Annotated in this window: 109 protein-coding genes, 3 tRNA genes and 1 other RNA gene (2 of these 113 cut by a window edge); 63 read left to right on the top strand and 50 right to left on the bottom strand. The window is 69.8% G+C overall.

All coding sequences use genetic code 11. The annotated features are described in order from the left end of the window. Window positions 1-1,480, top strand: partial view of a translational GTPase TypA gene (typA, locus tag HDC37_RS10730; RefSeq protein WP_179560378.1) — the 3' portion only. Its footprint begins 434 nt before the window's first position; 1,480 of the gene's 1,914 nt are visible here — the last part of the coding sequence; the start codon falls outside the window, past its left edge; it ends in the stop codon at window positions 1,478-1,480. 26 nt (window positions 1,481-1,506) lie between these two features. On the opposite strand, the gene HDC37_RS10725 is transcribed toward typA, so the two are convergent. Further along, complete coding sequence (locus tag HDC37_RS10725; protein ID WP_179560377.1) at window positions 1,507-2,055, bottom strand: helix-turn-helix domain-containing protein; 549 nt, start codon at window positions 2,053-2,055, stop codon at window positions 1,507-1,509. A gap of 113 nt (window positions 2,056-2,168) precedes the next feature. Between HDC37_RS10725 and HDC37_RS10720 the strand changes: the two genes are divergently transcribed. The 6 genes from HDC37_RS10720 to HDC37_RS10695 all read left to right on the top strand — a co-directional run bounded on the left by HDC37_RS10720 (window position 2,169) and on the right by HDC37_RS10695 (window position 6,539). Further along, window positions 2,169-2,885, top strand: coding sequence for an AzlC family ABC transporter permease (locus HDC37_RS10720; RefSeq protein WP_179560376.1), 717 nt, complete (start codon window positions 2,169-2,171; stop codon window positions 2,883-2,885). After that, window positions 2,882-3,196 (top strand): AzlD domain-containing protein, encoded by a 315-nt coding sequence (locus HDC37_RS10715; protein WP_179560375.1) that lies wholly within the window; start codon window positions 2,882-2,884, stop codon window positions 3,194-3,196. The genes HDC37_RS10720 and HDC37_RS10715 overlap by 4 nt, the downstream gene beginning before the upstream one ends. Window positions 3,197-3,234: 38 nt before the next feature. Then, complete coding sequence (locus HDC37_RS10710) at window positions 3,235-3,627, top strand: histidinol dehydrogenase (RefSeq protein ID WP_179560374.1); 393 nt, start codon at window positions 3,235-3,237, stop codon at window positions 3,625-3,627. A 4-nt stretch (window positions 3,628-3,631) separates the two neighbouring features. Further along, complete coding sequence (gene fdxA, locus HDC37_RS10705) at window positions 3,632-3,952, top strand: ferredoxin (protein WP_179560373.1); 321 nt, start codon at window positions 3,632-3,634, stop codon at window positions 3,950-3,952. Between the two features lie 2 nt (window positions 3,953-3,954). Next, window positions 3,955-5,061 carry a succinyldiaminopimelate transaminase gene (gene dapC / locus HDC37_RS10700; RefSeq protein WP_179560372.1) on the top strand — a complete coding sequence of 369 codons (1,107 nt, stop codon included), beginning with the start codon at window positions 3,955-3,957 and terminating at the stop codon, window positions 5,059-5,061. A 182-nt stretch (window positions 5,062-5,243) separates the two neighbouring features. After that, the gene (locus HDC37_RS10695) at window positions 5,244-6,539 is read left to right on the top strand and encodes a citrate synthase (protein ID WP_179560371.1); all 1,296 of its coding nucleotides are present in this window, start codon (window positions 5,244-5,246) and stop codon (window positions 6,537-6,539) included. A 10-nt stretch (window positions 6,540-6,549) separates the two neighbouring features. Here HDC37_RS10695 and ppk2 read toward each other — a convergent pair whose 3' ends face one another. Both ppk2 and dapD read right to left on the bottom strand, forming a co-directional pair. Continuing rightward, window positions 6,550-7,392, bottom strand: a complete 843-nt coding sequence (ppk2, locus tag HDC37_RS10690; RefSeq protein WP_179560370.1) for a polyphosphate kinase 2 — start codon at window positions 7,390-7,392, stop codon at window positions 6,550-6,552. Window positions 7,393-7,401: 9 nt separating this feature from the next. Next, on the bottom strand, window positions 7,402-8,358 hold the full coding sequence (dapD, locus tag HDC37_RS10685) for a 2,3,4,5-tetrahydropyridine-2,6-dicarboxylate N-succinyltransferase (protein WP_179560369.1): 957 nt from the start codon (window positions 8,356-8,358) through the stop codon (window positions 7,402-7,404). A 71-nt stretch (window positions 8,359-8,429) separates the two neighbouring features. Between dapD and dapE the strand changes: the two genes are divergently transcribed. From dapE to HDC37_RS10670, 3 genes are all read left to right on the top strand, one after another. Next, the gene (gene dapE, locus HDC37_RS10680) at window positions 8,430-9,503 is read left to right on the top strand and encodes a succinyl-diaminopimelate desuccinylase (protein ID WP_179560368.1); all 1,074 of its coding nucleotides are present in this window, start codon (window positions 8,430-8,432) and stop codon (window positions 9,501-9,503) included. Beyond that, window positions 9,488-10,717: a hypothetical protein gene (locus tag HDC37_RS10675; protein ID WP_308472178.1), complete on the top strand. Its 1,230-nt coding sequence runs from the start codon at window positions 9,488-9,490 to the stop codon at window positions 10,715-10,717. The genes dapE and HDC37_RS10675 overlap by 16 nt, the downstream gene beginning before the upstream one ends. Before the next feature lie 90 nt (window positions 10,718-10,807). After that, a complete protein-coding gene (locus HDC37_RS10670; RefSeq protein WP_124293549.1) occupies window positions 10,808-10,978 on the top strand; it encodes a DUF3117 domain-containing protein in 171 nt (56 codons plus the stop codon). Between the two features lie 58 nt (window positions 10,979-11,036). On the opposite strand, the gene HDC37_RS10665 is transcribed toward HDC37_RS10670, so the two are convergent. Beyond that, entirely contained in the window at window positions 11,037-11,675 is a 639-nt protein-coding gene (locus tag HDC37_RS10665) for an O-methyltransferase (RefSeq protein ID WP_179560367.1), read from the bottom strand. 85 nt (window positions 11,676-11,760) lie between these two features. Between HDC37_RS10665 and HDC37_RS10660 the strand changes: the two genes are divergently transcribed. Next, complete coding sequence (locus HDC37_RS10660; RefSeq protein ID WP_179560366.1) at window positions 11,761-12,141, top strand: Sec-independent protein translocase TatB; 381 nt, start codon at window positions 11,761-11,763, stop codon at window positions 12,139-12,141. Between the two features lie 22 nt (window positions 12,142-12,163). On the opposite strand, the gene HDC37_RS10655 is transcribed toward HDC37_RS10660, so the two are convergent. Genes HDC37_RS10655 through HDC37_RS10645 form a run of 3 tightly spaced genes read right to left on the bottom strand, consistent with a single transcriptional unit; the run spans window position 12,164 to window position 15,110 of the window. After that, window positions 12,164-13,321: a P-loop NTPase gene (locus HDC37_RS10655; RefSeq protein WP_308472177.1), complete on the bottom strand. Its 1,158-nt coding sequence runs from the start codon at window positions 13,319-13,321 to the stop codon at window positions 12,164-12,166. Beyond that, window positions 13,318-13,845: a DUF1003 domain-containing protein gene (locus HDC37_RS10650; protein ID WP_179560365.1), complete on the bottom strand. Its 528-nt coding sequence runs from the start codon at window positions 13,843-13,845 to the stop codon at window positions 13,318-13,320. Before HDC37_RS10650 ends, HDC37_RS10655 begins: the two co-directional genes overlap by 4 nt. Then, window positions 13,845-15,110 carry a magnesium transporter MgtE N-terminal domain-containing protein gene (locus tag HDC37_RS10645; RefSeq protein ID WP_179560364.1) on the bottom strand — a complete coding sequence of 422 codons (1,266 nt, stop codon included), beginning with the start codon at window positions 15,108-15,110 and terminating at the stop codon, window positions 13,845-13,847. The genes HDC37_RS10650 and HDC37_RS10645 overlap by 1 nt, the downstream gene beginning before the upstream one ends. A 35-nt stretch (window positions 15,111-15,145) precedes the next feature. Between HDC37_RS10645 and HDC37_RS10640 the strand changes: the two genes are divergently transcribed. Further along, window positions 15,146-15,784, top strand: coding sequence for a general stress protein (locus HDC37_RS10640; RefSeq protein ID WP_257021432.1), 639 nt, complete (start codon window positions 15,146-15,148; stop codon window positions 15,782-15,784). Beyond that, on the top strand, window positions 15,781-16,476 hold the full coding sequence (locus HDC37_RS10635) for an alpha/beta family hydrolase (protein ID WP_179560363.1): 696 nt from the start codon (window positions 15,781-15,783) through the stop codon (window positions 16,474-16,476). Before HDC37_RS10640 ends, HDC37_RS10635 begins: the two co-directional genes overlap by 4 nt. Here the strand turns inward: HDC37_RS10635 and HDC37_RS10630 are convergent. From HDC37_RS10630 to HDC37_RS10620, 3 genes are read right to left on the bottom strand one after another with little or no spacing between them, the layout of a single operon-like run. After that, a complete protein-coding gene (locus tag HDC37_RS10630; RefSeq protein ID WP_257021431.1) occupies window positions 16,458-18,320 on the bottom strand; it encodes a gamma-glutamyltransferase family protein in 1,863 nt (620 codons plus the stop codon). The genes HDC37_RS10635 and HDC37_RS10630 overlap by 19 nt on opposite strands. Continuing rightward, a complete protein-coding gene (locus tag HDC37_RS10625; RefSeq protein WP_179560362.1) occupies window positions 18,278-19,690 on the bottom strand; it encodes an aminopeptidase P family protein in 1,413 nt (470 codons plus the stop codon). The genes HDC37_RS10630 and HDC37_RS10625 overlap by 43 nt, the downstream gene beginning before the upstream one ends. A 40-nt stretch (window positions 19,691-19,730) precedes the next feature. Further along, window positions 19,731-20,753 carry an endonuclease/exonuclease/phosphatase family protein gene (locus HDC37_RS10620; protein WP_179560361.1) on the bottom strand — a complete coding sequence of 341 codons (1,023 nt, stop codon included), beginning with the start codon at window positions 20,751-20,753 and terminating at the stop codon, window positions 19,731-19,733. 96 nt (window positions 20,754-20,849) lie between these two features. Here HDC37_RS10620 and HDC37_RS10615 point away from each other — a divergent pair, with 96 nt between their 5' ends. After that, window positions 20,850-21,710 carry a PHP domain-containing protein gene (locus HDC37_RS10615; RefSeq protein WP_179560360.1) on the top strand — a complete coding sequence of 287 codons (861 nt, stop codon included), beginning with the start codon at window positions 20,850-20,852 and terminating at the stop codon, window positions 21,708-21,710. A 29-nt stretch (window positions 21,711-21,739) separates the two neighbouring features. On the opposite strand, the gene HDC37_RS10610 is transcribed toward HDC37_RS10615, so the two are convergent. Beyond that, window positions 21,740-22,147, bottom strand: coding sequence for an SHOCT domain-containing protein (locus tag HDC37_RS10610; RefSeq protein ID WP_308472187.1), 408 nt, complete (start codon window positions 22,145-22,147; stop codon window positions 21,740-21,742). A gap of 107 nt (window positions 22,148-22,254) precedes the next feature. After that, window positions 22,255-23,718 carry a DEAD/DEAH box helicase gene (locus HDC37_RS10605; protein WP_179560358.1) on the bottom strand — a complete coding sequence of 488 codons (1,464 nt, stop codon included), beginning with the start codon at window positions 23,716-23,718 and terminating at the stop codon, window positions 22,255-22,257. Window positions 23,719-23,906: 188 nt separating this feature from the next. On the opposite strand from HDC37_RS10605, the gene HDC37_RS10600 reads away from it, so the two are divergent. Beyond that, window positions 23,907-24,623: a ferritin-like fold-containing protein gene (locus tag HDC37_RS10600; protein WP_179560357.1), complete on the top strand. Its 717-nt coding sequence runs from the start codon at window positions 23,907-23,909 to the stop codon at window positions 24,621-24,623. Window positions 24,624-24,653: 30 nt separating this feature from the next. Here the strand turns inward: HDC37_RS10600 and HDC37_RS10595 are convergent, their stop codons facing one another. Further along, the gene (locus tag HDC37_RS10595; protein WP_179560356.1) at window positions 24,654-24,944 is read right to left on the bottom strand and encodes a hypothetical protein; all 291 of its coding nucleotides are present in this window, start codon (window positions 24,942-24,944) and stop codon (window positions 24,654-24,656) included. Between the two features lie 10 nt (window positions 24,945-24,954). Further along, a complete protein-coding gene (locus HDC37_RS10590) occupies window positions 24,955-25,179 on the bottom strand; it encodes a DUF3107 domain-containing protein (protein ID WP_179560355.1) in 225 nt (74 codons plus the stop codon). Between the two features lie 149 nt (window positions 25,180-25,328). Between HDC37_RS10590 and HDC37_RS10585 the strand changes: the two genes are divergently transcribed. Together HDC37_RS10585 and HDC37_RS10580 are read left to right on the top strand one after the other, a co-directional pair. Next, the gene (locus HDC37_RS10585) at window positions 25,329-28,565 is read left to right on the top strand and encodes a PD-(D/E)XK nuclease family protein (RefSeq protein ID WP_308472176.1); all 3,237 of its coding nucleotides are present in this window, start codon (window positions 25,329-25,331) and stop codon (window positions 28,563-28,565) included. Continuing rightward, on the top strand, window positions 28,562-31,843 hold the full coding sequence (locus HDC37_RS10580; RefSeq protein ID WP_308472175.1) for an ATP-dependent DNA helicase: 3,282 nt from the start codon (window positions 28,562-28,564) through the stop codon (window positions 31,841-31,843). Before HDC37_RS10585 ends, HDC37_RS10580 begins: the two co-directional genes overlap by 4 nt. A 5-nt stretch (window positions 31,844-31,848) precedes the next feature. Here the strand turns inward: HDC37_RS10580 and HDC37_RS10575 are convergent, their stop codons facing one another. Continuing rightward, a complete protein-coding gene (locus HDC37_RS10575) occupies window positions 31,849-33,081 on the bottom strand; it encodes a phosphotransferase (protein ID WP_179560354.1) in 1,233 nt (410 codons plus the stop codon). A gap of 131 nt (window positions 33,082-33,212) precedes the next feature. On the opposite strand from HDC37_RS10575, the gene nudC reads away from it, so the two are divergent. Together nudC and HDC37_RS10565 are read left to right on the top strand one after the other, a co-directional pair. Beyond that, window positions 33,213-34,112 (top strand): NAD(+) diphosphatase, encoded by a 900-nt coding sequence (gene nudC / locus HDC37_RS10570; protein ID WP_308472174.1) that lies wholly within the window; start codon window positions 33,213-33,215, stop codon window positions 34,110-34,112. Continuing rightward, entirely contained in the window at window positions 34,109-35,896 is a 1,788-nt protein-coding gene (locus tag HDC37_RS10565; RefSeq protein ID WP_179560352.1) for an ATP-dependent helicase, read from the top strand. The genes nudC and HDC37_RS10565 overlap by 4 nt, the downstream gene beginning before the upstream one ends. 766 nt (window positions 35,897-36,662) lie before the next feature. Here the strand turns inward: HDC37_RS10565 and HDC37_RS10560 are convergent. Continuing rightward, on the bottom strand, window positions 36,663-37,976 hold the full coding sequence (locus HDC37_RS10560; RefSeq protein WP_179560528.1) for a zinc-dependent metalloprotease: 1,314 nt from the start codon (window positions 37,974-37,976) through the stop codon (window positions 36,663-36,665). A 194-nt stretch (window positions 37,977-38,170) separates the two neighbouring features. Here HDC37_RS10560 and HDC37_RS10555 point away from each other — a divergent pair, with 194 nt between their 5' ends. Together HDC37_RS10555 and HDC37_RS10550 are read left to right on the top strand one after the other, a co-directional pair. Continuing rightward, complete coding sequence (locus HDC37_RS10555) at window positions 38,171-39,313, top strand: S16 family serine protease (RefSeq protein ID WP_179560351.1); 1,143 nt, start codon at window positions 38,171-38,173, stop codon at window positions 39,311-39,313. Window positions 39,314-39,392: 79 nt separating this feature from the next. Further along, window positions 39,393-42,323, top strand: a complete 2,931-nt coding sequence (locus HDC37_RS10550) for a UPF0182 family protein (protein ID WP_179560350.1) — start codon at window positions 39,393-39,395, stop codon at window positions 42,321-42,323. 113 nt (window positions 42,324-42,436) lie between these two features. Here HDC37_RS10550 and HDC37_RS10545 read toward each other — a convergent pair whose 3' ends face one another. The 8 genes from HDC37_RS10545 to HDC37_RS10510 form a co-directional block, all read right to left on the bottom strand. Next, window positions 42,437-43,333 (bottom strand): prenyltransferase, encoded by an 897-nt coding sequence (locus tag HDC37_RS10545; RefSeq protein WP_179560349.1) that lies wholly within the window; start codon window positions 43,331-43,333, stop codon window positions 42,437-42,439. Beyond that, window positions 43,330-43,650 (bottom strand): lycopene cyclase domain-containing protein, encoded by a 321-nt coding sequence (locus HDC37_RS10540; RefSeq protein ID WP_179560348.1) that lies wholly within the window; start codon window positions 43,648-43,650, stop codon window positions 43,330-43,332. Before HDC37_RS10540 ends, HDC37_RS10545 begins: the two co-directional genes overlap by 4 nt. After that, the gene (locus HDC37_RS10535; protein ID WP_179560347.1) at window positions 43,647-44,000 is read right to left on the bottom strand and encodes a lycopene cyclase domain-containing protein; all 354 of its coding nucleotides are present in this window, start codon (window positions 43,998-44,000) and stop codon (window positions 43,647-43,649) included. The genes HDC37_RS10540 and HDC37_RS10535 overlap by 4 nt, the downstream gene beginning before the upstream one ends. A gap of 1 nt (window position 44,001) precedes the next feature. Beyond that, a complete protein-coding gene (crtI, locus tag HDC37_RS10530; protein WP_179560346.1) occupies window positions 44,002-45,576 on the bottom strand; it encodes a phytoene desaturase family protein in 1,575 nt (524 codons plus the stop codon). After that, window positions 45,573-46,454: a squalene/phytoene synthase family protein gene (locus HDC37_RS10525; RefSeq protein ID WP_179560345.1), complete on the bottom strand. Its 882-nt coding sequence runs from the start codon at window positions 46,452-46,454 to the stop codon at window positions 45,573-45,575. Before HDC37_RS10525 ends, crtI begins: the two co-directional genes overlap by 4 nt. After that, window positions 46,451-47,506, bottom strand: coding sequence for a polyprenyl synthetase family protein (locus HDC37_RS10520; RefSeq protein ID WP_179560344.1), 1,056 nt, complete (start codon window positions 47,504-47,506; stop codon window positions 46,451-46,453). Before HDC37_RS10520 ends, HDC37_RS10525 begins: the two co-directional genes overlap by 4 nt. Continuing rightward, window positions 47,503-48,054: an isopentenyl-diphosphate Delta-isomerase gene (gene idi, locus HDC37_RS10515; protein ID WP_179560343.1), complete on the bottom strand. Its 552-nt coding sequence runs from the start codon at window positions 48,052-48,054 to the stop codon at window positions 47,503-47,505. Before idi ends, HDC37_RS10520 begins: the two co-directional genes overlap by 4 nt. 155 nt (window positions 48,055-48,209) lie before the next feature. Further along, window positions 48,210-48,283 (bottom strand) — tRNA-Met (locus HDC37_RS10510). Window positions 48,284-48,377: 94 nt separating this feature from the next. On the opposite strand from HDC37_RS10510, the gene HDC37_RS10505 reads away from it, so the two are divergent. Further along, on the top strand, window positions 48,378-48,908 hold the full coding sequence (locus HDC37_RS10505) for a DUF6328 family protein (RefSeq protein ID WP_179560342.1): 531 nt from the start codon (window positions 48,378-48,380) through the stop codon (window positions 48,906-48,908). Next, window positions 48,905-49,714, top strand: coding sequence for a carbon-nitrogen hydrolase family protein (locus tag HDC37_RS10500; protein WP_179560341.1), 810 nt, complete (start codon window positions 48,905-48,907; stop codon window positions 49,712-49,714). Before HDC37_RS10505 ends, HDC37_RS10500 begins: the two co-directional genes overlap by 4 nt. On the opposite strand, the gene HDC37_RS10495 is transcribed toward HDC37_RS10500, so the two are convergent. Then, on the bottom strand, window positions 49,711-50,943 hold the full coding sequence (locus HDC37_RS10495) for an aminotransferase class I/II-fold pyridoxal phosphate-dependent enzyme (RefSeq protein ID WP_179560340.1): 1,233 nt from the start codon (window positions 50,941-50,943) through the stop codon (window positions 49,711-49,713). The genes HDC37_RS10500 and HDC37_RS10495 overlap by 4 nt on opposite strands. 157 nt (window positions 50,944-51,100) lie before the next feature. Here HDC37_RS10495 and HDC37_RS10490 point away from each other — a divergent pair, with 157 nt between their 5' ends. From HDC37_RS10490 to HDC37_RS10480, 3 genes are read left to right on the top strand one after another with little or no spacing between them, the layout of a single operon-like run. Further along, window positions 51,101-52,576: a S1C family serine protease gene (locus tag HDC37_RS10490; RefSeq protein WP_179560339.1), complete on the top strand. Its 1,476-nt coding sequence runs from the start codon at window positions 51,101-51,103 to the stop codon at window positions 52,574-52,576. 42 nt (window positions 52,577-52,618) lie between these two features. Further along, window positions 52,619-53,890 (top strand): CDP-glycerol glycerophosphotransferase family protein, encoded by a 1,272-nt coding sequence (locus tag HDC37_RS10485; RefSeq protein ID WP_179560338.1) that lies wholly within the window; start codon window positions 52,619-52,621, stop codon window positions 53,888-53,890. Then, entirely contained in the window at window positions 53,887-55,335 is a 1,449-nt protein-coding gene (locus HDC37_RS10480) for a CDP-glycerol glycerophosphotransferase family protein (protein WP_179560337.1), read from the top strand. The genes HDC37_RS10485 and HDC37_RS10480 overlap by 4 nt, the downstream gene beginning before the upstream one ends. Before the next feature lie 21 nt (window positions 55,336-55,356). Here the strand turns inward: HDC37_RS10480 and HDC37_RS10475 are convergent, their stop codons facing one another. Beyond that, window positions 55,357-56,382: a glycosyltransferase gene (locus HDC37_RS10475; protein ID WP_179560527.1), complete on the bottom strand. Its 1,026-nt coding sequence runs from the start codon at window positions 56,380-56,382 to the stop codon at window positions 55,357-55,359. A 109-nt stretch (window positions 56,383-56,491) separates the two neighbouring features. On the opposite strand from HDC37_RS10475, the gene HDC37_RS10470 reads away from it, so the two are divergent. Then, window positions 56,492-57,784, top strand: coding sequence for a hypothetical protein (locus HDC37_RS10470; RefSeq protein ID WP_179560336.1), 1,293 nt, complete (start codon window positions 56,492-56,494; stop codon window positions 57,782-57,784). Between the two features lie 27 nt (window positions 57,785-57,811). Here HDC37_RS10470 and HDC37_RS17215 read toward each other — a convergent pair whose 3' ends face one another. From HDC37_RS17215 to HDC37_RS10455, 4 genes are all read right to left on the bottom strand, one after another. Further along, window positions 57,812-58,039 carry a hypothetical protein gene (locus tag HDC37_RS17215; RefSeq protein WP_257021430.1) on the bottom strand — a complete coding sequence of 76 codons (228 nt, stop codon included), beginning with the start codon at window positions 58,037-58,039 and terminating at the stop codon, window positions 57,812-57,814. 64 nt (window positions 58,040-58,103) lie between these two features. Next, window positions 58,104-59,204, bottom strand: a complete 1,101-nt coding sequence (locus tag HDC37_RS10465) for a 13E12 repeat family protein (RefSeq protein WP_257021429.1) — start codon at window positions 59,202-59,204, stop codon at window positions 58,104-58,106. Between the two features lie 78 nt (window positions 59,205-59,282). Next, window positions 59,283-60,227 carry a hypothetical protein gene (locus tag HDC37_RS10460; protein ID WP_257021428.1) on the bottom strand — a complete coding sequence of 315 codons (945 nt, stop codon included), beginning with the start codon at window positions 60,225-60,227 and terminating at the stop codon, window positions 59,283-59,285. A gap of 37 nt (window positions 60,228-60,264) precedes the next feature. Further along, complete coding sequence (locus tag HDC37_RS10455) at window positions 60,265-60,957, bottom strand: NTP transferase domain-containing protein (protein ID WP_179560526.1); 693 nt, start codon at window positions 60,955-60,957, stop codon at window positions 60,265-60,267. Window positions 60,958-61,150: 193 nt separating this feature from the next. Between HDC37_RS10455 and HDC37_RS17410 the strand changes: the two genes are divergently transcribed. Genes HDC37_RS17410 through HDC37_RS10440 form a run of 3 tightly spaced genes read left to right on the top strand, consistent with a single transcriptional unit; the run spans window position 61,151 to window position 64,530 of the window. After that, window positions 61,151-62,674, top strand: a complete 1,524-nt coding sequence (locus tag HDC37_RS17410; protein ID WP_308472173.1) for an ATP-binding cassette domain-containing protein — start codon at window positions 61,151-61,153, stop codon at window positions 62,672-62,674. Continuing rightward, window positions 62,650-64,218, top strand: a complete 1,569-nt coding sequence (locus HDC37_RS10445; RefSeq protein WP_179560335.1) for a hypothetical protein — start codon at window positions 62,650-62,652, stop codon at window positions 64,216-64,218. Before HDC37_RS17410 ends, HDC37_RS10445 begins: the two co-directional genes overlap by 25 nt. 48 nt (window positions 64,219-64,266) lie before the next feature. After that, a complete protein-coding gene (locus HDC37_RS10440; protein WP_179560334.1) occupies window positions 64,267-64,530 on the top strand; it encodes a DUF3039 domain-containing protein in 264 nt (87 codons plus the stop codon). 4 nt (window positions 64,531-64,534) lie between these two features. Here the strand turns inward: HDC37_RS10440 and HDC37_RS10435 are convergent, their stop codons facing one another. Further along, window positions 64,535-65,872, bottom strand: a complete 1,338-nt coding sequence (locus HDC37_RS10435; RefSeq protein WP_179560333.1) for a nicotinate phosphoribosyltransferase — start codon at window positions 65,870-65,872, stop codon at window positions 64,535-64,537. Window positions 65,873-65,930: 58 nt separating this feature from the next. Between HDC37_RS10435 and murI the strand changes: the two genes are divergently transcribed. From murI to HDC37_RS10415, 4 genes are all read left to right on the top strand, one after another. Further along, window positions 65,931-66,758, top strand: coding sequence for a glutamate racemase (murI, locus tag HDC37_RS10430; RefSeq protein WP_179560332.1), 828 nt, complete (start codon window positions 65,931-65,933; stop codon window positions 66,756-66,758). Window positions 66,759-66,767: 9 nt separating this feature from the next. Further along, the gene (gene rph, locus HDC37_RS10425; protein ID WP_179560331.1) at window positions 66,768-67,511 is read left to right on the top strand and encodes a ribonuclease PH; all 744 of its coding nucleotides are present in this window, start codon (window positions 66,768-66,770) and stop codon (window positions 67,509-67,511) included. Between the two features lie 2 nt (window positions 67,512-67,513). Beyond that, window positions 67,514-68,113: an RdgB/HAM1 family non-canonical purine NTP pyrophosphatase gene (gene rdgB / locus HDC37_RS10420; protein WP_179560330.1), complete on the top strand. Its 600-nt coding sequence runs from the start codon at window positions 67,514-67,516 to the stop codon at window positions 68,111-68,113. A 97-nt stretch (window positions 68,114-68,210) separates the two neighbouring features. Further along, the gene (locus HDC37_RS10415) at window positions 68,211-69,128 is read left to right on the top strand and encodes a cation diffusion facilitator family transporter (protein WP_179560329.1); all 918 of its coding nucleotides are present in this window, start codon (window positions 68,211-68,213) and stop codon (window positions 69,126-69,128) included. On the opposite strand, the gene HDC37_RS10410 is transcribed toward HDC37_RS10415, so the two are convergent. Then, window positions 69,129-71,657, bottom strand: coding sequence for an ATP-dependent DNA ligase (locus tag HDC37_RS10410; protein ID WP_179560328.1), 2,529 nt, complete (start codon window positions 71,655-71,657; stop codon window positions 69,129-69,131). Between the two features lie 46 nt (window positions 71,658-71,703). Between HDC37_RS10410 and HDC37_RS10405 the strand changes: the two genes are divergently transcribed. Next, window positions 71,704-72,603 (top strand): Ku protein, encoded by a 900-nt coding sequence (locus tag HDC37_RS10405; RefSeq protein ID WP_179560327.1) that lies wholly within the window; start codon window positions 71,704-71,706, stop codon window positions 72,601-72,603. A 71-nt stretch (window positions 72,604-72,674) separates the two neighbouring features. On the opposite strand, the gene HDC37_RS10400 is transcribed toward HDC37_RS10405, so the two are convergent. The 4 genes from HDC37_RS10400 to HDC37_RS10385 all read right to left on the bottom strand — a co-directional run bounded on the left by HDC37_RS10400 (window position 72,675) and on the right by HDC37_RS10385 (window position 74,528). Next, window positions 72,675-73,499 (bottom strand): VTT domain-containing protein, encoded by an 825-nt coding sequence (locus HDC37_RS10400; protein ID WP_179560524.1) that lies wholly within the window; start codon window positions 73,497-73,499, stop codon window positions 72,675-72,677. Between the two features lie 30 nt (window positions 73,500-73,529). Then, window positions 73,530-73,611: transfer RNA gene (locus tag HDC37_RS10395), tRNA-Leu, on the bottom strand. A gap of 70 nt (window positions 73,612-73,681) precedes the next feature. After that, window positions 73,682-73,951 (bottom strand): PLDc N-terminal domain-containing protein, encoded by a 270-nt coding sequence (locus HDC37_RS10390; RefSeq protein ID WP_308472171.1) that lies wholly within the window; start codon window positions 73,949-73,951, stop codon window positions 73,682-73,684. Between the two features lie 94 nt (window positions 73,952-74,045). Then, entirely contained in the window at window positions 74,046-74,528 is a 483-nt protein-coding gene (locus tag HDC37_RS10385) for a universal stress protein (RefSeq protein WP_179560326.1), read from the bottom strand. A 115-nt stretch (window positions 74,529-74,643) separates the two neighbouring features. Here HDC37_RS10385 and HDC37_RS10380 point away from each other — a divergent pair, with 115 nt between their 5' ends. From HDC37_RS10380 to HDC37_RS10350, 7 genes are all read left to right on the top strand, one after another. Next, window positions 74,644-75,801, top strand: a complete 1,158-nt coding sequence (locus HDC37_RS10380; RefSeq protein ID WP_179560325.1) for a CpaF family protein — start codon at window positions 74,644-74,646, stop codon at window positions 75,799-75,801. Further along, window positions 75,798-76,661: a type II secretion system F family protein gene (locus HDC37_RS10375; protein ID WP_179560324.1), complete on the top strand. Its 864-nt coding sequence runs from the start codon at window positions 75,798-75,800 to the stop codon at window positions 76,659-76,661. The genes HDC37_RS10380 and HDC37_RS10375 overlap by 4 nt, the downstream gene beginning before the upstream one ends. Then, window positions 76,658-77,590, top strand: coding sequence for a type II secretion system F family protein (locus tag HDC37_RS10370; RefSeq protein WP_179560323.1), 933 nt, complete (start codon window positions 76,658-76,660; stop codon window positions 77,588-77,590). Before HDC37_RS10375 ends, HDC37_RS10370 begins: the two co-directional genes overlap by 4 nt. A 62-nt stretch (window positions 77,591-77,652) precedes the next feature. After that, complete coding sequence (locus HDC37_RS10365) at window positions 77,653-77,853, top strand: hypothetical protein (protein ID WP_179560322.1); 201 nt, start codon at window positions 77,653-77,655, stop codon at window positions 77,851-77,853. Window positions 77,854-77,956: 103 nt separating this feature from the next. Further along, complete coding sequence (locus HDC37_RS10360) at window positions 77,957-78,283, top strand: hypothetical protein (protein WP_179560522.1); 327 nt, start codon at window positions 77,957-77,959, stop codon at window positions 78,281-78,283. Further along, window positions 78,258-78,737 (top strand): TadE family protein, encoded by a 480-nt coding sequence (locus HDC37_RS10355; RefSeq protein WP_179560321.1) that lies wholly within the window; start codon window positions 78,258-78,260, stop codon window positions 78,735-78,737. The genes HDC37_RS10360 and HDC37_RS10355 overlap by 26 nt, the downstream gene beginning before the upstream one ends. Beyond that, window positions 78,734-79,222, top strand: coding sequence for a pilus assembly protein TadG-related protein (locus tag HDC37_RS10350; RefSeq protein ID WP_179560320.1), 489 nt, complete (start codon window positions 78,734-78,736; stop codon window positions 79,220-79,222). The genes HDC37_RS10355 and HDC37_RS10350 overlap by 4 nt, the downstream gene beginning before the upstream one ends. A gap of 17 nt (window positions 79,223-79,239) precedes the next feature. Here the strand turns inward: HDC37_RS10350 and HDC37_RS10345 are convergent, their stop codons facing one another. Beyond that, window positions 79,240-79,629, bottom strand: a complete 390-nt coding sequence (locus HDC37_RS10345; protein WP_179560319.1) for a DUF1304 domain-containing protein — start codon at window positions 79,627-79,629, stop codon at window positions 79,240-79,242. A gap of 30 nt (window positions 79,630-79,659) precedes the next feature. Then, complete coding sequence (locus HDC37_RS10340) at window positions 79,660-80,991, bottom strand: MFS transporter (protein WP_179560318.1); 1,332 nt, start codon at window positions 80,989-80,991, stop codon at window positions 79,660-79,662. 20 nt (window positions 80,992-81,011) lie between these two features. On the opposite strand from HDC37_RS10340, the gene prfB reads away from it, so the two are divergent. The 4 genes from prfB (at window position 81,012) to smpB (ending at window position 84,731) form a co-directional block, all read left to right on the top strand. Then, on the top strand, window positions 81,012-82,124 hold the full coding sequence (gene prfB / locus HDC37_RS10335; RefSeq protein WP_179560317.1) for a peptide chain release factor 2: 1,113 nt from the start codon (window positions 81,012-81,014) through the stop codon (window positions 82,122-82,124). 65 nt (window positions 82,125-82,189) lie between these two features. Further along, on the top strand, window positions 82,190-83,263 hold the full coding sequence (ftsE, locus tag HDC37_RS10330) for a cell division ATP-binding protein FtsE (protein WP_179560316.1): 1,074 nt from the start codon (window positions 82,190-82,192) through the stop codon (window positions 83,261-83,263). Next, window positions 83,260-84,174, top strand: coding sequence for a permease-like cell division protein FtsX (gene ftsX / locus HDC37_RS10325; RefSeq protein ID WP_179560315.1), 915 nt, complete (start codon window positions 83,260-83,262; stop codon window positions 84,172-84,174). Before ftsE ends, ftsX begins: the two co-directional genes overlap by 4 nt. A gap of 80 nt (window positions 84,175-84,254) precedes the next feature. Next, window positions 84,255-84,731, top strand: coding sequence for an SsrA-binding protein SmpB (smpB, locus tag HDC37_RS10320; protein WP_179560314.1), 477 nt, complete (start codon window positions 84,255-84,257; stop codon window positions 84,729-84,731). Window positions 84,732-84,734: 3 nt separating this feature from the next. Here smpB and HDC37_RS10315 read toward each other — a convergent pair whose 3' ends face one another. Beyond that, complete coding sequence (locus HDC37_RS10315; protein ID WP_179560313.1) at window positions 84,735-85,403, bottom strand: SIMPL domain-containing protein; 669 nt, start codon at window positions 85,401-85,403, stop codon at window positions 84,735-84,737. A gap of 124 nt (window positions 85,404-85,527) precedes the next feature. On the opposite strand from HDC37_RS10315, the gene HDC37_RS10310 reads away from it, so the two are divergent. The 5 genes from HDC37_RS10310 (at window position 85,528) to ssrA (ending at window position 88,918) form a co-directional block, all read left to right on the top strand. Beyond that, a complete protein-coding gene (locus HDC37_RS10310; RefSeq protein WP_179560312.1) occupies window positions 85,528-86,352 on the top strand; it encodes a DUF4397 domain-containing protein in 825 nt (274 codons plus the stop codon). Between the two features lie 20 nt (window positions 86,353-86,372). Next, window positions 86,373-87,011 (top strand): class F sortase, encoded by a 639-nt coding sequence (locus HDC37_RS10305; protein ID WP_179560311.1) that lies wholly within the window; start codon window positions 86,373-86,375, stop codon window positions 87,009-87,011. An 8-nt stretch (window positions 87,012-87,019) separates the two neighbouring features. Further along, entirely contained in the window at window positions 87,020-87,598 is a 579-nt protein-coding gene (locus HDC37_RS10300; protein ID WP_179560310.1) for an RNA polymerase sigma factor, read from the top strand. Continuing rightward, window positions 87,585-88,391: an anti-sigma factor gene (locus tag HDC37_RS10295; RefSeq protein ID WP_179560309.1), complete on the top strand. Its 807-nt coding sequence runs from the start codon at window positions 87,585-87,587 to the stop codon at window positions 88,389-88,391. The genes HDC37_RS10300 and HDC37_RS10295 overlap by 14 nt, the downstream gene beginning before the upstream one ends. Before the next feature lie 158 nt (window positions 88,392-88,549). Beyond that, window positions 88,550-88,918: a transfer-messenger RNA gene (gene ssrA / locus HDC37_RS10290) on the top strand. Between the two features lie 279 nt (window positions 88,919-89,197). Here ssrA and HDC37_RS10285 read toward each other — a convergent pair. From HDC37_RS10285 to HDC37_RS10270, 4 genes are read right to left on the bottom strand one after another with little or no spacing between them, the layout of a single operon-like run. Further along, entirely contained in the window at window positions 89,198-90,892 is a 1,695-nt protein-coding gene (locus tag HDC37_RS10285; RefSeq protein ID WP_179560308.1) for a glycoside hydrolase family 13 protein, read from the bottom strand. A gap of 44 nt (window positions 90,893-90,936) precedes the next feature. Next, on the bottom strand, window positions 90,937-91,881 hold the full coding sequence (locus HDC37_RS10280; protein WP_179560307.1) for a carbohydrate ABC transporter permease: 945 nt from the start codon (window positions 91,879-91,881) through the stop codon (window positions 90,937-90,939). Next, a complete protein-coding gene (locus tag HDC37_RS10275; protein ID WP_179560306.1) occupies window positions 91,878-92,789 on the bottom strand; it encodes a carbohydrate ABC transporter permease in 912 nt (303 codons plus the stop codon). The genes HDC37_RS10280 and HDC37_RS10275 overlap by 4 nt, the downstream gene beginning before the upstream one ends. Then, window positions 92,786-94,096, bottom strand: a complete 1,311-nt coding sequence (locus tag HDC37_RS10270; protein ID WP_179560305.1) for an extracellular solute-binding protein — start codon at window positions 94,094-94,096, stop codon at window positions 92,786-92,788. Before HDC37_RS10270 ends, HDC37_RS10275 begins: the two co-directional genes overlap by 4 nt. Window positions 94,097-94,207: 111 nt before the next feature. On the opposite strand from HDC37_RS10270, the gene HDC37_RS10265 reads away from it, so the two are divergent. Beyond that, entirely contained in the window at window positions 94,208-95,422 is a 1,215-nt protein-coding gene (locus HDC37_RS10265; protein ID WP_257021427.1) for an ROK family protein, read from the top strand. 20 nt (window positions 95,423-95,442) lie between these two features. On the opposite strand, the gene HDC37_RS10260 is transcribed toward HDC37_RS10265, so the two are convergent. Both HDC37_RS10260 and HDC37_RS10255 read right to left on the bottom strand, forming a co-directional pair. Then, window positions 95,443-96,771 carry an NAD(P)/FAD-dependent oxidoreductase gene (locus HDC37_RS10260; protein ID WP_179560521.1) on the bottom strand — a complete coding sequence of 443 codons (1,329 nt, stop codon included), beginning with the start codon at window positions 96,769-96,771 and terminating at the stop codon, window positions 95,443-95,445. A gap of 40 nt (window positions 96,772-96,811) precedes the next feature. Then, entirely contained in the window at window positions 96,812-98,182 is a 1,371-nt protein-coding gene (locus tag HDC37_RS10255; RefSeq protein WP_179560303.1) for an NAD(P)/FAD-dependent oxidoreductase, read from the bottom strand. Window positions 98,183-98,288: 106 nt separating this feature from the next. On the opposite strand from HDC37_RS10255, the gene HDC37_RS10250 reads away from it, so the two are divergent. Next, complete coding sequence (locus HDC37_RS10250; protein WP_179560302.1) at window positions 98,289-99,380, top strand: DUF429 domain-containing protein; 1,092 nt, start codon at window positions 98,289-98,291, stop codon at window positions 99,378-99,380. On the opposite strand, the gene HDC37_RS10245 is transcribed toward HDC37_RS10250, so the two are convergent. The 3 genes from HDC37_RS10245 to HDC37_RS10235 are packed head-to-tail and all read right to left on the bottom strand — an operon-like array spanning window position 99,371 to window position 101,534. Continuing rightward, window positions 99,371-100,123 (bottom strand): acetolactate decarboxylase, encoded by a 753-nt coding sequence (locus HDC37_RS10245; RefSeq protein WP_179560301.1) that lies wholly within the window; start codon window positions 100,121-100,123, stop codon window positions 99,371-99,373. The genes HDC37_RS10250 and HDC37_RS10245 overlap by 10 nt on opposite strands. Beyond that, window positions 100,120-100,692 (bottom strand): hypothetical protein, encoded by a 573-nt coding sequence (locus tag HDC37_RS10240; protein WP_179560300.1) that lies wholly within the window; start codon window positions 100,690-100,692, stop codon window positions 100,120-100,122. The genes HDC37_RS10245 and HDC37_RS10240 overlap by 4 nt, the downstream gene beginning before the upstream one ends. Then, window positions 100,689-101,534: an inositol monophosphatase family protein gene (locus HDC37_RS10235; RefSeq protein WP_179560299.1), complete on the bottom strand. Its 846-nt coding sequence runs from the start codon at window positions 101,532-101,534 to the stop codon at window positions 100,689-100,691. Before HDC37_RS10235 ends, HDC37_RS10240 begins: the two co-directional genes overlap by 4 nt. A gap of 104 nt (window positions 101,535-101,638) precedes the next feature. Here HDC37_RS10235 and HDC37_RS10230 point away from each other — a divergent pair. The 3 genes from HDC37_RS10230 to HDC37_RS10220 all read left to right on the top strand — a co-directional run bounded on the left by HDC37_RS10230 (window position 101,639) and on the right by HDC37_RS10220 (window position 103,469). Further along, window positions 101,639-101,714: transfer RNA gene (locus HDC37_RS10230), tRNA-Lys, on the top strand. Between the two features lie 112 nt (window positions 101,715-101,826). After that, window positions 101,827-102,579 carry a 3-hydroxybutyrate dehydrogenase gene (locus tag HDC37_RS10225; RefSeq protein ID WP_179560298.1) on the top strand — a complete coding sequence of 251 codons (753 nt, stop codon included), beginning with the start codon at window positions 101,827-101,829 and terminating at the stop codon, window positions 102,577-102,579. After that, complete coding sequence (locus HDC37_RS10220) at window positions 102,576-103,469, top strand: alpha/beta hydrolase (protein ID WP_257021426.1); 894 nt, start codon at window positions 102,576-102,578, stop codon at window positions 103,467-103,469. The genes HDC37_RS10225 and HDC37_RS10220 overlap by 4 nt, the downstream gene beginning before the upstream one ends. A gap of 140 nt (window positions 103,470-103,609) precedes the next feature. Here the strand turns inward: HDC37_RS10220 and HDC37_RS10215 are convergent, their stop codons facing one another. Beyond that, window positions 103,610-104,401 carry an IclR family transcriptional regulator gene (locus HDC37_RS10215; RefSeq protein WP_179560297.1) on the bottom strand — a complete coding sequence of 264 codons (792 nt, stop codon included), beginning with the start codon at window positions 104,399-104,401 and terminating at the stop codon, window positions 103,610-103,612. Between the two features lie 165 nt (window positions 104,402-104,566). On the opposite strand from HDC37_RS10215, the gene HDC37_RS10210 reads away from it, so the two are divergent. Genes HDC37_RS10210 through HDC37_RS10200 form a run of 3 tightly spaced genes read left to right on the top strand, consistent with a single transcriptional unit; the run spans window position 104,567 to window position 107,188 of the window. After that, complete coding sequence (locus tag HDC37_RS10210; protein ID WP_179560296.1) at window positions 104,567-105,352, top strand: CoA transferase subunit A; 786 nt, start codon at window positions 104,567-104,569, stop codon at window positions 105,350-105,352. A gap of 1 nt (window position 105,353) precedes the next feature. Next, the gene (locus HDC37_RS10205) at window positions 105,354-106,007 is read left to right on the top strand and encodes a CoA transferase subunit B (RefSeq protein ID WP_179560295.1); all 654 of its coding nucleotides are present in this window, start codon (window positions 105,354-105,356) and stop codon (window positions 106,005-106,007) included. Continuing rightward, entirely contained in the window at window positions 106,004-107,188 is a 1,185-nt protein-coding gene (locus HDC37_RS10200; RefSeq protein ID WP_179560294.1) for an acetyl-CoA C-acetyltransferase, read from the top strand. The genes HDC37_RS10205 and HDC37_RS10200 overlap by 4 nt, the downstream gene beginning before the upstream one ends. A 15-nt stretch (window positions 107,189-107,203) precedes the next feature. Here the strand turns inward: HDC37_RS10200 and HDC37_RS10195 are convergent, their stop codons facing one another. Further along, window positions 107,204-107,464 carry a hypothetical protein gene (locus HDC37_RS10195; protein ID WP_179560293.1) on the bottom strand — a complete coding sequence of 87 codons (261 nt, stop codon included), beginning with the start codon at window positions 107,462-107,464 and terminating at the stop codon, window positions 107,204-107,206. 124 nt (window positions 107,465-107,588) lie between these two features. Between HDC37_RS10195 and HDC37_RS10190 the strand changes: the two genes are divergently transcribed. The 4 genes in view from HDC37_RS10190 to HDC37_RS10175 are tightly spaced (at most 46 nt apart) and all read left to right on the top strand, a layout consistent with a single transcriptional unit that may run on beyond the window. Beyond that, entirely contained in the window at window positions 107,589-108,998 is a 1,410-nt protein-coding gene (locus HDC37_RS10190) for a trehalose-6-phosphate synthase (protein WP_179560292.1), read from the top strand. Next, a complete protein-coding gene (gene otsB, locus HDC37_RS10185) occupies window positions 108,995-109,795 on the top strand; it encodes a trehalose-phosphatase (RefSeq protein WP_179560291.1) in 801 nt (266 codons plus the stop codon). The genes HDC37_RS10190 and otsB overlap by 4 nt, the downstream gene beginning before the upstream one ends. Window positions 109,796-109,804: 9 nt before the next feature. Further along, the gene (ilvD, locus tag HDC37_RS10180; RefSeq protein WP_179560290.1) at window positions 109,805-111,523 is read left to right on the top strand and encodes a dihydroxy-acid dehydratase; all 1,719 of its coding nucleotides are present in this window, start codon (window positions 109,805-109,807) and stop codon (window positions 111,521-111,523) included. A 46-nt stretch (window positions 111,524-111,569) separates the two neighbouring features. Next, window positions 111,570-112,256, top strand: the start of a protein-coding gene (locus HDC37_RS10175; protein ID WP_179560289.1) for an acetolactate synthase large subunit. Its footprint extends 1,122 nt past the window's final position; the window shows 687 of its 1,809 coding nt (coding positions 1-687); its start codon is at window positions 111,570-111,572; its stop codon lies beyond the right edge, outside the window.

Below are 112,256 nucleotides of genomic sequence, written 5' to 3'. Positions count from 1 at the left end.
GCGCATCGCCGAGGTCGAGGAGGAGGCGCACGACCTGCTGCTGGGGCTCGCCTCCGACCTGCAGGACGACGTGCCCGACCTCGACGTCGACGCGCTCCTGGATGTGCCGGTCGTCTACGCCTCCGGCCGCGCCGGAGCGGCGTCCCGCACCCGGCCCGCCAACGGCGACCTCCCCGACAACGACGACCTCGAGCCGCTGTTCGAAGCGATCCTCGAGCACGTGCCCGCACCCTCCTACGACGACGAGGCGCCGCTGCAGGCGTGGGTGACGAACCTCGACTCCAGCCCCTTCCTCGGCCGCCTCGCACTGCTGCGCGTGTTCAACGGCACGCTGAAGAAGGGTCAGACCGTGGCGTGGGTGCGCCACGACGGCTCGCACTCCACGGCGAGGATCACCGAGCTGCTGAAGACCCGTGCGCTGGAGCGCTACCCCGCCGAGGAGGCGGGCCCAGGCGACATCGTCGCCATCGCCGGCTTCGAGGACATCACGATCGGCGAGACCATCGCCGACCCCGAGGACGTCCGGCCGCTGCCGGCCATCACCGTGGACGACCCGGCGATCTCGATGACCATCGGCACCAACACCTCCCCGTTGGTGGGCAAGGTCAAGGGTCACAAGGTGACCGCGCGGATGGTGAAGGACCGCCTGGACCGTGAGCTCATCGGAAACGTGTCGCTGAAGGTCGTCGACATCGGCCGTCCCGACGCGTGGGAGGTGCAGGGCCGCGGCGAGCTGGCCCTGGCGATCCTGGTGGAGAACATGCGGCGCGAGGGCTTCGAGCTCACCGTCGGGAAGCCCCAGGTCGTCACCCGCAAGGGCGAGGACGGCAAGGTCAAGGAGCCGTTCGAGCACCTCACGATCGACGCTCCCGAGGAATACCTCGGCGCCATCACCCAGCTCCTCGCGGCACGCAAGGGCCGCATGGAGACGATGGTCAACCACGGCACCGGCTGGGTGCGCATGGAGTTCGTCGTGCCCTCGCGCGGGCTCATCGGCTTCCGCACCGAGTTCCTCTCGGTCACCCGGGGCACGGGCATCGCCAACGCGATCTCGCACGGCTACGACGACTGGGCAGGGCACATCCAGTCGCGTCAGAACGGCTCGATCGTCGCCGACCGCGCGGGCGTCGTGACCCCCTTCGCGATGATGGCGCTGCAGGAGCGCATGAGCTTCTTCGTCCAGCCCACCGAAGAGGTGTACGAGGGCATGGTCGTCGGTGAGAACACGCGCGCCGACGACATGGACGTCAACATCACCAAGGAGAAGAAGCTCACCAACATGCGGTCCTCGACCGCCGATGAGCTCGAGCGTCTGACGCCGCCCCGACAGCTCTCGCTCGAGGAGAGCCTGGAGTTCGCCCGCGAGGACGAGTGCGTCGAGGTGACGCCCGAGAAGGTGCGCATCCGCAAGGTGATCCTCGATGCGACCGAGCGCGGCCGTGCCGCCTCGCGTCTGAAGCGCCAGGACGCCAACGTCTGACCTCGACTCCGCCGGCGCGAGCCCGCTCAGCGCGCTTCCGAGAGAAGGACGGCGGATGTCGCGGGCTCCAGTGCCTCGAACACGTGCGGCGCGTCGCCGGCATAGGTGAGGAAGTCCCCGGGTTCGAGAGTCGCGGGGTCTGACTCGGGTCCGACCAGCGCCCGCCCCGAGATGAGGACGACGTACTCGATCGTGCCCCGGGGGTGGGGCGCCGACCGACGCGTGCCGCCGGGATCGGCCCGGATCACGTAGAGGTCGCGTCGGGCGCCGGGTGGACACGCGGAGAGCAGCGCGGCCGCGTACGGGGCCACTCCGGACGGCACGGCGGGCATGTCGCGGCCACGGACCAGGCGGGTGATGGGGACCGGGTCGTCGACGAAGACCGAGAAGGGGATACCGAGCGCCGTCGCGATCGCCCACAGCGTCTCCACGTTGGGATTTCCCGCTCCGCCCTCCAACTGCGAGATCGTCGCCTTGGACACCTCCGCCCTCCGCGCCAGCTCCGAGACCGACAGTCCCGCTGCTTCGCGCTCGCGGCGAAGGGCGACGGCGATGCGGGTTCCGAGCGACTCCATCCGTTCAGTATGTCAAACATTCGTTCACTTGACTGGACTGTCGGCGTCATTCAGGATGAACCAGGACTTCCGCTCCGGGCGACGTCCGCGACCGACACCTGAGAGGCAGCGCGATGACCGATCATGCCGACGCGCGCGAGGCGTGGCGGGACGCCGTCGGCGTCGCGCTGGCCACCAGTGCCTACGGGGTGTCGTTCGGCGCGTTGGCGGTCGCCGCCGGACTCGATGTGTGGCAGACCTGCGCGCTCAGCCTCCTGATGTTCACCGGCGGCTCCCAGTTCGCTTTCGTGGGCATCATCGGAGCTGGGGGAGTGGCTGCCGCCCCGGCTGCCATCGCCTCTGCCGCGCTCCTCGGGGTCCGCAACATCGCCTACGGGATGCGGATGTCGGCGATCATCGGTCCCGGTCCGCTCAAGCGGCTGGCCGCAGCGCACGTCACGATCGAGGAGTCCACGGCGGTTTCGCTCGCGCGTGTCACGGCCCGGGGAAGGGCGATCGGGTTCTGGGCGACCGGCATCGGCATCTACCTCGGCTGGAATCTCTCCACCTTGGCCGGGGCGCTCCTCGGGGACGTCCTGGGGGATCCTCGCGCGTGGGGGCTCGATGCCGCGGCCGCCGCCGCGTTCCTCGCCCTGCTGTGGCCACGCCTGCGCGAACGGCAGGCCATCGCGACCGGGATCGCCGCCGCCGTCGTCGCGACTGTGCTGACCCCGATGCTGATGCCGGGGCTCCCCGTCCTCGTTGCGGCGTTCGTCGCTGTCATCATCGGGTGGGGAAACCTCCTCGGCGGGACCACGGCCGCTGCGTCAACGGAACGGAGCGCGCCGTGACGCTGTGGACCGCGGTGCTGGTCGCCTCGATCATCTGCGTGGCTCTCAAGGCGGTCGGCTACCTCATCCCGCCGAAGGTTCTGGAGGCACCCCGCCCGGCTCGGATCGCCGATCTGCTGACCGTCGCGCTCCTCGCCGCGCTCGTTGCCGTGCAGACCCTCGGTGCCGGCCAGGCGATCGTCGTCGACGCGCGCGTGCCCGCCGTGCTGGTGGCGGCGGGCCTGCTCCTTCTGCGCGCACCGTTCCTCGTGGTGGTGGCCGCCGCCGCCCTCACAGCCGCCCTCCTGCGCTGGCTCGGCTGGGCGACCTGATCGGCACCGGGGCGTCGCGCAGCGCCTACGCTGGTCTGATGCGCACGTCCACCCTCGCCCGCATCCTCACCTGGATCGTGGCGGTCGTGATCGGCGGGGCGTACGGACTGGCGGGGACCATCGCCCACCCGTTCACCCTCTGGGTCCTGCCCGTCGGCCTGGCGCTGGCGATCATCGGGTCGACGGCGCTCCTGATCGCCATCCGGCTCCTCACCGCAGATCGGTGGGCGACGCTGGCGGCCGGCCTCGGAATGCTCGCCGCCACGCTGGTCTTCTCCGGGGAAGGCCCCGGCGGGAGCGTGATCGTCCCGCAGACGGGTCTCGGGATCATTTGGACGTTCTCCGTCCCCCTCGTGGTCGCCTTCGTCGTCGCCTGGCCCGAGCGGATGTCCGTCGCGGCGAGGCCTGGCCGGTCGGAGCCCATAGACTGATGAGGTGACGTATGTGATCGCCCTCCCGTGCGTCGATGTCAAGGATCGAGCCTGCATCGACGAGTGCCCGGTCGACTGCATCTACGAGGGCGAACGCTCGTTGTACATCCATCCCGACGAGTGCGTGGACTGCGGTGCGTGCGAGCCGGTCTGCCCCGTCGAGGCGATCTACTACGAGGACGACCTGCCCGAGGAATGGCAGGACTACTACACGGCGAACGTCGAGTTCTTCACCGACGTGGGATCCCCCGGTGGCGCGGCGAAGATCGGCGTCATCGCGAAGGACCACCCGATCATCGCCGCCCTTCCTCCCCAGGAACACTGACCGTGGGGGTCGCCGACCTCGCCGACTATCCCTGGGACGCCGTCCGACCCTTCGCGGTCCGCGCGCAGCAGCATCCCGACGGCATCGTCGATCTGTCGGTCGGCTCGCCCGTGGACCCCACCCCCGACGTCGTCGCCGCGGCACTGCGTGACGCGACGGACGCGCACGCCTATCCGCAGACCGCGGGTACCCCGGCGCTGCGCGAGGCGATCGCCCATTGGTATGCCCGGCGACGCGGAGTCGCGGGGCTCGGTTCCGACGAGGTGCTGCCGACGGTCGGGTCGAAGGAGTTCGTCGCTCTGCTGCCGCTCCTGCTGGGGGTCGGGCCGGGCGACGTCGTCGTCCATCCGCGCGCGGCGTATCCGACGTACGAGGTGGGCGCCAGACTCGTGGGCGCCACGCCCGTCGCCTCCGATGACCCGTCCGAATGGCCCGATGCGACCCGGCTGATCTGGCTGAACTCGCCGGGGAATCCCGATGGGGCGGTGTGGGATGTCGCGGCGCTGCGAAGGGCCCGAGAACGCGCGCGCGAGCTCGGGGCGATCCTCGCCTCGGACGAGTGCTACGCCGAACTCGGCTGGGACGCCCCCTGGGATGCGGAGCCGGTGCCCTCGGCGCTGGACCCGCGCGTCACCGACGGTGACCGAGTCGGCGTGCTGTCGGTCTACTCGCTGAGCAAGCAGTCCAACCTCGCCGGCTATCGCGCCGCCTTCGTCGCCGGGGACGCCGCCCTTCTCGCCGGGATCCACACCGCCCGCAAGCACCTGGGTCTCATCCCCCCGGCGCCCGTGCAGGCGGCGATGGTCGCCGCGCTGGGCGACGATCAGCACGTGGATCGGCAGCGGGAGCGCTATCGCCGTCGCCGCGACATCCTCCGACCCGCCCTGATCGACGCCGGGTTCCGCATCGACCGCAGCGAGGCCGGCCTGTACCTGTGGGCGACGGAGGGGCGCGAGGCATGGGAGAGCCTGTCCGACCTCGCCGATCTGGGCATCCTCGTCGGTCCCGGAACGTTCTACGGAGCCCATCATCCGCAGCACGTTCGGCTGTCGCTCACCGCGTCGGATGAGCGGATCGAGTCCGCGGCGGCGCGGTTGCGGGCACGGTGACTCGTCTGGTTCCTCCAGCCGATCCTGTCGGGCTTTGGCGATGACAACAGTAGGCGCCGTGGCCCGATAGGCTGTAGAGCGGCGTCGCGACACGCGTCGTGGGCCGCATCGCTCGGGTAGACAATCGTGACGCTCGGGCTGGACGACACCCCCGGCACGACCAGGAATCGCGAGGAGGCGCCGTGAGCGACGGAACCCAGCAGGAGAAGGCAACCTTCACGATCGGGGAACGCACCGCCGAATTCCCGGTGCTGGCCGGGACGGACGGCATCCCGAGCGTGGACATCTCCACCTTCATGCGTCAGACGGGGCACACCACCCTCGACTACGGTTTCGTGAACACGTCGGCGACGAAGTCGGCCATCACCTTCATCGACGGTGACAAGGGGATCCTGCGGTATCGCGGCTACCCCATCGAGCAGCTGGCGAAGAACAGCACCTACCTCGAGGTCGCGTGGCTGCTCATCTACGGTGAGCTCCCCACCGCCGATCAGCTCGCGGAGTTCGACAACCGCATCCGTCGGCACACCCTCCTGCACGAGGACCTCAAGCGGTTCTTCTCCGCCCTTCCCCACACGGCCCATCCGATGTCGGTGCTCTCCGCGGCGACGGCGGCGCTGTCGACCTACTACGAACGCGAGTCCGATCCGAACAATCCCGAGCACGTCGAGCTGAACACCATCCGAATGCTCGCGAAGCTGCCCGTGATCGCCGCATACGCGCACAAGAAGAGCGTCGGGCAGGCCTTCCTGTACCCCGACAACTCGCTGAGCTTCGTCGACAACTTCCTGAAGCTCAACTTCGGCGTCCTTTCGGAGATCTACGACGTCAACCCTGTGATGACGCGAGCCTTGGAGCGTCTGCTGATCCTCCACGAGGACCACGAGCAGAACGCCTCCACCTCGACGGTGCGGCTCGTCGGCTCGACCGGCGCGAACCAGTTCTCGTCGATCTCGGCGGGCATCAACGCGCTGTACGGACCGCTCCACGGCGGCGCCAACGAGGCGGTGCTGGAGATGCTCGGGCGCATCCGCGAATCGGGCGAGGGCGTTCGTCGCTTCGTCGAGCGCGTGAAGAACAAGGAAGACGGTGTGAAGCTCATGGGCTTCGGGCACCGGGTCTACAAGAACTACGACCCGCGGGCCAAGCTCGTGAAGGAGTCGGCCGACGAGGTCCTCGAGGCGCTCGGCGTCAGCGATCCGCTGCTGGACCTGGCCAAGGAGCTCGAGACGATCGCGCTCGAGGACGACTACTTCAAGGAGCGTCGCCTGTACCCGAACGTGGACTTCTACACCGGTGTCATCTACAAGGCGATGGGCTTTCCCACGCGCATGTTCACCGTGCTCTTCGCCATCGGCCGCCTTCCCGGCTGGCTTGCGCACTGGCGCGAGATGCAGCAGGACCCGCAGACCAAGATCGGTCGTCCGCAGCAGCTGTACGTCGGTGCCGAGGCCCGGGATTACCCCGGCGTCGGCTGACCCGGGCGGATCAGTCCACGAGCGGCAGCGGCGGGCGCTTCTCCCCTGCGCGGCTGCGCCGCACCACCTCTCCTGCGAAGTCGGGCACGTGATTCTCGACGTTGCGCGGTGAGCGCTCGTAGCCGCCGGAGGCGGGGCGCTCGGGGATCTCGATGACGGGACGCTCGATCTGGTGGTACGGCACCTGCGACAGCAGGTGGGCGATCATGTTGAGCCGGCCGCGGCGCTTGTCCTCGTTGTCCACCTCGAACCAGGGCGCCTCGGGGATGTCGGTGTGGACGAACATCGTGTCTTTGGCGCGGGAGTAGTCCTCCCACTTGGTGATCGACAGCACATCGTTGGGGCTGAGTTTCCAGCGCCGCATCGGGTCCTTCGCGCGCGAGCGGAAGCGGCGCTCCTGCTCCACGTCCGAGACGCTGAACCAGTACTTCAGCAGCAGGACGCCGTCTTCCACCAGCATCCGCTCGAAGATGGGTGCCTGGTGCAGGAACCGGTGATACTCCGCGTTGGTGCAATAGCCCATCACGTGCTCCACACCGGCCCGGTTGTACCAGGAGCGGTCCATCAGCACGATCTCGCCGGCGGCGGGCAGGTGGGAGATGTAGCGCTGGAAGTACCACTGCGTCTTCTCACGCTCAGTGGGCGCGGGCAGGGCGACGATCCGCGTGACGCGGGGGTTGAGGTACTCCGACACGCGTTTGATCGTGGAGCCTTTGCCTGCGGCATCCCGGCCCTCGAAGATGACCACGATGCGGGCGCCGGTGGCCTGCACCCACGCCTGCATCTCGACCAGCTGCGCCTGCAGACGTGCGAGCTCGTTCTCGTACAGCTCCCGCGGGATCCTGCGCGTCATGTCATCTCCTTACACGTGCAGCGACTCGTTGAGCGTGACGCCCACGCCGGGCCGGCGCACCGCCTCGACGGCGCCGGTGAGCGAGTTGCGACGGAACAGCAGACCGTCGCGCCCCGACAGCTCAGCGCCCTTCACGAGGGGTCGTGTTCCGTCGGCGCGCGCAGACTCGTCAGCGAGCGCGACCTTGGTGCCCGCGGTGACGTAGAGGCCCGCTTCGACGACGCAGTCGTCGCCGAGTGAGATGCCGATGCCGGCGTTGGCCCCCAGGAGCGTGCGTCGGCCGATGGAGATGCGGTGCGAACCGCCGCCCGACAGGGTACCCATGATCGAGGCGCCCCCTCCGATGTCGCTGCCGTCGCCGACGATCACGCCCTGGGAGATCCGGCCCTCGACCATCGATGCGCCGAGGGTTCCGGCGTTGAAGTTGACGAAGCCCTCGTGCATGACCGTGGTGCCGGGTGAGAGGTGCGCCCCCAGACGCACTCTCGACGCGTCGGCGATGCGGACCCCGGACGGTGTGACGTAGTCGAGCAGACGCGGGAACTTGTCCAGACCCTGGACCTGGATCCCCTCGCGGGTCAGGAACGGTCGAAGCCGTGTCAGGTCGTCGGGATGCATGGGTCCGGCGGTCGTCCAGGCGACATTCGGAAGCCGGCCGAAGATGCCGTCGAGGTTCAGCTCATTGGGCGCGACGAGGCGGTGCGACAGCGCGTGCAGGCGGAGGTACGCGTCGGCGGTGGAGGTGGGAGGGTGGTCGAAATCGATCTCGATGGCGACGACCTCGATGTCGACGGCGCGACGGGGGTCGGGAACGGCGTGACGCTCGATGTCCGACGGGGGCAGCGCCGGATCGAAGCCGGTCGGAAGGCGGCCGATCCGCGGTTCGGGGAACCAGGCATCCAGAGCCGTGCCGTTCTCGGCGATCGTCGAGAGCCCTACGCCCCACACCCAGCGGTCTTCACTCATACCCCCACGGTAGCGAACCGCAGCCGCCGCCCAGACGATCGGCAGCGCGCGTGCTGGGTAGACTCCAGGGCGTGCCCGCGATAGATCTGTCCGCGTCATCCGTGGACCTCACCCGGACCATCTGCGACATCCCCAGCGTCTCCGGTGAGGAGACACCGCTGGCCGACGCGATCTTCGCGGCGATCACAGAGCTCCCTCACCTGGAGATCTATCGTGACGGCGACACCATCGTGGCCCGGACGGATCTCGGGCGCGCCCAGCGGGTCGTGATCGCCGGGCACATCGACACGGTGCCGATCAATGCCAATCTCCCCACGCGCGACGTCGACATCGACGGCGAGGCGTACCTCTGGGGCCGGGGGACGGTCGACATGAAGGCGGGCGTCGCGGTGCAGCTCAAACTCGCCGCCGAGTTGACCGCGCCCCGCGTCGACCTGACGTGGATGTGGTACGACCACGAGGAGGTCGACGCCGACCTCAACGGACTGACCCGCCTCGCCCGGACGCGTCCCGATCTCTTCGCCGGCGACTTCGCGATCCTCGGTGAACCCTCCAACGGAACCGTCGAAGGCGGCTGCAACGGCAATCTCCGCGCCATCGTGCGCACCTCGGGCGTGCGTGCCCACAGCGCGCGTGCCTGGGTGGGGGTCAACGCCATCCACGCCGCTGCGCCGGCGCTGATCCGGCTCGCCGAATACCGTCCGCATGATGTCAGCGTCGACGGTCTGGTCTACCGCGAAGGATTGAACGCCGTTCGAATCCACGGCGGCATCGCCGGCAACGTCATCCCCGACGCCTGCGAGATCGAAGTGAACTACCGCTTCGCCCCGAGCCGCAGCGGCGAAGAGGCCGAGCGACACGTCCGCGACGTCTTCGCGGGCTTCGAGGTCGAGGTCGTCGATCTCGCCGAGGGCGCCCGGCCGGGGCTCGATGCGCCGCTCGCGCAGGAGTTCGTCGACGCCGTCGGCGGAGAACCCCGCCCCAAGTACGGCTGGACCGACGTCGCGCGCTTCTCGGCGCTCGGGGTGCCCGCGGTGAACTACGGTCCCGGTGATCCGCACCTGGCCCACCATGACGAGGAGCGGGTCGCGCTCGCGCAGATCGAGGACGTCGAGCGCGGGCTCCGGGCGTGGCTGGCGGACTGACCGCCTCGCTCACCGCAGGGCGCGCCGGCGCGGTGCTGTTCCGCCATCCCGCGCTGCTCATCCTCGTCCTCTACATCGCTGCGCGTGGGGTGACCACGGGGCTTTTCCTCCACACCTCGGCGTGGGCGCCGGCGGGGAGCCGCTTCGGCCCCGGCGCCAGCCTCGCCGACTACATCGTCGGCTGGGACGCGCAGTGGTACTGGCTGATCGCCGTCGAGGGGTACCCCGCCGACCTGCCCCGTGACGCCCAGGGCACCGTGGGAGAGAACGCCTGGGCGTTCATGCCCGTCTTCCCGCTGCTGGCGCGGGCGGTGGGGGTGCCCCTGGGGGCGTGGGGGGCCGGCGGGGTCCTCGTCGCCCTCGCCGCCGGCTACGGCTGCTGCGTCCTGCTCTGGATGCTCCTGCGCGAGCGCATCGGGCGGATCGCGGCCATGTGGGCCGTAGCCTTCTTCGCGTCCGCTCCTCTTGCGGCGATGTTCCAGGTCGCCTATGCCGAGACGCTGTTCCTCCTTCTTCTGCTGTGGATCCTGCGGTGTCTGCAGACGCGTCGGTACGGCTGGCTCTATCCGGCCGTGGTGCTGATGGCGTACACCCGCCCTGGCGTGCTGGCGGTGGCGTTGCTGTTCGGGCTGTGGGGGATCTGGCGGTTCACCCAGCGGCGGAGGGAGCAGCTGCGCGGGCGGGAGGTCGTGCACATTCTCGCGCTCGGGGCGCTGGCGACGATCACCGGGTTCTCGTGGACGTTCATCGCCGGCCTCGTCACCGCCGATTCCACCGCATACCTGGACACCGAACTGGCCTGGCGGCGGGTGTGGGTGGGCGACACCGGCGGTTTCGTCCCGTTCGAAGGATGGGTGCAGGCTGCGCAGTTCTGGTTCGAGGTGTGGGGACTGCCCGCGTGGCTCGGGTTCGTCGCCCTGGGGCTCGGAATCGTCGTGGTCGGCGGCCTGGTGCTGTTCGAGCCCCACGTCGCGCGCCTGGGGATCGAGGTGCGGCTCTGGACGCTGAGCTACCTGGTGTACCTCCTGGCGGTCTTCTTCCCGCAGTCGAGCGTCTTCCGGTTGCTCTTCCCCCTCTCGCCCCTCTGGGGGGCGTTCGCCGCACCCCGGGATCCGATCTGGCGGGGATCGGTCCTGGTGCTGTGCGTCCTCGGTCAGTGGTGGTGGATCTGGAACATGTACGGGCTCGGGACCTCGTTCTGGCAGATCCCCTGAACAATCCCCGGCCCGGCCTCGGGGTGATGCCGCGGCACGTGGTGCACCCGATAAACTTGACCGATATACCGACGACGAAAGGGAGCCGCGATGGCAGCCATGAAGCCGCGAACCGGGGATGGGCCGATGGAGGCCGTGAAGGAAGGACGCCTCATCATCGTGCGCGTTCCGCTCGAAGGCGGTGGCCGTCTGGTGGTCTCCGTCAATGACGCGGAAGCGAAAGAGCTCTACGACGTCCTCGGCGAGGTCGTCGGCGCCTGAGCCCGCACCACAGACTCTTCACACAGAACGACCGGTCTTCGGACCGGTCGTTTCTGCGTCAGGCCTCCGCGCCGACGGTGGTGAGCTGCAGGAGGCTCTCGCCGACGATGGAGAGCGCACCGATCACGGCCGATGAGGCGAGGGTCTCCTGGATGAGCGACCGGTAGGCGGTGGTCACGGCGTCGCGGCGCACAGGATCGGCGACCGCCCCGCCGCGAAGGACCCGGGGCACGAGCACGGTGCCCCCGATGCGAGCCAGGCGCAGTCCGTGCTCGACGTACTCCAGGACGCCGTCGGGATCGGCGTCGATGAGGACGATGTCGTAGGAGGCCTCGTTCATGCGGGGGAGCACCTCGGAGGCGCGACCGGTGATGAAGCGTGCGCGGGCGGCAGGGATCCGCGCGTCGGCGAAGGCCTGACGGGCCGCCCCCAGGTGCTCGGGTTCGTTGTCGATCGTCGTGAGGGTCGCGCGCGGTGACCCGTGGAGGAGCCACAGGCCGGAGACGCCACCGCCGGTGCCGATCTCGACGATGTTCAGGGCGCGGGAGGACGCGGCGATGAGCGCGCACTGAGCGCCGACGGCGGCGCTGATCGGTGCGGCGCCGAGCTCGAGCGCGTGCGCCCTCGCACGGGCGATGTGGTCGGGTTCGGGAGTCGCTTCGTCGGCGAAACGGTGGTTCGCGTCGTGCTCGCCCATGCGCTCGTCCTTCCTGCCGGCCTGCTGCCTCAGCCTACGGTGATCCTCGGGGCTGACTCTCCAGGCGCGGCGGTAATCTGGACGCATGTTCTTCGGCATCACGATCGAGAAGCTGCTGCTGATCGGTGTGATCGCCGCCCTGCTCATCGGGCCCGAACGACTGCCGCGCTACGCCGAGTCGCTGGCCCGGTTCACCCGGCGCACCCGCGACTTCCTCCAGGGGGCCAAGACGCGCGTGCGGGACGAGATGGGCTCGGATTTCGACGACGTCGACTGGCGTTCGCTGGATCCCCGCCAATACGATCCGCGGCGCATCATCCGGGAGGCGCTCCTCGATGACGCACCCGTGGCCACCGTCCGAGCCGCGCAGGCCGCCTCGGTGGTGACGGCGATGGAAGCCGCGCCCGTGCGCAAGACCTCCCTCACCGCGGGTGAGCAGCCGCCCTTCGACAGCGAGGCCACCTGACGCTGCCGTCGGGGCGGCGGTCTCAACGGGGGCGGAGGGGGAGCGTGCGGCCCGACAAGCCCCGCGGGGAGCGCGCGAGACGCGCGGCGAGGTCGCGGACCGCCCGCGCTGCCGGGTCGTCGGGGTGCGAGAGGACGACCGGTGTCCCCGCGTCGCCGTCTGCGCGCAGAGTGGGACTCAACGGGATCGAGGCGAGGAGGTCGACCGCCTCGTCGGGTGTCGACAGCGCCCGCGCGACGGCCGCTCCGCCTCCGGTGCCGAAGAGGTCGAGCGTGGTTCCGTCGGGGAGCGCCATCGGCGCCATGGTCTCGACCACGCCCACGACCCGCTGACCGGTCTGCCGGGCGACCAGTCCGCTGCGGATGGCGACATCGGCGGCCGCCGACTGCGGCGTGGTGGTCACCAGCACTTCGGCGTCGGGAAGGAGCTGACCCACCGAGATGGCGATGTCGCCGGTGCCCGGCGGCATGTCCAGCAGCAGGATGTCGAGGTCGCCGAACCACACGTCGGTGAGGAACTGCTGAACCGTGCGGTGCAGCATCGGTCCACGCCACGCGACCGCGCCGAGCGGAGCGTCATCCGAGCCGCGGCGCAGGAACATCCCGATCGAGACGACCTTCACACCGTGCGCGATCGGCGGGATCATGAGGTCGTCGATCCGGGTGGGCTGCGGGACGGATCCGTCGCCCGCGACCAGACCCAGCAGCCCGGGGATCGAGAAGCCGTGCACGTCGGCGTCGACGAGGCCCACAGACAGGCCGGATGCCGCGAGGGCGACGGCGAGATTCGCGGTGAGCGTCGACTTGCCCACGCCGCCTTTCCCGCTGGTGACGGCGATCACGCGGGTCAGGGATCCGGGTCCGAAGGGCATCTCGCGACGCGCGCGCCCTCCGCGAAGGCGCTCGGTGAGCGCGGCGCGCTCCTCGGGGGTCATGACGCCGAGGGTGACGTCGACGTCGCGGATGCCGGGGACGGATGCCGCGGCGCGGCGGACGTCGGCTTCGATGCGGTCCGACGCGGGGCAGCCGACGATCGTCAGCGCGATGTCGACGTGGGCGACGCCGCGATGGGTGCGGACGCCTGTGACCATCTGCAGTTCGGAGAGTGGGCGTCGGAGTTCGGGGTCGGTCACCGCGCCGACGGCGGCGGCGACGGCCGAGGTCAGCGCGGCGTCGGTCACGGCCGCTCGCCGATGGTGTCTCGTCGCCGGTCCAGGTCCTCCAGCAGCGTCCGCAGCTCACTGCGGAGACTGTCCTTCGTGACCACCTCGTCGGAGAAGTCGCGCAGCGCCATCCGCAGCGCGACGATCTCGCGCGCGAGGTACTCGGTGTCGGCGAGGTTGCGCTCGGCGCGCTGACGGTCCTGCTCGATCTGCACGCGATCGCGGTCGTCCTGCCGGTTCTGCGCGAGCAGGATGAGGGGCGCGGCGTAGGAGGCCTGGAGCGAGAGGACGAGGGTCAACGCGGTGAACCCGAATTCGGCCGAGTCGAAACGCAGCCAGATGGGCATGAGGGTGTTCCAGGCGATCCAGCTCACGCAGAACAGCGTGAGTCCGAGCAGGAACACCGGCGTTCCCATGTTGCGGGCGATCCACTCGGTGAAGCGCCCGAACCGGTCACGAGAGGGTTGCGGGGTACGACTGAGCACCCCGGACCGTCCGCGAGGAGCATCCAACGACACCGCGCTGCGGCTGACGCGCGCCATCAGCGCCTCCCCGGTGCGTGGGAGAGGTCGTCGCCGTCGTGCGATCGCCAGTCCTCGGGAAGGAGGTAGTCCAGGACGTCATCGACGCTCACCGCTCCCACGAGCCGGTGGGCCCGATCGACCACCGGCAGCGAGACGAGGTCGTAGCTGGCGAGCATGCGGGCGACCTCGGCCGCGGAGGCGGTCACCGGGACGGGGTCGAGGGTGTCGTCGATGATCGTGCCGAGCCTCTCGTGCGGCGGATAGCGCAGCATCCTCTGGAAATGCACCGTTCCCAGCAGCCTTCCCGTCGGTGTCTCATAGGGCGGCAGGGTGACGAAGACCGCGGCGGCGAGGGCCGGATGCAGCTCATGGCGGCGGATGAGGGCGAGGGCTTCGGCGACGGTCGCGTCGGCGGACAGCACGATCGGCTCACTGGTCATCAGACCTCCCGCGGAATCGGGGAGGTACTTCAGCAGCTCTCGGACGTCTTCGGCCTCCTCCGGCTCCATCAGTTCGAGCAGCTCCTCCGAACGCTCCTCGGGCAGCTGCCCGAGGAGGTCGGCAGCGTCGTCGGGCTCCATCGCGTCGAGGATGTGGGCGGCGCGCTCATCGCCCAGCTGCTCGAGGATGTGGACCTGCTCGTCCTCGGGCATCTCCTCCAGTGCGTCGGCCAGACGCTCGTCGGAGAGCTCCTCGGCGACCTCGAGGAGGCGGTCGTCGGGGAGGTCGAGGAGCGTGTTGGCGAGATCGGCGGGCCGCAGCTCCGAGTAGGTCGCCACCAGCTGCTCGGCGGACTGCGCCTCGCCGGGGGTGTGACCCTCGTGGACGTCGGCCCACGAGGCGAACGTGGTCGGTCCCTTCGCGAACGGCGAGGCGCTCGTCTTGGGCTTGCGAAGGAACAGCTGGCCGACGTCCCACTCGCCCAGGCGATCACGTTCGATCGCGACATCCTCGATCACTGCGTGACCCGATCCGTCGCGGAAGTGCACTTTCCGGCCCAGCATCTCAGACATGACCCGCACCTCCCCGCCGCGCTGCTGGAACTTGCGCACGTTCATCAGTCCGGTCGTGATCACCTGCCCGGTGGCGATGGAGGTGACCCGATTGATGGAGAGGAAGACGTTGCGCCGCCCCGGGATCTCCACGACGAGTCCGATGACGCGGGGCGGGTCGTCCTTGCGGTAGATCACCACGACATCGCGCACCTTGCCGAGGCGATCGCCTGTGGGGTCGAAGACGGAGCACCCCGCCAGCCGCGCGACGAAAACCCTCTGCGTGCTCACGGGTCAAGCGTAGTCGCGCGTGGGAGGATGATGAGATGAGCATGATGGGTGGGGGGCGTCTGCCGCAGGGCGTGGGGGAGCCGGGCCAGGCGATCGCGAGCTTCCCGACGTACGAAGCAGCGCAGAAGGCCGTGTCCACCCTGATTGCGGCGGAGATCCCCGCCCGTGACATCGCGATCGTCGGTCACGACCTCCGCTCGGTCGAACGGGTCACCGGGAGGCTGGGATACGCCGAGGCGGCACGATCGGGCGCCATCAACGGTCTGCTCCTGGGCATGCTGTTCTCCGCGATCCTCGTCCTCGGGTCGCCGTCGGTCCCGATCCAGGCGTTCGTGGGCGTGCTGTTCGTCGGCATCGCGATCGGCATGCTGCTGAGTCTCATCACCTATTCGCTGGTTCGCCGCCGTCGTGATTTCGCTTCGGTCATGCAGGTGGTCGCCGAGCGCTACGACGTCACCGTCAGTGCTTCCGACGCCGCGAAGGCGCGCGGTGTCCTGGGTCACCGTGCCAGCGCGCCCGCCGAGCCGGAGGTCCCGGCCGATGCCGTCCCGGTCCCCCCCGCGGCTCCGACTCCGGCGGGAAGCGCCGAGCCCCCGCGGTACGGCGAACGCGTGACGCCTCCCGCGTCGTCCGGACAGGACGATGACAAGGGCTCCGCGTCCGAGCCGAGATGACGCTCACGCGCGACGAACGCATCGACGTCGACCTTCCCGGCGGCATCGCGGGGGTGTCGGCCTTCGTGTCGCTTCCCGACGCCCCCTGGGGCGGGGTGGCGCTGGCTCACGGGGCGGGGGCGGGGCCCGAGCATCCCTTCCTCAACGGCGTCGCGGAGGTTCTGGCGCGTCACGGTCTCGGCGTCCTGCGCTTCGCCTTCCCCTACCGCGAGGCCGGCCGTCGTCTGCCGGGTCCGGTCGCGCACGCGACGACGACCTGGGCTGCGGCGATGGCGGCGCTCAGGGGGTGGTGCCCGGGAGTGCCGGTCTTCGCCGCGGGGAAGTCCTACGGCGGACGGATGGCGTCCCTGGCTGCCGCGACGAAAGTGATCGAACCCGCCGCGCTGGTCTACCTCGGCTACCCCCTCCATCCGCCCGGTGAACCCGAGAAGGAGCGCGCCGACCACCTTCCCGCCATCTCACAGCCTCAGCTCTTCCTGTCGGGCACGCGCGACCCCTTCGTGCAGCCCGCCGATGCCCTGGAACGCGTCGTCGCCGGATGCCGCGACGCGACCCTCACCTGGGTTCCCGGGGGCGATCACTCCTTCGAGATCGCTGGGCGGCGACGCCCTTCGCAGGCGATCGGCGGCGAGCTCGGCGACACGATCGCAGGGTGGTTGCGACAGCGCTTCCCTCAGCGCCCGGCGGCGTAACCCTGCATCCCCCGGGGGTTGGCCGCGGCCCACAGCAGAGCCGCGCCGGAGCCGTCCGGCTCCTCGCGGCCCACGGCCGAGACACGTCCGAGCGACCAGTCCCCGGCGCGGGTGACGACGTGACCGCGTCGCTCGAGACCGCCGATCACGACCTCGCCGAGCCGATCCTCGACCACGGCCCCGGCGGGCGTCCAGGTGCGCGGCCAGAACGACTCGGGCAGGGCGGTGGAATGCAGCGCAGGGGCGTCGATGGCCTCTTGCGCGCCGTAGCCGCCGACGATCATGCGCAGAAGGGCGAGCAGCTGCCACTGGTCCTGCTGGTCGCCGCCGGGTGAGCCCATGGCGAACCAGGGCCGTCCGTCGCGGAGCGTCAGGGTGGGGGTCAGGGTGGTCCGTGGGCGTCGACCGGGCTCGAGGGAGGAGGGGCGGCCGGGCTCGAGCCAGGTCATCTGGAGCCGCGTGCCCAGGCAGAATCCCAGGGCGGGAATCGTGGGGGAGGACTGCAGCCACCCACCGGAGGGCGTCACTGAGATGATGTTGCCCCAGCGGTCGGCGACGTCGATGTGACAGGTGTCGCCCCGGGTCTGACCCCGGCGGTCGACGGTGGGCTCACCGGTCCCTGCGCCTCCCGCGTGACCGTAGGTGGTCCGCAGGGGCGGCGTCCAGGGCTGCTCGGCGCCGCTGGGCCGCCCGGGGCGGAACGTCGTGGCCGCCTCCTCGCCGATGAGGTCCCGGCGCGCGGCGAGGTAGTCCTGGTCGAACAGGGCGGTGATCGCTTCGGCGTCGGAGGCGTCGCCGAACCAGGCTTCGCGGTCGGCGTAGGCGAGCTTCTGGGCTTCCAGGATCGTGTGCGCACCGCTTTCGACGGACGGATCGAGTTGATCGTCGGCGAGGGGTTCGAGGAGGGCCAGAGTCTGAAGCAGTGCCGGACCCTGCGTCCACGCGCCCGCTTTGGCGACGGTCACGCCGCGGAACTCGCGCGTGAGGGCCGGTTCGTACCCGGCGTCGAAGGTCGCGAAATCGGATGCCTCGATGACGGCGGCGTGCATGCCTCCGCCGGAGTGCCGGTGGGGTGCCCGCAGGAATGCCGTGGCCTCGGCGGCGACGAAGCCCTCCCGCCATTCGCGACGCGCGGCGTCGATACGCGCCGCGCGACCGCCTGGGCCCTCCTCTCGCACGCTCCCCGCGGCGCGCACCAGCCCCTCGAGCACCGACGCGTAGGCGGGATTGCGCACCACCTCTCCCGCGCGCGGAGGCACGCCTGCCGGCATCCACAGGTCGGCCGAGCTCTTCCAATCGTCGCGGAAGAGCTCGGCGACCCGTGCGATCGTGGCGGCGGCCTGTGCGACCAGCGGATGACCGTCGCGGGCGTAACCGATCGCATACGCGAGCACCTCGGACAGCTCCCATGTGCCGTGGTCGCGCAGCAGGACGAACCAGGCGTCGACGGCTCCGGGGACCGCGGCGGCCAAGCCGCCCGCCCCGGGCACGAGATCGAGTCCCTCGGCGGTGTAGTGGGCGATGTCGGCGCGTGCCGGTGCCGGGCCTTGGCCCATCAGCACGACGGGGGTCGGGTCGTCAGTGGTGGCGAAGACCCCGACCAGATCGCCGCCAGGCCCGTTCAGGTGCGGTTCGACCACGTGCAGCACGAACGCGCCGGCCGCCGCCGCGTCGAAGGCGTTGCCGCCGCGCTCGAGCACGGACTGCGCTGAGGCGGTGGCGATCCAGTGCGTGGAGGCCGACATCCCGAACGTGCCCGCCAGCGTCGGCCGGGTGGTGAACGCGGGAGGAGGGGTGAAGCTCACAACGTGGTCGGAGCGGTCGAGGCGTGCCGGGCGACCCATGCCTCGACCTCGTCGGCGGTCCGCGGGATCGAGGCCGACAGGTTCTCCGGTCCGTCCGCGGTCATGAGCACGTCGTCTTCGATGCGGACGCCGATCCCGCGATACTCCTCGGGAACGGTGAGGTCATCGATCTGGAAGTACAGACCCGGTTCGATCGTGAAGACCATGCCCGGCTCGAGGATGCCGTCGTAGTACATCTCGCGACGCGCCTGAGCGCAATCGTGCACGTCGATCCCGAGGTGGTGGCTGGTGCCGTGCACCATGTACCGGCGGTGCTGGCCGCCGCGATCGGCGTCGAGGGCTTCGTCGGCCGTCACCGGGAGAAGCCCCCACTCGGCGGTGCGCTGGGCGATCACCCGCATCGCCGCTTCGTGGACGGAGCGGAACGTCACCCCGGGGCGCGCCGCGGCGAAGGCGGCGTCGGCAGCCTCGCGGACGGTCTCGTACACCCGTCGCTGAACGTCGGTGAAACGTCCGCTCACCGGGATCGTGCGGGTGATGTCGGCGGTGTAGAGGCTGTCGACCTCGACTCCGGCGTCGATGAGGATGAGGTCGCCGGGCGCGACGGTTCCGTCGTTGCGGGTCCAGTGGAGGTAGCAGGCGTGAGGACCGGACGCCGCGATCGTGTCGTAGCCCTCGCCGTTGCCGTCGGTGCGTGCGCGCAGGTGGAACACTCCCTCCACGACGCGCTCCCCGCGCGGGTGCGCCAGAACGCGGGGAAGCTCGGCCACGATGTCGTCGAACCCGCGCGCGGTCACCTCCACGGCCAGACGCATCTGCTCCACCTCGAAGGCGTCCTTGACCAGGCGGAGCTCGGAGACCGCCCGGGTCAGCTCGGCGTCGACGTCGAGCAGCAGGTCTCCGTCGGCGGCGGCGAAGTCGTCCAGGTGGCGGGTCTGCACGCCCAGGTCCGCGGCGACCCCCGCGAGGGCGGGCCGCGGTCCGATCCAGAACTCGCCGATCGAGGCGTCGGCGTAGAACTCCGGTGTCGTGCGGTCGGCGCGTTCACGGAAGTACAGGGTGGCGCCGTGGCCGCCCTCGGGAAGGGGATCCATCACCAGCACCGCTCCCGGCTCGGCGTCCGAGCCCCAGCCGGTCAGGTGAGAGAACGCCGAGTGGGCGCGGAAGGGGAAGTCGGTGTCGTTGCTGCGCTGCTTCATCTCCCCGGCCGGGATCACCAGGCGGCGACCGGGGAAGGCGGCCGACAGCCGCTCGCGCCGCTGCGCGGCGTACTGCGCCTGGGGCCGGCGCGGCGGAAGGGAGTCGGGCCGCTCGGCCCACCCGGAGGAGATGCTGTCGAGGAAGCCCTGGGGGAAGGGCTGACGGCGATTGGTGGTGGTGTTCGCGGAGGTGTCGCCGGAGGAGCTCATCCCTCCAGTGTCGCATTCCGCCGCGTCATCCGACCGGGAATCAACCGGCAGGCTCGAGCTGAACGATCAGGGGACGGTGGTCGCTGCCGGAGTCGTCCATGGTCCGCAGCACCACCGATGCCGTCGGCGTCCACTGCGCGGAGACCATGACGTGATCGATGCTCGCTCCGAGCAGCGCCGGCACCGAGGTGGACCACGTTCCCACCGAGCCGTTGCCGGTGCGACTGGCGACGTCACGGCACCGTCCCATGTCGCCGCCGTCGACGCCCAACCCGCCCATGTGATCCAGCGTGGCGTTGAAGTCGCCGGCCATGATCACATTCTGATCCGCGCACTGATCGGCCAGCCACTGCAGGTCGGTGCGCCACTGGTCCATGTACTCCTGGCGCGGCGCCACGGCGTGCGCGGCCACGACGATCGGGCCCTCGCCGTCGACCGGCATCGCCACCGCGCTCGGCAGTGTGGAGGTGTTCGTCGTGCCGTTGACAGACGACTCGATGACGCTGTAGTCGCCGAGCTCGGGAGTGATGAGGAGCGTGGTGGAGTGCGCGTCCCAGCCCTTGCCCGGGAAGTACTCGGTGTGGTGCGCCCACATCGGGTGCCCGAGCTCTCGCATGGCGATCGCGACCTGCTCACCGGTCTCGATGGTGGTTTCGGGGAGGGTGACGACGTCGGCATCCATCGCCACGGCGACCCGCGCGATGCTCTCGGCCGTCGTCGCCTCCCCGGCGGTGTTCCACGTCATGACCCGGATGCTGGCCTCGCCCTTCTCCGGGAGCGTCTCGGTGCCGATGCCCCGGCCGAGAACGGTGGTGAGGCTCGCCGCCGATGCCGCGACGCAGATGAGGGCGAGGGTCAGGGCGAGAGCCCGCAACGGCCTGATCATCGCCAGGATGAGGAACAGGATCGCCGCGGCGGCGAACGCCACGACCAGAAGGGGGCGGAAGGAGACGATCTGCGCCACCGGGAAGGTGCGATCGAGCCGGAAGAACGACGGCCACGTCAGGACCGCCGCCACGATCGCCGCGACCACGGCAAGCAGGATCCCGACCAGGCGAAGCACATCGCGACACTATGCGACGAGTCTGAAAGATCCGTCTGCCCGGCGCCGACGGCGTCTTCGCGGCCGGTGCCCCGCGGCCGACGGTAGCGTGGGAGGATGCACCGATCTGTCGGACCCCAGGGCCCGGGGGATCTGCACCTCCACTCCGTCTACTCCGACGGCACCGAGACCCCGGCCGAGGTGATGGCCGCCGCTCACCGGCACGGGATGCAGACGGCCGCGCTGACGGACCACGACACGACGGCGGGCTGGAGTGAGGCCGCCGACGCCGCGGCGGCGCTGGGGCTGACGTTCCTGCCCGGGATGGAGCTGTCGGCGAAGTATCAGTGGCGGAGCGTCCACATCCTGGCCTACCTCTTCGATCCGGAGGACGCGCAGCTGCGCTCCCTCACCGATCGCATCCGGTCCTCGCGGATGGACCGCGCGCAGGAGATGGCCGAGCGCATCAGCGCCGACTTCGATCTGGATTGGAGCGACATCCTCGCCCAGACCGCCGACGGTGCCACGGTGGGTCGCCCGCACATCGCCGACGCCCTCATCGCACGCGGCTACGTGCGCGACCGCACCGAAGCGTTCTCGCGCATCCTCCACCCCGGAGGCGATTACTACGTCGCGCTCTTCGCGCCCGATCCGGTCACCGCTGTCGAGCGGATCACCGGGGCGGGAGGTGTGGCCGTGGTGGCGCACCCCGCCGGACGCGGCATGCTGCCGCACGGGGTGATGCAGCGGATGCTCGACGCGGGGCTCGCGGGCCTGGAGCTGCGCCACCGGGAGAACATCGCCGACCAGGTGCGGCAGCTGCGTCGCATCGCGGAGGAGCGAGACCTCATTGTCACCGGTTCCAGCGACTACCACGGGGAGGGGAAGCCCAATGTCCCGGGAGAGAACAGCACCGAGACCGTGATGATCGAGAGGATCATCGCGCTCGGGAGAGGAAGCGGCCCCGCCCTGGCCTGAGTCCGGACGGAGCCGCGACTGCCCGGCCGTCAGGAGATGACGCGGGCCTTCAGGCGCTCGTATTCCTCGGGCGTGATGGTCCCCGCATCCAGCAGCGCCTTCGCCTTGGCGATCTCATCGGCCGGGCTCGGGTGCGCCGAGGTGCCGGCGACGGACTTGATGTAGTCGTCCTGTGCCTTCTGCATGGCGCGCACCTGGGCGGCGCTGCGCTCGGCCATGCCGCCGCCGCGCGCGATCAGATAGACAAGGGCCGTGAGGAAGGGGACGAAGATCAGGAAGACGATCCAGATCGCTTTGGCCCAGCCCTTCATCTTGTGGTCGCGGAAGAGGTCGCCGATGATCGCGAACAGTGCGAACAGGTAGGCGATGAAGGCGAAGGCCCACAGGAACCACCAGATGAGGTCCCAGAACGATCCCCAGAATCCCTGGTACTCGATGACATCGGTGAAGCGCACGGTCGTGCCTTTCGTAGCGAGGTGAGGCGCCGCGTTCTGCGTCGTCACGCTCACCATATCGCTCGAGCGGCGCCGCCGTGGGAACGGTGTCAGCCCACCGTCGGTGCGCCGCCGGTGCGCGGCGCCCGGCGGCGGCGCCGACGGCGCGCGGGCGCGGCGTTGCCGTCGTGGTGCTCCTTGCCGCTGCCGTCGTGCGTGCCCTGGCCGCCGGGCTCGGCAGCGTGTTCGGCACCGTGCTCGGCCACCACGCTCGCGGCGTCGGAGGTCGTCGTGCCCTCGCTGCGCCGGCGACGTCGTCGGGGTGCATCGGAGCGACCCGACCGATCGGACGCGGCGCCGGAGGCCTTCGCCGTCTCGGCGCGCGGCGCGCTGGTGAGCCGGCCGCGCACTCCCGCGGGGATGCCCAGATCCTCGAAGAGGTGAGGGCTGGAGGAGTACGTCTCACGAGGCTCGGGCTGGCCGAACTCCAGGGCACGATTGATCAGCGCCCACTTGTGCAGGTCCTCCCAGTCGACGAAAGTGACGGCGATGCCGGTCTTGCCGGCGCGGCCGGTGCGGCCCGCGCGATGCAGGTACGTCTTCTCATCGTCGGGGATCGTGTGATTGATGACGTGGGTGACGTCGTCGACGTCGATGCCGCGGGCAGCCACATCGGTGGCGATCAGGATCTCCTTCTTCCCCGCCTTGAACGCCGCCATCGACCTCTCCCGGGCCTCCTGGCTCATGTCGCCGTGCACCGCGACCACCGAGAACCCGCGGTCGCCGAGCTCGTCGACGAGCCTCTGGGCGGCGCGCTTGGTGCGGGTGAAGATGACGGTCTTGCCGCGTCCCTCCGCCTGCAGGATGCGGGCGATGACCTCGTCCTTGTCCAGCGAGTGCGCCCGGTACACGAGGTGGTTGATGTTGGCCTGGGTGAGACCCTCGTCGGGGTCGTTGGCCCGGATGTGGATGGGATTGGACATGAAGCGCCGTGCGAGGGTCACGATGGGCCCCGGCATCGTGGCCGAGAAGAGCTGGGTATGGCGCACGGCGGGCAGCTTCTGGAAGATCTTCTCGATGTCGGGGAGGAAGCCCAGGTCGAGCATCTTGTCGGCTTCGTCGAGGACGACCTCGGTCGCGCCGGAGAGATCGAGAAGGCGCTGACCGGCGAGATCGATCAACCGCCCCGGAGTTCCCACGACGATCTGCGCGCCCGCCTGCAGCTGCTCGATCTGGCCCTCGTAGGCCTTCCCGCCGTAGATCGCCACGACCGAGGTCGAGCGGTTCTGCGTCAGCATGTCGATGTCCTCGTAGACCTGCACCGCCAGCTCACGGGTCGGGACGACGATCAGGGCCTTCACGCCCGGAGCGGGATCGAGCCCCAGACGCTGCACGACGGGAATGCCGAAGCCGAAGGTCTTGCCGGTGCCCGTCTTGGCCTGTCCGATGATGTCCTGGCCGGGGAGGCCGAGGGGGATGGTCTGCTCCTGGATGGGGAACGAGTCGATGATGCCGCGCGCGGAGAGCGCGTCGACGATGTCCTGATCGACGCCGAGTTCGGCGAAAGTCGTCACGATGTCATGCCTGTCTGTCGAAGGGGCCCGAATGGGGCGGGCGGGCCGCGTGATGGATCCACGCCCTTCGTCGACCGCAGGCGCGGGGGTTCCGATCCGATGCCGGAACGCGTCCCAGGATACCCGGCGACGGCAGGGAGCCCGCCGAAGGCCTCTCGGCGGCGAGCCGCGACGGTAAGGTGACGTGCGTGGTGAACTGGTTCTGGCGACGGCAGCGCGGCACCGCTCGGACCCTGTCGTTGCGGTCGCGCGGCGATTTCGGCGACGCGCGGCGCGTGGATTTCGCCGAGCTGGCCCCCGACGTCAACACTTTCCTGGGGCAGGCGGCCTACCTGCAGCTCGGCTTCTTCGAGACACTCTCCGAGTTGATCGCCATGACCCCGTCGCTGGCCGAGAAGGAGTCGCTCTCGCGGGCCGCGGGCGCGGCGCTGACCAAGCACGAGGAGCTGGTCGCGCTCATCCGCGAGCGCGGCGAGGACCCCACCTCGCTCATGCTGCCGTTCCGGGAGCCGCTCGACGCCTTCCGCCGTGCCACTCACGGGGTCAGGCCCGAGGAGACGATGCTCTCGGTGCACATCACCGCCGGCATGCTCGACGATTTCTATCTCGCGCTCTCAGCGAGCTACGGCGAGACGGGACGGCGGGTCGCACGCATCCTCCGCGCCGACGATGACCGCCAGGCGATCGTCGACCTGGTCGTCGAGACGATCCAGAGCGACCCGGAGTGGCGTTCCCTGCTGGCGATGTGGGGCCGGCGCCTCGTGGGCGACACCCTCCTGATCGCGCGCGCCGCCCTGCGTCCGACGACCCTCGCCGCCTCCGATGAGAAGCGGGTCGAACCGGTGTTCACGGCGCTCATGGCGGCGCACTCACGGCGCATGGAGGACACGGGCCTCGCTGCCTGAGCCCGCACCCGCTGAACGTCGGGCTGCCGCTCAGGCGATGCCGAGCCGGTCGCGTTCCCGCCGGTCGGCGGCGACGCGAGCACGAGCGAGCAGGGCCACGATCGGCGCGGTCACGACGGCCGGAGCGACGAGGGCGCTCAGCCAGATCCACGGATTGTCGATCCCCACGCCCGACCAGGTCAATGCCGACCAGACGATCCCCGACGCGGCCGCGCCGATCACCGGGGCGAGCACCACTCCGCGGCTGTCGCGTCCCCGCATCAGGAAGTGGATCGCGACCCCGACCGCGGCGCCGGCGATGAAGGCCAGGAGGATCTGCACGGGCGGGTCCTCAGGCGACGAAACCGACGCGGCGGGACTCCTCGGTCCCGACCTCGATGTAGGCGAGCCCCGCGGTGGGCACGATGTATGTGTTGCCCTTGTTGTCGGCGAAGCTCACGTGGGTCGCGCCGGCATCGAGCGCGGCTGCCACCGACGCCTTCACGTCCGCCGCCGACTCGCTCGTTTCGAAGTTGAGCTCGCGGCCGGTGTTCGCGATACCGATACGGATCTCCACGTGTCTGCCTTCCTCTCGCGCTCGGACCTCGAGCGCATGGCAACTCTACGACACCGGCTGAGGGGGAGAGCGCGGTCGGCAACGCTCTGGGCGAACGCCTCGTCGGTGTGGTGACGGTGGTTGTCGGAGCCCCGGGTTAGCGTCGAAGGGTGACCTCGACCGACCTTCCCGCGCTGCTCCCCGGACCGGGCGACGTGCGGGTCGACGGCGGCGCCGCCCCCCTTCTGGATGCGGATCAGTCGGCGGTGGTGGGGCTGCCTGCAGAGGCCTCGGGCGTGGTGGTGGGCGCCCCGGGATCGGGCAAGACCCGCGCCGTCATCGAGCGGTTCCGCCGACTGGTGGACGAGGGGTCCGACCCCGATGAGGTCCTCGTCCTCACGCCCACCCGGCAGACCGCGACGCTTCTGCGCGACCGCCTGTCGCTGGCCGCCGGCCGGGCGACCTCGGGCGCTCCGGCCCGTTCGGTGCCGTCGTTTGCATTCCAGATCGTGCGCGCCGCCGAGGTGGCCTCCGGTGGGGAGGCACCGCAGCTGCTGACCGGCGGCGATGATGACCAGCTGCTGCGCGACCTGCTCGACGGCGACGCCGACGACGAGGCGGCAGGTCGCCCCCGCGGCTGGCCGGAGTGGCTCGGGCCCGAGATCCGGGCGACGGCGGGGTTCCGCACCGAGGTGCGCACGTTCCTCGCCGAATGCACCACCCTGGGCGTCGAGCCGGCGGCGCTCGACCGCCTCGCCTCGACGCACGAGGTCGAGGTGTGGCATCCGCTGGCCTCCTTCTTCCGGGAGTACCTCGACGTACGGGCGGCGATGCGCGGTGCGCATCGCGATGCTGCGGGCCTCGTCCGGGAGGCGGTCGGGATCGTCCGCGGAGCACGCGACACCGGGGCTGCGCGCGCGGCCGTCGGCGGGGTGCGCGTCCTGCTCGTCGACGACGCGCAGGAGCTCACGCTCGGTGCGATCGAACTGCTGGAGGCCTGCGCCGCCCGGGGCGTCGCCGTGCTGGCCTTCGGTGACCCGGACGTCGGGGCGGGTGCGTTCCGGGGCGCGTCGCCCGAGAACTTCGCCCGGCTGGCCGCCTCGCTGAAGACGGTGCACGTGCTCGGGGAGGGCCACCGCGGCACCCGCGCGCAGCGCGAGACCGTACGCCGCATCGTCGAACGGATCGGTGCGGTCGGGGTCGTGGCGCACCGCCGCGCGCCCGACCCCACCGCGCAGGACTCGTCCGTGCGCGCGCTCGTGCTGAGGTCCGCTGCGGAGGAGTTCGACGCCGTCGCGCGGATCCTGCGCGAACGCCACCTGCTCGACGGCGTACCGTGGCACGAGTTGGCGGTGATCGCCCACGACAGCCGCCAGGTCGCCGCGCTCGAGGCCGAACTGGGAGCGCGGGAGGTCCCGGCGCGCTCGCAGGGGGCGGGCCGAGCGCTGGGGGAGGTGCGCGCCGTCCGTGACATCCTCCGGCTCGTGGAATTAGCGCACCAGCCTGTCGAGGAGTGGACCGCCGATGATGTCTCGGCCGCGCTGGAGGGGGTGTGCGGCCGGCTCGACCCCATCGAGCTGCGGAGACTGCGTACCGGGCTTCGGCATCGGGAGATCGCCGACGGCGGCGACAGGTCGGGGCGCGATCTCCTGCTGTCCGCGATGATCCGGCCCCTCGAGTGGGAGCTGGTCGACACCCGCGAGGCCCGCCGCGCCGCCGTGCTGGCCGACACCCTCGTGCGCCTTCGGGAACAGGTCTCGCAGAAAGCCACCGTCCACGAGCTGCTGTGGACCGCGTGGGAACGCAGCCGTCTGGAGCGTGCGTGGGTGGAGCAGGCGAAGGGGCACGGTCCCCTCGCCGATCAGGCCGGCCGAGACCTCGACGCGATGGTCGCGCTCTTCCAGGCGGCCAAGCGCTTCGTCGAACGTTCGATCGACGGGGATGCGCGCGCCTTCATCCGCGGCATCCTCGACAGCGCGGTGGCCGATGACAGATTGGATGCCGCGCTCCCGCACGACGTGGTCGCGGTGCTGACGCCGGCGGCGGCACTCGGCCTGGATGTGGACACCGTCGTCGTCGCGGGCGTCCAGGACGGGGTCTGGCCGAACACCCGTCACCGCGGGAGTCTGCTCGAGACGTGGCGGCTCGCCGACGCCGCGCAGCATCGGGGAGGATCCGGCCCCGGCGCTGCGGGACTGGATCGCCGACGCGCGGCCCTTCACGATGAACTCCGCCTCTTCGCCCGTGCGCTGTCGCGCGCGCGGTCGCGGACGGTGGTCACCGCCGTCGACGATGACGATCGTGGCCCGAGCGCCTTCTTCGACCTTCTGCCCGACCCCGAGGTTCCCACCGCGTCGTCGGCGCACCCGTTGAGCCTGCGGGGTGTCGTCGCCCTCCACCGTCGCGTCCTGACCACACCTGACGCCCTTGCCGATGCCGCCGGCGCGCGCGCCGCAGCCGGGCAGTTGGCTTTGCTCGCGGCCGCGGAGGTGCCGGGCGCGTCACCGGAGGAGTGGTACGGGGTGCGTCCGCCGACGTCGAGCGGGCCGTTGCGCGATCTGGCGCGCGAGCGGGTGCGGGTGTCGCCGTCCCGGCTGCACACTCTCGAGGAGTGCGAACTGAACTGGCTCATCGGCGAGCTCGGGGGCGACCCCGGGAGCACGACGGCGGGCGTCGGGACGATCATCCACGCCGCGCTCGAGGTCGCCACTGCGGGCACCGACGAGGACACCCTCTGGGAGGTGGTCGAGCGGCGCTGGCACGAGTTGGTGTTCGACGCGTCGTGGCAGGGGCGTGCCGAGCGCGCCCGGGCGCGCGACCTCGTGCGGCGACTGGCGCGCTATCTCGATCGGTTCGACGCCGACGGGGGGAGACTCCTCGACGCCGAACCCCACTTCGAGATCCCGCTGATCCTCGACCCCGCGGACCCTGCCGGGCTCGTCGTGGGCGGGTCGTCGGACGGCAGCGTGGCAGACGCAGCGAAGGCTCACGCGGTGCTGTCGGGATACATCGATCGCGTCGAGCTCCTGGCTGACGGCAGCGTCGTCATCGTGGACCTGAAGACCGGGAAGAGCGAGCCGCAGACGGATGCGAAAGTCATCGATCACCCTCAGCTGGCGGCCTATCAGCTGGCCTTCGAGGCCGGCTCCATCCCCGGGACGGCGGGCCGGCCTTCCGGAGGCGCGCGGCTCCTCGTGCTCCGGCCGACGTCCCAGAAAGAATTCGTCACCCCGACGCAGCCGCCTTTCGACGACGATCGACGAGCCGGTTTTCTCTCCCGCGTCCACGCGGCGATCACGGTGATGACCGGCGAGTCCTTCCATGCCCCCTACGAGGAGCACTGCCGGGACGAGCACAGCCACGGGCTCTGCCGGATCCATACCATCGGGGCGGTGAGCGCGTCGTGACCGTTGCGGGACCGGCACGTCTGACGGCCGCGGCGATCGCCGCTGCGCTCGGACAGTTCGCGCCCACGGACGAACAGGTGGCGGTGATCGAGTCGCCGCTGCGTCCCGCGCTGGTCGTCGCGGGAGCCGGCAGCGGGAAGACCGAGACCATGGCCGGTCGCGTCGTATGGCTCATCGCGAACGGCTTCGTGCGTCGCGACGAGGTCCTCGGGCTGACCTTCACCCGGAAGGCGGCGGGGGAACTGGCCGAGCGCGTGCAGCGACGCCTGCGCCGGCTCGGGGAGTTCGAGGCCGCCGGGCTGCTTCCCCTTCTTCCCGAGTTGCACGCCTCCGGCGCGCTCACGTTCTTCGCCACCGACAATGCGCAGCACGAGGCGACCCGACTGGGCTACCTCCGCTCGCTCGCGGAGCGTGCCGGAGTCGGCGGAGGCGGTGGTGCGGGCGACGACCTTCTCGATCGGCCCGTCATCGCGACGTACAACAGCTTCGCCGACCAGATCGTCCGCGAGCACGCGGTCCGCATCGGCCGCGACACCGACACCGCCGTGCTGTCGGAGTCGGCAGCCTGGCTGCTGATGAGGCGAGTGGTCCTCGATTCCGACGACCCCCGGCTCGAGGATCGTCCAGAGGCCCTGCGCACCATCGTCGATGCTGCGCTGCGCATCGCCCGCGACGGAGCCGACAACCTCGTCGACTTCGATGAGCTGCGCCGGTTCCCCGAGCGGTTCCGCGGAGTCCTGGATAGACCCTCCAGCAAGGGTTCCGTCACCGTCTATAAAGACGTCGCCGAGGCCGAGAGCCGGGTGTCGGCTCTGGCTCTGCTGGCGGATCTCGCTCGGGAGTACCTCGACGCCAAGCGCCGGCGCGGCGTCATCGACTTCTCCGACCAGGTGGCCGGGGCACTGGAGGTGATCCGACAGCACCCCAGCGTGGCCGTCGAGCTCCGCGACCGCTTCCGGGTCGTCCTCCTCGATGAGTATCAGGACACCTCGGTGATCCAATCCGACCTCCTGGCCGAGCTGTTCGCCGGCACCGGGGTGATGGCGGTGGGCGACCCTCATCAGGCGATCTACGGGTGGCGCGGAGCGAGTTCGGGCAACCTGGGTGGTTTCTCCGCCGCCTTCTCGGGTGACGCGGGATGCGGCACCTACGCGCTGATGACCAGCTGGCGCAACAGCCGTGACGTCCTGCGCGCCGCGGGTGCCGTCCTCGCTCCGCTCGCTCCGCGCTCTCCTGTCGCCGTAGCCGAGCTCCGCGCGCGGCCCGACGCCCCGGAGGGCGCGATCGAGATCGCGGTGGAGGCGGACATCGACGCCGAGACCGAGCGGGTCGCGGAGTGGTTCGGCCGGGTGCGCTCCCAGCGGCGCCGCGCGGGCCTCGGCACCACCGGCGCCATCCTCTTCCGCAGCAAGAAGCACATGGTGCGTTTCGGGGATGCCCTGGGGCGACGAGGTATCGCGCATCGCATCCTGGGCCTGGGCGGATTGCTCTCCACCCCCGAGGTGGTCGATGTGGTCAGCGCCCTCCGCGTCATCAGCGACCCCACCGCCGGCTCCTCCCTCATCCGTCTCCTCGCGGGTCCGCGGTGGGGCATCGGGCTGGCCGACCTGCGCGCGCTCAGCGAGCTCGCCCGGCGCCTCGCCACCCACGATGCCGCCCTGAAGCCGCTGGACGATGTCGTCGCCGAGCGGGTCCGCGGCGATGCGGGGGAGGACCGCGCGTCGCTGGTCGACGCGTTAGATTTCGTGGTGCGTTCCGCCTCGGATCACGGCTGGCTGGCCGCCTTCACGCCCGAAGGACGTGCGCGGCTGAAGGAGGCGGGCGCGGTGTTCGCGGGGCTCCGCCATGCCGCCGGCGCGCCCCTGCCCGAACTCATCCGCCTGATCGAGGCGGAACTGCTGCTGGACATCGAACTCGCCGCGAACGAGACACGGGGACCGATGCGGGTCGCCTCCGCGCAGCTGCGGGCCTTCCTCGACGAGGTGCATGCCTTCCTCGCCGCCGACGACACGGGGTCGTTGGCGAGCCTTCTGGCCTGGCTCGATCACGCGGAGAAGGTCGACGAGTTCGCGCCTCGGACAGAGCCCCCTGAAGACGACGTCGTCCAGCTGCTGACGATCCACGGATCGAAGGGCCTGGAATGGGACGCCGTCGCCGTCGTTCGCATGGTCACCGACGAACTGCCCTCCGCCGCGAAGGACACCAAGGGGTGGCTGGGCTTCGGGGTTCTGCCCTACAAGTTCCGAGGCGATGCGGCATGGCTCCCGCCCTTGCCCTGGCGGGCGGATGTCGCCCCCACTCAGCAAGACCTCAAACGCGAGATCGACGCCTTCATCGCCGCCCATCGCGCTCGGCAGCTCGACGAGGACCGTCGTCTGGCCTATGTCGCCGTCACCCGCGCGCGTGAGCACCTGTTGTTGACCGCCTCGCCCTGGTCGGGAACGAAACGGCCGCGGCCCACGGGGGTGTTCCTGCGCGAGATCGCCGACGCGCTCGGCATCGAGATCGACGAGCCCGATCTCGAATCCAATCCGTTCGACGGCGACCGGAGAGTCCTCCGGTGGCCGATCGATCCGCTCGGGGCGCGTCGAGAGCGGGTCGAGGGGGCGGCGCGCCTGGTGAGGGAGGCACTGGATGCGCCTCCGGTCACCCCGGACGACGAGGTGCGGATGCTGCTGGCGGAACGTCGCGCGCGTGCACGACACCGTGCCGGCCCCCTCCCTACGCGTATTCCGGCATCGAGGTTCAAGGATTTCGTCGCGGTGGACGGCGGGTCCACCGACGTGCTCTCGCGGCCGCTCCCGGAGCGCCCCTATCGCCAGACGCGGATCGGGACGATGTTCCACGAGTGGGTCGAACGACGGTCGGGGATCACCGGGCGTGCGGCGTCCCTCGACGGTGCGCTCTGGGACGACCTCGAGGAGACGGACGCCGCATCGACCGGCCTCGAACGGCTGCAGGAGCGCTTCCTCGCCTCAGAGTGGGCCGACCTCGAGCCGATCGAGGTGGAGACCGAGATCGACTTCACCATGACCGGGCCCGACGGTCGCCCCCACGTCATCATCTGCAAGCTCGACGCCGTGTACCGGCGCGGCGACCGCGTGGAGATCGTCGACTGGAAGACCGGCGTGCCCCCCAAGAACGCGCGGGAACGTCAGGAGCGCATGGTGCAGCTCGAGCTGTACCGTCGCGCCTATCACGCCAAGCACGGTATTCCGCTGTCACAGATCGACGTGGCGCTCTACTACGTCGCGGACGACCTCGTCCTTCGCGGCTGAGTCGGCTACTCCGAGACGGCCCAGCGTCGCAGCGCCGCCTGCGACGCGCGCTCGGCTTCGTCCACGTCGTCCACTCGCCCGCGGATCGGTCCGAGGTCCAGCGGCGCCGTGTCGGCCGGATCCGCCGATCGCGCGGGCGAGGGCGCGTCCTCGGCAGCGTCCTGATCGTCTGGATCGTCACCGAACCACGCCGAGACCTCGGCGGGGTCGTAGGCGTCGGTCTGCATGGAGGTGTCCACCACCGTTGCGCCGGGCCCCGGCACGCGGTCGAGCAGGGCGATCGCGTCGTCGACGTCGCCGCGATCCTGCGGAACGATGTCGTCGCCGGCCACGCCGGCGGCCAGCGACTCCAGAAGCTCCACCGCGTCGTCCACGATGTCGGCCCGGCCCGTCTCGTGCCCGTGCACGAGCCATCTGGCGAACTCGAGCTCCGCGTACAGCCGCGCCCGCTCACGCAGCAGCCCGTCGGGAGCGTGAACGCTGCGGGCGAGGTAGGAGGCGAAGACGTCGTCCGCGGCGTCGGGGGCCGAGGCGAGCCACATGAAGTCGCCCGCCGGATCCCCCACGCTCAGCCCGTGCCAGTCCAGGACGCCGGTGACGCGGGGCTCGCCGGCGAAGTCCTCGAAGAGGAAGGACGAGGCGCCGGCACCGCCGAGGACGACGGTGGTCTCGAAGCGCCACAGCTCCTCGGCGTTCAGTGCCTGGCTCCAGCGCACGTCGAGGCTCGGCGGAAGACGGCGGGTCGCCACGGCGCGCTCGACCGTGCGCTCGATGTCATCGCGCAGCTGGCGAGTCGTTCGAGCGGGGAGTCCCTCGTCGCGGATCACAGAGACCGGGAGGGCGTGAACCGCCGCGATCGCCTCTCCGAGGGAGGTGGCGGCCCCGCGGCCCGCGGGCAGGTGCGGGGGGTCGACGCGATAGCCCGGCAGGAAGTCGGCGACGACGGCACGACCGCCGACAAGGGTGGTCTGGCCCAGCACGGTCGGCACGCGGAAGGGAAGGAGACCGCGCACACCGGACGTCAGCACCGTCAGAGCGCGCACCTCGGCCGCCGTCTCGGCCGCCGCACCGTCATCGACCGGGGCGCGCACGACCACGCGACGTCCATCGTCGAGATCGACCAGCGCGGAGTCGTACCGTCCGGCGCTGTTCTCGGTCAGCGCGGCGACGCCGACGACGCCGGCGCCGGGCAGAGCGGAGGTCACCGACGCGGCTAGAGTGAGGGGTGAGCGTGCCATGAGCCCAGGGTAGGTCGGGCACGCCGCCGGGCCTTCGCGCCACGCCCTGGCTCGTCGACCAACGCGGGAAGGTCTCGATGACATCGTCCGACAGCGCCCGAGAACGGCCCCGTCCGAGGGTCCCCGGTCGGGTGACGCGGTGGGACCGTGCCGCGGACGACCGCTTCACCGCGGGGCTGCTTCCGACTGTCCTCGCCGACCCCGCCACGCGCGTGCTCGCGGTCTGCGGCGATCGGGTCCCCACGAGCGAGGGCGGACTCGTGTGGGACACGGTGAGCCGGTGGGCCGAACCCGGCGCTGCGGAGCTGGTCGAGGAGTGGGCGTTCCTGGGTCGTGACGAGCGCGGTGCGGCCGTGGTGATGGCCGTCCTCGCCGCTGATGCCGGCGCGCCGGGCGGCGAGGCCGGTCCCGTGATGACCGAGTCGCTGCGGATCGCGGCACCCCAGCTGCATCCCGCCGAGGCGTCGCTCGCCGTCGCCGCGGTGAGTCTCGGGCGATGGCTCGTCGAGGCGCCGTTCTGTCCTGCGTGCGGCGCTCGCACCGAGGTCCGCCACGCGGGGTGGTCGAGACAGTGCCCGTCCTGCGGGCGGGAGCACTTCCCCCGCACCGACCCCGCCGTGATCGTCGCCATCACCCATCCCCACGACCCGGACCGTCTTCTTCTGGGTTCGAATGCGGCGTGGACCGATCAGCGGTACTCCTGCTTCGCAGGGTTCGTCGAGGCGGGCGAGTCCCTCGAGGGCGCGGTCCGCCGGGAGATCCGGGAGGAGGCGGGTGTGGAGGTCGGGGATCTGCAGTACCGGGCCTCGCAGGCCTGGCCCTACCCGCGCTCGCTCATGGTGGGGTTCCTCGCCGAGGCCGTCGACGCCGGCATGGCCCGGCCCGACGGCGAGGAGATCGTGAGTGTGCGGTGGTTCCTGCGCCCCGAGATCGGCGACGCCCTCGCCGGGCGCGGCGATCTTCTGCTTCCCGGACCGGCGTCCATCGCCCATCGCCTCATCAGCGACTGGTACGCGGCGGGGTCGCCGTGACCGGTCCGCTGGAGCACCTCGACGAACAACAGCGCGAGGCGGTGACGGCACTGCGCGGACCCGTCGTGGTGCTCGCAGGCGCCGGAACCGGCAAGACCCGCGTCATCACGCACCGCATCGCCCACGGTGTCGACACGGGCGCCTACTCGCCCGGTCGCGTCATGGCGGTGACCTTCACCACGAAGGCCGCCGGAGAGATGCGCGCGCGTCTGCGTGCCCTCGGCGTCGAAGGGGTGTCTGCGCGGACCTTCCACGCCACGGCGCTGGCGCAGCTGAACTACTTCTGGCCGACGCTCGCGGGCGACTCCATGCCGTCGATCGTCGACAACAAGGTTCGGCTCCTGGCACACGCCGCCGACGGCATCGGGCTCGAGCCCGACACCGCCACGCTGCGGGACGTCGCGGGCGAGATCGAATGGCGGAAGGTCACGATGCGCTCGGTCGACGAGTACGCGCGCGACCGGCCTCAGGGCGTGGGAGGCCTCGACGTCGAACGCGTCGTGCGTCTGCAGCGGGCCTACGAGGAGCTGAAGGACCAGCGTCGGCAGATCGACTTCCAGGACGTCCTGCTCGCGTGCGCGGGCATGATCGAGGCCGAGCCGCGCGTAGCCGCGACCATCCATGAGCAGTACCGCCACTTCACCGTCGATGAGTATCAGGACGTCTCGCCGCTCCAGGCCCGCCTCCTCGAACTGTGGCTCGGCGATCGACGTGACCTCTGCGTGGTCGGCGACGCCAGTCAGACGATCTACTCCTTCGCGGGAGCGGACCCGAGATTCCTCCTCGATTTCGAGCGGCGCCACGCCGGTGCCCGCGTCATCCGTCTGGAACGCAACTACCGCTCCACTCCGGCGATCCTCGGTGTCGCTAACGCGCTGATGAAAGACCGTCCCGGTGCGCTGCACCTGGTGTCCGCAGGGCGAGACAGCGGCGGACGTTCGGGGAAGGGGGCGGATGCCGGCGGCGACGCGTCGCTGCCGACGGTCACCGCTTTCGACGACGAGCGCGACGAGGCACGGGCGGTGGCTGCTCGGATCCGCGCACGCATCGCCGCGGGCGTCGATCCGGCAGACATCGCGGTTCTCTACCGTGCCCACGCGCAGTCCGCAGAGCTGCTGCGGGCGCTGGCGGATGTCGGGATCGCGGCGAGCGTGCTCGGCGGTCGCCGGTTCTTCGATGTCCCCGAGGTGCGTCAGGCGGTGATGGCGTTGCGGGCCGCCGCTGTGGCGCCCCTGACCGGAACATTCGTGGAGGCGGTCCGCGATGTGCTGCGCTCCCTCGGGCTGACCGACGACCCGCCGCCGGCCGGCGGCGCGGTGCGCGATGCGTGGGAGGCGCGAGCCGCTCTTCTCCGCCTCGCGGAGGAGGCGCCGGAGGGAACGACCCTGCGTGCGTTCGCCGACGATCTGCTCCGGCGGGCGAAGGTGCAGGAGGAGCCGACCCTGCGCACCGTGATGCTCGCCACCCTCCACGCGGCGAAAGGCCTGGAGTGGGATCACGTGCACCTCGTCGGCCTCGCGGAGGGGGTGCTTCCCATCTCGTATGCGCAGACCTTCGAGACGATCGACGAGGAGCGGCGGCTGGCCTACGTGGGCATCACGCGGGCCGTTCGGACCCTGGATCTGAGCTGGTCGCGCGGACCGCGCGATCGCCGCCCGTCGCGGTTCCTGCAGGAGATCGGCACCCGCACCGTACGTGCGGGAGGTGCGGCAGGAACCGGGGCGCGGGCGCAGCCGACAAGACAAGCTCGGTCGACGTCGGCGTCGTCGTCCCCTCGCCGCTGAGGAGCCGGACCGCCCACGCCGCAGCCTCGACCAGGAGGGTCGGCGCGACCTCGACGATGGGCCTCCCGCAGAGTTGAGCCGCCAGCAGCGGCCATCCTCCGTCCGCGTCTGTGGATGTCAGAGCCAGGCAGCTCAGGCAGGCCGTGATCCCCGGCACGATGAGAGGACCGACGCGCACGCGGCTCCCGGCGAGGATGACCGGCAGATGGGTGACGTCGGAGGCCATCAGGGCGGCCGCCCGCGCGGGATGGACGAGGTGGGCGGCGAGGGCGACCACCGGCAGAGCGCGATCCGACGGCATCTCGCCCGGCCAGTCGGAGCGTTCCAGCGCCACACCGCAGCACGCGAGGGCCGCCTCGAGCGTTTCGACCACCGCCGGGGCGACATCATCTGCGACCTGGATGACGGCTCTCGTCGGCGTCGGCGGTCGCGGTCGCTCCAGGGCCGGTGAGATCGCGGCGAGGAGATCCTCGGCGCCTCCCGCCGGAGCTCCCAGCGATGCCGCCACCAGCGGCAGCGCCGCAGCGGGAAGACCGGTGCCCAGCTCATGGATCAGACGCTCCTGCCACGTGTCGGGAGCGGTCAGTGTCGCCACCGAGTCCAGCCCGAACTGCACCGCCCAGGGGGAGCGCCACAGCGGAGGAAAGGCGGGATCCAGTCGGAGCATGCCCCGATCCTCGTCGGTGTCGGGGGCCCCGCGGTCGCTGTCCACAGCGTCGGCTCGGTCCCGCCCCTCACCGCCCGCCTGTGCAGGAGAGGTGAGGTGTCACACCGGTCGGGGATCCTCCGGCCCGTCCGAGTCCGTCTCGCCCGACAGCAGACGCTCCAGCGCGTCGTCCATCTCGTCGCGCGCCGGTTCTTCGCCGCGTGCGCGTGCCTGCAGTCGCGAGACGAGCGCCGAGGGATCGTCGATGTCATCGGCTCCGGGCATGAGGTCGGGGTAGTCCCACAGGCCGTCGCGACCGGCGATGCCGACCGCGGCGGTCACCGCGCGCCACATCGCCGCGGCCTCGCGCATGCGACGCGGTCGCAGCTCGAGGCCCACGAGCGAGCCCAGGGCTCGCTCGGCCGGTCCCCCCACGGCGCGGCGACGGCGAACCGCTTCCGCGATCCGGGCAGCGGAGGGAAGGCGCGACGTGGCGTCTTCGGTGACCACGTCCACCCAGCCTTCGATGGTCGCGAGGAGGTTCTCCAGGCGGGCGAGGGCAGCATTCTGCGCGTCCGAGCGCGGGGGGAGGAGTGCACCGCTCTCCAAGGCGCGACGCAGCTCCTCGGGCTCGGACGGATCGAACCGCGTCGCCAGGTCCTCGAGCGCGTCGGTGTCGACGTGGATGGCACGAGCGAACTCGGTGACCTGCGAGATGACGTGCAGGCGCAACCAGCGGGCATGCCGGAACAGGCGGGCGTGGGCGAGTTCGCGGGCGGCGACGTAGAGCGCCAGCTGATCGTCCGGGATCTCCAGGTCCCGCCCGAAGTCGGTGAAGTTCTGCGGCAGGATCGCCGCCTCGCCATCGGGCATGAGCGGGATGCCGACGTCTCCGCCGCTGACGACCTCCTTGGAGAGGTTCCCCACGACCTGGCCCAGCTGGGACGCGAAGAGCGACCCGCCCACGGTGCGCATGAGCCGGCCGGCCCCTTCGACCAGCGCCTTCATCTCCTCCGGCGCCTGCTCGCTGAGGGCTCGGGTGAGGGCGTCGGTAATGCTCGTGGCCACCGGCTCGGCCAGTTCCTGCCAGACGGGCAGCGTCGCCTCGACCCACGCGCCGCGGGTGATCACCCTCGGCGTCGTCGACAGATCCGACACCGACGTCGCCTCGCCGAGCCACAGATTGGCCAGCGCGAACGCCTGGTCGAGGTCGGTCTGCTGGCCACCGGTGACGCTCAGCCCGTCCTGGTTCGCGATGTGGAGAGCACCGCGTTTGGTCGCGTCCCAGGGGATGCCGTCGCTGCCGGCGGCGAATGCACCCTGCAGCTGGGACATGATCGTCTGCATCATCGCGGGATCGATGTTCATGCCCGACAGGCGCGCGAACGCCTCCGGATCGGGCGCGCCGCCTCCTCCTCCGAAGAGTTGGCGCATGAGCTCCTGGAACTCATCCTCGGGGCTGCGGTCGTCGTCTGGCACGTGAATCGCCCTCTCAGCCGGGTCAAAGACGTGGTGTCTACGCTAGTGGCACGGATGATCGCACTCTGTGAACAGGCGGGATGAACCCTTACGCCGGTCGCGAACGATCGACATCGGCACGAGGATCACGGCAGGAAGCAGGGACATCGGTGGTGCTGTTCGACGAGAAGGTGACGGTCACGCCGCCGCCACGGCGGCCCCTGAGCCGAGCCACGCTGGCGGGCATCTGGGCGCTGGTGATCGCGCTGGTCGTGCTGCTGGTCCTCACCTTCCTGCCGACCGCCTACGTGATCCAACAGCCCGGACCGGTCTACAACACCCTGGGCACCGCCCAGAACGCCGACGGCGAGGACGTGCCGCTCATCACCGTCGACGGCGCGGAGACCTATCCGACCGACGGGTCGCTGGACCTCCTCACGGTGCAGGTCGTCGGCAATCCGCAGCGCACACCCTCGTGGCTGGAGCTCGCGGGGGCGTGGTTCGACCGCACCCGCGCCGTCCTTCCGCTGGAGTCGGTCTTCCCGGCGGGTCAGACCACCGAACAGCGCCGTGATCAGAGCACCGCCATGATGGTCGACTCCCAGCAGGACGCCACCGCGGCCGCCCTCACCAAGGCGGGCTTCGACGTGCCGTCGGACATCGTCGTCTACGAGTTCTCCGACGGCTCCGCCTCACGGGGCATCCTGGAGGTCGACGATGTGATCCTGGCCGCGAACGGCACGCCCATCGACGGGGTCGACGACCTGCGTGAGGTCATCAACGCCGGCGAGGGCGACGCGGTGGAGCTGACGATCCTGCGAGACGGGGCGGAGGAGCAGGTCTCCGTCATCCCGGACGAGCAGACCGACGCGGACGGCACCACCTCGTGGGTGATCGGGGTCGTGCTCGCCACCGACTTCGAGTTCCCCATCGACGTGCAGATCCAGCTGAACAACGTCGGCGGTCCGAGCGCCGGGATGATGTTCGCCCTCGGGATCGTCGACCTCCTCACTCCGGGCGATCTGACCGGCGGCGAGGACGTCGCCGGAACCGGCACCATCACCTCGGACGGTGTCGTCGGGCCGATCGGCGGCATCCGCCAGAAGATGTGGGGCGCGGTCGACGCCGGCGCGAAGTGGTTCCTCGCCCCGCAGGCCAACTGCGACGAGGTGGTCGGGCACGTCCCCGACGGACTGCGCGTCTTCGCCGTCGGGGATCTCGACGATGCCCTCACCGCGGTGGAGACCGTCGCCGACGGCGGAGATCTGGATGCGCTTCCCACCTGTACGGCGACGACGTCCGCGGTCGGCTGACCGACAGCGGGCTGAGCGTTCGCCCTGACCACACCCCGCCCGCGCGTGCGCCGGGAAACGCCCTCTTAGGATTGACACCGTGACCACGACCCCCGCGCCGCAGGCCGCACCCTCCCGATCCCGACGGGCGATCGCCATCACCCTCGCCGTCATCGCGGCACTCGTGGCGGCCTTCTTCATCTTCGCCAACCTCTACGCCGACTGGCTCTGGTACGAGCAGCTGGAATTCACCTCGGTGCTCGTGACCCAGTGGGTCGCGCGCGTGGTGATGTTCGCCGTCGGCTTCCTCGCCATGGGCATCCCCGTCTGGCTCGCGATCCAGCTCGCCTATCGGCTCCGGCCGGTGTACGCGCGTCTGAGCTCCCAGCTCGACCGCTACCAGGAGGTTGTCGAGCCCCTGCGCCGCCTGGCCATGTGGGGGATTCCGGTGTTCTTCGGCTTCTTCGCCGGGTTCGCCGCCTCGACCCAGTGGGAGACGACCTGGCTGTGGTTCAACGGGGTGCAGACCACGGTGACCGACCCCGAGTTCGGCCTGGACACCGGGTTCTACATGTTCGCCATGCCGTTCTACGGCTCGGTCCTCGGCTTCGCCTCCGCGGTCCTCCTGGTGTGTCTGCTGGTCTCGGGACTGGTGTCCTACCTCTACGGCTCGGTCCGGGTCGGGCAGCGGGAGCTACGCATCTCCAAGGCGGCCCGTATCCAGCTCGCGGTCATCGCGGGTCTGTACATCCTGGTCCAGGCGGCAAGCCTGTGGCTGGACCGCTACCGGACGCTCGTCGAGCCGTACGACAACCGCATCACCGGCCCCGGATACACCGGTGTCAACGCGATCATCCCCGGTCAGACGATCCTCGCGATCGTCGCGGCGATCGTCGCGATCCTGTTCTTCGTGACCGCCGTGATCGGACGGTGGCGCTACCCCCTGATCGCCACGGCTCTCCTGGTGATCTCCGCCATCGTGGTCGGCGTCGGGTACCCGTGGGTGCTCAACACCTTCCAGGTGCGGCCGAATCAGCTCACGCTCGAGAGCGAGTACTACCAGCGCAACATCGACATGACGAAGATGGCCTACGGCATCGACGGGCTGGAGAAGACCGACTTCTCCGCCGTCACCGACGTCGAGCCCGGTCAGCTGCGCGAGGACGCGGAGACGACCGCATCCATCCGCATCATGGACCCCGCCATCATCAGCCCGACCGTCCGGCAGCAGGAGCAGTACCGCGCGTTCTACCAGTTCCCCGAAACGCTGGACGTGGACCGGTACGAGATCGACGGGCAGTCCCAGGACACCATCGTCTCGGTGCGCGAGCTCGATGTGGAGCGGCTCGGGCAGGCGTCGACCTGGCAGAACACCACTGTCGTGTACACGCACGGCTACGGCATGGTCGCGGCGCGCGGCAATGCGCGCACCGTCGAGGGCTTCCCCGAGTTCATCGAGCGAGGCATCCCGGTCTCCGGCGTGCTCACCGAGGAGGAGGAGTACCAGCCGCGCGTCTACTTCGGCGAGAACTCCCCGCCCTACTCGATCGTGGGCGCTCCGGAGGGAACGGAGCCGTTCGAGCTCGACTACCCCTCCGGCGCAGACGGGGAGAGCGAGACCCGGTACACGTTCACCGGTGACGGCGGGCCGAGCGTCGGCAACGTCTTCAACCGCCTCATCTACGCACTGAAGTTCCAGTCGGAGCAGATCCTGTTCTCCGACTTCGTCAACGAGGAATCGCAGATCCTCTACGACCGCGACCCGCTGACGCGCGTCGAGAAGGCGGCGCCCTACCTGACGCTCGACAGCGACCCCTACCCGAGCGTCGTGGACGGGCGGATCGTGTGGATCGTCGACGGCTACACACTGAGCGCGAACTACCCCTACTCCACGACGGTGAGCCTGCAGCAGGCGATCGCGGATGCCAACAACGTCCAGCCGCGGTTCGCCATCGACGACATCAACTACGTGCGGAACTCGGTCAAGGCCACGGTCGACGCCTACGACGGTTCCGTCACGCTGTACGCGTGGGATGAGGAGGACCCGATCCTGCAGGCCTGGCAGAAGGTCTACCCCTCCACCGTGCAGCCGATCAGCGAGATGTCGGCAGACCTGATGAGCCACGTGCGCTACCCGACCGATCTGTTCAAGATCCAGCGCGCCATGCTCGGTGTCTACCACGTGGACGACGCGCGGGCCTTCTACCAGCGCGACAACGCCTGGGCGACCCCCGAGGACCCGCAGGATCCCGGCAGCTTCCAGCCGCCGTACTACTCCACGATCCAGATGCCGGGCCAGGAGGCGCCGAGCTACTCGATGTTCACGACCTTCATCCCCTCCTCCGAGGGCGGGGCGAGCCGGAACGTGCTCATGGGGTATCTCGCGGTCGACTCGAACGCCGGATCCGAGGCGGGGGTGAAGAGCGAAGACTACGGCAAGCTTCGGATGCTGGAGATCGATGCGGAGACCCCCGTGCCCGGCCCCGGCCAGGTGCAGAACACCTTCGACGCCGACCCCACCGTCTCGGCGCAGATCAACATCCTCTCGCAGGGACAGTCCGATGTGCTCAACGGCAACCTCCTGACGCTCCCCGTCGGTGGCGGTCTGCTCTACGTGCAGCCGGTGTTCGTCCAGTCCTCCGGTGGCACGCAGCTGCCGACCCTCCAGCGCGTGCTGGTCGCGTTCGGCGACCGCATCGCGTTCGAGAACACGCTGAACGAGGCGCTGGACACCCTGTTCGGCGGCGACTCGGGGGCCACGGCCGGTGACACGGACGTGCCGCCGGACGCCAACCCCTCGCCGAGTCCGACTCCGACGCCCACGCCGTCCGAATCCGGTGAGGCCGGGGAGACGCCCGCGCCCACCGTTCCGCCCGCCGATGAGTACCAGGCGGCGCTGCAGGAGGCGCAGGACGCGATGATGGATCGCCAGGCAGCTCTCCAGGCGGCCGACTGGGCGGCGTACGGCGAAGCCGATGCGCGACTGACGGCAGCGGTGGAGCGGCTCATCGAGCTCGGCGACCAGCAGTAAGCCACTCGCGACGCAGATGAGGCGGATGCCCCGGCACCGCGTCCCTTCCCAGGGGCGCCGGACCGGGGCATCCGCCATGTGTCGCCCCGTGGGGGCGGCCTCGGAGGCGCTGATCAGGCGGCAGTGAGGAGGCCGTAGGAGATCAGGAGCACCGTGACGATGAATCCCGCGATCTGGTTGATCCAGAGGAAACGGCGCCAGCCGATCGTCGCCTTCTCCGCGGTCTCATCGGTGACCGAACGGTACGGCCACACGATCGCGATGTAGGGCAGCACGGCGATCACCGCCAGCGGACCCGGCCACGCTGTCGCGAGGATCACCAGGCCCGCGGCGAAATAGCAGGCGAGGGCGAACCGCACGGTCCACCGCGCACCGCGAGCCGTCGCGATGGAGCTGATGCCCGCCGCTCGGTCGGCGAGGACATCCTGAACGGCGCCGAAGGCGTGGGAGGCGATCCCCCAGAGGGCGAACGCGACGATGACGGCGACGAGCTGCCAGGTCCAGGCCACGCCGGCGAGGACCAGCGCGTACACGGCGGGGGAGAAGAAGTGGATGCTGCTGGTGAGCGAGTCGGCGAACGGCCGCTCCTTCAACCGCAGCGGCGGGGCGCTGTAGAACACCACGAAGAACAGGCTCGCCGCCAGGACGAGCCAGGAAGCCGGCGAGCCGACCCACACCAGGTAGGCCACGAACGGCAGGCACAGCAACCCCGAGACCCACAGGGTGAGGGCGTGGAGCCGTCGATCGAGTACCGCGCCGTGCGCGCCGCCCTTCCGGGGGTTGCGCAGGTCGGATTCGTAGTCGAAGACGTCGTTGATGCCGTACATCGCGACGTTGTAGGGGATGAGGAAGAACAGCGCACCCAGAATGAGCGTCAGATCCACCTGCCGGGTGGCCAGCAGGTAGGCCGCGGCGAAGGGATACGCGGTGTTGATCCAGCTGACCGGGCGCGAGGAGACGAAGAGCTGTCGGATGACGGGGCCGGGGCGCAGCGGCGTCGGGGTCGTCATGAGGTCTGCTCCCGGCGGGGTCGTCGGGCGGTCATGAGCGTGTGGACAGCCGGGACGAGGAACGCCGCGGCGATCGCGTAGGCGAAGTCCTCGATGGGCGCGAGGCCGATGAGGATGCCGCTGCGGTGTTCTTCGTCGTAGGCCACGAGTCCTGTTCCGATGATCACATTGTCGAAGATGGCGGTGAGGATGACGAGCACCACCGCGCCGGCGAGGGACGCCCCCATCCTCTCGCGGAATCGCGGCAACCGCACGGTGGCCAGGGTCACGGCGGCTGCGAGGAGGAGGAAAGGGATGTTGATCAGCACGTAGGTCATGGTCGCGGCTCGTCTTCCCGTGTGCGGCCACGCCGGGCACGGTGCTCTCCCAGGCGCAGCGCGGCGCTGTAGAAGAGCACCGCGAGATAGCAGAGGAAGGTGAGGAAGAAGGCCTCCTCGATCGGCAGCTCCGGCGCGATCGAGATGCCGATGTACAGCGGGCTGTCCCCCTGGAAGAACACGCCGGTGACGATGCCGACGACGTCCCAGGCGAGGAAGAAGAGCACGCCCACCGCGACGGAGACGATCGTGGCCAGCGGGGTCCGCCACAGCGCGAGCCGGTAGCGCGCGTCGATCACCGCCATCCCCGCGCCCGAAAAGACGATCGCAAGAAGGTAGAGTCCCGGCACCTCAGACCCTCGCAGGCTCGGGGAGCGGCCCCGGGCTCCGGTCGCCCCGCAGCCGCTTCAGCACGAGCTCCGCCGAGATGAGACACATGGGCAGGCCGATCCCCGGGAGGGTCGAGGATCCGGCGTAGACGAGGCCGCGAACCTTCTTCGACGCGTTGCGCGGGCGGAAGACCGCACTCTGGTTCAGCGTGTGGGCGAGTCCCAGAGAGTTGCCCCGCCACGCGTGCAGATCGTGGAGGAAATCGCCCGGTGTGATCGTGCGGCGTACGACGATGCGATCGGCGAGATCGGTGATGCCGGCCCATTCCGCGATCTGTGCGATCACGTGGTCGGCGGCTGCCTCGATGCGCGGATCTCCGTCTCCATCGACTCCGCCTCGTCCGAGTGAGGGATCGGCGGGAATGGGGACGAGCACGAACAGGTTCTCGTGCCCCGCCGGCGCGACGGTCTCGTCGGTGGCGCTCGGCCGGCAGATGTAGATCGACGCGGGGTCGGGGATGTGCGCGTTCGCTCCGAAGATCGCCTCGAAGTTCGCCTTCCACTGGTCCACGAACATCAGCGTGTGATGAGCGAGCTCGGGGAGTTCGCCTTCTACGCCGAGGAGGAGGAGCAGGGCGCCGGGGCTCGGCTGCTTCCGGGTCCACCACTCCTCCGGATAGGTCTGGAGCTCGCGCGGGAGGAGGGCGGTCTCGGTGTGGTGGAGGTCGGCGGCCGAGACCACCAGGTCGGCGTCGATCACCTCTCCGCTGTGCAACCGCACGCCCGTCGCCCGCACCGGCCCGGTATCGGCGGAGGTGAGGATCGCGCTCACCTCGGCGTCGGTGCGGATCGTGACGCCCTGACGGCGCGCGACGCGTTCGACGGCTCGGATGACCTCGGTGAACCCTCCGCGCGGGTAGAGCACGCGATCGTCGAGATCGAGGTGGCTCATCAGGTGGTAGAGGCTCGGCACGGCATAGGGTGAGCCGCCGAGGAAGACCGCGGGGTATTCAAGGATCTGACGCAGCATCGGCTCACGGAAGCGCTGATCGACGAACCGCGCCAGCGTCGTGGTCAACAGCGGCAGGAGCTGGGGGAGGCGCTTGAGAAGCGCGGGGTCGCGCAGGCCGGCGGTGGTCTCGTAGGTGTCGTACAGGAACCGGGAGACAGCGAGGTCGTACGCGTTCCCCGCCGAGTCGAGATACGTCGCCAGGGTCTTGCCCGCCCCGGACTCGATCGACTCGAACAGCGCCGTCGCCTCCTCGCGGCCGGAGCGGACGTCCACGGACTCTCCCGGGGTGCCGGAGACCTGAGGTTCGCGGTAGACCCGGTACGCGGGGTCGAGCTTGACCAGGTCGAGCTCGGCATCGGCCGTCGTGCCGACCAGACGGAAGAAGTGGTCGAACACCTCGGGCATGAGGTACCAGCTCGGACCGGTGTCGAAGCGGAAGCCGTCGCTCTCCCATGAACCGGCGCGTCCGCCGACGTCCTCGCGTGCTTCGAGGACCGTCACATCGTGCCCCTCGGCGGCGAGCAGCGCCGCTGTGGCGAGGCCGGCGATTCCTCCGCCGATCACCACGGTTCGTTCGGCGGTCATGCGCGGGCTCCTCTCGGGTGCAGGCCCAGCATCGCGCGCGCGGCGAGAGCGGCCTTGACGGTGTCGGGTACGCGGACCCGGGTACGGCTGTCGTCATCCTCGCGGCGCAGCCGTCGAGAGAGCTCGGCGAAGAGGTCGTGCGCGACCGTCACGGCTCGTCTGCAGTCGGCGGGAAGCGAGGGGATGGTTGCGGCGGCGGCGGCGAGGTCGGCGTCGATCCGGTCGAGGACTTCGGTGCGGCTGCGACGCCCGGTGCTGACACCGAGGTAGTCCCGGCCGAGAGCCCCCTCGTCGTGATAGAGGTCTCGGAGGAAGTTGACGTCCTGGAACGCCGCTCCGAGCCGACGGGCCCCCTCCACCAGTGCCGGGTCGGGGAGGGCGGGACGGGGGTTGTCGGCGTTGACGAACACGTGGAGGCACATCAGCCCCACCACCTCGGCCGACCCGTACACGTAGGCCTCGTGCGATGCGTCGTCGTGATTCGCAACGGTGAGGTCGGTGCGCATGGACTGGAAGAAGGGCGCGATGAGATCGGCGCCGATGAGGCACTCGCGCGCGGTCCGGGCGAACGCGTGCACGACGAGATTGGAGCTGAACCCGCGCTCGATCGCGGCCATCGTCTCGCTCTCGAGATCGTCCAAGACCGCCCGTTCGGCCTCGGGATCGAGGCCGGCCTCATGGGCGGGACCGTCCACGATCTCGTCGGCCACCCGAACCAGCGCATAGACGTTGCGTACGTGCGGGCGGGGGCGTGTGCCCAAGAGGCGGGTCGCGAGACCGAAGGAGGTCGAGTACGCGGCGATGACGGCAGCGGATGCGTCCTCAGCCGTGCGGTCGTACTGCGCGAGACCAGTGGGACGATCGCCGGATGCGGTCACGGAATCCTCTCCTGAATGCGGACGCAGAGGTCCTGCAACAGCATTCTCGCAGCGGCGGGAAGCTCCGGGGCGGCAGAGTGCTTTCCCGCTCCGGCGAGCGTGTCGTCGATGAGTTCGCGCAGGCGCGTGCGGGCGCCGCTGGCCTCGAGGGCCTCCTGGGCTTCGCGAATGGCGATCGGGCCGGTGTGGGCGACCGCGAGCGCATCGTTGACGCGTGACCACGCCGCGGTCTGTCGGGCGAAAGCGATCAGCGGGGTCCGCTTGGCCTCGCGAAGGTCGCCGCCCTCCTCCTTGCCCGCCTGGTCCGCCGTTCCGAATGCGCCGATCAGGTCGTCCACGAGCTGGAAGGCGAGGCCGATGCGCGCACCGGCGTCGCCCAGCGCCGTGATCGAGGCCTCGTCGGCGCCCGCGAGGACAGCGCCGGCCTGAAGAGGTGCACTGAAGGAGTAGACGGCGGTCTTGTCGCGGGCGGCGGCGATGAGTGCGGCGTCTTCGGCGAGATCGGGAACGACGGCGTTCTCGACGTCGGCGAGTTCCCCCGCCGCGGAGATGAACACCGCGTCGTCGAGGAGCCCGAACAGAGCCTCGCGCGCATGAGAGGTGGCGTCGGAGGTCGCGATGAGCCGGCCGGCCTCGTGCAGGAGAAGATCTCCGGCCAGGATCCCGGCGGCGTCGCCGAGGGTGGCTGCGCCGCCGGGGCTCGCGCCCGCGGTGAGTGCACGAAGGCGGAACTCGCCGCCCACGTTGGGAATGCCGCGACGGATGAGGTCGTGGTCGATCACGTCGTCGTGCACCACGAAGGCGGTGTGGAGAAGCTCGAACGCCGCTGCGACCCGGTAGACGGTCGGCAGCTGATCCTCGTCGCCGTCGAAGGCGTGGAAGGACGCGACGACGAGAGCGGGACGAAGGCGCTTGCCCCCGGACGCCGCCCGGGCGATGGCCTCGCCGAGCACGCAGAAGCCGTCGCCCAGGCGTGCGGCGCGGTCGCTGATGCGCTGCACCGCCGAGTCGATGGCGAGATCGATCTCGGCACTGGTGGCAGTGGGGATCATGAGGCCCGTCGTTGGGGTTCGGAAGTGTCGAACAGGTGGAGCTGCTGGGCCTGGAGGACGAGCCACGGGCTGAAGGCCCACGGGGTGGTCGCCAGCGACGCCGCGAGATCGGCCGGGTCCACCCACCGGGCATCCATCACTTCCGCGGGGTTCAGAACGGGCTCGTGCTCGGCGCGCGCGGTGTAGACCGGGCACACCTCGTACTCCACGACGCCGCTGGCGTCGGTGGCGCGGTAGCGGAAGAGGGGGAGGGCGAGCTGGATGTCGCTGAGGACGAGCCCGAGCTCGGATTCGGCGTGGCGCCGCACGGCGGAGAGCACCGGCTCCGCCGGCCGCGGGTGGCCGCAGAACGAGTTGGTCCAGACGCCCGGCCAGGTCTTCTTCGACAGCGCGCGGCGGGTGACCAGGACTTCGCCGGAGTCGTTGACGACATGGCATGAGAAGGCCAGGTGGAGCGCGGTGTCACTGCCGTGCACGCTCGATTTGGGCGCAGTGCCGATGGCGCGGCCGGCCTCGTCGAGAAGGACGACGTGGTCGATCTCCGTCATGGCACCTCCAGGTCATTTCGCTAGTTTTCCTAGCGATACGGGTCGCTCGATGATACAAGCAGGCCGTGGGGGTGTCTACACGACACCCCAGCGCGCCCCGTTCCATGATGCCCTGGAAAAGCGGAAGGCGCCCCTCGCGGGACGCCTTCCTTTTGTTGCGGGGGCAGGATTTGAACCTACGACCTCTGGGTTATGAGCCCAGCGAGCTACCGAACTGCTCCACCCCGCGGCACAAGAGACAAGCCTAGCACGCGACTCAGCAGCCGTCGAACCGAGCTGTGCGGCGGTTGCCGAACACATCCGGCGAAGGGCAGGGTAGCTCCATGCCCGCTGTGCCCGAGGACGTCGACGACCGTCTCCACGGGCGTGACGAATCGCCGGCGGAGCGTGCCGATCGGAACTGGAACGAGGTGCTGCAAGAACTGCGCGTACTGCAGACCGGCACCCAGATCCTCACCGGTTTCCTGCTCGCCCTGGCGTTCCAGCCGGGATTCGCCGACCTGAGTGGCGCGCAGCGCGGCTTCTACCTCCTGCTCGTCGTCCTCTCCGCGCTGAGCGCGATCATCGCGCTCGCCCCGGTGGCGCTGCATCGCGTGCTCTTCGGGCGAGGGCTGAAAGCCAGGGTCGTCCGGTTCGGTCACGGCGCGCTGTTCACCGCTCTCACCATCGTCGCGCTCCTTCTCTCCGGCGTCGTCGCGTTCGTGTTCGACGTCGTCGTCGACACCGCATGGGCCGCGTTCGTCGCGGCGGGCCTCGTGCTGCTGGTGGTCGTGCTGTGGGTCGTCGTTCCCGCTGTCGTCCGGCTCCGCCATCGCGGGACCAGCCACGCCGCACCCGAAGGGAGGGCACCATGACGTCGGCCGCCACAGTCGCCACGGCGGTGGTCCAATTCCCGCCCGCGGCCGACGCGGACGCCAATCGCCGCACCGTCGGTGAGCTCGTGCGCTCCGCCGCCGGCCGGGGGGCGCGCGTGATCGTCCTCCCCGAGTACTCGAACTACTTCATCGATCCCTTCGATCATTCGCTGGCCGAGAACGCCGAGTCCCTGGACGGTCCGTTCGTCACGGCACTGCACCAGCTCGCCGGCCAGACGCAAACCCACATCGTCGCCGGATTGCTCGAGCGGGGTGACGAAGGTCGCGTCCGCAACACCGTCGTCGCTGTCGCCGAGGGCGGCGTGGTCGCCGTCTACCGCAAGATCCACCTGTACGACGCCTTCGGCCAGCAGGAGTCGGACTGGATCCAGCCCGGCGAGGTCTCCGCGCCGGAGACTTTCCGCGTCGATGGCATCGCCTTCGGGTTGATGACCTGTTACGACCTGCGATTCCCCGAGATGGGACGGACTCTCGTCGATGCCGGCGCCACCGCTTTCCTCGTTCCCGCGGAGTGGGTGCGCGGCCCGCTCAAGGAGCATCATTGGCAGACGCTCCTGCAGGCCCGCGCCATCGAGAACACCGCGTACGTGGTCGCTGCCGACCACCCGCCGCCCCTCGGTGTCGGGCTGTCGGTCGTGGTCGACCCTGAGGGGATCACCGTGACGGGTGTCGGGTCGGGGACGGACGTTGCGATCGCGCACCTGGATCCTGCGCTCATCGACCGCGTGCGGCAGAAGAACCCTGCGCTGAGGCTGCGCCGATTCCGGGTGGTCGGCGACTCCTAGGCCGGCCCGCCGGCGCCGGCGCGCCCATCCTGGAGTCTCGACAGACGACGCACCGCCTCATCGAGGACGGATACCCGCTTGCAGGCGGCGAAGCGGATGAGGCTCGCGACGGCGGGGCGCTCCTCGGGGCGGACGAAGGCGGTCAAGGGAACGCCGACGACCCCGATGCGCTCGGCCATCTCCCGACAGAACGCGTCGGCGTCGTCCACGCCGAGGGCGCGGGCATCCACGACGGTGAAGTAGGAGGCCGCGGGGACCGACACGTCGAAACCGGCCGCGCGCAATCCCTCGCCCAGCAGGTCGCGTTTGCGCCGGAGGGTCTCGGCGACCTCGGCGAACCAGTCGTCGGGAAGCCGCAGTCCCGCAGCGATCGCGGGCTGGAAGGGGGCCCCGCCGGTATAGGTCAGGTACTGCTTGACGGCGATGAGCGCGTCGATGAGATCCGCAGGACCGGTGGCCCAGCCGATCTTCCACCCGGTGGTCGAGAAGGTCTTCCCTCCCGACGAGATGGACACGGTCCGCTCCCACGCCCCCGGCATCGCAGCGATCGGCGCATGCCGACCGCTGAACACCAGATGCTCGTAGACCTCGTCCGTGACGATCCAGGCGTCGTGCTCGTGGGCGAGCCGCACCACCTCGGCGCGGATCTCGGGGGAGAACACCATCCCGGTGGGGTTGTGCGGATCATTGACGAGGATGACCCGGGTCCGGGCGCCGACGGCGGAGCGGAGGTCGTCCGGATCGGGCTGGAAGCCCGGGAACCGCAGCGGCACGGTGACCAGACGCGCACCCGACAGAGCGACCAGTGCCGCGTACGCGTCGTAGAAGGGCTCGAAGACCACTACCTCGTCATCCGGACCGTCGACGAGCGCCAGGAACGCGGATGCGAGCGCCTCGGTCGCGCCCGCAGTGACGAGGACATGCCGCTCGGGGTCGAGGTGCGTCCCGTAGAAGCGCAGCTGGTGGCCCGCGATCGCCTCACGCAACTCGGCGACGCCGCGACCGGGCGGGTACTGGTTGACGCCGTGGGCGATGGCAGCGCGCGCGGTTTCCCGAACGATCTCCGGCCCGTCCTCGTCGGGGAACCCCTGGCCAAGGTTGATCGCGCCGGTTCGGGCCGCGAGTGCCGACATGTCAGCGAAGATGGTGGGGCGGGTGCTCCCGTCGGAGGACAACAGCCCGGCGCCCTCGGCCGTGCGCAGCCAGGCTCCGGGAATGGTTCGCGGCATCGTGGGTATCCCTCCTGCACGGGTTCCTCAGCATTGCATAGGCGCATCGCGGGCGGATCATAAGAAACCCACAGGATGGATGACCACGCTGGTCAGCAGATCGAACAGATACGCGATCGAGGGTTTCGATGGGCCCAGGGCCCGAGGAGGAACGAAGATGAGCGAGAACACCAGCGACCGTCAGCCGGATGACGTCCCGGTCACGCCCCCTGTCCCGGAGACGCCGGCCGCCGCCGCGGCAGCCCAGCACACTCCGCCCGCGGGCTGGCACGTTCCCCCGCGCCCCGCGCCGCCGACGGCCGCCTCGGGCGCGCCGTATCCGACCGGCGCCGGAGCCTCGTTCGGCCCGCCCACCCACGCGACGCAGCCGACTCTTCCCCTTGGTGCCGAAGGACAGGGGTACGGCGATGCGCCCGTCGCTGCCGCGGGAGCGACCCCGACGAAGCGGAAGTCCGGCGCCGCCCGCGTCGCCGGCCTGCTCGTCGCGGCCGCCGTCGTCGGCGGTGCCGCGGGCCTCGGCGGCGCCTACGCCGGAGTCTCCCTGTTCCAGCCGGCCTCGACCGCGAGCACCGCGACCGGGCCGACCAGCGTGACCGTCAACGACACCGACGATGTCAACCAGACCACGGCGATCGCCGCCAAGGTGGTGCCGAGCGTCGTGACGATCGAGGCCGCGGGTGGCGCGGGAAGCGGCACCGGGTCGGGCGTCATCCTCTCCAGCGACGGTTACGTCGTGACCAACACCCACGTGGTGACCCTCGACGGGGCGACCGGCGACGCTGCGATCCGGGTGACCACGTCGGACGGGCGGGTCTTCGACGCCGAGATCGTCGGCACCGATCCGCTGTACGACCTCGCCGTGATCAAGCTGCAGGACGCCGAGGGACTCGCCCCGATCGAGTTCGCCGACTCCTCCGACCTCAATGTCGGTGACGAGACGACCGCCGTCGGCGCGCCCCTGGGCCTGTCGAACACCGTCACCACGGGAATCGTGAGCGCCCTGAACCGTTCCATCGAGATCGCGTCTGCCGCCGCGCCCGATGAGGGGGACGCCGATGAAGACCGGGGCGAGGCTCCGCCGTTCTCCTTCGATTTCGGCCAGGGGCAGCAGTCGGGTCAGCCGGCGGAGTCGATCAAGATCGCCGTCATCCAGACCGACGCTGCGATCAACCCCGGGAACTCCGGTGGCGCGCTCGTCGACTCGCAGGGCCGCCTCATCGGCGTGAACGTCGCCATCGCCTCCGCCGGGGGGACCTCGTCCACGCAGGGGAACATCGGCGTCGGCTTCGCCATCCCGTCCGACATCGTCCAGCGGGTGACGGACGAGCTGATCGAGAACGGCGTGGCCACCCATGGCCTGCTCGGCGCCAACGTGCAGTCGGCGGCGTACGTCGACGACGCGGACATCACCGGTGCCTACATCGCCGAGGTCACCGCCGGCGGTGCGGCGGAGGCCGCGGGACTTCGCGCGGGTGACATCGTCACCGAGTTCAACGGCGTTCCGATCACGGATTCCGTCGATCTGACCGCCCAGGTGCGTGCGCTCGCCGCAGGCAGCGAGGTCTCGCTGACGTACGTCCGCGACGGGCAGAACGCCACCGCTGATGTGACCCTGGGGGAGCTGCAGCAGTAGGGTCTTCCCGGCTCGGACGCCATCCCGCGATAGGCTCGCGGGATGGCGTCCTTCTCGTTCGGCGCGGGAAATGCACGCAAAGTGGCGAGCATTCCGCTCTATGCGCTCGGTCGTGTCGTGACGCTGCTGGTACCGCGCCGTTCCGACCTGTGGGTGTTCGGCTGCGCGGTCGGCATCGCCGACGGGGCTCTTGCGCTGTGGGAGGAAGCGGCGGTACCGGGGCGACGCGCGGTCTGGTTGACGACGTCCGACGGCGAGGATCGCCAGGCGGCGGCCCGCGGCATCCCGACGGCGAGGAAGACCACGCTCCGCGGCTTCTGGCTCACCGCGCGCGCCCAGGTCCTGGTGGTGACCCACGGGTTCGGCGATGTGAACCGGTACGCCACCGGGGGCGCGTTCGTGGTGCAGCTGTGGCACGGCATTCCGCTGAAGCGCATCGGCCTGGATTCTCCGGAGACGCTGCGCAGCAGCATCCTGCCCCGATCGCGCGCGATGCGCGCGCTCATCCGGGCCATGTACCGCGGTGCGACCCGACGGATCGGGCTCATCCCCGCCGCGTCGCATCTGGTGCGCGGCCGACTGGAGTCCGCGTTCTCGCTCGCCGACGAGCGGGTCCCGGTGACGGGTGAGCCACGGGTCGACGTGCTGTCGCAGGGTACGGCCGAGGAGCGTCGCCACCGGGCGCGCGACATGCTGTCGGCGACGGCGGGGTCGATCGAGGGCGCGGCGCGGGTCATCCTCTATGCGCCGACGTGGCGAGACGGCGCGCCGGATCCGGCGGTGCCCACCGCCGCGGACTGGTCGGGTCTCGCGGACGCCCTCGAGGCGCAGAACGCGATCCTCCTCATCCGTTCCCACCCGCTCGGCGCGGGGGAGTACGCTCCCTCGGCTTCGACGTCGCGTATCCGGATGCTCGGCAGCGACCTCCTGCGCGATGTCACGCCCGTTCTTCCCGGAATCGATCTCCTCATCACCGACTACTCATCGCTGGTCTTCGACGCGGGACTGAATCGCACTCCGGTTCTCTTCCTCGCACCGGACGTCGAGGAGTACGCGGCTCGGCGCGGCTTCTACGGCTCCTTCGAGGAGATCGCCGCCGGCGACCTCGCGTCGGACTGGACGGAGATCATCCGGCGGCTCGGTGCGGCGATCACCGACGGCCCGGAGCGCGCCCGCATGTCCGATCGTTCCGCGCAGCGCAGCGCCGATGTCCACGCCTTCCGCGACGGAGGCAACACCGCACGGGTCTACCGTGCCATCCTGAACGCCACGGGCGCCGCCACCGCCGACGGCCGCATGAGAGGACGCAGATGACTGACGCCCGCTTCCACGCCGACCCCGCGCCCGCCCTGCTGCTGTCGGGCACCGGCCCCGCGCCCCGGCATGCGAGCCTCGAGGGGCCGCGAGCGCGGGTAGCCGCGGACGTCGTCACCGTCGATGACGGCTGGCAGGTCGATCTGCCGCTGCATGTCGCGCGTTGGGGGGGACCGGATCTCCCGCTGCCCCGCGGCTCCTACGCGCTGCGCGTGAGCGGCGCGGGGAGCGGTGACGTCGAGGTGCCGGATGTGGCGCTGAGCCTTCTCGGCACCCTCCGGGCGGAGCTCCGGGGCGGTGCGGTCGTGATCGGCCCGCCGATCGATCCGGTATACGACTCCGGCGAGGGCCAGGCCGCGCTCGAACGTCGCTACGCCACAAGGCCCGGGGAGCTGGAGAACGCGGTCTTCTTCGAGAGCTTCTACGGGCGCAATGCGAGCTGCAACCCGCTCGCCATCGATCGCGAACTCGCCCGGCGGGCTCCCGGCGTGACCCGCTACTGGAGTGTCGCGGACCTCTCCGTCGTCGTCCCGGAGGGCGCGGTGGCCGTCGTCGAAGGCAGCCCCGACTGGTGGCGGGCCCGAGGTGTCGCCCGGCTGCTCGTCGTCAACGACTGGCTTCGACGGCGGTTCTCGCGGCGCGGCGGGCAGGTCGTCCTCCAGACCTGGCACGGCACGCCTCTGAAGCGATTGGCCCTCCATCGGCCGGGCTTCGACCCGCGACGCGCAGCGGCGGTCCTCCGCGAGTCGTTCCGGTGGGACATCCTGCTGGCGCAGAACCCCTATGCCGCGTCGGTGTTGCGGAAGGCCTACGCGTTCTTGCGCCGGCCGCTGTGGATCGAGGGCTACCCGCGCAACGATGTGCTGGTCACCGGCGACGGTGCGACCACGCGGGAGGCGCTGGGGATCGGAGCCGACGAACGCGTCCTCCTCTACGCGCCCACCTGGCGCGACGATCGCGAGGAGATCGTCGATTTCATCGACGCGACGAGTCTGGCGGCTGAGACGGGGTCGGTCGTGCTCGTCCGCGGTCACTCCCGGACGCTTCAACCCGGTCACGACCTCGCCGGTCCCCGTGTGATCGACGTCACGGGCTACCCGGATACATCCGCTCTGCTCCTCGCGGCGGACGCACTGATCACGGATTACTCGTCGGTGATGTTCGACTTCAGTGTCACCGGCAAGCCCATGTACTTCTTGGTGCCCGACATGGATCACTATCGGGGCACGCTGCGAGGGTTCTACTTCGACCTCGCCGCCCGGGCCCCGGGGCCCGTGGTGCGGACTCAGCAGGAGCTCGTCGCCGCGCTGACGGCGGAGGAGGTCGAACCCTACGCGGAGAAGTACGACGCGTGGCGGCGGGCGTTCAACGCACGCGACGACGGGAGGGCGGCAGCGCGCGTCGTCAGCCGCATCCTCGACCAGGGGCTCATCCAACGCGAGTGAGACGGCAGCGCCGCCGTCCGATCAGGGCAACGGTGTGTTGCGGTCCCCGATGCGCGAGGTGTCGACGGTGTCGTCGGCGCCGCGGACAAGGCCGATGAGGAACCCCGTGCCCCAGGACAGGTGCATCGTCGGCAGCACGGCGAGGGTCCATATCTTGTCGCGCCACCCTCTGCCGCCGCCGGGGCCGGCCGCAACGACGAGGAGGAGCACGAGGTAGGCGAGCACCGGCAGGTGGACGAGACAGGCCAGAAGCGACGGGATGCCGCTGAGGACTCCTGTGATCTGAAGGACAGCCACGACGAGGGATGCCGCGGCGGCGACCACGAGCGCAGGCGGCGCGAAGAAGCGCAGTGAATTGACCAGGCCGTAGCGGCGCACCAGTTCGCCGCGCCACCGCCCCGTGGCGAAGAACTGCCGCGCCAGGCGGGCCCAGCTCTCGCGCGGCCAGTACGTCACCGACAGCGTCGGGTCGAACCACACCCGGTAGCCGGCACGGCGGATGCGGAGGTTGAGTTCCCAGTCTTCGCCGCGGCGGATCGACTCGTCGAAGAGCCCGACCTCGTCGAGGACGGTGCGACGCATCACGCCGAGGTACGCCGATTCGGCGTCCCCCTCAGCGGCCCCTCCGTGATAGGCGCCCCCGCCCAACCCGATCCGGGAGTTGTAGGCCCGTGCCACCGCTCTCTGGAAGGGCGTGCGCCCGTCGGCCCTCATGACCCCGCCGACGTTGGCGGCGCCGACGCGCGAGAGGGTGTCCAGTGCGCGACGGGTGTATCCGGGCTCGAGTTCGGAGTGCGCATCCACCCGCACGATCGTGGGGTACCTGCTCGCACGGATCGCGATGTTCAACCCCACGGGGATGTCGGCGGCGGGGTTGTCGACCAGAACGATGCGGGAGTCGTGTGCGGCGAGGGAAGAGGCGAGCTCGGTGGTCCCGTCGGTGGAGGGCGCGAGCGCCAGGATCAGCTCGATCGGGGCGTCGAGATCCTGCATCAGGACGGTTTCGACCGCGCGGGCCAGATAGTCACGCTCGTTGAGCACGGGCATGACGAAGGACACTCCCGCGTCGGCAGGGACGGCGGGCGCATCCCGTCGCTTCCGGTCGTCTGCCTGCACCCGTCGATCATGTCACGCGACCGCTGGCTAGGCTGGACGGGTGAGATGGGTGTCCGACGCAGGGAAAGCTCTCGCCCTGGTGCGGCGGGCTCTGGACAATCGGACGGCCGTCGCCGAGGTGCGTCGACGGCAGGCGGCCGCCCCACCTCTTCCGAAGGATCACTACAGGATCGCGGTGTACTTCGCCGATGGCGCGGTCAACATGTATCAGATGCGTCAGTGGTACCGCCCCCTGCAGGAGCTGGCGCGCACCTGGCCGGTCGTCGTGCTCAGCCGCGCTGTCACCGGTGCGCGCGCCATTATGGAGGACGATGCCCTGCCGGTGGCGTTCGTGCCGACGGTGCGCGATCTCGAGCAGTTCCTCATCGAAGAGGACATCCGGATCGTCTTCTACGTCAACCAGAACACACGCAACTTCCAGATGTTCCGCTATGGACGGCGTTGGCACGTGTTCATCAATCACGGCGAGTCCGACAAGATGTACATGACCACCAATCAGTACAAGGCCTACGACGTCGCCTTCATCGCGGGGGATGCCGCTCGCGACCGGTTGTCGAGGGTGCTGTGGGACTACGATCTCGAGCGTCGCACCCGGCAGATCGGCCGGCCCCAGGCCGACCACTACGCCGGATCGGTGCCCTATCCGATCGATGGGCGCACCGTGGTGCTGTACGCGCCCACCTGGGAAGGTGACCGCCCCTCGGCGCACTACGGTTCCATCCGCACCCACGGGGAGGCCCTGGTGACGGCGCTCCTCGCCACCGGCCGTCACCGCGTCGTATACCGTCCCCATCCGCGGTCCGGTGTCGTGGACCCCGAGTACGGCGCGGCGAACCGGCGCATCATCGCCGCGCTCGCCGAGGCGAATGCCGCCGACCCATCGGCGCACCACGTCTTCGACGACAAGCCCGAACTCGGGTGGCAGCTCGCCGCGACAGACATCGCCATCGCCGACATCTCCGCCATGGTCTACGACCGCCTCGCGGCGGGCAAGCCTCTTCTCATCACACGACCCGCCGACCCGGCGGCCGCCATCGACGCGCACGGCTACCTTTCGGCCTGCGAATGGCTCGACGCCGGCCGTGCGTCGGAGGTCGTCGCCGAGACCGAACGCGTGCTGGGGGATCCCGAGGCCGTCTCCCGCCTAGAGCACTGGGTGCGCCACTACTTCGGTGACACCACGCCCGGGGCTGCCTCGGCGAGGTTCCATGCTGCCGTGGCGGATCTCATGGCCTCATGGGAGGACTGGCACTTGCGAAGCGCGGAGCCGGAGGATGGCGAGGAAGATGTCCAGGACTCCTCAGACCGCGAGGGGGAAGAGGAGCTCGACTGACGTCCCGAGGATCGGGTCACCCTGACCTCAGAAGGGTGCGGGCGCGTGTGGGTCGTCGACCGGTTCGTCCGTAAGCCGGAACTCGATGCCGGGGTTGGTCCATGTCGCCCAGAGGTCGTCGGGGAGGTCTTCTTCGGGGGTGAAGTGCACCCCGTGGCCGGGTGGATTGTCGATGTAGACCCGCCCGGTGGGGGAGGTCCATTCGATGACCCCGCCGGGGAGTTGTCGGATCTTCCAGGCGGTGAACTGTTTCATGCTGTGATGTCGTTGGCACAGGCAGCAGAGGTTGCAGATCTCCGTCTTCCCACCCAGTGCGGCGTCATGGTTGTGGTCGACCTCGCATTTCCTCGCGGGCATCCGGCAACCCGGGCCACCGGCAGTGCTTGTCGCGGCCTTTGAGGAACCGGACCATCCCTCCGGTCGGCCGATACTGGTCCACCGCCATCGTCAACCCGGTGATCGGGTGGACAAGCAGCCGTTCCCACGTCCCGTCACCGTTTCCCGCCAGCAACCGAGCGGTCTTGGCGTCGATCGGTCCCACCCCGGCGAGATCGCACGGGACGTCGCTTTGCCCCATGAGGGCCATGACGGGGATGACCACCTGCACCTTCGCCGTGATCGCGCCCAGCCCGCCGGGCCGGTCAGTGTCGCGGGTCGGTGTGAGGGTCGGGGTGGAGGTGAGGAGAATGTCGGCGAACACGTCGGCGCGGACCTCGTCGAGCGACCGGGTATCCGCCGGCACGTCGCTATCCGCCCCGGGTTCGCGGGCGTCGATGACCTCGTTGGCCTCGTCGGTGAGGTGGTGGAAGATCGCCTCGATCAGCACGGTGGACTGCACCGCCCGCAACTCCGACATCCCCTGCCCGACCGTGTAGCGGACGATCCTCCGCTCCCGGAACGCCTCCGCCTGCCGCTCCGTCAACGTGCGCGGGTGCATCCGCTCCGCGATGAGCTCCAACTCCGCGCGGGCACGACCCGGGGTCTCATCCAGGCAGATCTCCGCCGCGAGCTGATCGAACTCCCCCTTCGACCCGATCGGGATACGCCGGCCGATGTCTTCCACCACCGCGACGTGCGCCCGGGTGATCAGGCCCTTCTCCAGGCAGTGCACCGTCGCCGGATAGTCGTTCACCAACGCGAACGCACCATCGATCTGGCGTTGCACCGACCGGTCCGACAGTCGCACCGCCGCGGCGATCTCGGCCGCCACACCCCGCAGCGCCATGTCGCGGTCCCGCACCACCGCGGGCGATCCCTCCGCGAGCCGCGCCGCGAAAGCCCCCGCCTCCGCCAGGACCCGAGCCTGCGCCGCCTCCGCCGCCGCCAACCAGGCCTGCGCGGCCTCCACCTCGGCAAGGATCCCGGTCAGCTCGGACCGGTCCTCGTCGCTGAGGAGAGTGAGCCGCGGGTTCGAACGCATGTATGAAGCATCCCACCACCCTCCGACACTCACACCCGAAACTCTCAACCACAGGTCGAACCGAGTGAGCGACGGTGGTCAGGAGCTTGCGTGCTTCCGTCCCTCGCCGTCCTCCCTGGAGATCGCGTCGGTCTTCCGCCGGGCCTCTCGCCGCTTTCGCCCCGGGTCGATCGCGCGCGCCATCGTCCCGGTCGCTCCGGCGACCACCACCCCGGCACGTCGCAGGCCCCCCACGGCCGCGGACTCCACCCGCCGGGCTCCGGGCCGCGGCTCCACATCGGTCGGCAGGATCTCCGGGGGAAGCCCGAAGGCGCGTCGGGAACCGACGAGCACCCGCCGACCGAGGATGTGATTTCCCGCGCCTCCGACAGCGGCGCCGATGCCGAAGGGCAACGCCTTGCCCAACCAGCTCGCGCCTCCGCGGGCGGCGAACTGCCGGACGAAGGTCGATTTCAAGCGGTCGACCAGAGGGCCAACGGCTGCGCGGGGGAGGGACTTCGTGATGATCTCACCCCAGTACGATTCGCGGCCCGGACCCGCGCCGCTCGCCTGCTGGGCGAGCTGACGGAGCAGGTCCACCCCCTCGGTGCCGAGCATCAGGGTGAGGACCAGCGCGCGCGCTCGATCCGGGTCAGCCACTGCGATCCCGTGCACCTCGGCGATGGACTGGGCGAAGAGCGTCGTCGCTTCGAGGAAACCCACCGTCTCCACGCCACTGAGGGCGAGGGTGACGCCCGTACCGACCCCCGGCACCACGGCGGTCGCTCCGACCGCAGCCCCACCTGTGGTGACGGCGGTGAGGTAGCGGCGTTCGAGGATGCGGACGATGGCGGCGGGCGTGGCATCCGGGTGTCGAAGCCGGATGCTGCGCAGATGCGCGAGCACCACGGGACGCTGGATGGCGATGACCCGATCCAGGAAACGGATGACGTGCGGATGCTCTTCGGATCCAGCCGGCGGGAGGCCTCCACGCCAGGGTGCGTCGTCCGTCATCGAGTGGATGCGGTGCACCTTCTCAACCATGCCGGCGATCCTGCGAGCCGGGTGAAGTCACGGCAGGTCAGACGAAGAGATTCGCCCGCGCGAGGTCTTCAGCGAAGTCCACCTCGACCGCGTAGAGGTCGGAGATGTCCATCACTCGCAGCTGCAGGCCGTCCTCGAGGATCGCCAGTTCGAGGGCGCGCTCGAAGTAGTCCTGGTCGGCGACGCGGTTCAGCTGCCGGATGAATGCGCGCTTGTCGCGGCTGGAGATGTAGTTGATGCCGACAGCCTCGCCGATTCCGCCCGAGACGGTCTTGGACAGCTCCTTGACGAAGCCGTCCTCGTCGAGGGTGTACTTGACCTCCTCGTCCGAGACCTTCGCCGTGTTGACGGTTACGAAGGAGCGGTCGTTCTCGATGAGGTCGATGGCCCGGCCGAGCACGCGCGGGTCGAACACGACGTCACCGTTCATCCAAAGCACGCCGCCCTTGCCGGTCGCGCCCAGGGCGCGAAGCAGCGACTTGGACGTGTTCGTCTGGTCGTACCGGTCGTTGTACACGTAGTCCACGTCGGGGAACGCGTCCACGATGGCCTCGGCGCGGTAGCCGACCACCGTGGTGATGCGGGCGGCGTCGCCGAACGCGGCACGGATGTTGTCGTGCTGCTGCTGCATGATGCTTCGGCCGTCGTTCAGTTCCGTGAGCGGCTTCGGCAGGCTGCGGCCGAGTCGCGAGCCCATGCCCGCGGCGAGAATTACGGTCTGAACGGTCAAGATCTGCTCCTGGAGTGTGTGATTCACGGTCGGTTAACCGACTGGACACTCCGTTGTGCCCATCTGATGGTAGCCATGCCCGCTGTGAGGACGCATAATACCTTCCCCTCGTTGCAGCTTTGTGATATATCGAACGACGACGGTTCCCTCACAACCCGTTCGCCGAATCGGATGCGCTTGATAGCGTGATGCAGTGACTCCCTCACTCCCGATGCCCGACGACGCTGATACGGCCCGAGCCGACAGTGACGACCATGGCGTTGTGGCGCGTGAGGTCGAGATCAAGCTGGTGCCTCCGCTCGCGCCATCCTCGCCGAAGGATGACACGGACGCGGGCCCGCCGGCCGAGGTGAGCGATGCGGCGATAGCCAAGAAGGCCGCGCCGCGCGCACCCCGTGCCCCGCGGAAGACCACGGCGCGCAAGAGTCCCGCCCGGAAGACACCGACCTCGCCGCGCCAGGAGCAGGAGTCACCCCGTGGCGTCCAGGCCGGACCGAGCGTCGCCGAACCGGCTTCTGATCCCGGCGCCTCGGCGGCCTCCGCGGTCGTCATTCCCCCGATTCCTCCCCTTCCCTCCGTCTCGGATGACGCGATCGTCATCCCGCCGCGTCCACCTCTGCCACCGCCCCCCGTGACGGTTCCGGCTCAGGACGCGGAGGACCAGCAAGCCCCGGTCGAGGAAGCCCCGGTCGGGGATGCCCCGGTCGAGGAAGCACCGGTCGGGGATGCCCGGGTCGAGGAAGCACCGGTCGAGGAAGCACCGGTCGGGGATGCCCCGGTCGAGGAAGCACCGGTCGAGGAAGTTCCCCTCGAAGCGGCGCCGGTCGAGGATGCCCCGGTCGATGCGGCTCTGCCGCCGGATGGAGACGTCGATACGGCTCCCGCCGACGATGCGGACGCCCCGCCTCTCTCGCTCACCCTCGCTGACAGCCTCGACCTCCCCGAGCCCGACGTCGACCACGCAGCCCTCACGGTGCGCGGAGTGTCGAAGTCGTTCGGCGGGACGCGGGCGGTCGATGGGATCGACCTCACGATCCCCGCGGGCACCTTCTACGGCCTGGTGGGGCCGAACGGTGCGGGCAAGACGACCACGCTCTCGATGATCGCCGGGCTGCTGCGACCCGACCGGGGCACCATCCGCGTGGGCGACGTCGATGCCGGAGCCAAGCCCCTCGAAGCCAAGAAGCTGATGGGCGTGCTGCCCGACCGGCTGCGTACCTTCGACCGACTCACCGGACGCCAGCTCCTCTATTACTACGGCGTGCTCCGAGGGCTTCCCTCGTCGGTGGTCGAGGCGCGAAGCGCCGACCTCGCCCGAGCATTCGACCTCAGCGACGCGCTGCATCGCGTCGTGTCGGATTACTCGGCCGGGATGGTGAAGAAGATCATGCTCGCGGGCGCGCTGATCCACTCGCCGCGGCTCCTGGTGCTGGACGAACCGTTCGAGTCGGTCGATCCGGTCTCCAGCGCCGTGATCCTCGACATCCTGTCGGCCTACGTCTCGCACGGCGGCACGGTCATCCTGTCCAGTCACGGGATGGAATTCGTCGAGCGCGTCTGCTCCCGGGTCGCGGTCATCGTGGCGGGGCAGGTGCTGGCGGAGGGCACCATCGACGAGGTGCGCGGCGAACTGACGCTCGAGCAGCGCTTCATCGAGCTGGCCGGAGGCCTGAGCGATGTGGAAGGCCTGGAGTGGTTGCACACGTTCTCCGACTGAGAGTCGCTCTCCTCGTCGGTGCGCTGCGCGGCGATCGACGCCACCTCACCCGGATGATCCTCGGATCGATCGTTCTCATCGCGGCGGTCGCGGCCGGTTGCTGGGCCCTTCTGACACTGGCCGACGCGCGCGCGGGCGTCGTGCTCGCGGTGACGGTGCTCGGCGGTTCGGGCGTCACCCTCGGGTTCGCTCTCGCACCGGTCGTGGCCTCTGTCTCCGACCCCCTCGATCCGCGCCGGTTCGCCGTCCTCGGGCTCGCGCCGCCCCCGCTGGCCGCGACGCTCGCGGTCGCCGGTCTGGTGAGTGTCCCGATCGCGGCGCTGACCGCCATCGCCGTGGCGGTCGGCGTCACCTGGGGCGAGCTCGGCGCGCCGTGGTGGGCGATCGCGCTCGGCATCGTCCTCGCCGTCATCACGTGCGGCCTGCTCGCTCGCGTCGGCATGGCGGTCACCTCGCTGTTCCTCCGCGAGCGGCGCTCTCGCGAACTGACCGGACTGTTCATCCTCGCGGTGCTCGTCGTCGTCGTTCCCGTGGGCGTCTTCCTCGCCTCGCTGGAGTGGCGCGGAACCGTTCCCTCCCAGCTGTCCGAGGCCATCGAGATCCTCGCCGTCACACCGCTCGGCGCGGCGTGGGCGTTCCCCGGCCTGGTGGTGACCGGGGCTGAGGCGGCCCCGCTGTCGTTCCTCGTCGCATTCCTCACCGTCGCTGCGCTGGCGGGGCTGTGGTTCTGGCTGGTCAGGGTGCTGCTCACCACCTCCGAGCGCCCGCTCACCGGTCGCGAGCGCGGCGGCCTCGGCTGGTTCGCCGTCGCCCCGGGCACTCCGGGCGGCGCGATCGCAGCGCGAAGCCTGCTCTACTGGCTGACCGACAGGAGGTACCTGGTCAACGTGCTGGTGATCCCGGTCGCCGCAGCGCTCACCGTCGTGCCGCTCCTGGTGGCGGGTGTCCCGCTCGAGATCGCGGTGCTCGTGCCCGTCCCGGTGGCCGCACTCTTCTTCGGGTGGCTGCCCCACAACGACCTCGCGTACGACTCCACGGCTGTCTGGATGCACATCGGCAGCGGGGTCCGCGGCGCCTCGGATCGGATCGGGCGCCTCGTTCCGATCCTTCTCATCGGCGTCGTCCTGCTGGCCGTGGCGGTTCCGATCAGCATCTCGCTCCACGGCCGGTGGTCGGCGCTGCCGGCGATGACCGGGCTCTGCGCTGCGCTGTTCCTGTGCGGACTCGGGCTGTCGAGCATCTCCTCGGCGACCTGGCCGTACCCGGTGACACGTCCCGGGGACAGTCCTTTCCAGCAGCCGCAGCGCACCGGATCGGGTGGAGCGCTGGCACAGGCGTTCGTCATGATCGGCGCGATGCTGCTGAGCGCCCCTGTCGCATGGTGGGGATGGCTGTCTCTCGGCGGGGACGAGGAGGCGACGACCCTCGCGCTCTGGGGCGGGCTGGCGATCGGGGGCTTCACGGCGATCGCCGGCATCGCGGTGGGTGCCGCTGTCTTCGAGCGGCGGGGAAGCCGCATCATGGAGTTCGCCGAGTCGTCCTGAGCGCTCGGTCCTGCCGGGCGCCGGAGAGCGCGGGTACACTTTTCCCTCATGAGCACGCCCCTCGACAGCCCTGACCAGGGCGGCCTCGCCACCCTCGACCGCGAACTCGAAGAGCTCATTCGGGAGGAGAGCCTCGAGCCGGGCGACCACGAGCGGTTCTCGCACTACGTCAAGAAGGACAAGATCCTCGAGTCGGCGATCACAGGTAAGCCCGTCCGGGCGCTGTGCGGGAAGAAGTGGACCCCGGGCCGCGACCCGGAGAAGTTCCCGGTCTGCCCGACCTGCAAAGAGATCTACGAATCGATGGTCTGAGGGTTCACGCGACGTCCACGAAGACCGTCGGCAGCGCCGGGTCCGAACGAGAGAGCGCGAGCGCTGTGACGGGGAGTTCCTCACGGACGCGCGCGTGATGCGCGCGGGCACGGGCGACCCCTTCTGACCCCAGCGCCGACGGATCGGTGTCACCGGCCTCGACCAGCACCGCCTGCAGCGGACGGGCATCGGGGTGATCGACATGGGTGGCCATCTGTTCGAAACCATCGGAGACCGCGATGAGTTCGGATGTCGCGGTCCCCGCATCCAAGGTGCGGAAGGCGGCCTTCCGGCCGCCGCGCGAGGCCTTGTCGGTGGATGCCTTCGCGACGGGAACCCAGCCGCCCGCGGCATCCTGCCGTGCGACGAGTTTGTAGACCATGCCGGCGGTCGGGGATCCCGACCCGGTGACCACGGAGGTTCCGACGCCGTAGGAGTCCACCGGTGAGGCGGCGAGGGCCGCGATCGCGAACTCGTCGAGGTCGCTGGTCACGGTGATCTTCGTCCGCGTGGCGCCGAGACGGTCGAGTTGGGCGCGCACCGCAGCGGCAACGGCGGGGAGGTCGCCCGAGTCGATCCGCACCCCGCCGAGCTCCGGTCCTGCGACCCGGACCGCGGTCTCCACCCCCGCCTCGATGTCGTAGGTGTCCACGAGCAGTGTCGTCCCCACCCCCAGCGCGTCGATCTGCGAACGGAAGGCGTCCTCCTCGGTGTCGTGCAGAAGCGTCCAGGCGTGTGCGGCTGTCCCCATCGTCGGAACCCCCCACTCCCTGCCGGCCGCCAGGTTGCTCGTCGCGGAGAAGCCGGCGATGTACGCCGCGCGCGCTGCGGCGACCGCCGCACGCTCCTGTGCCCGCCTCGACCCCATCTCGGCCAGCGGTCGATCCCCGGCGGCGACGCTCATACGCGCCGCTGCGGTGGCCACTGCGGAGTCGTGGTTCATCACACTCAGGGCCAGGGTCTCGAGGACCACAGCCTCGGCGAACGTCGCTTCGACGACGAGGATCGGCGAGCCGGGGAAGTACGCCTCGCCCTCGCGGTAACCGTGGATCGTGCCGGTGAACCGGTAGTGCTCGAGGAAACGGAGCGTTGCGGCATCCACGACCCGGTGGTCGCGGAGGAACCGCAGTTCGTCGTCACCGAAGCGGTACTCGGCGAGGAGGTGCAGGAACCGGCCGGTGCCGGCGACGACGCCGAAGCGGCGCGCTCCGGGAAGGCGTCGGCCGAAGAGCTCGAACACGCAGCGTCGCTCGGCGGTCCCGTCCCGCAGGGCCGCGTCGAGCATGGTGAGCTCGTAACGATCGGTCAGGAGCGCGCTGGACGATGCGGCGGATGGGCTCATGGCGGTCACTCTATCGACGGGCGCGGGGCCGGGGCGCCGCGGCGTAGGCTGGATGACCGTGAACGATGCGCCGATCGGAATCTTCGACTCGGGGGTCGGCGGTCTCACCGTCGCCCGCGCTGTGTCGGCGCAGCTGCCGCGCGAGTCGATCCTCTACATCGGAGACACCGCGCGCTCACCATACGGGCCCAAGCCCATCGCCGACGTGCGTCGCTACGCCCTGGAAGTCCTCGACACGCTCGTCGAGGAGGGCGTGAAGATGCTCGTCATCGCGTGCAACACCGCCTCGGCCGCGATGCTGCGTGACGCTCGCGAACGCTACGACGTACCCGTCGTCGAGGTCATCGGACCCGCCGTCCGCACCGCGATGTCGACGACGCGCAACGGTCGGATCGGCGTCATCGGCACGGACGGGACGATCGGGTCGGGTGCCTACCAGGACATGCTCGAGGTCAACGCGCGTCTGGAGGTTTTCGCCCGGGCGTGCCCCGCGTTCGTCGACTTCGTCGAAGCAGGGGAGACCGACACCCCTGAAGTCCTCGCGACCGCCGAGGAGTACCTCGCTCCGCTCCGCCATGCCGGCGTCGACACCCTCGTCCTCGGGTGCACGCACTACCCGTTCCTGGAGGGAGCGATCAGCTATGTCATGGGACAGGGCGTGAGCCTCGTCTCCAGCGACACCGAGACGGCGAAGGACGTCTATCGTCAGCTGGTCAGCCGCGACCTGCTCGCCGGGCCCGATGCGGTCGCGCGTCACGTCTATGAGGCCACCGGCGCCTCGGCCGACGACTTCGTGCGCCTCGCCCACCGACTCATGGGCCGCGAGGTGCGCGACGTGCGTCTCGTCCAGACCGGCGCCATCGACCTGCCCGCATCGCGGGCTTGAAGGAGACACATGTCCGAGATCATCCGTGCCGACGGCCGCAGCCCCGGCGACCTTCGCCCCATCACCATCGAGCGAGGGTGGAGCGCACAGGCCGAGGGGTCTGCGCTGATCTCGTTCGGCGGGACCAAGGTGCTGTGCACCGCCTCGTTCACCAACGGGGTGCCCCGCTGGCTCACCGGCAAGGGCAGGGGCTGGATCACCGCCGAGTACGCGATGCTTCCGCGCGCGACCAACGAGCGCAACGACCGTGAGAGCGTCAAGGGACGGATCGGCGGCCGCACGCACGAGATCTCCCGCCTCATCGGACGGGCGTTGCGCGCGGTCGTCGACACCAAGGCGCTCGGCGAGAACACCATCGTCATCGACTGCGACGTGCTCCAGGCAGACGGCGGCACGCGCACGGCCGCGATCACCGGTGCCTACGTCGCCCTCGCCGACGCGATCGAATGGGGGCGCGCGAAGAAGTTCATCGGGCAGCGTTCGACGCCTCTCATCGACTCCGTGGCGGCGGTGTCGGTCGGGATCGTCGACAGTGAACCGATGCTGGATCTGGCGTACGTCGAAGACGTGCGCGCCGAGACCGACATGAATGTCGTCGTCACCGGTCGCGGCCTCTTCGTTGAGGTGCAGGGCACGGCCGAGGGCGCACCGTTCGACAAGCGCGAACTCGACGCTCTCCTCGAACTGGCGCTCACGGGCTGCGCCGATCTCCGCGACATCCAGGCGGCGGCGCTGACGCCGAGCGAGGACTGAGGATGCCGCAGCCGATCGTCCTGGCCACACACAACGCCCACAAGGTCGCAGAGTTCCAGGCGATCGTCCAACGGCTCCGTCCCGACCTCGTGGTCACCGGCTACGACGGCCCCGAGCCCGTCGAGGACGGCGTGACGTTCGCGGCGAACGCGCTGATCAAGGCGCGGGCGGCGGCTGCGCACACGGGTCTTCCCGCGCTTGCGGACGACTCCGGCATCCGTGTGGACGTGCTCGGCGGCGCCCCGGGGGTGTTCTCCGCCTACTGGGCGGGGCACCGCAAGGACGACGCCGCCAACCGCGCGCTGCTGCTCGACCAGCTCTCCGACATCCGCGATCCCTATCGTTCGGCGCAGTTCGTCTCGGTGATCGCCCTCGTTGTGCCGGACGGGGAGGAGCAGACCGTGGAAGGCGTCTGGCCGGGCCGGCTCGCCACGGCGGAGCGGGGGGCGGGAGGCTTCGGCTACGACCCCATCTTCATCCCCGACGCGCAGCCGAGCGGGTCGGAGCGGACGGTCGGCGAGTGGGAAGCGCAGGAGAAGAACGCCCACTCCCATCGAGCCCGGGCCTTCGAGCTCCTGGCGCCGCTGCTGTCTGCTCTCTGAGTCTTCGCGGCGGGCCGAGTACCGGCTGAAAAGGACTCTCATTCCCGACAGGCGCTTCTGGCTCAGCGGCAACCCGTCCCAGATCTAGCCTGGAGGGGTGCACACCCATCCCGAGCCCGCCGGCGGCTGGCGCAGCGCCTCGAGCCGTCGGCTCCTGGCCATCTCGCTCGGGATCACCGCGACGGTCATGGTGGTCCAGGTGATCGGGGCGATCCTCTCCGGTTCTCTCGCCCTCATCGCCGATGCGGCGCACATGTTCACCGACGCAGCAGGCCTCGTCATCGCTCTTCTGGCCGCCGTCGTGGCGGCACGCCCCGCCACCGACCGTCGCACCTACGGCTATCAGCGGGCGGAGGTGTTCGGCGCCCTCGCCAACGGCGTCATCCTCATCGTCCTCGCCGCGTGGGTCGGCGTCGAGGCTGTCTCACGGCTGATGGATCCCGGCGACGTCGAGGTCGCAGGCGGCGTGATGCTCACCGTCGCGGTGATCGGTCTCATCGCGAACGGCGCGGCCATGTGGCTGCTGAGTGCGGCCCAGAAGACGAACCTCAACGTCCGCGGTGCGTATCTCGAGGTGCTGGGCGACCTGCTCGGCTCGATCGCGGTGATCATCGCCGCCGTCGTGATCGTCCTGACCGGCTGGGCGCCGGCCGATGCGATCGCGTCCCTTGCGATCGCGGCGATGATCGTGCCCCGGGCGGTGGCGCTCCTGCGGGAGGTCGCGTCGGTGCTCAGCGAGGCCGCCCCGCGGGGGATGGAGGTCCGCGACATCCGCACCCACATCCTCGGCACCCCAGGCGTCGTCGACGTGCACGACGTCCACGTCTGGCAGCTCACTCGTGGCGCGCCGGTCTTCAGCGCGCACGTGGTCGTGTCGCCGGACGTCATCGCGGAGGGTCGGTCGGATGCCGTGCTGCGCGATCTCCAGGGCTGCCTCTCGGAGCATTTCGACGTCGCCCATTCGACGTTCCAGGTCGAGGGCGCCGGGCACGTCGAGCGCGACTCCCACGCCTGATCAGTCCTCGCGGACCACCTCGTCGGCGCGCTTGTCGGGACGAAGTCCCCGCCACCGGGAGTGGCGCAGGATGCCCGTCGGAGTGAACTCGCCGAATTCGACCTCGGCTACGAGCACCGGACGAACCCAGGTGACCCCGCGGGTGTCGGCGGCGGGGACACCCACGAGGGGGTTCTGATTCGTGGCGAGGGGGGCGAGACGCTCCTGGAGTGCGTGGAGTTCGCGGTCGCTGAAGCCCGTTCCGACTCGCCCCGCGTACCTCAGCCCGTCCTCACCCGGGATGCCGAGCAGCAGGGAACCGAAGGTGCCTGCCCGGCCGCCCTGACCCGGACGCATCCCCGCGACGACGACCTCCTGGGTTCGAGTGAGCTTGACCTTCAGCCACGACTCCGACCGTGCCCCCCGCCGGTAGGGCGATCCCGGATCCTTGACCACGATGCCCTCGAGCCGAAGTCGTCGGCTGGTCTCGAGGGCGATGTCGACGTCCTCGAACACCGGCGGCGTCACAATGGCGGGGATGGTTGACGCACCGAGGTGCTCCAGAATCGCTCGCCGATGCCGCAGCGGCAGCCCGGTGACATCCTTCCCCTCGGCGGCCAGCACGTCGAAGAGGTAGTAGTGCACGGGGGTGCGGCTCGCCTCGCGGGAGATGTCGCCCTCGCGCACGAGATTCATCCGGGTCTGGAGGAGGGGGAAGCTCGGGCGGCCATGGTCGAGGGCGACGAGCTCGCCGTCGACGATCGCCGGGCTCTCGCCGAGCCCGGCGTCCACGGCGGTAATCTCGGGATAGCGCTCGGTCAGCTCGTTGCCGCTGCGAGCCCAGAGCCGCAGACGCCGACCGTCCCAGACGCCCACGGCACGAATGCCGTCCCACTTCGCCTCCGCCCACGCCGGAGAACCCCAGCGTGCGGCGTCCGAGCGTGCGCGGGCGGGGCCGGCGGACGTCGACAGCATGGGGGCCAGGTCCCGTGCGCGGGGAGGCCACGACGCTGCGGGCGCGGGGTCGAGGAGAGGCTCGAGCTCGTGCTCACCCGCTGCGGGCCCCTGCACCGGTCCGGCGGGCGCGGAGGACAGCCGGGGAGGTGACGCCGTGACCGGCTGCGCATCCGCTTGCGGCCTGCCCGCGGCATCCGTCTTCATGCGGTGCAGGAGCCAGCTCGATTTCTCGCCCTCGCCACCGGTTCGGATCAGCGCGAGCCGCACCCGCCCGAGCGGTCCGCCCGGGCGGCCTTCTGCGGTGAAAATGATCTCGTCGTCGCGCCACTTCTCGGCCTCGTAGTGGCCGGTGTCCCAGATCGTCATGGTCCCCGCTCCGTACTGCCCGGCGGGGATGGTGCCTTCGAAGGCGGCGTACTCCATCGGGTGATCCTCGGTCATGACGGCGAGAGTGTTGCGGGCTGTCGAGTGGGGGATGCCGCGGGGCACCGCCCAGCTCACCAGCACGCCGTCGCGTTCGAGGCGCAGATCCCAGTGGAGGCGCGAGGCGTGATGCTCCTGGATCACGAACGACGCCAGCCCGTCGGCCGGTGCCGGGTGGGCTTCGGGCACCGACGGCACAGGCTCCGGCGTTGCGCCGGCCGTTCGTTTGGCGATGTAGGCGGTGAGGGGCGCACCGCCGTCTCGACGGGAAGCGGTCGCGGCGCTCCGATCGAGCGCCGCAAGCGGGTCGCCCATCCCTTCCACGCGGTCCAGGACCTCGTCGAACCGGAGATGACGCAGGTCGGGGTCATCCAGCTCGGCCCACGTGCGCGGCGTCGCCACCGTCGGCTGTGCTCGGCCGCGGAGGGAGTACGGCGCGATGGTGGTCTTCGAGCCGTTGTTCTGACTCCAGTCAATCAGCACCCGCCCATCGCGGACCGACTTCTTCATGCTGCTCACCACGAGGTCGGGGTGGTCGGCCTCGATGGAGCGGGCGAGTTCATGCGCGAGGCGCGACGCTCGCTCGCTCGTCTGGCCGGGCGGAAGGGCGCAGTAGAGCTGCAGACCCTTGCTGCCGCTCGTCACCGGGTACGGCTCGAGCCCCATGGGGGTGAGGATGTCGCGGGCCCATCGCGCCACCTCCGCGCACTCGGCGAGGCCGACCCCGCGACCGGGGTCGAGGTCGAGGACCAGCCGGTCCGCGTCGCCGCGTTCGCCGTCGGCGGCGAAGCGCCACTGCGGCACGTGCAGCTCGAGGCTGGCGACCTGCGCGAGGTAGACCAGGGTCGGGAGGTCCTCGACCAGCGGGTACTCCTTCGTGCCGCTCGAGTGCGGGATCGGCATCCTCGGCACCCAGTCGGGGGCGCCGGGCTCGAGGTCCTTGGCGAAGAACGACATCTCCGGGTGCGCCTCGGTGCCCACGCCGTCGGGCCAGCGCTTGCGGGTCACCGGCCGGCCCGCGACGTGGGGGAGCAGCACGGGTGCGATGCGGCTGTAGTACGCGATGACCTCGCCCTTGGTGGTGCCGGTGTCGGGGTAGAGCACCTTGTCGAGGTTCGTCAGACGCAGCCGCCGGCCGCCGATGCGGACCAGTTGCTCATCGCCGGGCATGGGGCAAGGGTAGCCGTGAGCGGTGTGACAGGTGTTCACTGGTGTGATGAGGTCGATCTGGAAAGGCGCGCTGACGTTCGGGTTGGTCAACGTGCCGGTCAAGGTGTACTCGGCGACCGAGGACCACGACGTGTCTCTCCATCAGGTGCACAACAAAGACGGTGGGCGCATCCGCTATCAGCGCGTGTGCGAGATCGACGGTGAGGTCGTGCCCTACAGCGACATCGATCGTGCCTACGACGACGGAGCGCAGACCGTGATCCTCACCAAGGACGACTTCGACGCGCTTCCCGCCGAGAAGAGTCGAGAGATCGACGTGGTCGAGTTCGTACCCAGCGAGCAGGTCGATCCGCTGCTGTTCGACAAGGCGTACTACCTCGAACCCGATTCGGCGTCTCCCAAGGCCTACGTGCTGCTGCGTCGGACGCTAGAGCAGACCGATCGCACCGCGATCGTGCGGTTCTCGCTGCGGCAGAAGACCCGGCTTGCGGCGCTGCGGGTGCGCGGCGATGTGCTGGTGCTCCAGACCCTGCTGTGGTCCGACGAGGTGCGTGAGGCGGCGTTCCCGTCGCTGGAGGAGGACGTGAAGATCTCGGGCAAGGAGTTGGAGCTGTCCGCTGCGCTCGTGGACAGCTTCGCCAGCGACTTCGACCCGACCGAGTTCACCGACGACTACCAGGAGGAGCTGCGCACCCTCATCAAGGCCAAGATAGAGCAGGGCGACGCCATCGACACGGCCGAGACCTTCGGCACCGAGGACGAGGGCGACGGCGGCGGGGAAGTCATCGACCTCATGGAGGCGCTCCGCGCCAGCGTGGAGCGCTCGCGCGCGGCACGATCGGGCAAGAAGGATGACACACCGTCGGGGAACGCGAGCGGTTCGGCCGAATCGGGCGGCGCCGCGAAGAAGAAGACACCCCGCAAGAAGGCCGCCAAAGCCTCATAGCAGCGCCGGTCACGGTGAGCCGAGGGTACGCCCGGCGCTGGCTTTCGGAAGGTCTCGTCCCGCGGCGACCCTCAGACGTCGCCGTTCGTGTCCGAGCGGTGCTCGGGACCGCGCCGGAAGACGTCGGGGTCAAGCACGAGCTGTCGCGCCTCCACGGCGTCGGTGTCGGTGTCCTCACCTGCCGCCGCGGCCTTCTTCGCCTTCCGGCGCTCGGCGAGGTAGTGCCAGACGATGAAGATCACGGTGCCGCCGACCGCGACCAGCAGGATGACGTCGATGTAGTCGGTCACGAACTGGCCGACCCCGGGGATGAACCCGATCCCGTATCCGATCATCGTCAGACCGAAGCCCCAGATGACCGCGCCGATGAAGTTGTAGAGCGTGTAGCGGTGCCAGGGCATGTGTCCCACGCCGGCCGCGACGGGTGCGAAGGTGCGCACGATCGGCACGAACCGGGCGAGGATGATGGTGAGGCCGCCCCATCGCTCGAAGAAGGCGTTGGTGCGCTCGACGTTGCGGCGGCTGAAGACGCCGGACTCCTTGCGCTCGAACACCGCCGGCCCGCCCTTGTGTCCGATGAGGTACCCGACCTCACCGCCGACGAACGCCGCGAGACCGATCAGGAGAGCCACCCACCACGCGCTGATGCCGAACACACCGTTGGGTGCCACGTCGGAGGGGTGGGAGAGCAGACCCGCCATGATCAGCAGGGTGTCGCCAGGCAGCAGGAACCCGACGAGCAGACCGGTCTCGGCGAACACGATGAAGCAGACCACGGCGAGAGCCCAGGGTCCCGCCGCCGCGATGATCGCTGCGGGATCGAGCCAGGGGATGAGAGCGGTGGGAACGGTGTACACGGAAGTCCCGTCGGGTCGTCGGCGGCGGCAAGAATGCATCATCCCGCCGGGCGACGGACAGGACGCGCGTGCGGAAGGTGGGACTTGAACCCACACGCCCGGAGGCACAGGAACCTAAATCCTGCGTGTCTGCCAGTTTCACCACTCCCGCGGGTGGGTTCAGTCTAGGCGAGCGGTTCCCGCGCGAGCATGGGGATAACCCGAGAGCTCCAGCCCTTGCGTCAGCGCTTGATGCCGAAGAGGAAGTACGCCGCCGGCCCGATCCAATTGACCAGGATGACGGGTATCCACACGGGCTTCGGGCCGGTGACCTGCCTGCTGTCTCGATGGGCGAGGTCCCAGAACGCCAGGAACGCGAACGCGGCCTGCACGACACCGAGGAGTCCGAGAGCCGTGCGGACGACAGGGGCGGCGGTGGTGGCCGCCGCAGCGCCCTTGGCAGCACCGCTCAGCACGGCGGAACGATCGGAGGGTTCACTCGGTGTGATCACAGAAGCACTCTCTCATCTCGACGTGGCACGGTCCAGACCCGTCCCGACCGGCTGCAGCGGGGGATGATGCGGAATCGGATGCGTTCTGGCGACGTCACCGCCGCGCACTGTGCGGCACGCTCGGCTCGTCGGCGGAGACAGGTGACACGCGGGGATGGACGACGAGGACCGGACAGTGGGCGTGCTCGGCGCAGGCGGCGCTGACCGAGCCGAGGAGAAGACCGGCGAACCCCCCGAGGCCCCGGCTGCCCAGAACGAGCATGGCGGCCGACCTGCTGAGGTCGATGAGCGTAGGGGCGGCCGCACCGGCGAGGACCCGCTTCCCGATGTGCGCCGGCGGGTTCTCGCCGAAGACCTGCCGGACGGCGTCGTCGAGGATCGTCGTCGCGTCGTCCTGGGGCGACCATGCGGAGATGAACGCCGGGTCGCTGTAGGGCGGGTAGCTCCAGGTGATGACGGCGTCGAGGGGCGCGTGCAGGGCGTCTGCCAACCGGGACGCGTAGCGCAGGGCTTCGATCGACGACGGTGAGCCGTCGACCGCCGCGATGACCAGGTCGTGTTCGCGATCTGTCGTCATCTCGCCAGCCTGGCGGCTGCGGAGAAGGGCGGGCGGGACCAACGTCACACCGCGTGGGCGAAGGGGCTGTGGATAACATCCGGCCACGATCCAGGCGCTTTGCAAGGATGCTCCGGTGACCTCCGCCGCACGTCTCGACGACGCTCCGACCAGCGTCGTCGTGGCCCGCGTGCGCGACCGGCTGCGGGCGCAGAGCGCGGATCCGGCGAAGGACCCGGATGCGGCGGCGCGGATCGCCGCCGACGAGGTGCGCCGCCACAACGATTACGCCCTGGCCCGCGGGCTCGCCACCATCGACGACGAGTCCGGCGCCGTCCGCGACGTGGTCGCGCAGGTCACCGGCTACGGCCCCCTGCAGGCCTATCTCGACGATCCCGGCGTCGAAGAGCTTTGGATCAACGCTCCCGACCGCGTGTACGTCGCCCGGGGAGGGGTGCCCGAGCGGGTCCCCCTCCACCTCACCGACACGGCTGTCCGAGACCTGGTGGAACGGATGCTGCACGCCACGGGTCGCAGGGTCGACCTCAGCCAGCCCTTCGTCGATGCGTCTCTCCCCGACGGCAGTCGCCTCCACGTCGTCATCCCCGACATCACGCGACGGCACTGGGCTGTCAACATCCGGAAGTTCCTCCCGGCCTATCGCGATCTGGACGCGCTCGTCGAGGTCGGCTCCCTCGCGCCTCAGGCGGCGGATCTGCTCCGGCGGGCGATGGGCGAGGGGCGGAGCGTCCTGGTGTCGGGGGCCACCCACGCCGGCAAGACGACGCTGCTCGGCGCGCTGGTCGCCGCGAGCCCCCGAGCGCACCGCATCGTCACGGTGGAGGAGACATTCGAGCTGGCGGTGTCGGCCCCCGACCTCGTGGCGATGCAGGGCCGACAGCCGAGCCTGGAGGGGACGGGCGAGGTGACGCTTCGCCGACTCGTCAAAGAGGCCTTGCGCATGCGACCCGATCGCATCGTCGTCGGCGAGGTGCGCGACGCCGAAGCGCTCGACCTGCTCCTCGCGCTCAACACCGGCGTCCCCGGGGCAGCGACCATTCACGCGAACTCCGCGCGGGAGGCGTTGGTGAAACTCTCGACGCTCCCGCTTCTGGCGGGCCGCAACATCGACGCGGCATTCGTGGTCCCCGCCGTCGCGCAGGGCGTCGACCTCGTCGTCCACTGCGAGCGCGCCGTGGACGGACGCCGTCGCGTGGGAGAGATCGTCGAGCCCACCGGTGTCCGCGACGGTGTGATCGAGTCACGCGTTCTGTACCGGGCGGGCCAGCGGTGACGCTCCTCTGGGGTGGCGTGCTCGCCGCCGGGATCCTGCTCGCACTGTCGCCCTGGCTCTGGCCCGCCACCGGCGAGAGGCGACCGGCCGCCGCGGCGAAGGGCAGCCGAATGACCGAGCTCCTGCGGGAGGCCGGGTTCGCGCGCGTGACTCCGCTCGCGCTCGCCCTGGCCGCGGTGCTGCTCGCCGTCGTCGTCGCGGCGACGGCCTTCCTCGTCACAACCGTGCTGCCGCTGGCGCTGGTGGCCTTCGCCGGAGCGGCGATCGCCCCGTACTGGTGGGTGCGGGGTCGGCGCGACCGACTGAGGAAGACCCGGCGGTCGCTGTGGCCCGACGTGTGCGACCTCCTCGTCGCGTCGGTGAGGGCGGGCATGTCGCTCCCCGACGCGGCGGCGAGCCTGGCCGATTCGGCTCCGCTCGCGCTCCGTCCGAGCTTCCGCGGCTTCGCCCGGGATCTGGCGGCGTCGGGGCACTTCGACTCGGCGATGCTCGCGCTCAAGGACCGCCTCGCCGACCCCGTGGCGGATCGGGTCATCGAAACCCTTCGCATGGCCCGTCAGGTGGGCGGCACCGAGCTGACCACCGTTCTGCGGGCCCTGTCGGCGTCGGTTCGCTCCGATGCGGCGATTCGCGCCGAGATCGACGCGCGTCAGTCGTGGATCCGCGGCGCTGCCGTCCTGGGTGTCGCGGCTCCGTGGATCATCCTGGCCCTTCTGGCGCTTCGCCCGGAAGGCGCCGCCGCCTATGCCACCGCGGAGGGGATGGTCTTGATCGTCGGCGGTGCGGTCGTGTCGGTGATCGCCTTCCGCATCATGCTGCGCATCGGCCGCCTTCCGGAGGCAAGGAGGTGGGCGCGGTGAGCCCTGTCACTCTGACGGACGCGTCCCTTGCGGTGGTGCTCGGCGTCGCTCTCGGGGCAGGCGTCCTGCTCCTTCTCTCCCGTGCCCCTCGCTGGCGATCTGCCTCGCTCAGCCGGCGCATCGCCCCATACATCCGCGATGTCACCGATCCGATCGGCGCGACTCCGCTCACGGCGGGATTCGGAGAGGATCTCGCGGTGACCTGGCAGCGGCTACGGGACACGATCGCTGCGCGTCTGGCCGGTTCGGTCTCGGTGGACCGACGACTTCGTCAGGCGGCGTGGACCATCGACGTCGCCGCCTTTCGCGGACGTCAGCTCGGCGTGGCGCTCGCGGGGCTCACGGTCGGCGCGGTGGTCGTCGTGGTGCTCGTCCTCACCGGCCGCGGATCGCCCGCGGTAGGGCTGCTCCCGCCGCTCTTCGCGACCGTCGGGGCCGTCGCATGCAATCTGCAGCTGTCACGGGCCGCACGGCAGCGACGCGCCCGGATCGAGGAGGAACTCCCTACCGTGTTGGAGTTCCTCGCTCTGTGTCTGTCTGCCGGTGAAGGCATCCTCGACGCGCTGCGTCGAGTCGGTGAGCTGCCGGGCGGAGAGGTGACCGCCGAGCTGCGCGGCGCGGTCGTCGCCGTGGGAACCGGATCATCGCTCTCGGACGCCCTCACGGATCTGGCCGAGCGAGTGGAGTCACCGGCTGTCTCGCGCGCGGTCGATCACCTCGTTGCCGCCATCGACCGTGGTGCGCCGCTTGCTCACGTTCTTCACGCACAGGCGCTGGACGCCCGCGAAGACGCCAAGCGCTCGCTCATCGAACGGGCGGGGCGCAACGAGATCGCCATGCTCGTGCCTTTGGTCTTCCTCATCCTGCCGCTGAGCGTGCTCTTCGCCGTGTTCCCCGGCATCTTCCTCTTGCGACTGGGAATCGGATGACCGGCACCCACCTCAGCACCCGGTACGACAGGGCAGGTTGCCCCCGACGAAAGGAGAACGGCATGCGCGAGCTCGTGAGCCGGAACTGGACCCGCGCGCGGACGGCGTTCGGCGATGTGATCGCCGATGACCGCGGCGACGTGCCCGGCTGGGTGCTCATCACCCTCATGACCGCAGGACTCGTCGTGGTGATCTGGGCCCTCGCCGGTCCGGCGCTGGCGGGACTCTTCGAGCAGGCCATCGAGCGCGTCTCGGGCTTCTGAGGTGCCGGTGGCGCCCGGCATCCACCGCCTGATCCGTGCGGTCGAAGTGGATGCCGCCGACGACCGTGGATCCGCGCCCGTGGAGTTCGTCCTCGTCGGTGTGATGCTGACGGCGCTCACGCTCGGCGTTCTGCAACTCGGACTCGGCATTTACGTCCGCAACGTGGTGCACGATGCGGCAGTCGAAGGCGCCTATCACGCGGCTCTCGCCGACACGTCCCTCGCGGACGGGGCCGACCGCACGTCGCAGATCGTCTCCCGCACCGTCGGTGCGGCGTACGCCGACCAGGTGGTCGCCACCGAGACTGCCTCCTTCGGCTACCCGGCCGTGGAGGTCACCGTGCGTGCTCCACTTCCCGTGATCGGTCTGATCGGTCTTCCCGGATCGATGGAGGTGAGCGCCCATGCACCCGTGGAATCCCTCGATTGAGGGGGCGGACACCGACGTCGACCCGGACGACCGCGGCTCTGCTGCGTTGGAGTTCATCGTCGTCGGCCTGCTCCTCCTCGTCCCGCTCGTGTACGTCGTCGTGACGCTCGGCATCATCCAGGGCCAGGCCCTCGGAGTGGAAGCCGGTGCCCGTCATGTCGCGCGCGCTGTGGCGGGCGCGAGCGACGCCACCGACGCCGATCGACGTGCCGGACGGGTTCTCGCCTCCGTCGCGGCGGAGTACGGCATCGATCCCGGTCGCCTTGATCTTTCGCTCGCGTGCGCTCCGGCGGGAACCGCGTGCCCCCGGGCGGGGGCGACGCTGCTCGTGAGTGTGCGCAGCTCGGTCGCGCTGCCGCTGGTGCCGCCGGTGTTCGGCCTGGACCGGGCCGCCGTCATCCCGGTCGAGGCGACGGCAGCTCAGCGGGTCTCCCGATTCTGGGAGGGCGGATGACACGTCGCGGCCGAGGCGCCCCCGCCGCGCCGGATGACACCGCCGCGCCGGATCACACCGACGCGCCGGACGACACCGCCGCGCCGGACGACACCGGCAGCGTCCTGCTCCTCACGCTCGGCTACGCCATCCTCGCGCTCGTGGTCGTCTTCGTCTGCGTCGACGCGACAAGTCTCTATCTCGCGCAGAAGCGGGTCGACGCGGCGGCCGATGCCGCGGCCCTCGCAGGTGCGGACGGCTTCGAGCTGGTGATCGACGACGGCGAACCGCGTGCCCTCCTGACCGACGATGACGTCGGGGAACTCGCCACCGCGCTCGTGGGACAGTGGGGCGGTGATCTGCGGGTCGTCGCCGCGAGTACACCCGACGGCACCTCCGCCCGGGTGACGGTCGCGGGCACGTGGCGGCCGCCGATCGCGGCGCTCTTCGTCCCCGAGGGCGTGGCGCTCGAGGCCACGGCCACCAGCCGCACCGCGCTGCGCTGACGAGAAAGCCGCCGGCGTCAGGCGGCCAGTCCGATCGCGAGCGCGATGACCGCGATCAACGGCGGCACCGCCTGGATGGCGGCGGGTCGCACCATGCGCCGGTTCGACAGGATGAGCACGAGGCCGGCGGCGACCATCGACCCGGTCCCCGCGAACACGAGAGTCGCGCCGACCGTGGTGGCGCCGGCGGTCACGAGCACGATGCCGAGAAGCGCCGACACGGCGAGGAACAGGTTGTAGAACCCCTGGTTGAACGCCAACGCCTTCGTCACCTGCGCCTCCTCGAGGCTGCGCACGCCGAAGGTCCTCCGCGTGCGGGCGCTGGTCCAGGTCAGCGACTCCAGGACGAAGATGTAGACGTGGATGAGCGCAGCGATCGCTGCGAAGACGAGCCCTGCGACGACCATGACCAGAGCGTACGCCCGGCCGGTGTCTCATCAGGGGCGCGGCACGAACCGCGGCACCCACCGGGCGAAGGCCCCCGCACCGACGAAGCCGACGACGCCGATCACCGCCGCCGCGACCGACAGCGACGCCACTGCCGCGATCGCCGACACGGCGAGAGGGGCCAGGGCGCCCCCGGCATCGGTCAGTGTGCGCCACGAGCCGAGGAAGGGCGCAGGATCGTCGGGCGGTGCCGCGTCGGCGCCCAGGGTGAGGAGGATCCCGCTGGAGAGTCCGTTCCCGACTCCCAGCACGGCCCCGAACATCGCGAACCACATGTCCGCCGAAGCCACATCATGGGTGAACGCGAGGGCCAGGAAGCCCGCCCCCATGAGGATCATCGCCGGAAGCGCGGCCCACAGCCGACCGAACCGATCCATCACCTGGCCACTGGCGTAGAAGAGCGCGAAGTCGATCGCGCCCGACACTCCCACCACGAGGGCGATCGTCTGCGCGTCGAGGCCGATGGAGACGCCCCAGAGCGGGAGGACGACCTGGCGGGCCGAGCGCACGGCGGAGAGGGATGCTGCGGCGACCCCCAGCCGCGACAGCACAGCGCGGTGCCGCCACATCGTGCGGAAGACGCCGTCGCGTGGCGGACGTCGCCCGAGGACCGGCACCGATCCCGTGGTGACCGGCTCGCCGGTGTCGGTCTCGCCGTCCTGGCTGTCCCGGACGCCCGAAGCGGAGCCCGCGGCATCCCGTCTGTCCCGGCCGGTGATCAGGGTCCTTTCGGGATCGGGGCCCAAGAGGACCAGCGCGATGACCGCGACGAGGCACGCGCCAAAGAACCAGATGCTCGCCGTCTCGTCGCCGAAGAGCGTGAGGAGTCCCGCCGAGAGGAAAGGGCCCACGAACATCCCGAGCCGGAAGGTTCCCCCCAGAAGCGACAGCGCCCGTGCCCGGAACCACAGCGGCACGCGGGTGGTCATGAAGGAGTGACGGGCAAGACCGAAGGCCGCCGCGCAGAAGCCGATGAGGAAGACCGATGCGGCGAACACCCCGAGCCCCGGCGCGAACACCATGCCCACCACGCCGAGGAGGGAGAGCACACCCGCGATCGCCATGGTGAGGCGCTCGCCGATGCGGGCGACGGCGTAGCCCGCGGGGATGTTGCCGCACAGCTGACCGACGACGAGCGCGGACGCCACCAGTGCAGCCGTGGCGATGTCGGCACCCAGGCGCGCGGCGATCACGGGGATGAGCGGCAGGATCGCCCCCTCGCCCAGGGCGAACAGGAGCGTCGGACCGTAGATCATCGGCGCGAAGCGGCCGAGCACCGCCGCCGCGCCGGGGGAGCGAGGCGGAGGATCTGACACGATCATCCACGTTAGTCTGGACTGTCATGCTCGAATTCGATCCCTCCGAAGACATCAAGGCCCTCCGGTCGACGTTCTCCGACATCAAGGCCGTCGTGGATGTCGACGCCCTGGAGGCCGAGATCGCGCGCCTCAGCGACGAAGCCGGCGCCCCCGATCTGTGGGACGACGTCGACAAGGCGCAGAAGGTCACCAGCGCCCTCAGCCACCGCCAGAGCGAGCTGAAGCGCATCACCGACATCGAACGGCGCCTCGACGACCTCGAGGTCCTGGTCGAGCTCGCCAACGAGATGGAGGACGAGGACTCCGCGGAGGAGGCTCGTCACGAGATCGCCGAGCTCGAAGACGTCATCGGGCAGCTCGAGGTGCAGACGCTCCTGGACGGGGAGTACGACGACCGTTCCGCCGTCGTCACGATCCGCTCCGGCGCCGGCGGTGACGACGCCACCGACTTCGCCGAGATGCTCATGCGCATGTACCTGCGGTGGGCGGAGCGCCACAAGTATCCCGTGAAGGTCATGGACACCTCCTACGCCGAGGGTGCCGGCATCAAGTCGGCGACCTTCGAGATCGACGCGCCCTACGCCTACGGCACGCTGTCCGTCGAGGCGGGGACCCACCGCCTCGCGCGGATCAGTCCGTTCGGCGCGGCGGACAAGCGGCAGACCTCGTTCGCCGCCGTCGAGGTGATCCCGGTGATGGAGGAGGCCGTGGAGGTCGACATCCCCGAGGGCGACATCCGCGTCGACGTCTTCCGCTCGTCCGGCCCCGGTGGGCAGTCGGTGAACACGACCGACTCGGCGGTGCGCATCACGCACCTCCCGACGGGGATCGTCGTGTCGATGCAGAACGAGAAGTCGCAGATCCAGAACCGCGCCGCCGCGATGCGCGTGCTCCAGACGCGCCTGCTGCTGCTCAAGCGCGAGGAGGAGGCCGCGAAGAAGAAGGAGCTCGCGGGAACCATCACCGCCAGCTGGGGCGACCAGATGCGCTCGTACTTCCTCTACGGCCAGCAGCTGGTGAAAGACCTGCGCACCGGCCACGAGGTCGGAAACCCGGCGCCGGTGTTCGACGGCGACATCGACGGCTTCATCGCCGCCGGTATCCGCTGGCGCAAGCGCAAGGACGACGACGACTGACGGATGACGCCGCGCCGGGTGTCGTTCGGCGCCTCCGACGCGCCGCCGCTTAGGCTCGTCACGCCATGATCCGGTTCGAGAACGTCACGAAGCACTATCGCGGCACCTCCCGGCCCGCCCTGAACAAGGTGGACTTTGAGGTGCTCCGCGGCGAATTCGTCTTCCTCGTGGGCGCGTCGGGCTCGGGCAAGTCCTCGTGCCTCCGGCTGATCCTGCGTGAGGACGTGCCGAGCGACGGTCGCGTGGTGGTGCTGGGCCGCGATGTGCGCACGCTCTCCAATCGCAAGGTGCCGTACTTCCGCCGTCACATCGGGGCGGTGTTCCAGGACTTCCGGCTGCTGCCGTCCAAGACGGTGTTCCAGAATGTCGCGTTCACCCTGCAGGTGATCGGGTCATCTCGTGCGTTCATCCAGCAGGCGGTTCCCGAGGTTCTGTCCCTCGTCGGCCTCGCCGGCAAGGAGAAGCGGTTCCCGCACGAGCTCTCCGGCGGCGAGCAGCAGCGCGTGGCGATCGCCCGGGCGCTGGCCAATCGGCCTCAGGTCCTGCTGGCCGACGAGCCCACCGGGAACCTCGACCCCGCCACATCCGTGGACATCATGCAGCTGCTTGCCCGCATCAACGCCAACGGCACCACGGTGGTCATGGCAACGCACGAGGCGGGTTTCGTCGACCAGATGAAGCGACGCGTGATCGAGCTGAAGAACGGCGAGATGGTCCGCGACGAACGCCACGGCGGGTACGGGGACACCTCGGCGATTCCGAGTCTCGCTCCCGAGCCCGAGCGGGGGGCCGCCGCGGTCGCCGCTCTCACGGCCGTGCTCGAACTCCAGCGCGAAGCGGCGGCGATGGCCGGAACGAGCCTTCCGCCCGAGTCCGAGGCGCCGCCATGGGCGGGCGAAGCCCGCGAGCCGGCCCGCGAGCCGGCCCCAGAGCCGGCGACGGTGGCCGCCGGCGCCCAGCCACGGGAGCAGGAGCACGCCGCGTCCGTCGCGGCCGCGCCCCAGGGCATCACGCGGCCGCAGACGCAGCCGGTGCCCGTGCAGGACATCCCCGAAGTCGAGGTCGCCGAGCTCGGCGTCGCCGATCGACTCGGTCTGGGTCGTCGCGACCGGGACGACGAAGTCGGGCCGACCTCGTGAGGGTCGGTCTGGTACTGGCCGAGGCGTTCACGGGACTTCGTCGGAACGCCTCGATGGTCATCTCTGTGGTGCTCGTCACATTCGTCTCGCTCACCTTCGTCGGCGCGGCGATCCTCATGCAGATGCAGATCGGCAAGATGGAGAACTTCTGGGCCGACCGGGCGCAGGTCGCGATCAGCATGTGCACCTCCGTGTCGACGCAGGAAGGCACCTGTGCCGGCGGTGTCGCGACGGCCGAGCAGATCGCCGCCGTCCAGACGCAGCTGGACAGTCCGGCGATCGCGCCGCTCATCGATGCGGTGCGCTTCGAGAATCGTGACGAAGCCTACGAGAACGTCATCGACCTGCTCGGCGAGGACTACGCCAGCGTCATCACCCCCGATCAGCTGAACGAGACCTTCCGGATCAACCTCGTCGACCACCGCCGCTCGGATGTCATCATCGAGGCGTTCCAGGGCATGGAGGGCGTCGAAGTCGTCGAAGATCAGCTGCAGTACCTCGATCCCCTCTTCTCGGCGTTGACCGTCGCCACCTACATCGCGGTGGGCATCGCCGGACTGATGCTGATCGCCGCGGTCCTCCTCATCGCCACCACGATCCGACTCTCGGCCTTCGCACGGCGCCGTGAGCTCGGGATCATGCGCATGGTCGGAGCATCGAACCGCTTCATCCAGACTCCCTTCGTCCTGGAAGGTGTCTTCGCAGCCCTCATCGGCTCCATCCTCGCGAGTGTCACGGTCGTCCTGGGCCTGCATTTCGGCGTCGAGGAGCTGCGCGGACGCGTGCAATTCGTCACGACGTGGGTCGACGGCGCCGACGTCGCCGTCGTGATCCCCGTGATCGTCGCCATCGGCGTGGTCCTCGCTGCGCTGTCGGCGAGCTTCGCCATCCGCCGGTGGCTGCGGACCTGACCGCTTGCTAGACTGGCGGGCTGCCGTGCGCGATTCCGGAGGACCGGATGCCGCCGCGCGGCCTGAAGGAGGATGCAGCCATGGCACGCGAACGCGGTGAGAAGGTCATCGCGACGAACCGTCGCGCGCGCCACGACTACCTCATCGACAAGACCTATGAGGCGGGACTCGTCCTCACCGGCACCGAGGTGAAGTCGCTGCGTCAGGGACGCGCGAACCTGACCGACGGCTACGCCTACATAGACGGCGGGGAGGCCTTCCTCGACGCCGTCCACATCCCCGAATACTCCCAGGGGCACTGGACCAATCACGCGGCCAAGCGCACGCGCAAGCTGCTCCTGCACAAGGACGAGATCGTCAAGCTCTCCCACGCCGTCTCCGCGGGCGGGTACACGCTGGTTCCGCTGCGCCTGTACTTCTCCGACGGACGCGCCAAGGTCGAGATCGCCGTGGCCAAGGGCAAGCGTGAATTCGACAAGCGCCAGACCCTCCGCGAGCGCCAGGACCGTCGCGAGGCGGAGCGGGCGATGCGAACCCGCAACCGTCTCGGCGAGTGAGCGTCACCGAGCGACGAATCGCGCGTCGACGGTCGCGCTGACGACGACATCCGCGGGCTGGAGCCGGATATCGGCCCCGCCCGCGTCACCGGCGAACGCGGCGCGGGCCATCAGCGGTCGAGCCGATTCACCGCGCGCCCCCCGATCGTCAGTCAGCATCCCGGCATCCGCGATCTCGACGGCGGTCACATCCGACAGCCCGAGCGCGCGGGCATAGGCCGTCGCACGTTCGACGGCGACGGTGACCGCCTCGGCGGCCACCGAGCGTTCCACAGCGGCTCGTGTCAGGGGGGAGAGTCGCCAGTCGACTCCCGTGAACTGCACACCGTCGCGCTCGATGACCTCGCTCGCCCACGCGGACAGGGCGTCGAAGTCGGTGAAGATCGCCGACATGTTCACCGACGCGTGGTGGACGGGAGCCAGACGCCTTCCCTCGGCGTTCCACGGTCGCTCGGACCACACCGACACGCTGTCGCTGGACCACTGCGCGACACGTCCTTCGGTGTGCGCCTCCTCGAGCTCGTCGCGCAGCGGCGCGCTCCACGCGGAGATGTCTGCGACCACTCGCTCGCGGGTCGCGCCTTCGGCGCGGACCACGAGAGTGGCCACGGCCTCCTCAGGGGCCACCCGGGCCACGTGTTCCCCATGCACCGTCACGACGACCTCACTCATGAGGGCGACTCTACGACGCCGATTCGGAAAAATCTCATGCGGGTGCATCCAAACGGCGGTGGCGCCGAGAAGTACTTCATGAAAGGCGGTGAACCTCACTGCCACTCACCCCAGGAGGATCTTCATGCGCAAGACCATGGTTGCCGGCCTCACGGTCGGCGTCGTCGCGGCACTGGGCCTTGCCCTTCCCGCGAACGCAAGCACGAGCGGCGAGGCTCAGCTTTCGGTGCTGCACGGCATCCCGGACACTCCCGTCGACGTCTACGTCAACGGCGAATTGACCCTCGACGACTTCCAGCCCGGCGACCTCGCCGGCCCGCTGGCACTCCCGGCGGACAGCTACGACATCGCGCTCACGGCGACGGACGCCGCTGACGCGAGCGCCCCCATCCTTCAGACCTCGGTGACGCTGGACGCCGGTGTGAACTACACCGCCACCGCCAACCTGAACGAGGCGGGCGAGCCCGCGCTCAACGCCTTCGTCAACGACACCGCGCAGACCGCTGCGGGCGAGGGCCGTCTGACGGTCCGTCACGTCGCCGCGGCACCCGCCGTCGACATCCTCGCGGGCGGCTCCCCGGTCGTCGAGGACCTGACGAACCCGAACGAGGCCACCCTGAACCTCCCGGCGGGCACGGTCTCGGCTGCGGTCGCCCTTGCGGGCACCACTGACCCGGTCATCGGTCCGGCGGACGTCAACGTCGCCGAGGGCACGCTGACCATCGTCTACGCGTGGGGCTCGGCTGAGGCCGGCAACCTCGCTCTCGCCGTGCAGACCATCGAGGGCCTGCACGGTGGCCCCTCGGGCGGCGTCCCGTCGGGCGCCGGTGGCCAGCTGGCCGCGCAGGACACGCTCGTGCAGGGTGCGTGGCTCGCTGCCGGCCTCCTCGTCGCCTTGGGTGTCGCCGGTGGCACCTTGGTCGTTGTCCGCGCCCGCAGCGGTCGCTGATCGGCGAGGATAGAAGGACGATGAGGGCGAGGCGAGCGGTACCCCTGGTGGCACTGCTCGTCCTCGCCCTCACCGGCTGCGGCACCCCGGTCGAATCGGCGCCGCAGCCGGCCACCTCGCTTCCCGCCCCGGAGATCTCCGCACCGGCACCGACCCCCTCGGTGGAGATCCCCGTGGCCCCGGCCACACCGCCGCCGGCCGCCGTCGTCCCGGCGCCGGTGCGAGTATCGGTGGCGGACGCAGGGATCGACGTTCCCGTGATCCCCGTCGGGGTGGACGCCAACGATGCGATGGAGCTTCCCGAAGACCCCGCCGTGGCCGGATGGTATCGCTTCGGTCCTGGACCCCAGTCGGCGGAGGGACGCACCGTCGTCTCGGCCCATGTCGACATGCCCGGGTACGGGATCGGCCCCTTCAGCCGCATCCGGGATCTGGCTCAGGGAACGGTCATCGAAGTGACCGATGATACGGGCGCGCTCACCCGTTATCGTCTGGATTCGGTCACCTACTACCGGAAAGCCGACCTTCCTGTCGATGACTTGTTCGCCCGGTCCGGTTCGCCCACACTTGTCCTCATCACCTGCGGTGGTCCTTTCGACGCGTCGATCGGGCGCTATCAGGACAATGTGGTGGCCCTCGCCACCCCCATACAGGAGTGAGCGCCACCATGAGTATCGACAATTCGGCGGTCTCGCCGCCGGGAGCGGCCGACGAAGGGGTCGGTGAACGCTTTCGAGACGGGGACGAGCGGGCGCTGGCGGAGATCTACCGGCGCTGGTCGCCGGTGGTGTTCACGCTGGCGCTCCGCTCGCTGGGAGACCGCAGCGACGCCGAAGACGTCACGCAGAAGACATTCGTCTCGGCGTGGGGTTCCCGGGCGAGTTTCGACCCCGGCAAGGCGCGGGTGTCGACGTGGTTGATCGCCATCGCCCGCCGCCGGATCGCCGACACCCACGAGGCGCGCGCACGGATCGGAGCTCTGCAACGAGAGCTCGAGAGGTACGCCGAACCCATGGGTCGTGACGCCCCGGAGGTCGACATCGGCGATACCATCCTTCTCGCCGACGAGATCAGCCGCCTGGAACCCGATGCCCGAGAGGTCGTCAAGCTGGCGTTCTACGACGATCTGACGCACCAGCAGATCGCCTCCCGGCTGAACATGCCACTGGGCACCGTCAAGAGTCACATCCGCCGAAGCCTTACCCGTTTGCGATCCCGATTGGAGGTGAGCCATGCCGCATCTTGAGTCGCATCTCGATCCCGAAGTCCTGACGCTCCTTGCGATCGGAGAGCCGGTGGCGACCGCTGCCGAACAGGATCACCTCAGCACCTGTCCTCGCTGCGCGGTGGAGCTGTCCGCTCTGACCCGCACGGTGGTGGCCGGTCGCTCCACCGTCCTGCTCGAAGACCTCGAAGCCCCGCCCGAGCGCGTGTGGTCACGTATCTCGGAGGAACTCGGATTCACCACGCCGGGAGACATCTCCGGCGTGTCAGCCGCCTCGGAGATCGATCCCGCGGTCGAAGGCGATGTGACGAGCCCCGCCGACGGGGGAGTGGATCGATCACCCGCCGCCTCCGGCGATGCGCCCGTGCCGCCTCGTCGGCGCAGCGGGCTCATCCGCGGACTCTTCGTGCTGGCCGCCAGCGTGGCGGTGCTGGGCGTCGCTGTAGGGGGATGGGCCCTGACGCGCCAGGCGACGGTCGTCGAGTTGGCGTCCGCTGAGCTCGCCGCCTTTCCCGACCACCCCGGCGCCGAGGGGTCTGCGGTGGTCGTGGAGCGCGGAGACGAGACGGTCATCGAGGTGACCCTCGACGCCGATGTCGATCCGGACAGCAATCGCGAAGTGTGGCTGATCACCGAGGATGCCACCGAGATCATCAGCCTCGGCATGCTCGAGGGCCAGACCGGCGAGTTCGTCGTGCCCGACACGATCGATCTGCGTGAGTTCGTCCTCGTGGATGTCTCCGACGAGCCGGTCGACGGCGATCCGACCCACTCCGGAGACTCGATCGTGCGCGGAGCGCTGGACTTCGCCTGACGTGGTGACGGCGCGCGGGGGAGAGGCACCCCGCGCGTCGCCATCCATCGGGGAATGGCGAGACGCCGGCATCCGTTGTATCCTGATGTGCTCGGCGAAACATCGGTCGAGCATGGCAATTCCACAGTGTGACAGCGGCTCCCTCTCGAGGGATCCATGGGGATGATCGGTTTCGACATCGCCTGTGAATCTGCGGGAAGCGGGCCGAGGATGCAGAGTTATCTCGTTAACGATCTCTGCGAACCAACAAGTGCCGAACCTAAGCGCACTGAGTTCGCCCTCGCTGCCTAAGCGAGCCTGAACTCCGTCAGACCGTAGGTGTTCCCGCTACGGATTCTGGCGTCATCTAGGGGACTTGCTGCGTGACGGTGCCTGGACGTCACGCGGGACTCTTCCCAGGCTGGGCCTGTCGACTTAGGTGTCTGTGACAAAGGTCGGGGCCGAGCAGAACGTCTTTACAGACTGCGCCCGGAGAAGACGCAGTATCCCAGCGATGGACGGGGGTTCGATTCCCCCCATCTCCACCAGCGCCGCTGTCACACGAAAGGCCCGGGCCCCGCGATCTCCGCGGGGCCCGGGCCTTTTGCTTGGGGGACGGCGTGTTCTCCGACCGCGTCGGGCTCGCTCTCCGTCCGCTTCGAAGCTCAGCCCCGCAGGCGCACGGCGGGTCGTCAGAGCCGGTCACGATCCTCGTCGACGACGCGCGTCACATCCTCATCCCGCGAGAGAGCATCACGGTGCGGCGTGTGCGGCCGGGCGCCGCCCCGCCGGGCTTCCCGCCGGACGCGTCACAGTCGCGCGCGCCGTCAGAGCGCGTCGAACCAGACCGTGGTCTCCCCCGGGAGCAGGCCGTCCTCGATCGGCTCGGATGACAGGACAGGGGTGACGTGCTTCGGCAGCGGGAACGGTTCGGTGCCGAAGTTCGTGATGACGGTCCATCCGTTGGGGCGTCGGAAGTGCAGCACATCGTCACGCCCGGTCTCGACCCATTCCAGGCTCTCGGCGGTCTGCAGGCGTCGCCGCGCGGCGAGAGCGTCGCGGTAGAGGGTGAGCGTCGAGCCCGGGTCATCCGTCTGCTCCGACGCAGCCGACCGCGCGAACCACGCCGGCTGCGGGAGGTGGGGAGAGCTGCCGCCGAAGCCGAAGGACGGCTCGTGGGCCGACCACGGAAGGGGTACGCGACATCCGTCCCGACCGACGTCTTCGCCGGGGCTCCGGAAGAACGTGGGGTCCTGCCTTCGGGAATCGGGGATCTCGGCGACCTCGTGCAGACCCAGCTCCTCGCCCTGGTAGATGTAGGCGGACCCGGGAAGGCCGAGCACGAAGAGGATCGCGGCGCGCGCCCGGCGCAACCCCCGCTCGCGGTCGAGCACGGGCGTCCGGCCGCCGGAGAGCAGCCACTCGTTGCCGTGCTTGCGCACCGGTCGACCGTCCTCGCCGCGTTCGGCGTCGGGGAGGCCGTAGCGCGTGGCGTGGCGGACGACATCGTGATTGGACAGCACCCAGGTGGTCGACGAGCCCGATTCCGCCGCCAGCAGCAGATTCGAGCCGACGATACGGCTGAACTGCCCCGCGTCGAAATCGGCTTCCAGCAGGTCGAAATTGAAGGCCTGGCCGAGACTCTCCGCCCGGGCGTAGAGCGGGATGCGCACGGGATCGACCCAGGCCTCGGCGACGGCCGTGCGAGGTGGATCGTACGAGTCGAAGACCGCCCGCCACTCGGCGTAGACCTCGTGCACGTCATCACGGTCGATGAGAGGGTGCTGGCCGTCCCGCGGGAGAGTCTCGAGCTCGGTCCGAGAGGGCAGTGGCTCGGTGAGGTCCTTCGTCAGCATGTGGGCGACATCGATGCGAAACCCGTCGACGCCCCGGTCTGCCCAGAAGCGAAGAGTGCGCACGAAGTCGGCGCGGACCTCGGGGTTGTCCCAGTTGAGGTCGGGCTGCTCGACGGCGAAGTTGTGGAAGTACCACTGGCCGTCTGCGACGCGCTCCCAGGCCGGCCCTCCGAAGACCGAGACCCAGTCGGTCGGCGGTTCGGAGCCGTCCGGGCCTGTGCCGTCGCGGAAGATGTACCGATCTCTCGCCGTCGACCCCCGGCCCGCGGCGAGCGCCTCCTGGAACCAGGCGTGCTGGTCGGAGGTGTGGTTGGGGACGATGTCGACGACGATGCGGATGCCCACGGCGTGGAGCGCGTCGACGAGACGGTCGAAGTCGTCGAGGGTTCCCAGCCGCGGGTCGACATCCCGGTAGTCGGCGACGTCGTATCCGCCGTCGGCGAGTTCGGACGGATAGAACGGGCTCAACCAGACCGCGTCGACGCCGAGATCCCTCAGATGATCGACCCGCGAGAGGATGCCGCGGAGATCGCCGATGCCGTCGCCGTCGGCGTCGGCGAAGCTGCGGGGGTAGACCTGGTAGACGACGGCCTGGCGCCACCACTCGGGCAGCTCGAGCTCCTGAGGGTCGGCGGTCTGGACGGCGGGGCTGCCGGCGGATGTCACGAGGAGGGGTTTCCTTTCAGCGGATCGGATCGGATGGGGGCGGGTCAGCCCTTGACCGCACCCTGCGTCACGCCTGCCATGACCCAGCGCTGGGTGAACAGATAGGCGATGATCGCCGGGGCCATGGCCATCAGATACGACGCGAAGGCGACGTTGTAGTTGTTGCTGAACTGGTTCTGGAAGAGGTTCTGCCGCACCGGGAGGGTCTGCAGGTTCGGGTCGGAGATGATCAGCGAGGGCATCATGAAGTCATTCCACGCGTAGAGGAAAGCGAAGATGCCCACGGTGGCGCTCATCGGTGCCAGAAGCGGGAAGATGAGCTTCCAGAATGTCTGCCAGGTGCTGGCGCCGTCGATGCGGGCGCTCTCCTCCAGCTCGTAGGGGATGGATCGCAGGAACGCGGTGAACAGCAGAACGCTGAAGCTCAGCTGGAACATCGTGGCCAGCAGAACCACGCCCAGGGGATTGTCCAGGCCCACGCGTCCGGTCAGCTGGATCTGCGGGAGAGCCACCACGGGGAAGGGAATGAACATCGCCGCGAGCAGGTAGAAGAACGAGTACCGGAACAGCCGTCGGTCCCAGTTGCGCACGATCGCGTACGAGGCGAAGGCGGCGAGGATGATGGTGAGGATCACCGTTCCGGCGGTGACGAAGAGCGACACCGCTGCTCCCACGGGGAAGCGGGTGAGGGTCCAGGCTTCGACGAAGCCGTCGAAGCTGAAGGGCGCGGGCAGCGAGAAGGCATTCCCGTCGACGGCCTGTCCCGAGGTCTTCAGCGACATCGAAATGGTGACGTACAGCGGCAGCAGCACGGTGACCGCGCAGAGGATGAGGATCACCGTCGTCGACCAGTTGACACGTTCCTGGCCGACGCGGCCTCGGGATCTGGGCTTCGGTCCTTCGTCGGCGGAGTGGGCCTTCCGATTCTCCCGATCGGCGATGAGCTCGCCCTCGGCGGTCTCGGCGGACAGGGCGGGTTGCGTGGTCATCGGAAGACCTTCCTTCCGCGGGTGAGGGAGAGTTGGAGGACGGAGATGAGCACGGCGACGATGAAGAAGATGGTCGCGTTGGCCATCTGGTAGGCGTAGTCGCCGCTGTTGAAGCCGAAGATGATGCTCATCGCGATGCTGCGGGTCGCCGTTCCCGGCCCGCCGTTGGTGAGGCCCACGATGACGTCGTACGCGTTGAGGAAGTTCTTGAATCCGAGGATCACATTGATCACGACGTAGCCTGCGACCAGCGGCACCGTGATGCGAAGGAGCTGCTGGCGCTTGTTGGCGCCGTCGATGTCGGCCGCTTCGTAGACGTCACCGGGAACCGACAGGAGCCCGGCGATGTAGATGAGGAGCGTGCCGGGGATCGCCTGCCACGCGGTCACGATGACGATCGCGACCCACGCGAGGTCGGGATTGGCGAGCAGGCTCTCCTGCAGCCATCCGATCCCGGTGGCCTGTCCGAGCGAGGGCACGGAGTTGGAGAACAGGAAGTTGAAGACGTAGGCGATGATGATGCCCGAGATCACCATCGGGATGACGAAGATCGTGCGCAGCCCGGTGCGGAACCGGATGCGGGAGGTGAGCCCCACCGCCAGCAGGAACGCCACGATGTTGACGACGATGACCGTCGCCGTGGCGAACCCGAAGGTGAAGAGGTAGCTCTGCAGGATGGCGGGGTCGCTGAAGAGGGCGATGTAGTTGGTCAGGCCGATGAAGTTCCAGGAGCCGATCCCGATGGAGTCGGTGAAGCTGAAGAAGATCCCGACGATCCCCGGCACCGTGATCGCGAGGGTGAACAGCACCACGCTCGGGAGGAGGAACAGATAGTAGATGGGTTCCACTCGCCGCCGGGAGCGGCGGGTCGCCGCCGATCCTGCGACGATCGTCTCGGTGGCGGTCATTGCGTGGCCTCCTCGCCCTGCGCGTCGGTCTCGCTCGAGGGAAGCGGCGAGCGGAAGGCCAGTCGGGCCCAGTCGGTGTCCATCGTCCGCAGCGTCGCCTCGGTGTCGGCGCCGAGAGCCAGAGCCTGCGCGTAGCTGAAGACCGGGATGGTTCTCGGGACGAGGACGGACGGGCCCTGATAGAACCGCCCCTCCTCGTAGAAGGCGGTCATCCCCTCCACGCGCGGATCACTCGGCGGCGGTGACCCCTCGGTCGGAGCGAATCCCAACTGGGACTCGTTGTATGCCTCGATGTTCTCCGGCTGGAACAGGAATTCCAGGAAGTCACGAGCAGCCTCCTGGTGGCGCGACTCCTCGGGGATCATCGCGGCGAGGTCGGTGTTCACGCGGACCTTCAGATCAGCGGGGTCGTCGGTCATCGGCAGCGGGAAGGTTCCGAGGTCGAGATCAGGGTCGGTCTTGGCGATCTCGGCGAGCGCCCACGGGCCCTGGAGGTACATCGCCGCCTCGCCGGAGGCGAACGCCAGATTCCCGTCGTTGTAGCCGCGAGAGTCGGCATCGCCGTTGGTGTAGGCCGTGAGCTCGGCCATCTTCTCCAGAGGCTCGGCGAACTGGTCCTGGAACGACACCGTCGATGCAGCGCCGACATCGGCGCCCTCCTCGGCGAGCTCATTGAAGAAGTCGACGACCTCGATCGAGCCGCCGATGGCGTAGTCGTACCAGCCCTGGGCGACCGTCCAGTCATCCTTGAAGGTGGCGTAGAACGGCGTGACACCGGCGGCTTCGAGCGCGTCGCAGACGGCGATGAGCTCATCCCATGTCTGTGGGACCTCGAGTCCGTTCTCCTCGAAGATCGCACGGTTGTAGATGACCGACGATGCCATGATCGAATAGGGCAGGGCGCTGGTCCGACCCTCGCACGAACCGTACTGCGCCATCAGCACGTCGAGGTCGTCTCGGATGGTCGATGCCGCCTCCGTGCCGGAGAGGTCGGAGAGAGCGCATCGATCGACGAAACGTGCGACTTCGTAGTTGTAGTTGGCCAGCATGATGTCGGGCGGGTTGCCGCGGACGAAGCTGGCGGACACCACGTCGACACCCGAGGTGTCCATCTCGACCCGAACCTGGTCCTGGGAGCTGTTGTAGTCCGACACCAGCTGGTTCATGAAGTCGAGGGCTTCCCTCTTGCTGAACGTGAAGCGGATGGTCTCGCGTCCGTCGGCAGAGCACCCGGCGAGCAGGGCGCCGGCGAGGGCGAGGAGGGAGAGCGTCGCGGCAGCGCGACGAGCAGGGTTTCCAGGAGGCACGTCATCGTCCTTCGTCAGAGTTGTCACTCACTTGCTCGCGGCATTAAATTTACGCCGCGAATCAAGTTCCTGGCATCCATAATGCAAAGGAACGCAAGAAAGGTCAACCCCTTGTCATACCCGGGTGTCGTCCCCCTCCCGCCGCGGCGAGCGAGCCTGCTCGGTGTCATCGGATACGCCTGGGACGCGGAGGTCTTCACCGCCACGGACGTGATGGAGAACGTCGCGGTGACGCGGTCGACGGCGATCGACGTGATCGACGAGCTCGTCGCCCGCGGGCTCATCGTCGAGCTTCCCAACGCACGCGCCGTCGGCGACTACCGCAAGGGTCGTCCCGCGCGTCGGTTCGCCTTCCGTCAGGATGCCGCGTTCGTCGTGGGACTCGACGCGGGGCGTGGGCATCTGACCGTGACGGTGTCGGACCTCCGGGGGACGACCCGTGCGGTGGAGCATCTCGTCGTCGACGCCGACGACGATGCGCCCGAGGTCAGACGCGGCGCGGCCGTCCGTGCCGTCGATCGCGCACTCGAGATCGCCGGTGTGGCCCGGGACGAGGTGGCGGCGATGGGCGTGGGACTCCCTGCGCCCGTCGACGCGCGGGGCGAGTCTCCGACCGACCGGTCCGAGTTCTGGACACGGATGAACCCCGGATTCGCGAGACTCTTCCGTGAGTGGTTTCCCATGGTGAAGGTCGCCAACGACGCGTCATTGGCCTCGGTCGCCGAGCGGACGCTGGGGGCGGCGCGCGGATGCGATGACTTCGTGGTCCTCCTCGCCGGGGAGCGCCTGGGCGCCGGCGTCTGGGTCGACGGGCGACTGCTCACGGGCGCGCACGGCGGCGCCGGCGAGATGGTCGCGTTCGATCATGTCCGGGGCGTCGACAGTGCGTGGGGGTTCGGGCACCGGGCCGTCGAGCTCGCGCGCGATGCGGTGGCCACGGGTGCGCTTCCGGCCTCGAGCATCCTGCACCGGATGTCGCCTGCCGACATCGAGGGGAGGGACGTCTTCGCCGCGGCGGCCCTCGGTGATCCCGGTGCCCGGCTGATCACCGACGAGATCGGCGGGTCGCTCGCGGTCATCGCGGGTGTCTTCGGGAGTCTGTTCGACACCCGGCTGCTGATCGTCTCCGGCGCCGTCGCCGACGGCGCGGCGCCGCTCATCGAGGCGGCCCGAGGCGCGGTGGCCGATACGCTTGATCTCCCCGCGCCTGAGATCGTCGCCTCCGCGCTCGGGGCCGACATCGTTTCGCTCGGAGCCGTGTGCGCCGCGGTACAGGAGGCACGACGCGGCATTCTGGACCTTCCCCGGTTCGCCCTGTCTGCGTGATCGCGCCGCCGGCGCTGCCGTCAGATCTGGACGTTCCAGATGCTCTCGATGGCGACGGGTCTCCCGAGCACGCGCTCGGCCGCACGATGACCGGAGCACATCGCCGCGGTGACGGTGGCGGGATCGTCCGTCCAGGTCGCTTCCCCCGCGAGGTGCAGCACGTCGCCGACCGGGGTGGCGAGGTCGTCATGGTCGCTCGTGACGGAGCCCACGGTCATGTATGCGTACGACCCGTGGCTGAAAGGGTCGCCCTGCCAGTCGGTGACGTCGACGTCGATCGGGTCGGGTGCCCCGGGGAAGAGCCGCCGAAGCTGCTGCATGACCGACGCGATGACCTGATCGCGACTCCAGGTGCGGATCTCCCGTGCGGCCGGCCCCGCGGCGAAGGTGAGAAGGGTCGGCTCATCGTGCAGCGGCGTGAGGTCGTACCAGGAGTGCCACCGGCGACCCTCGGGTCCCTGCTGCCGTATCGCATAGACACCTTCGCCCCAGAAGCGCTCGGGGAAGCGCAGGAACACCTTCTCGAACGCGTTCATCCGCAGTCGGGCGAGCGGCTCTGCGACGGCGGGTGGCAGGGGCGGGTCGATCGTGAACGAGGCGGACTGCAGCACCCCGACAGGCACGGTGACCACGGCCGCTGCCGCCGACGCGGTGCCACCGCGGCTCGTCACGTCCACTCCCGCTGCGTGCCAGGTGACCCGGGACACGAGGTGACCCAGCCGCACGTCGAGACCTTCGGCGAGGTGGGCGGGGAGGCGGTCGTAGCCGTCGGGGAACACGACCTCATCGCCCTCGACCTGATCGTCGTCCAAGCCGTGGGCGGCGAGGTCGTCGATCCACGCTCCGTACTGCTCCTCCGTCCGGTGCTCGACGAACTCCCTCACTCGGAGCGCGCGCTCGGGGTCCCACCCCTGATCGGCGATGGCACGGTCTGTCACGTCGCGGTAGGAATCCTCGGGCCCCGATCGCTCGATGACTTCCAGAAGTCGCTGATCCACGGTGCGGATATCCGCCGCGAATGCTGCTGCCGCTTCGTCGGCCAACCGGGTCCCGTCGGGGGCGTAGTAGGCGATCGGCCGCCCGTCCGGCTGGAAGCTGCCCACCGTGAACTCCACCATCCGCATGCCGAACGCCCGGGCGGCATCCGCGACGGGGGAGTCGGTGGTCCCGTGGATCCAGGATGCTCCGAGGTCGGTCGCACGCGCACCGGGGCGCGCGGTGTGGACCCGGCCCCCGACGCGGTCACGTGCCTCGAGAACGACGACCCGTTGGCCGGCGGCCTGCAGGAGTCTCGCGGCGGTGAGCCCGGCGACCCCTGCCCCCACCACGATCGTGTCCACGTGCTCCATCGCCGCCTCCTGTCCGTGATCCACGACGCGTGCTCCGACGCTATCGCGGGAGCGGCGCGCCGTCGAAGGCCCGGGGGATCTCCCGCGGATCGGATCTGCGGGGCTTCCGGCCGCTGGCAGCCCACGCGCGGGCGCGGCTGCGGATCTCGGGCGCCTGCAGCGGCTCGGCGCTGAAGTAGTGGCCTGCGTATCGCAGCGCCACCGCCGTCTTCCAGTCCTCTGTGGCCAGGGCGCCGAGCACGCGGGATTTCGGAGGGGCTGGCTGCTCCAGACCGTGCAGCATGGCGCCCGGGAAGACGCCGTCGCTTCGGACGACCGAATCGAAGACGAAATCCAGGGTGGGGCGGAAAGACTCCTGGATGCGACCCGCGAGCCCTGTGGCATCCGTCGTCCCGAGCAGGATGTCGCGCATCGTCCGCGCCTCGACCGCAGCCACCGACATCCCCTGGCCGTAGATGGGATTGAGGGCGAGGACCGCATCGCCGATGGCCACGAACCCGTCCGGATGCGCGGGCATGTCCTCGAACCGGCGCCGGCGCGACCCGCGGATGCGGAACGGTTTGGGATCCCCCAGGAACTCCGCCCGCCGGGCGGCTTCGGCGACGACGGGGGATCTCACCCTCTCGAGATGGGCGATGAGGTCCCCGCGTGTCGCCGGCGGCGCACCGTCGGACTGCGACAGGGCGACGATCTGGTGCAGGCCGTTGTCGCAGGGGAGGAGGACGGCGCCATTCGGGCTATCGGGCAAGGGGGGGATGAGGTAGCCCTGGATGTCGTCGCGAAGGGTTCCCGCAGGCAGGCGGACGACGGCGGTGGCATAGCTCACCGTGTTGACGATCTCCTGCTCGGACGGCGGCACGAACCCGAGCTCCGCCAGCCAGTCCGACGCATGCGACGTGCGGCCGGATGCATCCACGACGATGTCGGATTCGAGATGCGGTCTGCCGATGCCCTTGAGGACGATGCCCCCGACCGCTCCCTTCCCGGTCGGATGCAGGCCCACGACCTGACCCTCCACGATGCGCACCTGGGGAATCTCAGACACCTTGCGGCGGAGCGCGTCTTCGAGGACCACGCGGCGGATGCCGTAGATCCACGCCTCACTCGGACCGCGAGCGGCCCACCCTTGCGAACTGAGACTGGCGATCCCACGCGGGGAGTCGTACCAGGCGGCGCCGGCGCGCAGGAACTCGCCCGCCACTCCGGGAACGAGGTCTTCGAACGACTCCTGCCCGATCGCGAGGATCGCGTGCATCTGCTCGTCCTGCGGAACACCCCGGCGATGGAGGGGCACGTCGGGGAGTCTGTCGCGCTCGATCACGGTGACACGGTCGTACCGACGAGACAGCGCCGCAGCGGAGAGGAGCCCGCCGATGCCTGCGCCGATGACGATGGCGTGGTCGAAACCCATTCGTCTCTTGCCTCCCGAATCGCCGAGCCGGGCGTGTGAGGAAACCGTAGCGCGGCTTGGGGCACCCGCGGCGCGAAGGGGCGAAGTCGGTCGGTAGCGTGGGCGGATGCAGACCGTCGGAGTGGACCTGGCAGCCTCGCCCCAGGGCACCGCGATGGCCGTGATCGATTGGAGTGACGAGGTCGCCGAGGTGACCGCACTCGTGGTCGGGATCGACGATCAGGACATCGTCGCGGCCGCCCGCGGGGCATCGTCGGTCGGCATCGACTGCGCGCTGGGATGGCCGGTCGACTTCGTCGACTTCGTCTGGCAGCACGCGCGGGGCGCGCCGCCTTCCGGCCCAGACTCGGGGCTGGAGTGGCGACGCCGGCTCGCCTACCGGCACACCGATCGCATCGTGCGCGAGCGCACCGGGCGGTGGCCGCTCAGCGTCGCCACAGATCGGCTCGGGCTGACCGCGATGCGCTGCGCCGAGCTCACTGCGCGATTCGCTGCGGCAGGCGTCCGCGTCGACCGGTCGGGGGCGGGCGTGCTGGTCGAGGTCTACCCGGCCGCCGCCCTGCGCCTGTGGGGGATCGCCGTCCCGGCCTACAAGGTCGACGCCGCCGCCCGGGGCGAGGCTGTGGCGGGGCTGACCGATGCCGCGCCGTGGTTGCACATCCCGGCTGCCGTCGAGTCCCACATGCTGCGGTCGGCCGACGCCTTCGACGCGGTCGTGGCAGGACTGAACGCCCGTGCACACGCGATCGGCGCGACAACCCCCGTCCCTCCGGGCGCTGCGCATCTGGCTCGCAGGGAGGGGTGGATCGCCCTTCCCGAGACATCCCTGGCAGAGCTGATGAACGCGCGCCGCATACCCGCCGATCGGGACGGCCGGTACGGCATGCTCGAAGGGTTCCCAGCCGAGGAGGATGCCGTGCCCGATCCCCGCAGAGAGCCCACCCGAGTCGGCCCGCTGCAGCTCGCACCGGCCGATGCGCCGGAGCGCTGGCGCTTGACGATGACGCGCGAAGAGACCGAGCAGTGCGAGGCGACGTGGGGGGAGTGGGTGCGCCTCGCGCAGCGGGTGCTGAGGCTCGACGCACTCTCGCGCGATCTCGAGGAACGCGGCGACGCGTGGGATCGCGGCTTCGCCGCGGGCCAGGCGACCGCCTCGGACGAGGGCGCCGAGTCCGGCTCCGCCAACCCCTACCGGTGACGGCCGGATGAGCGCGGGGCGCCGCCCTCGACGGCGACGATCCGATGGTCGTCGTCGTGGGAGAGTTCGGATGCGAGGAAGCCGGAGTCGGTGGGCAGGACGAGGGTGAACCGGGCGAACGCGCCGACGGAGAGCGCACCCTCGCGGAGTTCGAGATCCAGGACGTGGCCTCCGGCGAGGCGATCGGCCGCGAGGAAGTGCACGTGCAGTCCGGCGACGGCGATGCCCTGATAGATCGACGGCGCCCAGAAGCCCACGAGCGTCCCCTCGACCTCCGTCAACACGGTCTCGACCTGCTCGTCCGCGACCTCCGCGAGGGGGCGGAGTGGGAAGTGCTCCCGCCGCGTCGCCCGCACGCGGACGGTTCGGAAGACGCCGTCGACGCGGACGGAATGGAAGAGATTGCGGCTGACCGTCGAGGCCTCGATGAGCGACGTGAGGGTCACGAGATCCGCGGGACCCGTCGGTGCGGGAGTCACGGACGGCTCGGCACAGACGTCGGCGAAGGGGAGGATGTCCGTGCCGGCCATCCGGTGAGGCGGCCCGTCGACCGTGCAGGCGTAGGCGATCCCCTCCACGATGACGACCTCGCCTCCCAGGCGGTCGCAGCATCCGATGCCGAAGTCGCCGTGCCCGAGCGCCTCCGCGACCGGCATCCCCGATGCGTACACGCCGGCCAGCAGCGCGTCGAGAACCGCGAACTGGGTCACGGCGCCGGCGGAGACCCGCCCCGGACTGCTCATCCCCATTCGATGAGGAGGATGCTCTGCTTGGTGTCGGCGATCTTCACCGTCCCCGTTTCGAAGAGGTACGTGATGCCGTATCCGTTCTCGTCGGTGGCCACGGCCGTCTCCGCCGGTTCGGTGACGTACACGCCCTCCGCGTCGGTTTCGACCGTCCACCCTTCCGCCTGGAGCCGGGCGCGTGCCCGGTCGGCCGCCGCCTCGTCGATCGGAGCCCAGCCGTAGATGTGGAGCTGGTCGCTGGCCGGCCCGTCGAAGTTCGCCCAGACGCATTCGATGCCGCCCGGGATCTCCTCACCGGTGATGGTGAACGGTGAGGCCTGGGCGCTCCAGCCGACGCTGTCGTAATCGGCGACCGTGGTCTCGGGGATGATCGTCTCGCACGTGGGATCGGCGGCGACCGCGGGTTCCTCAGTGGGCGGCGCCGAGGGTTCGGCCGTCGGCGAGGAGGCCACCGGCGACGGGGCCTGGGACGGCTGGGCGTCCGCGGTCTCCGCGGTGCACGCGGTCAGAGCGAACAGCGCGACGGCGAGCGCGCCGGCGGACAGGTGCCGAAGGGCAGAGGTCATCGATCGGTCTCCGGGGTGGGGGAATGGAGCAGGTCGAGGAAGGTCTGATGGAGCGAGCCGTTCGTGGCCAGTGATGACCCGGTCGTGAGCGTGTCCGCGCCGGCGAAATCGGTGAACCGGCCGCCCGCTTCGTGGATGATGGGCACGAGCGCGGCGATGTCGTACTCCTTCACGTCGAACTCGGCGACGAACTCCACGCGGCCCTCGGCCAGGAGCATGTACGGCCAGGCATCCCCGTAGCCGCGATCGCGCCAGACCGCTGCGGTGAGCCGTTCGAGGGCCGCCAGCTGGCCGGCCTCTCGCCACTGGCCGATGCTCTGGAAGCTCACGCTGGCCTCGGCGAGGGAGTCGACGGATGACACGGCGAGGCGCCGCGGGCTGCCGTCGGCTGCATTCGTCCAGGCGCCGAGACCCCACGCCGCCCACCAGCGTCGGGCGATCGCGGGCTGGCTGACGACCCCGACGCGTGGCACGCCGTCGACTGTCAGCGCGATGAGCGTCGCCCACATCGGAATGCCCCGGAGGTAGTTCGCGGTGCCGTCGATGGGGTCGATGACCCAGCGTCGTGCACCGGTTCCCGAGGAGCCGAACTCCTCACCGAACACGTCGTCTCCCGGTCTCTCGGCCTCGAGGATCCCGCGGATCGCCTGCTCGGTGGCAAGGTCGGCTTCGGTGACGTGACTGGCATCCGCCTTCGTTCGCACGTCGAGATCGGCGGCGTCGAAACGGGCCATCGACACCGTGTCGGCGACATCGGCCAGATGCAGGGCGAGGGCGAGATCCTCGCTGAGGTCCCCGTCGTGAGGGGTGTCGAAAACGCTATCCGCGGGCGGCAGGGTCACACGGTCAAGGATAGGCGGCGCACGGTGGCCGATTTCACCGTGGCGACATCGTGATGGTAATGTTGACCCTCGGTTCGCGGGTCTTCTTCGACGCGACCGGGTTCGCGCCTCTAGCTCAATCGGCAGAGCAACTGACTCTTAATCAGTGGGTTCAGGGTTCAAGTCCCTGGGGGCGCACCACCAGACCGAAACGCCCCGATCCACCGGGGCGTTTCGCATTTCTGAGGTCCCCGACGTCTTACGCTGAGGTCGGGCGCCGCTCCCGCCGGTGCCGGCGAGCGAAGGAGCCCGGATGACAGACAGCGACCTCCATGGAAAGCGCGCCATCGTCACCGGTGGTGCGAGCGGTATCGGGCTGGCCTGCGTGAAGGAGTTCCGTCGTCGCGGCGCGCACGTGATCGTCGCCGATCACCACGTCTACCAGACCGAGGCGGTGGCGGAGGAGCTCGGAGCCGAGCCGTGGGTGGTCGACCTCGCCGACACCGCTGCCCTGGAGGACGTCCGGCTGGATGTCGACATCCTCGTCAACAACGTCGGGATGCAGCGGGTCGACCCGATCGTCGACTTCAGACCCGAGGACTTCCGCCACATCCAGCGGCTCATGGTCGAATGCCCGTTCCTGCTCATCCGGGCGGCCCTTCCCGGTATGGCGCTGCGGGGATGGGGGCGGATCATCAACATCTCCAGCGTGCACGGCGTGCGCGCCAGCGCCTTCAAATCGGCCTATGTCACCGCCAAACACGGACTCGAGGGTCTGTCGAAGGTCACGGCGCTCGAGGGCGCCCGCTCGGGGGTGACGAGTAACTGCGTCAGTCCCGCCTACGTGCGAACGCCCCTGGTCGAGCGGCAGATCGCCGATCAGGCGCGGCTGCACGGCATCGGCGAGGACGAGGTCATCGAGAAGATCATGCTCACCGAGACGGCGATCAAGCGCCTGATCGAACCCGAGGAGGTCGCCTCGCTCGTGGGGTGGCTGGCCGGCGACAGCGCAGCCATGGTCACCGGGGCCTCGTACACGATGGACGGCGGCTGGACGGCGCGATGACCGCAGATCGCTCGCACCGCTACCTCGCGCGCGACGTCGCCGTTCCCGGCGGCGCACTCCGCGTCGGGGTGTGGGAACCGATCGAACCCCTGCGCGGAGAGATCCTCGCCGTCCACGGTGTGACCTCCTCCCACCGCGTGTGGGCGCACACCGTCCGACAGCTTCGCGGGATCAGAGTGATCGCCCCCGACCTGCGCGGCCGTGGCCGCAGCACCGCGGATCGCCCCGCAGGCATGGCCCGTCACGCCGATGACCTCGCCCTGGTCATCTCCGAGACCCTCGGGCGGGTCTCCGTCGTCGTCGGGCACTCGATGGGCGGCTTCGTCTCGGTGGTGCTGGCCCACCGGCATCCGGATCTTCTCGACCGTCTGGTGCTGGTGGACGGCGGGCTGCCGTTGCGTACCCCGGAAGGGCTCTCGCCGCAGGAGACGGTCGCCGCGATCCTCGGACCCACCGCGGCGCGGCTCCGCGAGACGTTCGACGATGAGGCCGCCTACCTGCGCTTCTGGCGGGAGCACCCCGCCTTCCCGTCGCCGTGGACTCCGGAGCTGGAGGACTACTTCCGCTACGACCTCGTCGACGCCGGGGACGGAAGGCTGCGACCCGCCACGAGCGAAGCCGTCACCGTCGACGACACCGTCGATCTCACGGCGGGGTCGGCTCTGCCGGGTGCGCTGGACGCGCTCGGACACCCGGCCCGGCTGATCACCGTCCCGCGCGGGCTCCGTGACGAAGAGCCGGGACTGTACCCTCTCGACCACCTGTCAGCGCTCCTCGCTGAACGACCCGCGATCTCCCACCGCCGCGTCGCGGGGTTCAACCACTACTCGATCGTGCTCACTCCCGCGGGCGGCGAGGTCGTCGCCGACGAGGTCGTCGCCGCGCTCTGACTCGAGGACCGGTGGACGGCGATGACCCGGCGGCGTGCGAGGGCGTCGACCAGCGTTCCGCCGGCGCGAGCCGCTCGGTGATGAGCGAGGAGACGTGTCGATGACGATGGAGGCGGAGATCGCCGATCCACCGACCCGGCTCATCGACCGCTCGCGGCGATCCGTGCGGTGAGCTGGTGCGCGTGAGCGAGGAGCGTCTTGCCGAGGTCGGCGAGCCGGTCGGCGGAGAAGCGGAACTGCACGCCCGTCAGGCTCAGCGCCCACTGCGGATGGCCGTCGCGGGCGAAGACGGCGGCGCCGAGCCCCCAGCTTCCTTCGACGATGAGTCCCGGATTGACGGCATACCCGCGCTCCTGCGTCTCACGGATGCGGGAACGAAGACGGACGGGGGCATGGGAGGACCCCCATCGGTCGGGGAGATCCGGATGTCGATCGAGGTAGGCGTCCACATCGTGGGAGGGGAGAAAGGACAGGATGGCCAGGCCGGCGGAGGCCACACCCAGCGGGAAGCGCACGCCCTCGGACAGCACGAAGGAACGGATGGGGAAGCTCCCTTCTTCTCGAAGCAGGCAGACCGTCTCATCTCCGCGTCGCACGGACAGGAAGGCACTCTCTTCGGTACGGACGGCCAGGGAGCGCACGATGTCCCGCGCGAGGTCGGTGATGTCGTACCGCGCGGCCGCCACTGTTCCCATGAGATAGAGCTCGGGGCCGGGGAGCCATCTGCCGAGACGTTCGTCGAAGTCGACCAGCCCTTCCTGCCGGAGCGCGTGAAGGATGCGATGCGCGGTCGGTCGGGTGAGGTCGGCGCGTGCGGCCAGGTCCCTCATCGTGGCTCCGTCTCCGCCCGCGGCGGTGACCATCCGCAGAAGCCGAGCCGCGCGTCCGATCGCCTGCGTGCCGGGGACGCCGCGCTGGTCGAGATTGTCCATGATGTGGACGCTACGCGTCCGATCATCCACATCGCAAGAAACCGCGCGGTCCTCGCGTCTCTTCAAGACGAGGATGGGGAGCGCAGTCGTCGGACACGGATCGACGGACACGGATCGACGACCACGGATCGACGACCACGGATCGACGACCACAGAGGAGTGCGCGTGATCGACAAGACCTTCGCTTCGGCGGCCGCAGCCGTCGCCGACATCCCCGATGGCGCGAGCCTCGCGGTCGGCGGGTTCGGCCTCTCGGGCAATCCCATCGCCCTCATCGAGGCGACCCTCGCGCAGGGGACGACGGATCTGAGCGTCGTGAGCAACAACTGCGGTGTCGACGACTGGGGTCTGGGAGTGCTCCTCCAGGCCCGCCGCATCCGCAAGATGACCTCGTCGTACGTGGGGGAGAACAAGGAGTTCGAGCGGCAGTTCCTCTCTGGAGAGCTCGAGCTCGAACTCACCCCGCAGGGGACGCTGGCAGAGAAGCTGCGAGCGGGGGGCTCGGGTATCGCGGCCTTCTTCACCCAGACCGGCGTGGGAACGCAAGTCGCCGAGGGCGGCTTGCCGCGCCGTTACCACCCCGACGGATCGATCGCGGTGCCCTCGCCGCCGAAGGACGTCCGCGTCTTCGACGTTCATGGCTCTCCTCGCGAGTTCGTGCTGGAGGAGGCCATCGTCACCGATTTCGCCCTGGTGCACGCGCGGAAGGGGGACCGCGCGGGAAACCTGGTCTTCAACAAGGCCGCTCGCAACTTCAACCCTCTTGCGGCGATGGCCGGCCGGGTGTGCATCGCCCAGGTCGAAGAACTCGTCGAGCCGGGCGAGCTCGACCCCGACCAGGTCCACCTGCCGGGGATCTTCGTCCATCGCGTCATCGAGGTCGGCGCCGGGATCGAGAAGCGGATCGAGAAGCGCACGGTCGCGGCATCCGATGAGAAGGAGGGGCGCTGACATGGCACTCACGAGGATCCAGATGGCGACACGAGCGGCGCAGGAGCTGCGCGACGGTGCCTATGTCAACCTCGGGATCGGTCTGCCGACCCTGGTGCCGAACCACCTGCCCGCGGGCGTGAAGGTCGTCCTGCAGTCCGAGAACGGGATCCTGGGTGTCGGGCCCTATCCACCCGACGCGGATGTCGACCCCGACCTCATCAACGCCGGCAAAGAGACGGTCACCGTCCTTCCCGGATCGGCGTTCTTCGACTCCGCGACGAGCTTCGGGATGATCCGCGGAGGCAAGATCGACGCCGCCATTCTGGGCGCGATGCAGGTCTCGCGCCACGGCGATCTGGCGAACTGGATGATCCCCGGCAAGATGGTGAAGGGTCCGGGTGGCGCCATGGACCTCGTCCACGGCGCGGCGCACGTGATCGTCCTGATGGAGCACGTGGCCAAGGACGGTTCGCCCAAGATCGTGCTCGAGTGCACGCTGCCGTTGACCGGGCGGGGAGTCGTGGATCGCATCATCACCGATCTCGCCGTCATCGACGTCACGCCCGAGGGGCTCGTGCTCGCCGAGCTCGCACCGGGCGTGAGTGTCGACGAGGTGCGGTCCAAGACCGAGCCGCCTCTCATCATGTCGAAGAACCTCGAGGAGCACGCATGAACCACGAAGACGTCGTCATCGTCGCCGCCGCCCGCACCCCGCAGGGACGACTGAAGGGTCAGCTGTCACCGCTGACCGCGGTGCAGCTCGGCAGCGCGGCGATCGCCGGTGCCCTCGCGCGGGGCGGGGTCCGCGCCGACGCCGTCGACGCAGTCCTGGTGGGCCAGGTGCTTGCCGCAGGCGCGGGCCAGAATCCCGCACGGCAGGCGGCGATCGGTGCCGGCATCCCGTGGCAAGTCCACGCCGGAAGCGTCAATAAGGTCTGCCTGTCGGGGCTGACGGCCGTGATCGATGCGGCCCGCATGACCCGCCTCGGCGATGCGCGCGTCGTGGTCGCCGCAGGCATGGAGTCGATGACGCGCGCCCCGCACCTGCTGATGAATTCGCGCGACGGGTACGCGTACGGGTCGATCGAGGTGCTCGACCACATGGCTTTCGACGGCCTGACCGATGCGTATGACGCGGAGAGCATGGGCGCCTCCACGGAGCGACACAACGGCGCGCTCGGAATCACCCGCGAGGCTCAGGATGCCGTCGCGGCCCGGTCGCATCAGCGCGCCGCCGCCGCCCAGCGCGCCGGGATCTTCGACGCCGAGATCGTGCCCGTCGAGGTGCCGCAGCGCCGAGGCGCTCCCGTCGTCGTGGCGGCGGATGAGGGAATACGGCCCGACACCACCGTGGAGACCCTCGGCGGCCTCCGGCCCGCTTTCGCGAAGGACGGCACGATCACCGCGGGCAACTCCTCGCAGATCTCCGACGGTGCTTCCGCCGTCGTCCTCACCTCGCGGTCGCACGCCGATGAGAACGGATGGCCGGTCCTGGCGGTGGTGGGCGCTGCGGGTCAGGTGGCCGGCCCCGACAACTCTCTGCATTCCCAGCCGTCGCGGGCGATCGCGCAGGCGTGCGCCAGGCAGGGGATCCAGCCGGCCGATCTCGATCTCGTCGAGATCAACGAAGCCTTCGGCGCCGTCGTGGTGCGATCGCAGCAGGAGCTCGGTCTCGACGAAGACGTCGTCAACCCGCACGGCGGCGGTATCGCCATCGGTCACCCGATCGGCGCCTCCGGCAACAGGCTTGTCGTCCACGCGGTGCACGAGCTTGTCCGGCGAGGAGGCGGCACCGCCGCCGTCGGGCTGTGCGGTGGCGGCGGTCAGGGGGATGCGGTGATCCTCTCCCGCTGAGACCGCGACGCGGCATCAGCGTCCGCGACGTGCGCGTTTCTTCATGAGCTTGTCCTCGCGCCCGCTCACGGGGGAGTCGAGGTCGATGTTCTTCCCGCGAGCTGCTCGCCGCGTGTCGACGATCGTCCCGATCGCAAGCGCGAGGCTGATCCCCCAGCTGACCCACGCGAGGGCCATGCGCCAGGTGAAGGCCTCGCCGTTGCGCAGGCCACGCAGGAGCGCGAGGCCCCCGGTGATCGCGCTGATGATGCCGGAACCGAACAGGTAGGAGCGCATACGCCCACGCTATCGTGCGCGCCTGCCACAACCCGGGCCTTGACACAAGCCCGTCGACTCCGAGGGCGCCTGGCGAGGCCGACCGATAGCCTGAGGCAAGCAGTCCGCCTCGTGAGGAGTCCGTGTGTCTGAAGCCCCGCTCGTCGTCGTCGCGAACAGGCTCCCCGTCGACCGGGACGCCGACGGCGGGTGGCGTCAGTCCCCGGGCGGCCTGGTGACCGCTCTGGAGCCCGTGATGCGCCGCACGCACGGCGCCTGGGTCGGATGGGCCGGCAAGCCCGGCCTCGACATCGAGCCGTTCGACTTCGACGGCACGCACCTGCACCCGGTGCGCCTGGACGCCGACGAGGTGGAGAACTACTACGAAGGCTTCTCGAACGACACGATCTGGCCGCTCTACCACGACGTCATCTCCGCCCCGAGGTACCGGCGCGTGTGGTGGGACGCGTACGTCTCGGTGAACGAGCGCTTCGCCGATGCGGCTGCCGAGGTGGCCGCCGAGAACGCCACGGTGTGGGTGCAGGACTATCAGCTGCAGCTTGTGCCGCAGCTGCTGCGGCGGAGGCGCCCCGACCTGACGATCGGCTACTTCCACCACATTCCGTTCCCCGCATACGGCCTGTTCGCCCAGCTCCCGTGGCGTCGGCAGGTGCTCGAGGGACTGCTCGGCGCCGATGTCATCGGCTTCCAGCGCGTACAGGATGCCGGCAACTTCGCCCGTGCGGTGCGGCGCCAGCTGCGCTTCGACACCAAAGCCAGCGGCATCACCGTCCCGCTCCCGGGCGGCGGGGACCGTCTCGCGCTCGCACGCGCGTTCCCCATCTCGATCGACGCGGATTTCTACATCGAGATGGCGCGTCGACCCGACATCCAGGCCCGGGCCGCGGAGATCCGCGCGAGCCTGGGGAACCCCGCCAAGATCCTCCTCGGCGTCGACCGGCTCGATTACACCAAGGGGATCGGTCACCGGCTGAAGGCGTTCGGCGAGCTGCTCGAGGACGGACGGGTGAGCGTCGAGGATGTGACGCTCGTCCAGGTGGCCAGCCCCAGCCGCGAGCGGGTGGAGGCGTACGTTCAACTGCGCGACGAGATCGAACTGACCGTGGGTCGCATCAACGGCGATCACGACACCATGGACCACACCGCGATCCGCTATCTGCATCAGTCCTATCCGCGCGAGGAGATGGTCGCGCTGTATCTCGCGTCCGATGTGATGCTCGTCACCGCCCTCCGCGACGGGATGAATCTCGTGGCCAAGGAGTATGTCGCGAGCCGGGTCGACAACCGCGGTGTGCTCGTGCTCAGTGAGTTCGCCGGCGCTGCCGACGAGCTCGGCACAGCCATCCGCATCAATCCCCACGACATCGACGGGCTGAAGGACGCCATCGTCCGCGCGATAGAGATGCCCGGCGCCGAACAGGGCCGCCGCATGCGGGCACTGCGCAAGCGCGTGCTCGAGCACGACGTCGAGGATTGGTCTCGGGAATTCCTGGACGCCCTCGCCGATGTCTCGCGCCGGCGGGCGGCACGATGACCGCGTCGCCCGCCGAACTGTCCCGGGCCGGCGCCGAGATCGATCGTCTCGCGGCCACGCCGCGGCTCCTCGTCGCCCTGGATTTCGACGGCACCCTGGCCCCGCTGCTGGATGAGCCGATGGACGCGCGGATGACCGATGACGCCCGTGACGCCGTCCTCGCGCTGACCGCGGCCCCCGAGACCGTCGTCGCGTTCGTGTCCGGCAGGAGCCTGCACGATCTGCGGGTCATCGGCGAGCACGACGACGATTCGCCGATCCTGCTCGCGGGATCCCACGGCGCCGAGTTCTGGAGCCCGGGGGTCGGTGCGGCGGCAGCCCCCGACGACGCCGGCGACGAGGCGCTGCGCGACCGACTGCGCGTCGAGGCGGAGCAGATCATCGCGGACCTCGACGGCGTGTGGATCGAACCGAAGACCTTCGGCTTCGCCGTGCACAGCAGACTCGCCTCTCCCGACGACGCCGACCGCTCGCGCGACGCCATCGACGGCATGGTCGTCCATGAGGCTCCGCACTGGCGTCGGCGCACGGGCCACAACATCGTCGAGTACGCCTTCCGGCATGAGGGGAAGGACACCGCCGTCGCGGCGCTGCGCGAGCGGGTCGGGGCGACCGCCGTGCTGTTCGCCGGCGACGACGTCACCGACGAAGACGCTCTGCGCAGCCTCGGTGCGGGCGACCTGGGCGTCCACGTCGGCGCCGGCGAGACGGCGGCGACCATCAGCGTGCCCGACATCGCAGCGCTCGCCCGTCTGCTGCGGGCGCTCGCGGAACGGCGGGTCGCGGGACGGGAATAGACTGCGAGCATGGTGCGCTCCGACATCCCCGACCCCTCCGCCGTCGACATCAAACCGCGCAGTCGCGTCGTCACCGACGGGATCGAGGCCACCACGTCGCGCGGCATGCTGCGCGGCGTCGGAATGGGCGACGAGGACTGGGACAAGCCCCAGATCGGCATCGCGTCGAGCTGGAACGAGATCACCCCGTGCAACCTCAGTCTCGACCGGCTCGCCCAGGGGGCGAAAGAGGGCGTTCACGCCGGCGGCGGATACCCGTTGCAGTTCGGAACCATCTCCGTGTCCGATGGCATCTCCATGGGGCACGAGGGCATGCACTTCTCGCTGGTCTCGCGCGAGGTGATCGCCGACTCGGTCGAGACGGTCATGATGGCCGAACGCCTCGACGGCTCGGTGCTCCTCGCCGGATGCGACAAGTCCATCCCCGGGATGCTCATGGCCTCCGCCCGCCTCGACCTCTCCAGCGTCTTCCTCTACGCCGGCTCCATCGCGCCCGGGTGGGTCAAGCTCTCGGACGGCACCGAGAAGGAGATCACCATCATCGACTCCTTCGAGGGCGTGGGTGCGTGCCTCGCAGGGCGGATGTCCGAGGCCGACCTCAAGCGCATCGAGTGCGCCTTCGCCCCCGGGGAGGGTGCCTGCGGCGGCATGTACACCGCCAACACGATGGCCTCCGTCGCCGAGGCGCTGGGGCTCAGCCTGCCGGGCTCGGCCGCGCCGCCGTCGGCCGACCGGCGCCGGGACTACTTCGCGCGGCGCTCGGGCGAGGCCGTGGTGAACCTCCTGAAGCAGGGCATCACCACGCGGGACATCCTCACCAAGGAGGCTTTCGAGAACGCGATCGCCCTCGCAATGGCACTCGGAGGATCCACGAACGTCGTGCTGCACCTCCTCGCGATCGCCAACGAGGCCGAGATCGACCTCGACCTCCACGATTTCAACCGCATCGGCGACAAGGTGCCGCACGTGGCCGACATGAAGCCGTTCGGCAGGTACGTGATGAACGACGTCGACCGTCACGGCGGCATCCCGGTCGTGATGAAGGCCATGCTCGACGAGGGGCTGCTCCACGGCGATGCCCTGACCGTCACGGGCAAGACCCTCGCCGAGAACCTCCGCGACCTCGATCCCGACCCGGTCGACGGCGACGTCATCCACCGCTTCGATGACCCGATCCACGCCACCGGCGGGATCACGATCCTTCACGGCTCCTTCGCCCCGCAGGGCGCGGTGGTCAAGACCGCCGGCTTCGACGCCGCCGTCTTCGAGGGGCCGGCGCGGGTCTTCGAGCGGGAGCGCGCCGCGATGGACGCCCTCGAGGCCGGACAGATCTCCGCCGGCGACGTCGTCGTCATCCGCTACGAGGGTCCGAAGGGGGGCCCCGGCATGCGGGAGATGCTCGCCATCACCGCGGCCATCAAGGGCGCAGGCCTCGGAAAAGATGTACTACTCTTGACGGACGGTCGATTCTCCGGCGGCACAACCGGCCTGTGCATCGGCCACATAGCACCCGAAGCGGTGGACGCAGGTCCCATCGCCTTCGTGCGCGATGGTGATCTGATACGGGTCGATATCGCGGCTCGCACTCTCGACCTACTCGTCGATGACGCAGAGCTGAGCTCCCGCGGTGACGGCTGGGAGCCCCTTCCCCCGCGCTATACCCGTGGCGTTCTGGCCAAGTACTCGCGACTCGTGCGCTCCGCAGCGGAGGGCGCGGTCACCGGTTAGGCCCGCTTCCCGCATCCGTTCCATCCCATCTGTGAGGATCCTCACCATGCCCGCCGAATCCGCCACGGCCATTCCCCGGCCCCCCGCTCGCACCGCGGCCCCGTCCGCGCCCGTGCTCACGGGCGCGCAGGCGGTCGTCCGCTCCTTGGAGCTCCTCGGCGTCACCGACGTCTTCGGTCTGCCCGGAGGCGCCATCCTGCCCGTCTACGACCCGCTGATGGACACCTCCGAGATCCGTCACATCCTCGTCCGCCACGAGCAGGGTGCCGGCCACGCGGCCGAGGGCTACGCCTCGGCATCGGGCCGGGTCGGTGTCGCGATCGCGACGTCGGGCCCTGGCGCGACGAACCTCGTCACCGCCATCGCCGACGCCTACATGGACTCGGTGCCCGTCGTCGCCATCACCGGGCAGGTCTTCTCCAACCTGATGGGAACCGACGCGTTCCAAGAGGCCGACATCGTCGGCATCACGATGCCGATCACGAAGCACTCCTTCCTGGTCAAGCGCGCCGCAGACATCCCGGGCGCCATCGCTGCTGCCTTCGAGATCGCCGCGACGGGTCGACCGGGCCCGGTGCTGGTGGACATCACCAAGGACGCCCAGCAGGCGGAAGCCCCGTTCCAGTGGCCACCGAAGATCGACCTCCCGGGCTACCGACCGGTCACCAGGGCTCACGGAAAGCAGATCCAGGCCGCCGCGCAGCTGATCGCGCAGGCCAAGAAGCCCGTTCTG

This window comes from Microbacterium sp. AK009 (assembly GCF_013410955.1).
Classification (GTDB): domain Bacteria; phylum Actinomycetota; class Actinomycetes; order Actinomycetales; family Microbacteriaceae; genus Microbacterium.
This window is presented reverse-complemented; position numbering and strand designations above follow the sequence as displayed.

Coding starts and splice junctions, on each gene's coding strand:
- HDC37_RS10725 (WP_179560377.1), bottom strand. CDS start 2,055: ATGGAGTCGCTCGGAACCCGCATCGCCGTCGCCCTTCGCCGCGAGCGC.
- HDC37_RS10720 (WP_179560376.1), top strand. CDS start 2,169: ATGACCGATCATGCCGACGCGCGCGAGGCGTGGCGGGACGCCGTCGGC.
- HDC37_RS10710 (WP_179560374.1), top strand. CDS start 3,235: ATGCGCACGTCCACCCTCGCCCGCATCCTCACCTGGATCGTGGCGGTC.
- ppk2 (WP_179560370.1), bottom strand. CDS start 7,392: ATGACGCGCAGGATCCCGCGGGAGCTGTACGAGAACGAGCTCGCACGT.
- dapD (WP_179560369.1), bottom strand. CDS start 8,358: ATGAGTGAAGACCGCTGGGTGTGGGGCGTAGGGCTCTCGACGATCGCC.
- HDC37_RS10670 (WP_124293549.1), top strand. CDS start 10,808: ATGGCAGCCATGAAGCCGCGAACCGGGGATGGGCCGATGGAGGCCGTG.
- HDC37_RS10665 (WP_179560367.1), bottom strand. CDS start 11,675: ATGGGCGAGCACGACGCGAACCACCGTTTCGCCGACGAAGCGACTCCC.
- HDC37_RS10660 (WP_179560366.1), top strand. CDS start 11,761: ATGTTCTTCGGCATCACGATCGAGAAGCTGCTGCTGATCGGTGTGATC.
- HDC37_RS10650 (WP_179560365.1), bottom strand. CDS start 13,845: ATGGCGCGCGTCAGCCGCAGCGCGGTGTCGTTGGATGCTCCTCGCGGA.
- HDC37_RS10640 (WP_257021432.1), top strand. CDS start 15,146: ATGAGCATGATGGGTGGGGGGCGTCTGCCGCAGGGCGTGGGGGAGCCG.
- HDC37_RS10635 (WP_179560363.1), top strand. CDS start 15,781: ATGACGCTCACGCGCGACGAACGCATCGACGTCGACCTTCCCGGCGGC.
- HDC37_RS10630 (WP_257021431.1), bottom strand. CDS start 18,320: ATGGGTCGCCCGGCACGCCTCGACCGCTCCGACCACGTTGTGAGCTTC.
- HDC37_RS10625 (WP_179560362.1), bottom strand. CDS start 19,690: ATGAGCTCCTCCGGCGACACCTCCGCGAACACCACCACCAATCGCCGT.
- HDC37_RS10615 (WP_179560360.1), top strand. CDS start 20,850: ATGCACCGATCTGTCGGACCCCAGGGCCCGGGGGATCTGCACCTCCAC.
- HDC37_RS10575 (WP_179560354.1), bottom strand. CDS start 33,081: ATGGCACGCTCACCCCTCACTCTAGCCGCGTCGGTGACCTCCGCTCTG.
- HDC37_RS10560 (WP_179560528.1), bottom strand. CDS start 37,976: ATGCGCCAACTCTTCGGAGGAGGAGGCGGCGCGCCCGATCCGGAGGCG.
- HDC37_RS10545 (WP_179560349.1), bottom strand. CDS start 43,333: ATGACGACCCCGACGCCGCTGCGCCCCGGCCCCGTCATCCGACAGCTC.
- HDC37_RS10540 (WP_179560348.1), bottom strand. CDS start 43,650: ATGACCTACGTGCTGATCAACATCCCTTTCCTCCTCCTCGCAGCCGCC.
- crtI (WP_179560346.1), bottom strand. CDS start 45,576: ATGACCGCCGAACGAACCGTGGTGATCGGCGGAGGAATCGCCGGCCTC.
- HDC37_RS10520 (WP_179560344.1), bottom strand. CDS start 47,506: ATGATCCCCACTGCCACCAGTGCCGAGATCGATCTCGCCATCGACTCG.
- idi (WP_179560343.1), bottom strand. CDS start 48,054: ATGACGGAGATCGACCACGTCGTCCTTCTCGACGAGGCCGGCCGCGCC.
- HDC37_RS10505 (WP_179560342.1), top strand. CDS start 48,378: ATGCCCGCTGTGCCCGAGGACGTCGACGACCGTCTCCACGGGCGTGAC.
- HDC37_RS10500 (WP_179560341.1), top strand. CDS start 48,905: ATGACGTCGGCCGCCACAGTCGCCACGGCGGTGGTCCAATTCCCGCCC.
- HDC37_RS10495 (WP_179560340.1), bottom strand. CDS start 50,943: ATGCCGCGAACCATTCCCGGAGCCTGGCTGCGCACGGCCGAGGGCGCC.
- HDC37_RS10490 (WP_179560339.1), top strand. CDS start 51,101: ATGAGCGAGAACACCAGCGACCGTCAGCCGGATGACGTCCCGGTCACG.
- HDC37_RS10485 (WP_179560338.1), top strand. CDS start 52,619: ATGGCGTCCTTCTCGTTCGGCGCGGGAAATGCACGCAAAGTGGCGAGC.
- HDC37_RS10480 (WP_179560337.1), top strand. CDS start 53,887: ATGACTGACGCCCGCTTCCACGCCGACCCCGCGCCCGCCCTGCTGCTG.
- HDC37_RS10475 (WP_179560527.1), bottom strand. CDS start 56,382: ATGCCCGTGCTCAACGAGCGTGACTATCTGGCCCGCGCGGTCGAAACC.
- HDC37_RS17215 (WP_257021430.1), bottom strand. CDS start 58,039: ATGAAACAGTTCACCGCCTGGAAGATCCGACAACTCCCCGGCGGGGTC.
- HDC37_RS10465 (WP_257021429.1), bottom strand. CDS start 59,204: ATGCGTTCGAACCCGCGGCTCACTCTCCTCAGCGACGAGGACCGGTCC.
- HDC37_RS10460 (WP_257021428.1), bottom strand. CDS start 60,227: ATGGTTGAGAAGGTGCACCGCATCCACTCGATGACGGACGACGCACCC.
- HDC37_RS10440 (WP_179560334.1), top strand. CDS start 64,267: ATGAGCACGCCCCTCGACAGCCCTGACCAGGGCGGCCTCGCCACCCTC.
- HDC37_RS10435 (WP_179560333.1), bottom strand. CDS start 65,872: ATGAGCCCATCCGCCGCATCGTCCAGCGCGCTCCTGACCGATCGTTAC.
- rph (WP_179560331.1), top strand. CDS start 66,768: ATGTCCGAGATCATCCGTGCCGACGGCCGCAGCCCCGGCGACCTTCGC.
- rdgB (WP_179560330.1), top strand. CDS start 67,514: ATGCCGCAGCCGATCGTCCTGGCCACACACAACGCCCACAAGGTCGCA.
- HDC37_RS10410 (WP_179560328.1), bottom strand. CDS start 71,657: ATGCCCGGCGATGAGCAACTGGTCCGCATCGGCGGCCGGCGGCTGCGT.
- HDC37_RS10405 (WP_179560327.1), top strand. CDS start 71,704: ATGAGGTCGATCTGGAAAGGCGCGCTGACGTTCGGGTTGGTCAACGTG.
- HDC37_RS10400 (WP_179560524.1), bottom strand. CDS start 73,499: ATGCATTCTTGCCGCCGCCGACGACCCGACGGGACTTCCGTGTACACC.
- HDC37_RS10385 (WP_179560326.1), bottom strand. CDS start 74,528: ATGACGACAGATCGCGAACACGACCTGGTCATCGCGGCGGTCGACGGC.
- HDC37_RS10365 (WP_179560322.1), top strand. CDS start 77,653: ATGCGCGAGCTCGTGAGCCGGAACTGGACCCGCGCGCGGACGGCGTTC.
- HDC37_RS10360 (WP_179560522.1), top strand. CDS start 77,957: ATGCTGACGGCGCTCACGCTCGGCGTTCTGCAACTCGGACTCGGCATT.
- HDC37_RS10355 (WP_179560321.1), top strand. CDS start 78,258: ATGCACCCGTGGAATCCCTCGATTGAGGGGGCGGACACCGACGTCGAC.
- HDC37_RS10350 (WP_179560320.1), top strand. CDS start 78,734: ATGACACGTCGCGGCCGAGGCGCCCCCGCCGCGCCGGATGACACCGCC.
- HDC37_RS10345 (WP_179560319.1), bottom strand. CDS start 79,629: ATGGTCGTCGCAGGGCTCGTCTTCGCAGCGATCGCTGCGCTCATCCAC.
- HDC37_RS10340 (WP_179560318.1), bottom strand. CDS start 80,991: ATGATCGTGTCAGATCCTCCGCCTCGCTCCCCCGGCGCGGCGGCGGTG.
- prfB (WP_179560317.1), top strand. CDS start 81,012: ATGCTCGAATTCGATCCCTCCGAAGACATCAAGGCCCTCCGGTCGACG.
- ftsE (WP_179560316.1), top strand. CDS start 82,190: ATGATCCGGTTCGAGAACGTCACGAAGCACTATCGCGGCACCTCCCGG.
- smpB (WP_179560314.1), top strand. CDS start 84,255: ATGGCACGCGAACGCGGTGAGAAGGTCATCGCGACGAACCGTCGCGCG.
- HDC37_RS10315 (WP_179560313.1), bottom strand. CDS start 85,403: ATGAGTGAGGTCGTCGTGACGGTGCATGGGGAACACGTGGCCCGGGTG.
- HDC37_RS10310 (WP_179560312.1), top strand. CDS start 85,528: ATGCGCAAGACCATGGTTGCCGGCCTCACGGTCGGCGTCGTCGCGGCA.
- HDC37_RS10305 (WP_179560311.1), top strand. CDS start 86,373: ATGAGGGCGAGGCGAGCGGTACCCCTGGTGGCACTGCTCGTCCTCGCC.
- HDC37_RS10300 (WP_179560310.1), top strand. CDS start 87,020: ATGAGTATCGACAATTCGGCGGTCTCGCCGCCGGGAGCGGCCGACGAA.
- HDC37_RS10295 (WP_179560309.1), top strand. CDS start 87,585: ATGCCGCATCTTGAGTCGCATCTCGATCCCGAAGTCCTGACGCTCCTT.
- HDC37_RS10280 (WP_179560307.1), bottom strand. CDS start 91,881: ATGACCACGCAACCCGCCCTGTCCGCCGAGACCGCCGAGGGCGAGCTC.
- HDC37_RS10275 (WP_179560306.1), bottom strand. CDS start 92,789: ATGACCGCCACCGAGACGATCGTCGCAGGATCGGCGGCGACCCGCCGC.
- HDC37_RS10260 (WP_179560521.1), bottom strand. CDS start 96,771: ATGGAGCACGTGGACACGATCGTGGTGGGGGCAGGGGTCGCCGGGCTC.
- HDC37_RS10255 (WP_179560303.1), bottom strand. CDS start 98,182: ATGGGTTTCGACCACGCCATCGTCATCGGCGCAGGCATCGGCGGGCTC.
- HDC37_RS10250 (WP_179560302.1), top strand. CDS start 98,289: ATGCAGACCGTCGGAGTGGACCTGGCAGCCTCGCCCCAGGGCACCGCG.
- HDC37_RS10245 (WP_179560301.1), bottom strand. CDS start 100,123: ATGAGCAGTCCGGGGCGGGTCTCCGCCGGCGCCGTGACCCAGTTCGCG.
- HDC37_RS10240 (WP_179560300.1), bottom strand. CDS start 100,692: ATGACCTCTGCCCTTCGGCACCTGTCCGCCGGCGCGCTCGCCGTCGCG.
- HDC37_RS10225 (WP_179560298.1), top strand. CDS start 101,827: ATGACAGACAGCGACCTCCATGGAAAGCGCGCCATCGTCACCGGTGGT.
- HDC37_RS10220 (WP_257021426.1), top strand. CDS start 102,576: ATGACCGCAGATCGCTCGCACCGCTACCTCGCGCGCGACGTCGCCGTT.
- HDC37_RS10215 (WP_179560297.1), bottom strand. CDS start 104,401: ATGGACAATCTCGACCAGCGCGGCGTCCCCGGCACGCAGGCGATCGGA.
- HDC37_RS10205 (WP_179560295.1), top strand. CDS start 105,354: ATGGCACTCACGAGGATCCAGATGGCGACACGAGCGGCGCAGGAGCTG.
- HDC37_RS10200 (WP_179560294.1), top strand. CDS start 106,004: ATGAACCACGAAGACGTCGTCATCGTCGCCGCCGCCCGCACCCCGCAG.
- HDC37_RS10195 (WP_179560293.1), bottom strand. CDS start 107,464: ATGCGCTCCTACCTGTTCGGTTCCGGCATCATCAGCGCGATCACCGGG.
- otsB (WP_179560291.1), top strand. CDS start 108,995: ATGACCGCGTCGCCCGCCGAACTGTCCCGGGCCGGCGCCGAGATCGAT.
- ilvD (WP_179560290.1), top strand. CDS start 109,805: ATGGTGCGCTCCGACATCCCCGACCCCTCCGCCGTCGACATCAAACCG.